At 69.6% G+C, this 114,369-nt stretch carries 100 protein-coding genes, 3 tRNA genes, 2 pseudogenes and 1 riboswitch (1 of these 106 cut by a window edge); of the genes and pseudogenes, 56 read left to right on the top strand and 49 right to left on the bottom strand.

What is annotated here, in order from left to right:
* The first annotated feature begins 70 nt into the window (after positions 1-70).
* A complete protein-coding gene (gene serS, locus ACIRFH_RS06825) occupies positions 71-1,348 on the top strand; it encodes a serine--tRNA ligase (RefSeq protein ID WP_403517592.1) in 1,278 nt (425 codons plus the stop codon).
* The gene (locus ACIRFH_RS06820; protein WP_403517590.1) at positions 1,345-2,187 is read left to right on the top strand and encodes an HAD family hydrolase; all 843 of its coding nucleotides are present in this window, start codon (positions 1,345-1,347) and stop codon (positions 2,185-2,187) included. The genes serS and ACIRFH_RS06820 overlap by 4 nt, the downstream gene beginning before the upstream one ends.
* 306 nt (positions 2,188-2,493) lie before the next feature.
* Here ACIRFH_RS06820 and ACIRFH_RS06815 read toward each other — a convergent pair.
* The 5 genes and pseudogenes from ACIRFH_RS06815 to ACIRFH_RS06795 all read right to left on the bottom strand — a co-directional run bounded on the left by ACIRFH_RS06815 (position 2,494) and on the right by ACIRFH_RS06795 (position 6,443).
* A pseudogene (locus ACIRFH_RS06815) lies at positions 2,494-2,770 on the bottom strand (hypothetical protein).
* A 111-nt stretch (positions 2,771-2,881) separates the two neighbouring features.
* Complete coding sequence (locus ACIRFH_RS06810) at positions 2,882-3,601, bottom strand: ABC transporter permease (protein WP_403517588.1); 720 nt, start codon at positions 3,599-3,601, stop codon at positions 2,882-2,884.
* Between the two features lie 11 nt (positions 3,602-3,612).
* Entirely contained in the window at positions 3,613-4,524 is a 912-nt protein-coding gene (locus tag ACIRFH_RS06805; RefSeq protein WP_403517587.1) for an ABC transporter ATP-binding protein, read from the bottom strand.
* A 49-nt stretch (positions 4,525-4,573) separates the two neighbouring features.
* A complete protein-coding gene (locus tag ACIRFH_RS06800) occupies positions 4,574-5,491 on the bottom strand; it encodes an ABC transporter permease (RefSeq protein WP_403517585.1) in 918 nt (305 codons plus the stop codon).
* Positions 5,481-6,443, bottom strand: a complete 963-nt coding sequence (locus tag ACIRFH_RS06795; RefSeq protein WP_403517583.1) for an ABC transporter ATP-binding protein — start codon at positions 6,441-6,443, stop codon at positions 5,481-5,483. The genes ACIRFH_RS06800 and ACIRFH_RS06795 overlap by 11 nt, the downstream gene beginning before the upstream one ends.
* Positions 6,444-6,538: 95 nt before the next feature.
* Here ACIRFH_RS06795 and ACIRFH_RS06790 point away from each other — a divergent pair.
* From ACIRFH_RS06790 to ACIRFH_RS06770, 5 genes and pseudogenes are all read left to right on the top strand, one after another.
* A pseudogene (locus ACIRFH_RS06790) lies at positions 6,539-7,282 on the top strand (alpha/beta fold hydrolase); the annotation flags it as partial.
* Positions 7,203-8,450, top strand: coding sequence for an SDR family oxidoreductase (locus ACIRFH_RS06785; RefSeq protein WP_403517782.1), 1,248 nt, complete (start codon positions 7,203-7,205; stop codon positions 8,448-8,450). The pseudogene ACIRFH_RS06790 and the gene ACIRFH_RS06785, both read left to right, overlap by 80 nt.
* 125 nt (positions 8,451-8,575) lie before the next feature.
* A complete protein-coding gene (locus ACIRFH_RS06780) occupies positions 8,576-9,124 on the top strand; it encodes an RNA 2'-phosphotransferase (protein ID WP_403517780.1) in 549 nt (182 codons plus the stop codon).
* 109 nt (positions 9,125-9,233) lie between these two features.
* The gene (locus ACIRFH_RS06775; RefSeq protein WP_403517581.1) at positions 9,234-10,136 is read left to right on the top strand and encodes an LLM class flavin-dependent oxidoreductase; all 903 of its coding nucleotides are present in this window, start codon (positions 9,234-9,236) and stop codon (positions 10,134-10,136) included.
* A 137-nt stretch (positions 10,137-10,273) separates the two neighbouring features.
* Complete coding sequence (locus ACIRFH_RS06770) at positions 10,274-11,161, top strand: Cof-type HAD-IIB family hydrolase (RefSeq protein ID WP_403517579.1); 888 nt, start codon at positions 10,274-10,276, stop codon at positions 11,159-11,161.
* Positions 11,162-11,556: 395 nt separating this feature from the next.
* Here ACIRFH_RS06770 and cydD read toward each other — a convergent pair whose 3' ends face one another.
* The 3 genes from cydD to ACIRFH_RS06755 are packed head-to-tail and all read right to left on the bottom strand — an operon-like array spanning position 11,557 to position 17,618.
* Positions 11,557-15,066 carry a thiol reductant ABC exporter subunit CydD gene (gene cydD / locus ACIRFH_RS06765; RefSeq protein WP_403517578.1) on the bottom strand — a complete coding sequence of 1,170 codons (3,510 nt, stop codon included), beginning with the start codon at positions 15,064-15,066 and terminating at the stop codon, positions 11,557-11,559.
* A 21-nt stretch (positions 15,067-15,087) separates the two neighbouring features.
* A complete protein-coding gene (cydB, locus tag ACIRFH_RS06760) occupies positions 15,088-16,092 on the bottom strand; it encodes a cytochrome d ubiquinol oxidase subunit II (RefSeq protein WP_403517576.1) in 1,005 nt (334 codons plus the stop codon).
* Positions 16,093-16,112: 20 nt separating this feature from the next.
* Entirely contained in the window at positions 16,113-17,618 is a 1,506-nt protein-coding gene (locus ACIRFH_RS06755; protein ID WP_403517574.1) for a cytochrome ubiquinol oxidase subunit I, read from the bottom strand.
* A gap of 200 nt (positions 17,619-17,818) precedes the next feature.
* Between ACIRFH_RS06755 and ACIRFH_RS06750 the strand changes: the two genes are divergently transcribed.
* Positions 17,819-18,223, top strand: coding sequence for a cyclophilin-like fold protein (locus tag ACIRFH_RS06750; RefSeq protein ID WP_403517572.1), 405 nt, complete (start codon positions 17,819-17,821; stop codon positions 18,221-18,223).
* 18 nt (positions 18,224-18,241) lie between these two features.
* On the opposite strand, the gene hisC is transcribed toward ACIRFH_RS06750, so the two are convergent.
* Positions 18,242-19,321, bottom strand: a complete 1,080-nt coding sequence (gene hisC, locus ACIRFH_RS06745; RefSeq protein ID WP_403517570.1) for a histidinol-phosphate transaminase — start codon at positions 19,319-19,321, stop codon at positions 18,242-18,244.
* Positions 19,322-19,722: 401 nt separating this feature from the next.
* On the opposite strand from hisC, the gene ACIRFH_RS06740 reads away from it, so the two are divergent.
* The 3 genes from ACIRFH_RS06740 (at position 19,723) to ACIRFH_RS06730 (ending at position 23,224) form a co-directional block, all read left to right on the top strand.
* On the top strand, positions 19,723-20,835 hold the full coding sequence (locus ACIRFH_RS06740) for a LacI family DNA-binding transcriptional regulator (protein WP_403517568.1): 1,113 nt from the start codon (positions 19,723-19,725) through the stop codon (positions 20,833-20,835).
* A 249-nt stretch (positions 20,836-21,084) separates the two neighbouring features.
* Positions 21,085-22,191, top strand: a complete 1,107-nt coding sequence (locus tag ACIRFH_RS06735) for a metallophosphoesterase (protein WP_403517566.1) — start codon at positions 21,085-21,087, stop codon at positions 22,189-22,191.
* A gap of 181 nt (positions 22,192-22,372) precedes the next feature.
* A complete protein-coding gene (locus ACIRFH_RS06730; protein WP_403517564.1) occupies positions 22,373-23,224 on the top strand; it encodes a hypothetical protein in 852 nt (283 codons plus the stop codon).
* 21 nt (positions 23,225-23,245) lie between these two features.
* Here ACIRFH_RS06730 and ACIRFH_RS06725 read toward each other — a convergent pair whose 3' ends face one another.
* A complete protein-coding gene (locus tag ACIRFH_RS06725; RefSeq protein ID WP_403517563.1) occupies positions 23,246-24,679 on the bottom strand; it encodes a VWA domain-containing protein in 1,434 nt (477 codons plus the stop codon).
* Between the two features lie 139 nt (positions 24,680-24,818).
* Entirely contained in the window at positions 24,819-26,630 is a 1,812-nt protein-coding gene (thiC, locus tag ACIRFH_RS06720; RefSeq protein WP_403517561.1) for a phosphomethylpyrimidine synthase ThiC, read from the bottom strand.
* A riboswitch (TPP riboswitch) is annotated at positions 26,623-26,812 on the bottom strand. (Overlaps the previous gene by 8 nt.)
* A gap of 71 nt (positions 26,813-26,883) precedes the next feature.
* Here thiC and ACIRFH_RS06715 point away from each other — a divergent pair.
* Positions 26,884-28,410, top strand: coding sequence for a YibE/F family protein (locus ACIRFH_RS06715; RefSeq protein WP_403517559.1), 1,527 nt, complete (start codon positions 26,884-26,886; stop codon positions 28,408-28,410).
* A 110-nt stretch (positions 28,411-28,520) separates the two neighbouring features.
* Here the strand turns inward: ACIRFH_RS06715 and ACIRFH_RS06710 are convergent, their stop codons facing one another.
* The 4 genes from ACIRFH_RS06710 to ACIRFH_RS06695 form a co-directional block, all read right to left on the bottom strand.
* Positions 28,521-28,958, bottom strand: coding sequence for an SsgA family sporulation/cell division regulator (locus tag ACIRFH_RS06710; RefSeq protein ID WP_189230211.1), 438 nt, complete (start codon positions 28,956-28,958; stop codon positions 28,521-28,523).
* 99 nt (positions 28,959-29,057) lie between these two features.
* Positions 29,058-29,783 carry an IclR family transcriptional regulator gene (locus ACIRFH_RS06705; RefSeq protein WP_403517777.1) on the bottom strand — a complete coding sequence of 242 codons (726 nt, stop codon included), beginning with the start codon at positions 29,781-29,783 and terminating at the stop codon, positions 29,058-29,060.
* Between the two features lie 327 nt (positions 29,784-30,110).
* Positions 30,111-30,323 carry a DUF5326 family protein gene (locus tag ACIRFH_RS06700; protein ID WP_403517557.1) on the bottom strand — a complete coding sequence of 71 codons (213 nt, stop codon included), beginning with the start codon at positions 30,321-30,323 and terminating at the stop codon, positions 30,111-30,113.
* Between the two features lie 174 nt (positions 30,324-30,497).
* Positions 30,498-30,815 (bottom strand): cupin domain-containing protein, encoded by a 318-nt coding sequence (locus tag ACIRFH_RS06695; protein WP_077798142.1) that lies wholly within the window; start codon positions 30,813-30,815, stop codon positions 30,498-30,500.
* Between the two features lie 59 nt (positions 30,816-30,874).
* Here ACIRFH_RS06695 and ACIRFH_RS06690 point away from each other — a divergent pair, with 59 nt between their 5' ends.
* The 6 genes from ACIRFH_RS06690 to ACIRFH_RS06665 all read left to right on the top strand — a co-directional run bounded on the left by ACIRFH_RS06690 (position 30,875) and on the right by ACIRFH_RS06665 (position 35,610).
* Positions 30,875-31,252 carry a phage holin family protein gene (locus ACIRFH_RS06690; RefSeq protein WP_403517555.1) on the top strand — a complete coding sequence of 126 codons (378 nt, stop codon included), beginning with the start codon at positions 30,875-30,877 and terminating at the stop codon, positions 31,250-31,252.
* A 4-nt stretch (positions 31,253-31,256) separates the two neighbouring features.
* Positions 31,257-31,751, top strand: a complete 495-nt coding sequence (locus tag ACIRFH_RS06685) for a low molecular weight protein-tyrosine-phosphatase (RefSeq protein WP_403517553.1) — start codon at positions 31,257-31,259, stop codon at positions 31,749-31,751.
* A complete protein-coding gene (locus ACIRFH_RS06680) occupies positions 31,748-32,920 on the top strand; it encodes a cystathionine gamma-lyase (protein WP_403517552.1) in 1,173 nt (390 codons plus the stop codon). The genes ACIRFH_RS06685 and ACIRFH_RS06680 overlap by 4 nt, the downstream gene beginning before the upstream one ends.
* A 239-nt stretch (positions 32,921-33,159) precedes the next feature.
* Entirely contained in the window at positions 33,160-34,065 is a 906-nt protein-coding gene (locus ACIRFH_RS06675; RefSeq protein ID WP_403517550.1) for a LysR family transcriptional regulator, read from the top strand.
* Between the two features lie 52 nt (positions 34,066-34,117).
* Positions 34,118-34,600, top strand: a complete 483-nt coding sequence (locus tag ACIRFH_RS06670) for an NUDIX domain-containing protein (RefSeq protein WP_403517548.1) — start codon at positions 34,118-34,120, stop codon at positions 34,598-34,600.
* 143 nt (positions 34,601-34,743) lie between these two features.
* A complete protein-coding gene (locus tag ACIRFH_RS06665) occupies positions 34,744-35,610 on the top strand; it encodes a GNAT family N-acetyltransferase (protein ID WP_403517546.1) in 867 nt (288 codons plus the stop codon).
* A gap of 28 nt (positions 35,611-35,638) precedes the next feature.
* Here ACIRFH_RS06665 and ACIRFH_RS06660 read toward each other — a convergent pair whose 3' ends face one another.
* Both ACIRFH_RS06660 and ACIRFH_RS06655 read right to left on the bottom strand, forming a co-directional pair.
* On the bottom strand, positions 35,639-36,067 hold the full coding sequence (locus ACIRFH_RS06660; protein ID WP_403517544.1) for a heme-binding protein: 429 nt from the start codon (positions 36,065-36,067) through the stop codon (positions 35,639-35,641).
* A 120-nt stretch (positions 36,068-36,187) separates the two neighbouring features.
* The gene (locus ACIRFH_RS06655) at positions 36,188-37,396 is read right to left on the bottom strand and encodes an MFS transporter (RefSeq protein ID WP_403517541.1); all 1,209 of its coding nucleotides are present in this window, start codon (positions 37,394-37,396) and stop codon (positions 36,188-36,190) included.
* A gap of 138 nt (positions 37,397-37,534) precedes the next feature.
* Between ACIRFH_RS06655 and ACIRFH_RS06650 the strand changes: the two genes are divergently transcribed.
* Both ACIRFH_RS06650 and ACIRFH_RS06645 read left to right on the top strand, forming a co-directional pair.
* Positions 37,535-37,999, top strand: coding sequence for a MarR family winged helix-turn-helix transcriptional regulator (locus ACIRFH_RS06650; protein WP_403517539.1), 465 nt, complete (start codon positions 37,535-37,537; stop codon positions 37,997-37,999).
* Between the two features lie 53 nt (positions 38,000-38,052).
* On the top strand, positions 38,053-38,505 hold the full coding sequence (locus tag ACIRFH_RS06645) for a GNAT family N-acetyltransferase (RefSeq protein WP_403517537.1): 453 nt from the start codon (positions 38,053-38,055) through the stop codon (positions 38,503-38,505).
* 65 nt (positions 38,506-38,570) lie between these two features.
* Here ACIRFH_RS06645 and ACIRFH_RS06640 read toward each other — a convergent pair whose 3' ends face one another.
* Positions 38,571-39,956: a serine hydrolase domain-containing protein gene (locus ACIRFH_RS06640; protein WP_403517535.1), complete on the bottom strand. Its 1,386-nt coding sequence runs from the start codon at positions 39,954-39,956 to the stop codon at positions 38,571-38,573.
* A gap of 73 nt (positions 39,957-40,029) precedes the next feature.
* A complete protein-coding gene (locus tag ACIRFH_RS06635) occupies positions 40,030-40,710 on the bottom strand; it encodes a TetR/AcrR family transcriptional regulator (RefSeq protein ID WP_403517775.1) in 681 nt (226 codons plus the stop codon).
* Between the two features lie 70 nt (positions 40,711-40,780).
* On the opposite strand from ACIRFH_RS06635, the gene ACIRFH_RS06630 reads away from it, so the two are divergent.
* Positions 40,781-41,890: an FAD-dependent oxidoreductase gene (locus ACIRFH_RS06630; RefSeq protein ID WP_403517533.1), complete on the top strand. Its 1,110-nt coding sequence runs from the start codon at positions 40,781-40,783 to the stop codon at positions 41,888-41,890.
* A gap of 39 nt (positions 41,891-41,929) precedes the next feature.
* Here the strand turns inward: ACIRFH_RS06630 and dnaB are convergent, their stop codons facing one another.
* Positions 41,930-43,411: a replicative DNA helicase gene (gene dnaB / locus ACIRFH_RS06625; RefSeq protein ID WP_403517531.1), complete on the bottom strand. Its 1,482-nt coding sequence runs from the start codon at positions 43,409-43,411 to the stop codon at positions 41,930-41,932.
* Between the two features lie 459 nt (positions 43,412-43,870).
* On the opposite strand from dnaB, the gene ACIRFH_RS06620 reads away from it, so the two are divergent.
* Positions 43,871-45,208: an MATE family efflux transporter gene (locus ACIRFH_RS06620; protein WP_403517529.1), complete on the top strand. Its 1,338-nt coding sequence runs from the start codon at positions 43,871-43,873 to the stop codon at positions 45,206-45,208.
* 158 nt (positions 45,209-45,366) lie between these two features.
* On the opposite strand, the gene rplI is transcribed toward ACIRFH_RS06620, so the two are convergent.
* The 4 genes from rplI to rpsF form a co-directional block, all read right to left on the bottom strand.
* On the bottom strand, positions 45,367-45,813 hold the full coding sequence (gene rplI, locus ACIRFH_RS06615) for a 50S ribosomal protein L9 (RefSeq protein WP_077798157.1): 447 nt from the start codon (positions 45,811-45,813) through the stop codon (positions 45,367-45,369).
* An 18-nt stretch (positions 45,814-45,831) separates the two neighbouring features.
* Entirely contained in the window at positions 45,832-46,068 is a 237-nt protein-coding gene (rpsR, locus tag ACIRFH_RS06610; RefSeq protein WP_003949403.1) for a 30S ribosomal protein S18, read from the bottom strand.
* A gap of 42 nt (positions 46,069-46,110) precedes the next feature.
* Positions 46,111-46,692 (bottom strand): single-stranded DNA-binding protein, encoded by a 582-nt coding sequence (locus ACIRFH_RS06605; protein WP_403517527.1) that lies wholly within the window; start codon positions 46,690-46,692, stop codon positions 46,111-46,113.
* A gap of 76 nt (positions 46,693-46,768) precedes the next feature.
* Entirely contained in the window at positions 46,769-47,059 is a 291-nt protein-coding gene (gene rpsF / locus ACIRFH_RS06600) for a 30S ribosomal protein S6 (protein ID WP_077798159.1), read from the bottom strand.
* 276 nt (positions 47,060-47,335) lie between these two features.
* On the opposite strand from rpsF, the gene ACIRFH_RS06595 reads away from it, so the two are divergent.
* From ACIRFH_RS06595 to ACIRFH_RS06585, 3 genes are all read left to right on the top strand, one after another.
* Positions 47,336-47,665 (top strand): hypothetical protein, encoded by a 330-nt coding sequence (locus ACIRFH_RS06595; RefSeq protein ID WP_403517525.1) that lies wholly within the window; start codon positions 47,336-47,338, stop codon positions 47,663-47,665.
* 137 nt (positions 47,666-47,802) lie between these two features.
* Positions 47,803-48,924, top strand: a complete 1,122-nt coding sequence (gene femX, locus ACIRFH_RS06590; RefSeq protein WP_403517523.1) for a peptidoglycan bridge formation glycyltransferase FemX — start codon at positions 47,803-47,805, stop codon at positions 48,922-48,924.
* Positions 48,925-49,028: 104 nt separating this feature from the next.
* A complete protein-coding gene (locus tag ACIRFH_RS06585) occupies positions 49,029-50,060 on the top strand; it encodes an alanine racemase (RefSeq protein WP_403517522.1) in 1,032 nt (343 codons plus the stop codon).
* Between the two features lie 126 nt (positions 50,061-50,186).
* Here the strand turns inward: ACIRFH_RS06585 and ACIRFH_RS06580 are convergent, their stop codons facing one another.
* Together ACIRFH_RS06580 and ACIRFH_RS06575 are read right to left on the bottom strand one after the other, a co-directional pair.
* Positions 50,187-51,695, bottom strand: coding sequence for a glycosyltransferase family 87 protein (locus ACIRFH_RS06580; protein WP_403517520.1), 1,509 nt, complete (start codon positions 51,693-51,695; stop codon positions 50,187-50,189).
* A gap of 121 nt (positions 51,696-51,816) precedes the next feature.
* A complete protein-coding gene (locus ACIRFH_RS06575) occupies positions 51,817-54,516 on the bottom strand; it encodes a transglycosylase domain-containing protein (RefSeq protein ID WP_403517519.1) in 2,700 nt (899 codons plus the stop codon).
* A 352-nt stretch (positions 54,517-54,868) separates the two neighbouring features.
* On the opposite strand from ACIRFH_RS06575, the gene ACIRFH_RS06570 reads away from it, so the two are divergent.
* From ACIRFH_RS06570 to ACIRFH_RS06560, 3 genes are all read left to right on the top strand, one after another.
* Positions 54,869-55,546 carry a PadR family transcriptional regulator gene (locus ACIRFH_RS06570; RefSeq protein ID WP_403517517.1) on the top strand — a complete coding sequence of 226 codons (678 nt, stop codon included), beginning with the start codon at positions 54,869-54,871 and terminating at the stop codon, positions 55,544-55,546.
* 44 nt (positions 55,547-55,590) lie between these two features.
* Complete coding sequence (locus ACIRFH_RS06565) at positions 55,591-56,673, top strand: inositol-3-phosphate synthase (protein WP_403517515.1); 1,083 nt, start codon at positions 55,591-55,593, stop codon at positions 56,671-56,673.
* Positions 56,674-56,750: 77 nt separating this feature from the next.
* Positions 56,751-58,013, top strand: a complete 1,263-nt coding sequence (locus tag ACIRFH_RS06560; protein ID WP_403517513.1) for an MFS transporter — start codon at positions 56,751-56,753, stop codon at positions 58,011-58,013.
* A 367-nt stretch (positions 58,014-58,380) separates the two neighbouring features.
* Here ACIRFH_RS06560 and ACIRFH_RS06555 read toward each other — a convergent pair whose 3' ends face one another.
* Positions 58,381-59,832 carry a CCA tRNA nucleotidyltransferase gene (locus ACIRFH_RS06555; RefSeq protein WP_403517511.1) on the bottom strand — a complete coding sequence of 484 codons (1,452 nt, stop codon included), beginning with the start codon at positions 59,830-59,832 and terminating at the stop codon, positions 58,381-58,383.
* A 224-nt stretch (positions 59,833-60,056) separates the two neighbouring features.
* On the opposite strand from ACIRFH_RS06555, the gene ACIRFH_RS06550 reads away from it, so the two are divergent.
* The 7 genes from ACIRFH_RS06550 to trxA all read left to right on the top strand — a co-directional run bounded on the left by ACIRFH_RS06550 (position 60,057) and on the right by trxA (position 69,843).
* A complete protein-coding gene (locus ACIRFH_RS06550; RefSeq protein WP_403517509.1) occupies positions 60,057-62,447 on the top strand; it encodes a DUF6049 family protein in 2,391 nt (796 codons plus the stop codon).
* Positions 62,448-62,491: 44 nt separating this feature from the next.
* Positions 62,492-64,858, top strand: a complete 2,367-nt coding sequence (gene murJ / locus ACIRFH_RS06545) for a murein biosynthesis integral membrane protein MurJ (RefSeq protein ID WP_403517507.1) — start codon at positions 62,492-62,494, stop codon at positions 64,856-64,858.
* Positions 64,859-64,998: 140 nt separating this feature from the next.
* The gene (locus ACIRFH_RS06540) at positions 64,999-66,714 is read left to right on the top strand and encodes a protein kinase family protein (RefSeq protein WP_403517505.1); all 1,716 of its coding nucleotides are present in this window, start codon (positions 64,999-65,001) and stop codon (positions 66,712-66,714) included.
* 25 nt (positions 66,715-66,739) lie between these two features.
* A complete protein-coding gene (gene sigM / locus ACIRFH_RS06535) occupies positions 66,740-67,465 on the top strand; it encodes an RNA polymerase sigma factor SigM (RefSeq protein ID WP_403517503.1) in 726 nt (241 codons plus the stop codon).
* Between the two features lie 17 nt (positions 67,466-67,482).
* Complete coding sequence (locus ACIRFH_RS06530) at positions 67,483-68,361, top strand: anti-sigma factor family protein (protein WP_403517773.1); 879 nt, start codon at positions 67,483-67,485, stop codon at positions 68,359-68,361.
* Between the two features lie 140 nt (positions 68,362-68,501).
* Entirely contained in the window at positions 68,502-69,470 is a 969-nt protein-coding gene (gene trxB, locus ACIRFH_RS06525) for a thioredoxin-disulfide reductase (RefSeq protein ID WP_403517501.1), read from the top strand.
* 25 nt (positions 69,471-69,495) lie between these two features.
* Positions 69,496-69,843 carry a thioredoxin gene (gene trxA, locus ACIRFH_RS06520; RefSeq protein WP_403517771.1) on the top strand — a complete coding sequence of 116 codons (348 nt, stop codon included), beginning with the start codon at positions 69,496-69,498 and terminating at the stop codon, positions 69,841-69,843.
* A gap of 78 nt (positions 69,844-69,921) precedes the next feature.
* Here trxA and ACIRFH_RS06515 read toward each other — a convergent pair whose 3' ends face one another.
* From ACIRFH_RS06515 to rpmH, 9 genes are all read right to left on the bottom strand, one after another.
* Positions 69,922-70,539: a GNAT family N-acetyltransferase gene (locus tag ACIRFH_RS06515; protein ID WP_403517499.1), complete on the bottom strand. Its 618-nt coding sequence runs from the start codon at positions 70,537-70,539 to the stop codon at positions 69,922-69,924.
* Between the two features lie 451 nt (positions 70,540-70,990).
* On the bottom strand, positions 70,991-72,088 hold the full coding sequence (locus ACIRFH_RS06510) for a ParB/RepB/Spo0J family partition protein (RefSeq protein WP_403517497.1): 1,098 nt from the start codon (positions 72,086-72,088) through the stop codon (positions 70,991-70,993).
* The gene (locus ACIRFH_RS06505; RefSeq protein ID WP_403517495.1) at positions 72,085-73,158 is read right to left on the bottom strand and encodes a ParA family protein; all 1,074 of its coding nucleotides are present in this window, start codon (positions 73,156-73,158) and stop codon (positions 72,085-72,087) included. The genes ACIRFH_RS06510 and ACIRFH_RS06505 overlap by 4 nt, the downstream gene beginning before the upstream one ends.
* 328 nt (positions 73,159-73,486) lie before the next feature.
* On the bottom strand, positions 73,487-74,206 hold the full coding sequence (gene rsmG / locus ACIRFH_RS06500; RefSeq protein WP_403517493.1) for a 16S rRNA (guanine(527)-N(7))-methyltransferase RsmG: 720 nt from the start codon (positions 74,204-74,206) through the stop codon (positions 73,487-73,489).
* A 126-nt stretch (positions 74,207-74,332) separates the two neighbouring features.
* Positions 74,333-74,845: a protein jag gene (locus ACIRFH_RS06495; RefSeq protein WP_403517492.1), complete on the bottom strand. Its 513-nt coding sequence runs from the start codon at positions 74,843-74,845 to the stop codon at positions 74,333-74,335.
* 15 nt (positions 74,846-74,860) lie between these two features.
* Positions 74,861-76,141, bottom strand: coding sequence for a membrane protein insertase YidC (gene yidC / locus ACIRFH_RS06490; RefSeq protein WP_403517490.1), 1,281 nt, complete (start codon positions 76,139-76,141; stop codon positions 74,861-74,863).
* A gap of 3 nt (positions 76,142-76,144) precedes the next feature.
* The gene (gene yidD, locus ACIRFH_RS06485) at positions 76,145-76,519 is read right to left on the bottom strand and encodes a membrane protein insertion efficiency factor YidD (protein WP_403517488.1); all 375 of its coding nucleotides are present in this window, start codon (positions 76,517-76,519) and stop codon (positions 76,145-76,147) included.
* Positions 76,516-76,887: a ribonuclease P protein component gene (gene rnpA / locus ACIRFH_RS06480; protein ID WP_189230174.1), complete on the bottom strand. Its 372-nt coding sequence runs from the start codon at positions 76,885-76,887 to the stop codon at positions 76,516-76,518. Before rnpA ends, yidD begins: the two co-directional genes overlap by 4 nt.
* 21 nt (positions 76,888-76,908) lie before the next feature.
* Complete coding sequence (gene rpmH, locus ACIRFH_RS06475) at positions 76,909-77,046, bottom strand: 50S ribosomal protein L34 (RefSeq protein ID WP_003956500.1); 138 nt, start codon at positions 77,044-77,046, stop codon at positions 76,909-76,911.
* Between the two features lie 273 nt (positions 77,047-77,319).
* Between rpmH and dnaA the strand changes: the two genes are divergently transcribed.
* From dnaA to ACIRFH_RS06430, 9 genes are all read left to right on the top strand, one after another.
* Entirely contained in the window at positions 77,320-79,395 is a 2,076-nt protein-coding gene (gene dnaA / locus ACIRFH_RS06470; RefSeq protein WP_403517486.1) for a chromosomal replication initiator protein DnaA, read from the top strand.
* Between the two features lie 1,022 nt (positions 79,396-80,417).
* On the top strand, positions 80,418-81,548 hold the full coding sequence (gene dnaN, locus ACIRFH_RS06465) for a DNA polymerase III subunit beta (protein WP_403517484.1): 1,131 nt from the start codon (positions 80,418-80,420) through the stop codon (positions 81,546-81,548).
* A gap of 188 nt (positions 81,549-81,736) precedes the next feature.
* Entirely contained in the window at positions 81,737-82,612 is an 876-nt protein-coding gene (gene gnd / locus ACIRFH_RS06460) for a phosphogluconate dehydrogenase (NAD(+)-dependent, decarboxylating) (protein ID WP_403517482.1), read from the top strand.
* Between the two features lie 36 nt (positions 82,613-82,648).
* On the top strand, positions 82,649-83,770 hold the full coding sequence (gene recF / locus ACIRFH_RS06455) for a DNA replication/repair protein RecF (protein WP_403517480.1): 1,122 nt from the start codon (positions 82,649-82,651) through the stop codon (positions 83,768-83,770).
* Entirely contained in the window at positions 83,767-84,339 is a 573-nt protein-coding gene (locus ACIRFH_RS06450; RefSeq protein ID WP_403517478.1) for a DUF721 domain-containing protein, read from the top strand. The genes recF and ACIRFH_RS06450 overlap by 4 nt, the downstream gene beginning before the upstream one ends.
* 425 nt (positions 84,340-84,764) lie before the next feature.
* Positions 84,765-86,825, top strand: a complete 2,061-nt coding sequence (gyrB, locus tag ACIRFH_RS06445) for a DNA topoisomerase (ATP-hydrolyzing) subunit B (protein WP_403517476.1) — start codon at positions 84,765-84,767, stop codon at positions 86,823-86,825.
* Between the two features lie 42 nt (positions 86,826-86,867).
* Positions 86,868-89,462, top strand: coding sequence for a DNA gyrase subunit A (gene gyrA, locus ACIRFH_RS06440; RefSeq protein WP_403517474.1), 2,595 nt, complete (start codon positions 86,868-86,870; stop codon positions 89,460-89,462).
* Positions 89,463-89,480: 18 nt separating this feature from the next.
* Positions 89,481-90,200 carry a DUF3566 domain-containing protein gene (locus ACIRFH_RS06435; RefSeq protein ID WP_403517473.1) on the top strand — a complete coding sequence of 240 codons (720 nt, stop codon included), beginning with the start codon at positions 89,481-89,483 and terminating at the stop codon, positions 90,198-90,200.
* 99 nt (positions 90,201-90,299) lie between these two features.
* Positions 90,300-90,376, top strand: a tRNA-Ile gene (locus tag ACIRFH_RS06430).
* Positions 90,377-90,657: 281 nt separating this feature from the next.
* Here ACIRFH_RS06430 and ACIRFH_RS06425 read toward each other — a convergent pair.
* On the bottom strand, positions 90,658-91,032 hold the full coding sequence (locus tag ACIRFH_RS06425) for a DUF6344 domain-containing protein (protein WP_403517471.1): 375 nt from the start codon (positions 91,030-91,032) through the stop codon (positions 90,658-90,660).
* Positions 91,033-91,370: 338 nt separating this feature from the next.
* Between ACIRFH_RS06425 and ACIRFH_RS06420 the strand changes: the two genes are divergently transcribed.
* On the top strand, positions 91,371-91,499 hold the full coding sequence (locus ACIRFH_RS06420) for a DLW-39 family protein (RefSeq protein WP_003999697.1): 129 nt from the start codon (positions 91,371-91,373) through the stop codon (positions 91,497-91,499).
* Positions 91,500-91,644: 145 nt separating this feature from the next.
* Positions 91,645-92,964: a hypothetical protein gene (locus ACIRFH_RS06415; RefSeq protein WP_403517469.1), complete on the top strand. Its 1,320-nt coding sequence runs from the start codon at positions 91,645-91,647 to the stop codon at positions 92,962-92,964.
* 21 nt (positions 92,965-92,985) lie between these two features.
* Here the strand turns inward: ACIRFH_RS06415 and ACIRFH_RS06410 are convergent, their stop codons facing one another.
* Complete coding sequence (locus ACIRFH_RS06410; RefSeq protein ID WP_403517467.1) at positions 92,986-94,422, bottom strand: serine/threonine-protein kinase; 1,437 nt, start codon at positions 94,420-94,422, stop codon at positions 92,986-92,988.
* 77 nt (positions 94,423-94,499) lie between these two features.
* On the bottom strand, positions 94,500-95,048 hold the full coding sequence (locus ACIRFH_RS06405; RefSeq protein WP_403517465.1) for a DNA-binding protein: 549 nt from the start codon (positions 95,046-95,048) through the stop codon (positions 94,500-94,502).
* 179 nt (positions 95,049-95,227) lie between these two features.
* Here ACIRFH_RS06405 and ACIRFH_RS06400 point away from each other — a divergent pair.
* Positions 95,228-95,300, top strand: a tRNA-Ala gene (locus tag ACIRFH_RS06400).
* Positions 95,301-95,720: 420 nt separating this feature from the next.
* Entirely contained in the window at positions 95,721-96,497 is a 777-nt protein-coding gene (locus ACIRFH_RS06395; protein ID WP_403517463.1) for an isoprenyl transferase, read from the top strand.
* A 138-nt stretch (positions 96,498-96,635) separates the two neighbouring features.
* Here ACIRFH_RS06395 and ACIRFH_RS06390 read toward each other — a convergent pair whose 3' ends face one another.
* Positions 96,636-97,340 (bottom strand): DUF5324 family protein, encoded by a 705-nt coding sequence (locus ACIRFH_RS06390; protein WP_403517461.1) that lies wholly within the window; start codon positions 97,338-97,340, stop codon positions 96,636-96,638.
* A 371-nt stretch (positions 97,341-97,711) separates the two neighbouring features.
* Here ACIRFH_RS06390 and ACIRFH_RS06385 point away from each other — a divergent pair, with 371 nt between their 5' ends.
* Both ACIRFH_RS06385 and ACIRFH_RS06380 read left to right on the top strand, forming a co-directional pair.
* The gene (locus ACIRFH_RS06385) at positions 97,712-98,245 is read left to right on the top strand and encodes a peptidylprolyl isomerase (RefSeq protein ID WP_403517459.1); all 534 of its coding nucleotides are present in this window, start codon (positions 97,712-97,714) and stop codon (positions 98,243-98,245) included.
* Positions 98,246-98,367: 122 nt separating this feature from the next.
* On the top strand, positions 98,368-99,279 hold the full coding sequence (locus ACIRFH_RS06380; protein WP_403517457.1) for a rhomboid family intramembrane serine protease: 912 nt from the start codon (positions 98,368-98,370) through the stop codon (positions 99,277-99,279).
* Between the two features lie 230 nt (positions 99,280-99,509).
* Here ACIRFH_RS06380 and crgA read toward each other — a convergent pair whose 3' ends face one another.
* Positions 99,510-99,764, bottom strand: a complete 255-nt coding sequence (crgA, locus tag ACIRFH_RS06375) for a cell division protein CrgA (protein ID WP_403517456.1) — start codon at positions 99,762-99,764, stop codon at positions 99,510-99,512.
* A gap of 140 nt (positions 99,765-99,904) precedes the next feature.
* On the opposite strand from crgA, the gene ACIRFH_RS06370 reads away from it, so the two are divergent.
* Genes ACIRFH_RS06370 through ACIRFH_RS06350 form a run of 5 tightly spaced genes read left to right on the top strand, consistent with a single transcriptional unit; the run spans position 99,905 to position 103,431 of the window.
* Positions 99,905-100,684 carry a DUF881 domain-containing protein gene (locus tag ACIRFH_RS06370; protein ID WP_403517454.1) on the top strand — a complete coding sequence of 260 codons (780 nt, stop codon included), beginning with the start codon at positions 99,905-99,907 and terminating at the stop codon, positions 100,682-100,684.
* Positions 100,685-100,729: 45 nt separating this feature from the next.
* Positions 100,730-100,927, top strand: coding sequence for a hypothetical protein (locus ACIRFH_RS06365; protein WP_356764829.1), 198 nt, complete (start codon positions 100,730-100,732; stop codon positions 100,925-100,927).
* Positions 100,924-101,562, top strand: a complete 639-nt coding sequence (locus ACIRFH_RS06360) for an aminodeoxychorismate/anthranilate synthase component II (protein ID WP_403517452.1) — start codon at positions 100,924-100,926, stop codon at positions 101,560-101,562. The genes ACIRFH_RS06365 and ACIRFH_RS06360 overlap by 4 nt, the downstream gene beginning before the upstream one ends.
* The gene (locus ACIRFH_RS06355) at positions 101,559-102,647 is read left to right on the top strand and encodes a class E sortase (RefSeq protein ID WP_403517451.1); all 1,089 of its coding nucleotides are present in this window, start codon (positions 101,559-101,561) and stop codon (positions 102,645-102,647) included. Before ACIRFH_RS06360 ends, ACIRFH_RS06355 begins: the two co-directional genes overlap by 4 nt.
* 13 nt (positions 102,648-102,660) lie before the next feature.
* Entirely contained in the window at positions 102,661-103,431 is a 771-nt protein-coding gene (locus ACIRFH_RS06350) for a class E sortase (RefSeq protein ID WP_403517449.1), read from the top strand.
* Positions 103,432-103,522: 91 nt separating this feature from the next.
* Here ACIRFH_RS06350 and ACIRFH_RS06345 read toward each other — a convergent pair whose 3' ends face one another.
* The 7 genes from ACIRFH_RS06345 to ACIRFH_RS06315 all read right to left on the bottom strand — a co-directional run bounded on the left by ACIRFH_RS06345 (position 103,523) and on the right by ACIRFH_RS06315 (position 112,886).
* Positions 103,523-104,545 (bottom strand): restriction endonuclease, encoded by a 1,023-nt coding sequence (locus ACIRFH_RS06345; RefSeq protein WP_403517448.1) that lies wholly within the window; start codon positions 104,543-104,545, stop codon positions 103,523-103,525.
* Positions 104,546-104,686: 141 nt separating this feature from the next.
* On the bottom strand, positions 104,687-106,693 hold the full coding sequence (gene pknB / locus ACIRFH_RS06340; protein WP_403517446.1) for a Stk1 family PASTA domain-containing Ser/Thr kinase: 2,007 nt from the start codon (positions 106,691-106,693) through the stop codon (positions 104,687-104,689).
* Between the two features lie 190 nt (positions 106,694-106,883).
* Positions 106,884-108,356, bottom strand: coding sequence for a peptidoglycan D,D-transpeptidase FtsI family protein (locus ACIRFH_RS06335; protein ID WP_403517444.1), 1,473 nt, complete (start codon positions 108,354-108,356; stop codon positions 106,884-106,886).
* Positions 108,353-109,789, bottom strand: a complete 1,437-nt coding sequence (locus ACIRFH_RS06330) for an FtsW/RodA/SpoVE family cell cycle protein (protein ID WP_403517442.1) — start codon at positions 109,787-109,789, stop codon at positions 108,353-108,355. The genes ACIRFH_RS06335 and ACIRFH_RS06330 overlap by 4 nt, the downstream gene beginning before the upstream one ends.
* Before the next feature lie 27 nt (positions 109,790-109,816).
* Positions 109,817-111,364 carry a Stp1/IreP family PP2C-type Ser/Thr phosphatase gene (locus ACIRFH_RS06325; RefSeq protein ID WP_403517441.1) on the bottom strand — a complete coding sequence of 516 codons (1,548 nt, stop codon included), beginning with the start codon at positions 111,362-111,364 and terminating at the stop codon, positions 109,817-109,819.
* Between the two features lie 138 nt (positions 111,365-111,502).
* A complete protein-coding gene (fhaB, locus tag ACIRFH_RS06320) occupies positions 111,503-112,018 on the bottom strand; it encodes an antibiotic biosynthesis regulator FhaB (protein ID WP_403517439.1) in 516 nt (171 codons plus the stop codon).
* Positions 112,019-112,028: 10 nt separating this feature from the next.
* Positions 112,029-112,886: an FhaA domain-containing protein gene (locus ACIRFH_RS06315; RefSeq protein ID WP_403517438.1), complete on the bottom strand. Its 858-nt coding sequence runs from the start codon at positions 112,884-112,886 to the stop codon at positions 112,029-112,031.
* 505 nt (positions 112,887-113,391) lie between these two features.
* Between ACIRFH_RS06315 and ACIRFH_RS06310 the strand changes: the two genes are divergently transcribed.
* Positions 113,392-113,475: transfer RNA gene (locus ACIRFH_RS06310), tRNA-Leu, on the top strand.
* 88 nt (positions 113,476-113,563) lie between these two features.
* Here ACIRFH_RS06310 and ACIRFH_RS06305 read toward each other — a convergent pair.
* Positions 113,564-114,369: the 3' portion of a carbohydrate-binding protein gene (locus tag ACIRFH_RS06305; RefSeq protein WP_403517436.1), read on the bottom strand. It continues 40 nt past the right edge of the window; only the last 806 of its 846 coding nucleotides appear in the window; its start codon lies beyond the right edge, outside the window — the gene reads right to left on this strand; it ends in the stop codon at positions 113,564-113,566.

Here is a 114,369-nt window from a genome sequence, read left to right as displayed (position 1 = left end):
CGGTGCGTGTGGAACGCGGCCGGTAATAGTGAGTCGTGAGCCGTCACCGCGCACCGGTAGCCTTGACCGTGTGATTGACCTTCGCCTGCTCCGTGAGGACCCCGACCGTGTGCGCGCGTCGCAGCGTGCCCGTGGAGAGGATGTCGCGCTCGTCGACTCCCTCCTGTCTGCCGACGAGCGACGCAGGTCGTCCGGCGTCCGCTTCGACGAGCTGCGCGCCGAGCAGAAGGGCCTCGGCAAGCTCATCGGCAAGGCCACCGGTGACGAGAAGGCCGAGCTGCTGAAGCGCGCGAGCCAGCTCGCCGCCGACGTCAAGGCCGCCGACGCCGAGCGCGACGCCGCCGACGCCGAGACCCAGGAGCTGCTCCAGCGGCTCGGCAACCTCGTCCACCCCGATGTGCCCGTCGGTGGCGAGGAGGACTTCGTCACGCTGGAGACGCACGGCACCCACCGCGACTTCGCCGCCGAGGGCTTCGAGCCCCGCGACCACCTGGAGCTGGGCCAGTTGCTCGGCGCCATCGACGTCGAGCGCGGCGCCAAGGTCTCCGGTTCGCGCTTCTACTTCCTGACCGGCGTCGGCGCGCTCCTGGAGCTCGCCCTCGTCAACGCGGCGATCGCCCAGGCGACGGCGGCCGGCTTCACGCCGATGCTGACCCCGGCGCTGGTGCGCCCGCAGTCGATGGCCGGTACCGGCTTCCTCGGGCAGGCCGCCCAGGACGTCTACCACCTCGACAAGGACGACCTGTACCTGGTCGGCACGTCCGAGGTGCCGCTCGCCGCGTACCACATGGACGAGATCATCGACGCCGACCGGCTGCCGCTGCGCTACGCCGGGTTCTCGCCCTGCTTCCGCCGCGAGGCGGGCTCGCACGGCAAGGACACCCGGGGCATCTTCCGCGTGCACCAGTTCGACAAGGTCGAGATGTTCTCCTACGTCCTGCCCGAGGACTCGCAGGCCGAGCACCAGCGCCTGCTGGAGTGGGAGAAGCAGTGGCTGACGTCGCTGGAGCTGCCGTTCCGGGTCATCGACGTCGCCTCCGCCGACCTGGGCGCCTCGGCGTCGCGCAAGTTCGACTGCGAGGCGTGGATCCCGACCCAGGGCAAGTACCGCGAGCTGACTTCGACCTCGGACTGCACCGAGTTCCAGTCCCGCCGCCTGTCGATCCGCGTCCGCGAGGACAAGAAGGTGCGCCCGCTGGCGACGCTCAACGGCACGCTGTGCGCGGTGCCGCGCACGATCGTGGCGATCCTGGAGAACCACCAGCAGGCCGACGGCTCGGTGCGCGTGCCCGAGGTGCTGCGCCCGTACCTGGGCGGCCGGGAGGTCCTGGAGCCGGTGGCCAAGTGAGTGACACCGGTTCGGCCGCGGGGACCGACGCCGGCTCCGCCGGTGGTTTCCCGTACCGGCTGATCGCCACCGACCTCGACGGCACGCTGCTGCGCGGTGACGACACGATCTCGTCGCGCACCCGTGAGGCGCTCGCCGCGGCCACCGCGGCGGGCGCGGCGCACATCGTGGTCACCGGGCGCTCGGTGCCGTGGACCCGGCACATACTGGACGACCTCGGTTACGACGGACTGGCCGTCTGCGGTCAGGGCGCGCAGGTCTACCACGCCGGTGAGCGCCGGCTGCTGACCTCGGTCACGCTGGACCGGCAGCTGGCCGGGGTGGCGCTGGCGAAGATCGAGGCGGAGACCGGTCCGCTGTATCTGGCGGCGAGCCGCGACGGTCTGGACGGCGACGTGCTGGTGGGCCCGGGTTACGCGGTCGGCGGTCATCTTCCGGCGGTGCCGTTCACCGATGCCGCGGATCTGTGGTCGGCGCCGTTGAACAAGATCTACATCCAGCACCCGACCCTGTCGGACGACGAGCTGGCCGAGGCGGCCCGGCAGGCCGCGGGTGGCTTCGTGACGGTCGTGATGGCGGGTGCGGGTGTCGTCGAACTTCTCCCGCTCGGCCTGTCGAAGGCGACGGGGCTGTCGCTGGCGGCCCGGCGCCTCGGCCTGAAGGCGGCGGACACGATCGCCTTCGGCGACATGCCCAACGACATCCCGATGTTCGGCTGGGCCGCCCGGGGAGTGGCGATGGCCAACGCCCACGAGGAGCTGAAGGCCGTGGCCGACGAGGTGACGTCCTCGAACGACGAGGACGGGATCGCCGTGGTGCTGGAGCGGTTGTCGCGCTGAGGGCCCGTGTGGTGACGGGCTGGGGCGGTGGCCGACTGGGGCGGTGACCGGTCGAGGGCGGTGACCGGTCGAGGATCTGACCGGTCGAGGATCTGACCGGCCGAGGACGATGGCCGGCCGAGGGCAGTGACCGGCTGCGCCGTGACGGTCCGGTCGGCCCCGGTGTCCCCTCGGGCCGGCCCACGCGAGACTTCCCGCGCGCTCGAAGCGGCCGCCCGTGCGCCGGCGCCGACCGGCCTCGTGCACCCACCACACTGCCGCTCGGGCAAGCCGGGTGCCACCGATTAACAGCGGCCGTACGTCGCGTCAGCGCCTGCGCCACCCGCGCCGTCGGATCTCGCTGAAGAACCGATCCGGCGGGCGGATCGTCGGAGCGCCAGGGCTGGGGGCCGGGCTCCTCGCGCCGCCGTCGGGCGGCGAGCATCCGGGCGCGGGCGGACGGCTCGGCCGCCCCCGCGTCGCGTATGAACTCCTCGTCGAGGACGAGGCCGTCCCAGGTTCCCTCGCCGTCCCGGGCGCCGTTCTCCGCGCCGTGGTCCTCCGGCTGTCCGCGGCCGTCGTGCCGAAGGTTCTGGCCCGCCACCCCGACCCATCCCGGTCCCGCATCCCCCATATGTTCCCCGCCCGCCCCTTGCGCGGGCCTCGGCCGGTGGGCCCGGGCCGAGGTGAAGGACTCGTCGGGACCGGGTCCCGGTCACTCCTCCCCGGCGAGCGTCAGCGACCGCAGCTTCTGGCCGGCGTACCAGGTGGCGAGGACGGTGACCACGACCAGCAGCACCGTCGCGGTCGGCAGGCCCACGTCGGAGGTCACCAGGTTCCCGTCGGCGACCTTCTGCGCCACGGCCAGCGACCACTGCTGGACGCTCAGGGTGCGGGCACCGGGCACGAGGGAGCCGAACAGGGCCTCCCAGACCAGGGCGTAGACGAGTCCGAGGACCACCGCGTGCCGGGACACCGTGCCCAGCAGCAGGAAGAGCGCGGCGTAGGCGATGGAGGCGACCAGTGCGGCGATCGTGTAGGCGACGGCGACCTGCTGGCCGTTGCCGTTGAGGATCAGTCCGGCGATCAGCGTGGGCACGGCGGAGAAGACCATGGTCACGGCGATGGCGACGATCAGCTTGGTGAAGATGATCGTCGGACGCTTGATCGGCTTGGACAGCAGGTACACGACAGAGCCGTCGTCGATCTCGGGGCCGATGGCGCCGGTGCCGGCGATGACGCCGATGATCGGCACCATGGTGGCGAGCGCGAACCCGCCGAGCACGTCGGACGCCGTCTGGTCGTCGGCTCCGGTGAGGGCCCGCACCGCCACGGCGATGACGAGCAGCAGCAGGGGCAGGGCGCCCAGGATGAGGGCCCGGCGGCGGCCGAGCAGGGCCCGGTAGGTGAGCCGGGCGACTGTGGGGTCGTACATTCTTCGGCCTCCTACGCCGCGACGAGATACGAGAAGACGGACTCGAGGGACTCGTCGGACGGCGAGACCGTGAGCAGCCGGATGCCGTGGTCGCGGGCGACCTTGGGCAGCAGGGCCGTGAACCGGCTGAAGTCGACGGTCTGGACGCGCAGCGCGCCCTCGGCGAGGTCGACCTCGATGCCGGACGTCGACGGGTCGGCGATCAGTGCCGCCGCGAGGGCCCGGTCGTCGCTGGAGCGCACCAGGTAGCGGTGCGGGCGGTCGGTCATCAGGCGGCGGATCTTGCGGAAGTCGCCGCTGGCCGCGTGGCGTCCGGCGACGATGACCTCGATGTGCCAGGCGAGCTGCTCGACCTCTTCGAGGATGTGCGAGGAGAACAGCACCGTGCGGCCCTCGTCGCCCATGCGGCGCAGCAGGTCCATCAGCTGCATGCGCTGGCGCGGGTCCATGCCGTTGAACGGCTCGTCCAGCAGGAGCAGGGAGGGCTGGTGGACGAGGGCGGAGGCCATCTTCACGCGCTGCCGCATGCCCTTGGAGTACGTGGCGATCCTGCGGTCCTGCGCGTGTTCCATCTCGACGGTGGCGAGCGCCTCCTGGGCCGCCTTGGCGCCCAGTCCGTGCAGTTCGGCGTTGGCGAGGACGAACTCGCGGCCGGTGAGGAAGTCGTACATCGCCTCCCGCTCGGGGACGACACCGATGTGCTTGTAGATGGCCTCGTTGCGCCAGACCTGCTGTCCGTCGAGGGTGACGGTGCCGGTGGAGGGGGCGAGGAAGCCGCCCATCATGTTGATGAGGGTGGACTTCCCGGCGCCGTTGGGGCCGAGGAGGCCGGTGACGCCGGGGCCGATCGTCATGGTGACGTCGTTGACGGCGACGACGTTGCCGAACCAGCGGGAGACGTGGTCGATGGAAAGAGTGCTCATGGGCGCAGCCCATTCCTTGGAAGGGTGGTGGCGGGCGACGGGAGGGCGGTCACAGTCCCACCTTCTTGTAACGGCGCATCAGGAGCCCGTAGGCGCCGGCGATCAGGCCCAGGGTGACGAGGACGTACACCGCGCCCTCCGCGGTGCTCGGGCCGCTTCCGCCGGGGAAGGAGGACGTGGCACCGAGGAAGGCGGACTGCACGCCGTCGATGAGGGTGATCGGCGAGAACAGGCCGATCCAGGCGATGGATCCGGAGCTGTCCTGGACGTCCGCGATGGCCTGGAGCGTGGAGACCGCGCCGTAGGTGATGGTCAGGACGGCGATGACGGCGGCGATGCCGAAGCCGCGGCGCGGGGTGACCGAGGCGATGACCAGGCCGAGGCCGGCGAAGAGCAGCGAGAGCAGTGCCACGGAGACGAGTCCCTGTGCGAATCCCTTGGTCTGGTCCGCGAAGTCGAGTTTGGCGAGCAGGGCGCCCGTGTAGAGCACCAGCAGCGGGGTGGCGGTCAGGATGAACAGTGCCGAGGCCAGTGCCGCGTACTTGGCGCGGACGTAGTCGGACGTCTCGATGGGCCGCGAGAAATAGAGCGGCACGGTCTTGAAGCGCAGGTCGCGCGAGACGGACTGGGGCGCCTGGGAGGCGACGTAGAGGCTGATGACCGCCTGCAGGACGATCGCGTAGCGCGTGTAGTCCAGGGGCAGTTCGTCGGCCTTGGTGGCGACCGCGACGGCGACCATGATGCCCGCGGGCAGGCACATCACCACGAACAGGAGCATCGGCAGCACCTTGGACTTGGCCGAGCGGCCGAGGCCGTAGGCACCGCGCAGGGACTGCGAGTAGAGGGAGCGGCGGGCGTAGGCACGGCCGAGGCGGGGGCCGTCGTAGTTGCGGTAGCCGATGTTGTGGATGCGGGTCTGGTCGCCCGGCATCGTGGCCGGTGCCGGCAGGGGCTGTTCAGTTGCCATGGCCGACCGCCTCCTTCCGTGCTGCGTCGCCGTCCTTGAAGACCTCCGAGATGTGGTGCCTGCGCTGCTCCATGCGCACCAGGCCGAGGCCGAGATCCGCGATGACGTCCCGCACGAGGTCGTACGTCTCGTCGCCCGACGCGCTGAGCAGCAGGATGTGGCCGGCGCCGGGCAGGCCGCTGCCGTCCTCGGTGGCCACCCCGCGCGCGTGGAGCGCGTCGCGGACCGCGCGGGTGCCGTCGGGGTGCTCGTCGGTGTCGGTGACCTCGATCGCGAGGGTCGTCGTGGTCTGGGTGAAGTCGGTGGTGGAACTGGAGCGCAGCAGCTTGCCGCCGTCGACGACGACCACGTGGTCGCAGGTGCGTTCCAGTTCGCCCAGCAGGTGCGAGGTGACGAGGACCGAGATGCCGAAGTCGGTGTGGACGCGGCGGATGAGGCCGAGCATCTCGTCGCGGCCGACCGGGTCGAGGCCGTTGGTCGGCTCGTCCAGGAAGACCAGCTGCGGGTCGTGGACGAGGGCCTGCGCGAGCTTCACGCGCTGCTTCATGCCGGTCGAGTAGCCGCCGATGGGACGGTAGCGCTCCTCGTACAGGCCGACGTGGCGCAGAGTGTCCGCGGTGCGCTCGCGGGCGGCGGTCGGCGGCAGGCCGGACATGCGCGCCATGTGGACGACGAACTCGGTGGCCGAGACGTCGGGCGGCAGGCAGTCGTGCTCCGGCATGTAGCCGACCCGCTCACGGATGTCGGCGCCCTTGGTGGCGACGTCGAGACCGAGCACTTCGGCCCGGCCCTCGGTGGCGGGAGACAGACCCAGCAGGATCTTGATCAGGGTGGACTTGCCGGCGCCGTTGGCACCCACGAGTCCGGTCACACCGGGTCCGATGTCCACGGAGAGCCGGTCGAGCGCGGTCACCCGGGGGAACCGCTTGCTCAGGCTTTCGGTCGCGATCACAGTCACATCCATGACGGTAGTGACCGCCGCCACTTCGGTCGTCAGACCGGAGAGCCGTCTTGGAGTCAGACTCGAGGAGTACACACCCGTAGGGGATGCGGTACCTGAGGGTCACGGGGCGGGCGTCGGGGACCGCGCCCACCGCCCTATTGACGTTGGTTCTAACAACTGGGAGATTCGCCGGTGTGACGCGACGAGCGGGCAGAGCGGTCGGAGCGGCGGCGCCGGGACGGGTGGAACGGGGTGGCATGACGGGTCTGGACGGTGCGCGGGAGCGCCGGGTGCGCTCGGGCGAGGTGGAGCTGTGCGTGGCCGAGCTGGGTGATCCGCGGCGGCCGACGGTCGTCCTGGTGCACGGCTACCCGGACAGCAAGGAGGTCTGGTCCGAGGTGGCCGCCCGCCTCGCCGGCCGGTTCCACGTGGTGGCCTACGACGTGCGGGGCCACGGCCGGTCCAGCGCGCCGAGCCCGCTGCGCGGCGGGTTCACGCTGGAGAAGCTGACGGACGACTTCCTGGCCGTCGTGGACGCGGTCAGCCCGGACCGGCCCGTGCACCTGGTGGGCCACGACTGGGGCTCGGTGCAGTCCTGGGAGTTCGTCACGGTCGGGCGCACCGAGGGCCGCGTCGCGTCCTTCACCTCGATGTCGGGGCCGTCCCTCGACCACTTCGGCCACTGGATCGGCCGGCGGATCGAGCGGCCCACCCCCCCGCCGGGTGGGCCAGCTCCTCGGCCAGGGCGCCAAGTCCTGGTACGTCTACCTGCTGCACACGCCGGTGCTGCCCGAACTGGCCTGGCGCGGCCCGCTCGGCAGGTGCTGGCCGGGAATCCTGCGGCGTGTGGAGAAGGTGCCCGGCGGCGACTACCCGACCGCGTCCCTGCCGGTGGACGCCGCGCACGGGGCCTGGCTGTACCGGGACAACGTCCGGCCCCGGCTGCGGCACCCGCGCGACGACGCCTACGCGCACGTGCCCGTCCAACTCGTCACGCCCCTCGGTGACGCGTTCCTGTCGGAACGGCTCTACGACGACCTGGAGCAGTGGGCGCCGCGGCTGACCCGCCGCGCGCTGCCCGCGGGGCACTGGGTGCCGCGCACCCGGCCCGACCGGCTGGCGGACTGGATCACCGAGTTCGTCACCGCCGTCGAGGACGGGCGGACCGAGGTGACGGCGAGCGGCAGGCACGCCGACCGCTTCGCCGGCCAGCTGGTCCTGGTCACCGGGGCGGGCAGCGGCATCGGACGGGCGACGGCGCTGGCGTTCGCCGAGGCCGGCGCGCGTGTGGTGGCCGTCGACCGGGACACCGCATCCGCGGCCCGCACCGCCGGGCTGTCCCGGTCGGCCGGGGCCCGGCAGGCCTGGGCGGAGACCGCCGACGTCTCCGACGAGCAGTCCATGGAGAAGCTCGCGGCCAGGGTCGCCGCGGAGTACGGCGTGGTGGACGTCCTCGTGAACAATGCCGGGATCGGTCTGTCGGGCTCCTTCTTCGACACCACGCCGCAGGACTGGAAGAAGGTCCTCGACGTCAATCTGTGGGGCGTGATCCACGGGTGCCGCCTCTTCGGCCGGCAGATGGCCGAGCGGGGGCAGGGCGGCCACATCGTGAACACCGCGTCGGCGTCCGCCTTCCTGCCCTCCCGGGTGCTGCCCGCCTACAGCACCTCCAAGGCGGCCGTGCTGATGCTCAGCGAGTGCCTGCGCGCCGAGCTGGCCGGGCAGGGCATCGGCGTCACGGCGGTCTGCCCCGGCATCGTCAACACCGGCATCACCTCGACGGCACGCTTCGCCGGGGCCGACACGCGCGGGGAGAAACGCCGGCAGCGGCGCACCGCCCGGCTGTACGGGATGCGCAACTACCCCCCGGAGAAGGTCGCCTCCGCGATTCTGGAGGCCGTGGTGCACGACCGGGCCGTCGTCCCGGTCACGCCCGAGGCGCGCGGCGCGCACCTCCTCTCCCGCTTCCTGCCGGGGGCGCTGCGCAGACTCGCCCGGGTGTCGCCGCCGCTGTAGTTTCCACAGGAACGCCTCTGAGACCTGTGGACAACCTCATGCGTCTGTGGATCAAACCTCGATGACAAAATCAATGGCGTGGTGCGTGTCACTCTCGGCACGCTGACCGTATGGACAGAGAACAGATGGACGACAGACGCGCCGTGAAGGTGTCGAAGTACCTGTCGAAGCATCTGCGGCACCAGCCGGGCCACATCGGGCTCACGCTCGACGAGGCCGGCTGGGTCGAGATCGACACACTGATCGCCGCGGCCGCCGCGCACGGCTTCCGCATCACCCGGCAAGAGCTGGACCACGTGGTCGCCACCAACGACAAACGGCGCTTCGCCGTCGAGGGCACCCGCATCCGGGCCAGTCAGGGCCACAGCGTCGACGTGGAACTCGGGCTGCCCTCGGCGGCCCCGCCTCCGTACCTCTACCACGGGACCGTGGCCCGCGCCCTCGACGCGATCCGCGCCGAGGGCCTGCGCCCCATGAACCGGCACGACGTGCACCTCTCACCGGACCGGGAGACCGCCTCCCGGGTCGGCGCCCGCCGCGGCCGGCCGGTCGTGCTGTCGGTGGACGCCGCCACCATGCACCGCGACGGCCATGTCTTCCAGGTCAGTGCGAACGGGGTCTGGCTGACCAAAGCCGTGCCTCCGCGGTATCTGCGCTTCCCCGGCACACACTGACCCCGTCCGGTCGGCGCCCCGAAGCATCTGCCCACCACCGGGCCCACCGTGATGGGAAACCTCCCGGACGTTTCACGTGAAACCCGGCCCGCCGCATAGGCTCGGCGGCATGAGTCTGCGCCTGAGCACCGTGATCCTCCCCCACCGCCGCTGGCACGACGGCGGCCGTTCGACCTGGACGCGTGCCGAGCAGCTCGGTTTCCACAGCGCGTACACCTACGACCACCTGTCCTGGCGGAGCTTCCGGGACGGCCCGTGGTTCGGTGCCGTGCCGACACTGACCGCCGCGGCGGCGGTCACCGAACGGCTGCGTCTGGGCACCCTGGTCACCTCGCCGAACTTCCGGCACCCGGTGACACTCGCCAAGGAGCTGATCTCCCTCGATGACATCTCCGGCGGCCGGGTCACCGTGGGGATAGGAGCGGGCGGAACCGGCTTCGACGCCACCGCGCTCGGACAGGAGCAGTGGACGCCGCGCGAGCGGGCCGACCGGTTCGCCGAGTTCCTCCAGCTGCTCGACCGGCTGCTCACGGAGGAGGCGGTGTCGTACCAGGGCGACTTCTACTCGGCGCACGAAGCGCGCAACATCCCCGGCTGTGTCCAGCAGCCCCGGCTGCCGTTCGCGGTGGCCGCCACCGGGCCGCGCGGAATGCGACTGGCGGCGCGGTACGGACAGGCGTGGGTGACCACCGGTGACCCGAAGCTGTACGAGAACGGCACTCCGGAGCAGTCGGTCAGTGCCCTGCGGGAGCAGACCGAGAAGCTGGCCGACGCCTGCGCCGCGATCGGCCGCGACGCGGGTGAGCTCGACAAGGTGCTGCTCACCGGCTTCACACCGGACCGCGGTCGGCCGCTGGAGTCCGTGGACGCGTTCGTGGACTTCGCGGGACGCCACCGGGAGCTGGGCTTCACCGAGATCGTCGTGCACTGGCCGATCCCCGGCTCGGACTTCGCGGCGGACGACAAGGTCTTCGAGGAGATCGCCATGGAGGCGCCGGCACAACTGGGGTGACCCCGCAGCAGGACGATCCGGCCGGACGGACGGGACGGATGCGCCTGCCGGGAAAGGTGCGCCTGCCGGGAGGAGGACGGCCCTGATGAGAGCCGTAGCTCACACATGTGCGGACTCTCGCACGGACGTGCGGGCATATGCGTGACAATGGCCGGGTGACCTCAGCGACCCGACAGCCCGAGACCCCGGCCGCCGCCGTGCGCCCGCGACTGATCGCCACCGACCTGGACGGCACGCTGCTGCGCGACGACAAGTCGGTCTCCCCGCGCACGGTCGCCGCCCTGGCGGCCGCCGAGAAGGCGGGGATCGAGGTCTTCTTCGTCACCGGCCGCCCCGCTCGCTGGATGGACGTCGTCAGTGGGCACGTCCACGGGCACGGCCTCGCCATCTGCGGCAACGGCGCGGCCGTGGTCGACCTGCACGGCGGGCCCGGTGCCCACCGCTTCGTGAAGGTCCGCGAACTGGCCCGCCGGAACGCCCTGGACACCGTACGGCTGCTGCGCGACGCGGCCCCCGGCACGGTGTACGCGGTGGAGCAGACGTACGGCTTCCACCAGGAGCCGGCGTACCCGCGGATGCACATCGAGGTGCCCGACACCCTCGCGCCCGCCGAGGAACTGCTGGCACCGGACGGATCCGCCGCGGCCGAGCCGGTCCTCAAGATCCTGGCCTTCCACCCCGATCTGGAGCCGGATGCCTTCCTCGCGCTGGCCCGCATCGCCATCGGTGACCGCGCCAACGTCACCCGGTCCAGTCCCAGCGCCCTGCTGGAGATCAGCGGTCCGGAGGTCTCCAAGGCCAGCACGCTGGCCCTGTGCTGCGCCGAACGCGGCATCTCGCACGAGGAGGTCGTCGCCTTCGGTGACATGCCGAACGACGTCGAGATGCTCACCTGGGCGGGGCGGTCCTACGCGATGGGCAACGCGCACCCGGACGTGATCGCCGCCGCGTCGGGACGGACGGTCGCCAACAACGACGACGGGGTGGCCGTCGTGATCGAGCGCATCCTGGCGGAGATCCCGTGACGAACGGATCCGGGGCCGGGTCACGTACCGGCCCGGCCTGAGGGGTCGCCTCGTCGATGCCGTGGTGGACGAAGTCGGCGATGCCGTCGCCGTTCCCCGGCGACGATGCCGACGGCCGCGTACCGCGCGTCCGCGAGGTCGGCCGCGGTCCCGCAGATCCGGTTCGGCGTGGAATGCGGCTCCAGCCCGGCGCCGACCGGCCGCATCGCCTTCAGCGGCTTCGGCACCCGCGCCGGGAGTTCGGCCGGGACTCCGCCGCGGGGCGGCCGGGAGGCGGCGCTGCGGGCATGGACCGAGCCCGATCAGGCGGTTTTCAGGGAAAGTCGCAATTGCTGTGAATCCTGCGCCCCCTGGCCACCTTTCGGTTCAGGCCGGTGCCCGTCCAGCGTCCGCGGTCACCGGGCTCCCGTCGGCAGCTCCGACGCCGCCTCCCGCTCGACCATCGTCCGCAGCGGTCCCTCCACCGCTGCCAGCTCCGCGTACGGGCCGCGTTGCACGACCCGCCCCTCGTCCAGGACGACCACCTCGTCCACCGCGTCCAGCCCCGCCAGCCGGTGCGTGATGAGCAGGGTCGTACGACCCTCGGTCGCGGCCAGCAGATCGGCGGTGAGCGCGTCGGCGGTCGGCAGGTCGAGGTGTTCGGCCGGCTCGTCGAGCACGAGAACGGGGAAGTCGGCGAGCAGCGCCCGGGCCAGGGCCAGCCGCTGCCGCTGCCCGCCGGACAACCGGGCTCCGTGTTCGCCGACCAGCGTGTCCAGGCCGTCGGGCAGGCTGTCGGCCCAGTCCAGCAGGCGGGCCCGCGCCAACGCGGCGCGCAGCTCGGACTCCGTGGCGTCCTTCCCGGCCAGGAGCAGGTTCTCGCGCACGGAGCTGTCGAAGAGATGCGCGTCCTGCGCGCACAGCCCGACCAGCCGCCGTACGTCGTCGCCTGCCAGGGCACCGGCGTCCGTTTCGGCCAGTGTGTAGGCGCCCGCGTCGGGGTCGAGGAACCGCAGCAGCACCTGGGCCAGCGTCGTCTTGCCGGAGCCGGACGGCCCGACCACGGCGACGCGGCGGCCCTCCGCCAACGTCAGATCGAGCCCCGCGAGGGCGTCCCGGCCCTGCCCGGGGTGGCGCGCGGCCAGACCCTCGAGGACGACCGGGAACGGTGACGCGGGCGCCTGCCGAGGCCGCTCCGGTTCACGTACGGGCTCGGGCGCGTCGAGCACCTCGTACACCCGCTCGGCACTCCTGCGCACGCGCTGGCGGTACTGCGCGGCCAGGGGCAGTCCGAGAACCGCCTCGAACGCGGCCAGCGGCGTGAGGACCACGACGGCCACGGCCACACCGGCGAGTCGGCCGTCGGCCACGGCCCGGACGCCGACGAGCGCGGCCCCCGCGACGGTCAGACCGGAGATCAGTGCGACGAGGCCGTCACCCAGCGCGGTGGCCGTGGCCGCGCGCGAGGCGATCCGGGTGAGCGTGCCGTCGGCCCGTCGCGCCTCGGCGGCCCGCCCGGGCAGGGCACCGGCGACGGTCAGTTCGGCGGTACCGGTGAGCAGATCGGTCACCCGGGTGGCCAGTGCGCCGCGAGCGGGGGCCAGCCGGTGCTCGGCCCGCCGTGCCACGGCACCGGTGATCAGCGGGACGCCGGCCCCGGCCGCGAGCAGTCCGGCGGCGAGCACGGCACCGGCCTCCGGAAGGAGCCAGGCCGTGAAGCCGACCGATGCGGCGGACACGGCCACCGCCGTGCCGACGGGCAGCAGCCAGCGCAGCCAGTAGTCCTGGAGCGCGTCGACGTCGGCGACGAGCCGGGACAGCAGGTCGCCCCGCCGGCTGTGGCGCAGCCCGGCGGGCGCCAGCCGCTCCAACCGCCGGTAGACGGCGACCCGGGTGTCGGCCAGCATCCGCAGTACGGCGTCGTGCGAGACGAGCCGCTCGGCGTAGCGGAACACGGCCCTCCCGATCCCGAAGGCGCGCGTCGCCGTCACGGCCACCATCAGATACAGCACCGGCGGCTGCTGCGAGGCCCGCGAGATGAGCCACCCCGAGGTGGCCATGAGTCCTACGGCACTGCCGAGGGCGAGGCTGCCGAGGAGCAGCGCGAGTCCGAGCCGGCCGCGCCGGGCGGCGGACATCGCGCGCACTCGGGCGAGGATCCCGGCCGGAGTCCCCGGCGCCGGTTCCGGCGTGCCCGGACCGTGGGCGGGAGTCCGGGCAGTGGTTCCCGGCGCCTCCTCGGCCAGACTGCCCACCACGGGCTTGCGGGAGTCGCCGTCCACAGGCGCCGAAACCGGTTCGTCGAGGCGCACCACGCGGTGGGCCACTTCCAGCAGGGCCGGACGGTGCACCACCAGCAGGACGGTCCGGCCGGCCGCGAGCCTGCGCACGGCGGCCACGACCTCGGCCTCGGTCGCCCCGTCCAGAGCGGCCGTCGGCTCGTCGAGCAGCAGCACCGGACGGTCCGCGAGGAACGCCCGGGCCAGGGCGAGCCGCTGTCGCTGCCCGGCGGACAGCCCGGTGCCGTCCTCGCCGAGCATGGTGCCCGTTCCTTCCGGCAACGCGTCCACGAAGTCCAGCGCTCCGGCGTCACGCAGCGCCCGCCGCACGGCCGCGTCGTCCGCCTCGGGACGGGCCAGCCGTACGTTCTCGGCGACGGTGCCCGCGAACAGGTGCGGACGCTGCGGCACCCAGGCGACGCGGGCGTGCCACTGCGCCGGGTCGAGGCCGGTCAGGTCGGCCCCGCCGATCCTGATCCGCCCCTGGGACGGACGGACGAAGCCGAGCAGCGCATGGAGAAGCGTCGACTTGCCCGCTCCGCTCGGCCCGACGAGCGCAACCGTCTCGCCGGGCTCGACGACGAGGTCCACATCCGACACCGCGTCCGCGGCACGCCCGGGGTAGCGCACGGTCACGCCCTCGAAGGAGAGCGCGCCGTCCGCCGGCACCGGACCGTTGCCCGAGGCGGGTGTGGGCGTCTCCAGCACCGAGAAGATCTCCTCGGCGGCGGCAAGCCCCTCGGCTGCCGCGTGGTACTGCGCTCCCACCTGCCGCAGCGGCAGATAGGCCTCGGGCGCGAGCACGAGCACGACCAGGCCGTCGTACAGGACCATGTCGCCGTGGACGAGCCGCATGCCGATGGTCACGGCGACGAGCGCCACCGAGAGCGTGGCGAGCAGTTCCAGGGCGAAGGACGACAGGAAGGCGATCCGCAGGGTCCGCATGGTCGCCTGCCGGTACTCGCCGGTGATGCGTCTGATCGACTCGGCCTGCGCCTTGGCCCGTCCGAACACCTTCAGCGTCGGCAGCCCGGCGATCACGTCCAGGAAGTGCCCGGAGAGCCGGGACAGCAACCGCCACTGCCGGTCCATCCGCGCCTGCGTGGCCCAGCCGATCAGCATCATGAAGACCGGGATGAGCGGCAGGGTGGCGACGATGATGGCCGCCGAGAGCCAGTCCTCGGTGACGATCCGTGCCAGCACCGCCACCGGCACGACCACCGCGAGCCCCAACTGGGGCAGGTAGCGCGAGAAATAGTCGTCGAGGGCGTCGACGCCCCGGGTGGCCAGGGCGACGAGCGATCCGGTGCGCTGCCCGCCCAGCCAGCCGGGGCCGAGTGCGGTCGCCCGCTCCAGCAACCGGCCCCGCAGCTCCGACTTCACGGCCGCACTCGCCCGGTGCGCGGCCAGTTCGGTGAGCCAGCCGACCAGGCCACGGCCGCAGGCGACGGCCACCAGCAGCAGCAGAGGGGTGCGGAGTTCGGCGGCCGTCATGCCGTGCTGGAAGGCACCCACCACCGTTTCGGCGATGAGCATCGCCTGCGCGACGACCAACCCGGCCCCGGCGGCGCCCAGGACGACGACCGCCGCCAGGAAGAGCCGGGTGGCGCGGGCGTACCGCAGCAGCCGTGGATCGATCGGTTTCACGTGAAACACACCCTGCCGGACTCAGTGCGCGGCTTCGGCGATGTGCTGGGTGCCGATCCGCTTGCGGAACACCCAGTACGTCCACCCCTGGTAGAGCAGGACGACCGGCGTGGCGATCGCGGCCAGCCAGGTCATGATCTTCAGGGTGTACGGGCTGGACGAGGCGTTGGTGACGGTCAGGCTCCAGTCCGCGTCGAGCGTGGACGGCATGACGTTCGGAAAGAGCGTCAGGAAGAGCATCGCCACGGCGGCCACGATGGTGACTCCGGACAGCGCGAAGGCCCAGCCCTCGCGCCCCGCCTGGTTGGCCGCCAGCGCGACGACCAGGGACGCGACGGCCACCACCAGCGCGACCAGGCTCTTGCCGTCGCCCCTGTCGGCCTGAGTCCACAGCAGGAAGGCGAGGGCCAGTACCGCGGTGACGAGACCCACCCGCAGCGCCAGTGCCCGCGCCCGTTCGCGGATCTCACCGACGGTCTTGAGCGCGGTGAACACCGTCCCGTGGAAGGTGAACAGGGTCAGGGTGACCAGGCCGCCGAGGAGGGCGTACGGGTTCAGCAGGTCCCCTACGGTGCCGACGTACTCCAGGTCCCGGTCGATCTTCACACCGTGGACGATGTTGCCGAAGGCGACGCCCCACAGGAACGCCGGGATCAACGAGGTCCAGAAGATCGCGGTCTCCCAGTTGCGCTGCCAGCGCTCCTCGGGCCGCTTCACCCGGTACTCGAAGGCGACGCCCCGGACGATCAGGCAGAGCAGGATGACCAGCAGGGGCAGGTAGAAACCGGAGAAGAGGGTGGCGTACCACTCGGGGAAGGCCGCGAAGGTCGCACCGCCGGCCGTCAGCAGCCACACCTCGTTGCCGTCCCAGACAGGGCCGATCGTGTTGATCAGCACCCGCTTCTCGGCCCGGTCGCGGGCGAGCAGCCGGGTGAGCACACCGACCCCGAAGTCGAAGCCCTCCAGGAAGAAGTAGCCGGTCCACAGGACGGCGATGAGGACGAACCAGACGTCGTGAAGTTCCATGACTGTGCAGCTCCCTCGGCCTAGTACGAGAAGGCCATCGGCTTGTCGGCGTCACGGGAGTCGCCGCCGATCTTCGTGGGCGGGTTGAGGTCGGCCTCGGTGAGCTCGGGCGGACCGGCCTTGACGTACTTCACCAGCAGCTTGACCTCGATGACGGCGAGGACGGCGTAGAGAAGGGTGAAGGCGATCATCGAGGTGAGGACCTCGGCCGTGGAGACACCGGGGGAGACCGCGTCGCGGGTCTGGAACAGGCCGTAGACGACCCAGGGCTGACGGCCCATCTCGGTGAAGATCCAGCCCCACGAGTTGGCGATCAGCGGGAAGGCCATCGTCCAGACCGCCAGCAGCCAGTACAGCCGGGAGAACTTCGATCCGAGGGGCTTCTTCAGCAGCACCAGGTGGGGCACCTCGTCGTCACCGGTCCGCCAGGCCGCCGGCAGCATGAACTTCTTGCGGGTCAGCCACAGTCCCAGCAGACCGAGCGAGAAGGACGCCATGCCGAAGCCGATCATCCACCGGAAGCCCCAGTAGGCGACGGGGACGATGGGCTTGTAGTCACCGGGCCCGAACTTCTGCTGTTCGGCCTTGTTGGTGTCGTTGATGCCGGGCACGTACGAGTCGAAGTCGCTGTGGGCCAGGAAGGACAGCAGGCCGGGTATCTCCAGGGCGACCTTGTTGTGCCCCTTGTCGACGTCGCCGTAGGCGAAGACGGAGAAGGGCGCCGGCTGCTCACCGTCCCACAGGGCCTCGGCGGCGGCCATCTTCATCGGCTGCTGCTCGTACATGACCTTGCCGAGGGTGTCGCCGCTGATGGCGGTGAACAGGCCGCCGACGGCCAGGGTGACCAGACCGAGCCGCAGCGAGGTCCGCATCACGGGGATGTGCTTCTTGCGCATCAGGTGGAAGGCGGCGATGCCCACCATGAAGGCGCCACCGGTCAGGAAGGCCGCCGAGAAGCTGTGGAAGACCTGGTTGAGCGCGGTGTTCTGAGTGAGGACCTGCCAGAAGTCGGTGAGTTCGGCGCGGCCCTTCTCCTCGTTGATCCGGTAGCCGACGGGGTGCTGCATCCAGGAGTTGGCGGCGAGGATGAAGTACGCCGACAGCAGTGTGCCGATCGAGACCATCCAGATGCAGGCCAGATGGACCTTCTTGGGCAGCTTGTCCCAGCCGAAGATCCAGAGGCCGATGAAGGTCGACTCGAAGAAGAAGGCGATCAACGCCTCGAACGCGAGCGGCGCGCCGAAGACGTCACCGACGAACCGCGAGTAGTCGGACCAGTTCATGCCGAACTGGAACTCCTGCACGATGCCGGTGACGACACCCATGGCGATGTTGATCAGGAAGAGCTTGCCCCAGAACTTCGTCGCCCTGAGGTACTTCTCCTTCTCCGTGCGAACCCAGGCGGTCTGCAGTCCGGCCGTGAGGGCGGCCAGCGAGATCGTCAGCGGCACGAAGAGGAAGTGGTAGACGGTCGTGATGCCGAACTGCCATCGCGCCAGTGTCTCCGGCGCCAAAGCCATGTCCACGTCGTCGGCCTCCTTGCATCGCCGTGGTTCAGGCAATTTGTGCGTGTATGTGCCATCCATCTTGGGAGCAACCCGACACGCTTGTGAACGCGTTCACATTCACAAGCAATTATGACCTACAGCTTTTCGACACCGGAAGGGGGGTCCCCTGTGACGTCAACCCCTTGGCAAGACCTTCAACATCTTGTTGAATCCGCGGCATGAACACGACGGACACGCAGGAGCAGCACGCACGGATACGCATCTCATGGCCCGCGGGTCACCTCACCGCGACCCTTGAGGACACCCCCACCACGCAGGCACTCCTCAAGGCCCTGCCGCTGACCGCCTCCGCCCGCACCTGGGGCGAGGAGGTGTACTTCGATACAGGTGTGTCGGTTTCACGTGAAACGGACGCCCGACAGGTCGTCGAGCCGGGCACCGTCGCCTTCTGGACCGATGGCGACGCACTGGCTCTCCCGTACGGCCCCACGCCGATCTCGCGAGGAGACGAATGCCGCCTCGCGAGCCCGTGCAACGTCCTCGGCCGCCTCGACGGCGACCCCCGCCACCTGGCGACGGTGCGCGCCGGAGACCCGGTACGGGTGGAGACGGTGGACGCCTGACGCCCACCGTCCGTCGGATCAGAACTCCCTGCGGAACGCTTCCGACACCTTCAGGAAGATGTCGTTCGCCTCGCTCTCCCCGACCGTCACCCGCACACCCTCGCCCGGGAACGGCCGTACGACCACACCGGCCCGCTCGCACGCCTCCGCGAAGGCGACCGTGCGCTCCCCCAGGCGCAGCCACACGAAGTTGGCCTGGGTCTCCGGAACCGTCCAGCCCTGTGCGCGCAGGCCGTCGACCACACGGATGCGCTCACAGACCAACGAGCCGACCCTGCCGATCAGCTCGTCCTCGGCCCGCAGCGAGGCGATCGCCGCCTCCTGGGCGATCTGGCTCACACCGAAGGGCACGGCCGTCTTGCGCAGCGCGGCGGCCACCGGCTCATGGGCGACAGCGAAGCCGACCCGGAGGCCGGCGAGGCCGTACGCCTTGGAGAAGGTCCGCAGCACACAGACGTTGGGCCGCTCCCGGTAGATCTCGACGCCGTCCGGCACCTCGGGGTCGCGGATGAACTCGCGGTAGGCCTCATCGAGCACCACGAGCACGCCACTCGGTACCCGGTCGAGGAAGCGCTCCAGCTCGGCCCGCCGCACCACCGTGCCCGTCGGGTTGTTGGGATTGCAGACGAAGATCAGCCGCGTCCGGTCGGTGATCGCGGCGGCCATGGCGTCCAGATCGTGCACGTCGCCCGGCGTCAGCGGCACCTTCACGGACGTCGCACCGCTGATCTGCGTGATGATCGGGTATGCCTCGAAGGAGCGCCAGGCGTAGATCACCTCGTCGCCGGGGCCGGAGGTCGCCTGGAGCAGCTGCTGCGCCACACCGACCGACCCGGTGCCGGTGGCCAGGTGGGAGACGGGGACGGCGAACCGTTCCGCCAGCTCGTTCATCAGGCCCGTGCAGGCCATGTCCGGGTACCGGTTGAAGGACGAGGCCGCGGCCGTGACCGTCTCCATCACACCCGGCAGCGGCGGGTACGGGTTCTCGTTGGAGGACAGTTTGTAGGCCACCGGCCCGTCCGCCGCGGCGGGCTTGCCCGGCTTGTAGGTGGGAATCCCCTCCAGCTCGGCGCGCAGCTTGGGGCTCGTCTCGCTCACCGCAGTCCTCCTCGTGACCACCACCGGCATCGAATACTTCTCACCCTATGAGGATTCGGCGTCACTGCGTATAGGTGCGGCCGGGCCTCCTTCGTCACTCGCGCAACAGGGGCATCAGCACACGAAGGCACATGATTCGGGGGGCGTGCTGGACATATATCTACGCGCCGGTGGCTCGCGCCGTGGCGCGCATCCCTCGTGCAGGTGAGTTGAAACCTCTTCGCAACCTCGACCAGTCGGCAGGCTCCTGCTCCCCGATACAACAGATATCGGGGCAGAGAACGTCAACTCCCTTCTTTCTTAAGGCACTTAGGGAGTGATGATCATGCAGAAACGTGCCTGTCAATGCGTGCATATGCGTCCGCCCTACCCCACCACATGCGCCCTACTATCGGCTCGCCATGACAGCAGCAGGGAAGCACCAGGTGAGCCGCGCGGAAACCTCACGTCGAGGCAGTCGGCCGGGTCGAGCGGGCATCAGAGACGTGGCCGCCGCCGCCGGAGTATCCATCACGACCGTCTCCGACGCCCTCAACGGCAAGGGCCGACTCCCGGATGCCACCCGGCGCCATGTCCGCGAGGTCGCCGACCGGCTGGGTTACCGGCCGTCGGCCGCCGCCCGTACGCTCCGCACCGGCAAGTCGGGGCTCATCGGCCTGACCGTGACGACGTACGGGAATGAACCTTTCACCTTCACCGAGTTCGCGTACTTCGCCGAGATGGCGCGCGCCGCCACCTCCGCCGCGCTCGCCCGCGGCTACGCCCTCGTCATCCTCCCGGCGACCTCCCGCCACGACGTGTGGTCCAACGTCGCACTGGACGGCACGGTCGTCATCGACCCCTCCGACCAGGACCCGGTCGTCAGCGAACTGGTCCGGCAGGGCTTACCGGTCGTCTCCGATGGCCGCCCGGCCGGCGCGCTCCCCGTGACCGCCTGGGTCGACAACGACCACGAGGCCGCCGTACTCGGCATCCTCGACCACCTGGCAGCCGCCGGCGCCCGCCGGATCGGCCTGCTCACCGGCACCACGACCGACACGTACACCCACCTGTCGACCACCGCCTACCTGCACTGGTGCGAGCGTGTCGGCCAGGACCCGGTCTACGAGGCATACCCGGCGCACGATCCGTGCGCGGGTGCGGTGGCCGCCGACCGACTGCTCGCCCGGCCCGACCGTCCCGACGCCGTGTACGGACTGTTCGACCCGAACGGCACCGACCTGCTCGCCGCCGCCCGCCGCTACGGCCTGCGCGTACCGGAGGACCTGCTGCTGGTCTGCTGCAGCGAGTCCACGGTGTACGCCAGCACCGAGCCGCCCATCACCACCCTGTCGCTGAAGCCACGCCGCATCGGCACAGCGGTGATCCAGCTCCTCATCGACGCCATCGAGGGACTCGACTCGGAGCAGACGGTCGAGCAGGTGATACCGACGGAACTGATCGTGCGGACGTCGTCGCAGCGCCGCCCGCCCCGGACGACGGTCAGCCCGCCGCGGTCACCCGACCACGAGTAGGGGCCGGACCGGTAGAACACGCCCGGCCGGAGGACAACCCGTCGGCCGGGCTCCGACCGGTGAAGATCACGCCGATGTCACGGACGAGCCAATACCGAACCAATCGGGGCGAAAGCCGCGGCGAACCGGAGTCCTGCCCTGATTCACCACCCCTGGGTCATCACACAGAGCGATCCGCATTCCTATGATGGGCCCACACACCGCGGGCCGCTGCGACCAGGCAGTCCGAAGCGGTGCAGATGCGGCGCAATGGTGGAGGGGTCGATGACTCAGGGGGCCGGTCAGGGACCCGAGGTGGAACGGACAGCGACGGTGCGCGACTTCCGGGTGCCCGCGTACGTCCACGAGGCCGCCCCGTACGCCATTCCCGGCACACACGCGGGCGAGGCCCCTCCCCCCTCCGAGGAGGGGTACGAGGAGGCCTTTCCGGAGGGATACACACCCACTCAGCGCGATCTGCCCATCATCCGTAGGGGTGACACGGTCCAGGTGACCGTCGCCCCCGAGCCGACCCCGGCGGCGCAGCCCGCCACGGGCCAGGGGCCGCTGTTCGTCGTCGGCGACGTGCACGGTTACCTGGACCAGCTGGTGGCCGCCCTCCAGGAGAAGGGCCTCATCGACGCCGCCGGCCAGTGGTGCGCGGGCACTTCCCGCCTGTGGTTCCTCGGCGACTTCACCGACCGCGGCCCGGACGGCATCGGCGTCATCGACCTGGTGATGCGGCTGTCCGCCGAGGCCGCCGCGGCCGGCGGCTACTGCAAGGCGCTGATGGGCAACCACGAGCTGCTGCTGCTCGGTGCCAAACGGTTCGGCGACACCCCCGTCAACTCCGGCGCCGGCACCGCCACCTTCCAGGCCGCCTGGCTGCTGAACGGCGGACAGAAGACCGACATGGACCGGCTCCAGGACCACCACCTCCAGTGGATGGCCCGCCTCGACGCGCTCGAAGAGGTCGACGGGCACCTCCTCGTCCACTCCGACACCACCACCTACCTCGACTACGGCAGTTCCATCGAGGAGGTCAACGACACCGTCCGCGAGACGCTCACGCGCAATGTCGCGGAAGAGGTGTGGGACCTGTTCCGCAAGTTCACCAAGCGCTTCTCCTTCCGCGACGAGGGCGGCGCCGACGCGGTGCGCTCGCTGCTGGACACGTACGGCGGCACCCGCATCGTCCACGGGCACAGCCCCATCCCCTACCTCCTGGGCGAGGTCGGCTCCGAGGACGGCGAGGACGACACCCGCACCGCGGTCGAGGGTCCCCACGTCTACGCGGACGGGCTGGCCATCGCGATGGACGGCGGCGTGACCATGGCCGGAAAGCTGCTGGTCCAGCAACTCCCGCTGGAGTCCTGACCGTTCACCGGGCCGCTCTTTCCCTGCGGCGGCCCTACAGGCCGGCACCCAATTTCTGGAAACCCCCTGTCACCGCGCGCCGTCACCGCTCTACCATCGGCTTATCCGTAGCAGGCTCCCCTCCGTTTCTGCCCGACGGCTCGTTGGCATGCGAGCCCCAAGCCCTACGGAGCATCGGGGGATGCACATGAACAGCGTTCCGCAGTACCTGTCGAACGAGGACCGCCAGGAGTACGAGCGGCTCCTCGACGAGGCGCTGCGCTCTGCCCCACACCGCCCGGAACTGGCCGCTGTCGGACAGCGGCTCAACGCCGAACAACTGCGCACCATGGCACTCAACGCCACCGCCCTGATCACGGCGGCAGCCACCACGGAGTACCAGCACTACGTGAAGGTCCGCGAGGAACTGCGTCGTCCGGCACCGTCCTCCTCGCCGACCACGCGTGATCCCGGCTCCGACGAGCAGGGCGCGGTGGGTCTCGCCGCCACCCTGGGGGAGGCCACCGGCGCGGGCGCGGGCGCGGTCGTCGCCGTCCTGGCACCCGTCCTGGCCGGCACCTCCGCCGCGATCTTCCTGCTCGTCGGTTACGTCCTGAGGATGATCGACCCGGGGCAGGCGTTCGCGCGGACCATGCTCACCACGGGGTGGGTGTTCGGCGGAGTGACCGCCGTCGCCATCCTCGTCGCGGGGGCGGGACTGCTGCTCACCGCGCTGCGCAACCGGCCCTCCGCCGAGTCCGGCCGCTACGGCGAACTCGACGGGGAGGTGGCCCGGGCCAGGGAGGCCTGGCACGACGCCCTGCTCGAGCGCGGCATCCTGCCGTTCCTGCGGGAGGCGCTCACCGATCCGAACGCGGCGGTCGCGCTGCACCGCACGGAACCGGCGGCGCCGGCGAGCCGGATGCCTCACCTCGGCTACGACCGTCCGGGGTTCACGAGCCCCGACGACGGCCGGGAGGGCCCGCGCCCGAGCTACTCGAGCCCGGACTACAGCAGTCCGGACTTCGGCGGCCCGGAACACCGACCGGAGTAACCGTCGGCCGGGGCGGGCACCTCAGAGAATGCCCGCCCGGCCGGCGGCGGTGACCCAGGACGGGAACTCGGACAGCAGGCGGTCGTACAGCTCCTGGTCGGGAACGGTGCCGATGTCGTCGACGGCGAAGAAGCCGACGTTGTCCACGCGGCGGCCGGGCAGGGTGTCGAACCGCTCGAGCACTCCGTAATCGGACCGGCCGAGACCCACGAACTGCCAGAAGACCGGCTCCTCCACCGCCTCCCGCAGTTCCCGCTCGATCTCGTTGTTGCGGTAGACGCCACCGTCCGAGAAGAACAGCACCAGGGTCGGTGCCTGCGCCGGGTTGTCCCGGACGAAGGCCCGGACCTCGGCGATCACCTTCTGCTCCTCGTTCTGGATGCCGACCGCCCGCATGCCGACCTGTTCGTCGTGCAGTCCCTTCTTCCTTCCCCGGCGGAAGAGCCCCACCTCCCCCACCCGCACGTGCAGCCGCAGCCACTCGGGGAGTTCGCCCAGCCGCAGGTCGGGCAGCCGGGCCGGGTTCGAGGCGAAGGTCCAGGCCTGCATCGCGCCGTCGTCGTCGAGCTGTGCGGCGACGGCGGCCATGCGCTCCACCACGTCGGCCACCACGCCCTTGGAGTAGAGGAAGGACATGGACCCGGAGGCGTCGAGGACCAGGACGACGCGCGCGGTGACACCGGTGGCGCCGTGCTTGCTCAGGCTGACCGCGACCTGTTCCTTGCGCAGGGACAACCGCTTGCGCATGTCGAGGGGGAGGCGCTCCTCGCCCTTGGTGAACCGGGTGCCGGGTGCCGTCGGCGGCGGGGCCGTCGGTGCGGGTGGCGCGGAGGGGCTTGTCGGCGCCGGAGCGACGGGCCGGGCGGGCGGCGCGGGAGGCACCGGGGTGGAGGGGGCCACGGCGGCCGGAGCGTCGTCGACCGTGATGCCGAAGTCGGTTGCCAGGCCGACGAGTCCGGTGGCGTAGCCCTGCCCTACCGCCCGGAACTTCCACTTCCCCTGACGCAGGTACAGTTCGCCGCCGACCAGCGCGGTCTCGGTGCCGGCCACCATGTCGAAGCGGGCCAGCTCGGCCCGGGTGACCGCGTCCAGCAGCCGCAGCGTCAGGCCCGGCACCCGGCCGAACGTCCCGCCGTCGGACGAGGCGCACAGGACGATGCGCTCGACGCCGGCTTCCAGCGCGAGCAGGTCCACCTCGACGGTGTCGGTCGTGACACCGGAAGCGGTCCCGGAACCGTTCTCCTTCCCCAGGTGCCGCACCGCGCCGGACGCGTGCCGGGGCTGGTTGTAGAAGACGAAGTCGCCGTCGTCCCGTACGCGTCCGGCCGAGGTGAGCAGCAGCGCCGAGGCATCGACCTCGGGCACACCCGGCCCGGCGGACCAACTGAGCGCAACACGCACCGCGGGTGAGTCGACGGCGAGATTGGCACCCTTGCTCAGGGATGTGGCTGCCATGGGCCCAGTCTGCCGAGGCGGGGCCCTCCGGGGGAGAGGGGCCCCGTCTCCGTCAGGCCGTGGCGAGGCAGCCCCGGCACCCCGCGACGCCGGACGATCCCCTCGGGGGAATCGCCCGGCGTGAGGCCGAGGGCGGGATTCAGTCGGCCAGCGGGAGGTACACCCGGTTCCCGCCGGCGGCGAACTCCTTCGACTTCTGCAGCATGCCCTCGGCGATCTCCTCGGGTGACGCTCCCTCGGCGGCCGTACCGCCGAACCGCTCGTTGATGCTCTGGCTGATCTTCATCGAGCAGAACTTCGGCCCGCACATCGAGCAGAAGTGGGCCGTCTTGGCGGGCTCGGCCGGCAGCGTCTCGTCGTGGAACTCCCGCGCCGTGTCCGGGTCGAGTGCCAGGTTGAACTGGTCCTCCCACCGGAACTCGAAACGTGCGTCCGACAGCGCGTCGTCCCACTCCTGCGCACCCGGGTGACCCTTGGCGAGGTCGGCGGCATGGGCGGCGATCTTGTAGGTGATGACGCCGGTCTTGACGTCGTCGCGGTTGGGCAGGCCCAGGTGCTCCTTGGGCGTGACGTAGCAGAGCATGGCCGTGCCCCACCAGGCAATCATCGCGGCACCGATGCCGGAGGTGATGTGGTCGTACGCCGGTGCGACGTCCGTCGTCAGCGGGCCGAGCGTATAGAACGGGGCTTCATCGCAGATCTCCTGCTGAAGGTCGATGTTCTCCTTGATCTTGTGCATCGGGACATGTCCCGGGCCTTCGATCATGGTCTGTACGTGGAAACGCTTCGCGATCCGGTTGAGTTCCCCGAGCGTGCGCAGTTCGGCGAACTGGGCCTCGTCGTTGGCGTCCGCGATCGAGCCGGGCCTGAGGCCGTCGCCGAGGGAGTACGTGACGTCGTAGGCGGCGAGGATCTCGCAGAGCTCCTCGAAGTTCTCGTACAGGAACGACTCCTTGTGGTGCGCCAGGCACCAGGCCGCCATGATCGAGCCGCCGCGCGAGACGATGCCGGTCTTGCGGTTCGCGGTGAGCGGTACGTAGGCCAGCCGCACGCCCGCGTGGACCGTCATGTAGTCGACGCCCTGCTCGGCCTGCTCGATCACCGTGTCCTTGTAGATCTCCCAGGTCAGTTCCTCGGCCCTGCCGTCGACCTTCTCCAGGGCCTGGTAGAGCGGCACGGTGCCGATGGGAACGGGGGAGTTGCGCAGCACCCACTCGCGGGTGGTGTGGATGTTGCGGCCCGTGGACAGGTCCATGACCGTGTCGGCGCCCCAGCGGGTCGCCCAGGTCATCTTCTCGACCTCCTCCTCGATGGAGGACGTCACCGCCGAGTTGCCGATGTTGGCGTTCACCTTCACCAGGAACCGCTTGCCGATGATCATCGGCTCGATCTCCGGGTGATTGACGTTGGCCGGCAGTACGGCACGGCCGGCGGCGATCTCCTCGCGGACCACCTCCGGCGAGACGTTCTCCCGGATGGCCACGTACTCCATCTCGGGCGTGATCTCGCCCCGGCGCGCATACGCGAGCTGCGTCACCGCCGCCCCGTCCCGTCCCCGGCGCGGCTGGCGCGGACGCCCGGGGAAGACGGCGTCCAGATTGCGCAGGCCTCCGCGCGGTGAGGTGTGCTTGATCCCGTCGTCCTCGGGGCGGACGGGGCGGCCCGCGTACTCCTCCGTGTCGCCGCGGCCGATGATCCAGTTCTCCCGCAGCGGCGGCAGCCCCCTGCGGACGTCGGTGGCGACGAGCGGATCGGTGTACGGGCCCGATGTGTCGTAGAGCGTGACCGACTGTCCGTTGGTGAGGTGCACCTGTCGAACCGGCACCCGCAGGTCGGGGCGCGAGCCCTCGACGTACGCCTTGTGCCAGCCGATGGACTTCCCGGCCTCCGCGGCCTCCGCCTCAGCGGAGGTGTGGGTGGAGGCAGGCGTGCGTGCGTCCTTGATGGTCATGAGACCTACTCCCTACGCCGGCATTACCCGGTAACAGGTTCAGCGGTCGACGCAGCGGCTTCCGTCGGACGACGTCTCGTGGGCAACATCACTCGGCTTCGGTCATGTTTCCCGTGAAACATCGCTGGGACGGAGGTCAGCGCCCTCTCAGCCCGGTGCTCCGAGCTCCCGCGTGTACAAAGGTGCCCCCACGCTAGCGTCAATTCGGGCGCGGTGAACAGAGGGCCCCTTTCGTTCTTGCGATGATCGGTCGGTGACCACGACCCAGCACCCTCCCTATCCGCCGCACGAACCTCGCCGCGGCCCGGGCGCCCCAGCCGACGACGGGCCTGCGGAAGGCCACGTCCTCGACGGCTCGTACGGTGCGGGCAGCAGAGATGAAGCGGGTCACGGGTACGGCGCCGACGGTGAGCACACCGGCAGCGGCGGGCGCGGTGGCAGTGGTGGAGACGGTCACTCGCACGGTCACGGGCACGGTCACGGTCACGGGCCGGCGGCGCCTGTCTCGCGGCATCTGCGCAAGGTCATCGCAGCGGTCCTCATCCCGTTCGCCGCAGCGGTGGTGGTCGGGCTCGCCGTGCTCTGGCCGGGTGGTGCGCCGCCGCACGAGCGCACCGGTGTCGGCTTCGACCGGCAGACGCAGCAGGCCACGGTCACCGAGGTGGAGAGGCTGAGCTGCAAGTCCGTCAACGCCTCGGGCGTCCCCCCGACCGGCGACACCTCCACCGCGGAGGGCTCCTCCGCGGTGCAGCAGGCGAACGGCGACTGCAAGCGGGCGACGATCCGCGTCGACACCGGCAAGGACAAGGGCCGTACCTTCAACGAGATCGTGCAGCCGGACCAGACACGTCAGTTGCACGAGGGCCAGAAGGTGGTGGTCGCCTACGAACCCTCCGCGCCGAAGGACCTGCAGTACTCGGTGACCGACATCGACCGCGGTTTCCCGATGGCCCTGCTCGCCGGCATCTTCGCGCTGGCCGTCGTGGTCGTCGGCCGGCTGCGTGGTCTCATGGCCCTGGTCTCGCTGGCCATCAGCTTCCTGCTGCTGAACTTCTTCATCCTGCCCGCCATCCTTCAGGGCTCGAACCCCCTGCTCGTGGCGGTGATCGGTTCCAGCGCCATCATGCTGATCGCGCTGTACCTGTGCCACGGACTGTCGGCGCGGACCTCTGTGGCGGTGCTCGGAACCCTGGTCTCGCTGCTGCTGATCGGTGTCCTGGGATCGCTGTTCATCGGCTGGGCCGCCCTCACCGGCAACACCGACGACAACACCGGCCTGATCCACGGGCTGTATCCGTCGATCGACATGAGCGGCCTGCTGCTCGCCGGCGTCATCATCGGTTCGCTCGGTGTCCTCGACGACGTGACGGTCACCCAGACCTCCGCGGTATGGGAGTTGCACGAGGCCAATCCGACGATGGGCTGGCGCGGCCTGTACCGAGCCGGCATCCGCATCGGCCGCGACCACATCGCCTCCGTCGTCAACACGCTCGTCCTCGCGTACGCGGGCGCCGCGCTGCCGCTGCTGCTGCTGTTCTCGATCGCACAGAGCAGCGTGGGAACGGTCGCCAACAGCGAGTTGGTCGCGGAGGAGATCGTGCGCACGCTGGTGGGCTCGATCGGCCTGGTGGCGTCCGTCCCGGTCACCACCGCCCTCGCGGCCCTGGTCGTCTCGGCCGACCGTCCGACGGGGCGGACGACCACGCAGAGTGCCGGGGCGGCGTCGGGTACCGGACCGGCTCCGGTACGCGGGGGACGGGGCCGTCGCCGCAAGCGCTGAATCGCCCGGGCGGGAACGCTCCTGGCGCCGTGCGCCTCTGAAGAAGCGTTCCTGCAAAGTGGGCGCCCTGGCGACGGTGTCATGTCACCGCCCACGACCGTCGTCTCGGTTCAGCCCGCGCTCTGCTCCTCCGCCAGGATGCGGTCCAGCGCCTCGTCGAGGTGCGCGTCGAAGTCCGCGAGGGCGCCTTCCTGCCCCAGCGGCACCAGCTTGTCGGTCCGGTCGAGGAACGCCACGAGCGGCGCCGCCGAGGATCGGAACAGCGCCTGGTCGCTGCCGACCTGAAGGCGGATCAGCACCTCGGCCAGTGGCCCGGGATCGACGGGCGCGATGCGCACGTCGCCGTCGCCGCACGGCGTGCCCACCCCGTCGACCAGCAACTCCCGGCCGAAGGCCCAGGTCACCGGGGCATCGCCAGGCAGATGGAAGGTCAGCCGCACCGCATAGGGATCACACGTCTGGTAACGCAGCTCCACCGGAATGCGGAAAGAGAGCTCCTCGGACACGAGAAAGCTCATCATGACCTCTGCCTGTACGGACTCACCCATCGCCTACCCCGTCATTCGCCGTCGACTGGCCGGGAATCAAACCTCTTACACTGATGGCATCTTGCTGAACGTACACACCAGATCACAAGGAGTGAGTTTTCAGATACTGATAGAGATCGTGAGTGACCCCAGAAGCCGTCCCATTTCGTGCTGCAGTCGCTGCGCGGCGGGCAGCAGCCGGTCGGCCTGATGGGCGGGCAGGGAGAGGGCCATCGTCGCGGCCGCGGTGCCGGCGGTGATCGGGATCGCCGCGCAGACCGTTCCCAGGGCGTACTCCTGGCGCTCGGTCACCGGCGCCATCCGATGCATACGCTCCAGTCGCTTCATCAGACTGTTCTCGTCGCGCACCGTGTACCGCGTCACGGGACTCACCGGGTAGCGGTCGAGGTGATCGCGGCGGGCACCCTCGTCCAACTGCGACAGCAGGCACTGCCCGATGGCGTGCGCGTGCCCGGTCTCACGGAAGTCCGCCCACTCCTCCACCGCGGGGTTGCCCGGGGTGTCGGAGACACACATGACCTCGATCTCGCCGTCGCGGTACACGGCGTAGTAGACGGGGGCCCCGATCGCGTCGCGCCAGCGCGCCAGCGCGTCGACGACCGTGCTGCGACGTTTCTGCTCGGCCCCGCTGCTGCTCAGCCGCTCGGCCGCCTCCCCGAGGAAGAACAGGCCCTTGTCACGACGCAGGTATCCCTCGTGCACGAGAGTGCGCAGCAGGTGGTACGCCGTGGGCAGCGCCAGCCTCGCCTCCCGGGCCAACTGTTTGGCGGGAGCTCCGTACGGATGCTCCGCGACGCACTCCAGAAGGCGCATCGCGCGCTGCACCGAGCCGATGAGGGTCACCGCGGGCGGGTCCGCGGCCGGCGGCGCGGCAGGGATGGGGGGCCGCCGGGGGGTCGCCTGCGGCTGCACGGGCAGTGCGTGCGGCGGTACGAAGGCGGTGTCAGCCGTGGCCAAGGGTCACTCCCGGGAATGCGAGGGGCAGCCCGTGCGGGGAAACACGGGTGGGGTGTACGCCGCTCGCGGGGTCGCCCCCGCGTGGAGTTCCGGACTCTAACCGTCGGTCACCGCATGCCGACGGTCCGTTCGGGAAACTTCCCTCGCGCGAGGGAACCGGTGATTCCTGTTACCGCCACCGGTATCCCAGTGCTCTCACCAGTCGCTGCGTGACGAGGAGCTCGACATGAACTTGCGGATGACGTAGATCAACCCGCCGACGAGGGCCACGAAGACCAGCAGCTTGAACAGCAATCCGATCACGAAGCCGACCACACTGGCGATCAGCCCGCCGAACACGACCAGGGCGATGACCGGCACCGCGACCCACTTCACCCACCACGGCAGTCCCGTGAAGATCTCTCGCATCGCCCTCGTTCCGCCTTTCCGCCCGCCCGAGTGCCGAGTCCTTGGATGGCCCGGGATCCCGCTCGGAATCTCTGATGTCCTGCACTCGATGCTAGGGCTGCGAGGACCCCGGCAGGGCCCTCGCAGCCCTTGTCTCCCCCTGACCGATCCCCTAGGGAACCCGGGGGTCGAGACTCAGCTCTCGGGGGGAGAGAACACCACGAGCACCCTCAGATCCTCACTGATGTGGTGGAACTTGTGGGCTACTCCGGCCGGCACGTAGACCACGCTGCCGCGGGCGACCTGGGTGGTCTCCAGGCCCACGGTGATCGAGGCGCGGCCGCTGACCACGAAGTACACCTCGTCCTGCTCGTGCGGCTTCTGCGGATCGGCCGTGCCCGCGTCGAGCGCGTACAGACCGACCGACATGTTCCGCTCGCGCAGGAACTGCAGGTAGGCGCCGTCGTTGGCGGCGCGCTCCGCCTCCAGTTCGTCCAGCCGGAATGCCTTCATCGTCTCGTCCGCCCCTGCCTCACCGTTCGTTTCCGATCGCGTCTGCCACGATCAGACACATGAAGAATTTCCTAGTCAAGACGATCGCCAACGCGGGCGCCCTGGCGGTCGCCGTGTGGCTGCTCGACAAGATCACCCTGACCGGGGGCAGCACCGGCGAGAAGGCCGTCACCCTGATCGTGGTCGCCCTGGTGTTCGGGCTGGTGAACATGCTGGTGAAGCCGGTCGTGCAGGTGCTGACCTTCCCGCTGTTCATCCTCACGCTCGGCCTGTTCACGCTGGTGGTCAACGCGCTCATGCTGTTGCTCACGTCATGGCTGGCCGACAAGCTCGACCTGAGCTTCCACGTCGAAGGCTTCTGGACCGCCGTCCTGGGTGGCCTGATCGTCTCGGTCGTGTCCTGGGCCCTCAACGCCTTCCTGCCCGACAAGGACTGAACCCATGACCTACCGCGTCTGTTTCGTGTGCACGGGAAACATCTGCCGCTCCCCGATGGCCGAGGCCGTCTTCCACGCGCGCGTGGCGGAGGCCGGCCTCGAGGGTCTCGTCGAGGCCGACAGCGCCGGCACCGACGGGTGGCACGAGGGCGAGGGAGCCGACCCGCGCACCGTGGCCGTCCTGAAGGAGAACGGCTACGGCACCGACCACACGGCCCGCCGGTTCCAGCCGTCCTGGTTCGCCCACCTCGACCTCGTCGTCGCCCTCGACGCGGGCCACCTCAGGACACTGCGGCGGCTCGCGCCCACGGAGCAGGACGCGGCCAAAGTACGGCTGCTGCGGTCGTACGACCCCGCCGCCGACAGCGGGGACCTCGACGTACCGGACCCCTACTACGGGGGCGTGGACGGCTTCGAGGAATGTCTTGAGATGGTGGAGGCGGCGAGCGACGGGCTGCTCGCCGCGGTACGTGAGCACATGGAAGGACGGGCGGCATGAACGATTCCGCTGACAACGGGGGAGCACCGAGCGCGGACACCTCCGCCGACGCCGGTGACGGCACGCGCGCGGTGCGCGCCGGGCTGCCCGAACCGGTCAAGCACGAGCCGACCCTGCCCGGCCCCGTGTTCGCCGCGCACTTCCACCTGCCGGGCGACCCCACCGGCCCGTACACCTACGGGCGCGACGAGAACCCCACCTGGACCCACCTCGAACGCGCCATCGGCGAGCTGGAGGCCCCCGGGCGGGACGACGTCGAGACGCTCGTGTTCGCCTCCGGCATGGCCGCGATCTCCTCGGTGCTCCTCTCCCAGTTGCGCACCGGGGACGTGGCCGTGCTGCCTGATGACGGTTACCAAGCACTACCACTGGTCCGCGCCCAGCTGGAGACGTACGGCATCGAGGTGCGCACCGCGCCGACCGGCGGGGACGCCCAGCTCGACCTCCTGGACGGGGCGAAGCTGCTGTGGATCGAGACGCCGTCGAATCCGGGCCTCGATGTGTGCGACGTCCGGCGGCTCGTCGAGGCGGCACACGCGCGCGGCGCCCTGGTCGCCGTCGACAACACGCTCGCCACGCCGCTCGGACAGCGTCCGCTGGAACTCGGCGCCGACTTCTCCGTGGCCAGCGGGACCAAGCAGCTGACCGGCCACGGTGACATCCTGCTGGGATACGTCACCGGCCGCGACGCCGAGGCCATGGCCGCCGTACGGCGCTGGCGCAAGATCGTCGGCGCCATTCCCGGGCCCATGGAGGCCTGGCTCGCGCACCGTTCGATCGCCACGCTCCAGCTGCGCGTCGACCGGCAGAACGCCACCGCGCTGAAGGTGGCCGAAGCCCTGCGGGAGCGGCCCGAGGTGACGGGTCTGCGGTATCCGGGCCTGCCCGACGATCCCTCGCACGAGGTCGCCTCGCGGCAGATGCGGCGTTATGGGTGTGTCGTCTCGTTCACGCTGCCCTCACGCGCGCGTGCCGATCGCTTTCTCGAGGCCCTGCGGCTCGTGGACGACGCGACGAGCTTCGGCGGGGTGCGGTCCACGGCCGAGCGGCGCGGACGCTGGGGCGGCGACGCGGTACCGGAGGGCTTCATCCGCCTCTCTGTCGGTGCGGAGGATCCCGAGGACCTGGTGGCGGACCTGCTGCGTGCGCTGGAGCGGTCGGCGGACTGAGCCCTCCGTACAGCCGCCGACCGGTACCCGGCCCAAAAGACGGACGGTCCGAGCCTCCCCCCTCGTGGCTCGGACCGTCCTGTCGGTTCTGCGCGCGAAGAACCGCGCGACCAAGGCTAGTTGACTCTGTGTCAGTGTCCAATCACAGTAGCGACAGCGACCTATCGACATATTTATAGTTGAACGCGGCCGGGGATCGGGAACGGCGTCGAGAACGGCAGAGAAGGGGGAGGTCTTTCGTGGATCTGGCCTTGCTGCGCACGTTCGTGACCGTGCACCGGGCCGGTTCCTTCACCCGCGCCGCCGCCCTGCTCGGCCTCTCCCAGCCTGCCGTCACCTCACAGATCCGCACCCTGGAGAGGCAGCTCGGCCGGCCCTTGTTCCTGCGGCAGGCCCGTGGGGTGACCCCGACGACCATCGGTGACGAACTCGCTCACAAGGCCGCCCCGCATCTCGACGCCCTGGTGGAGATCGCCGAGACCGGGGTCGACGACGACTCCTCGGTACGGACCCTGCATCTCGCCGGGCCGCCCGAGTTCACCGCCGAGCGGGCGCTGCCCGCGCTCACGGAGCTCACCGGCAAGGCCGGGCAGGGCTTCGCGCTGCGTGCCACCTTCGGGAACGCCGAGGAGGCACTGGAGGGACTGGCCGCCGGACATCATGATCTGGCCATCGGCACCGCCCGGCCGCGTGGCGCCCTGCTCACGGCGACTCCGCTCTGCGACGAGGAGCACATCCTGGTCGCCGCGCCCCGCTGGGCCGCCCAGACCGGCGCCGGGGAGCCCCGCCGCACCTCGGCACGGGACCTGGCCCACGTGCCCGTGGTCGAGGTGCACGAGTCGCTGCCCTTCGTCACCCGGTACTGGGCCTCCGTCTTCGACACCTGCCCCGCCGCCCCGGGGACCGTCGTCGTCCCCGACCTGCGTGCCGTGCTCACGTGCGTGATCGCGGGCGCCGGGCTCGCCGTGCTGCCCCGCTATCTGTGCGCCGGCGCCCTGTCACACGGGGACGTCGTCGCCCTGCACGATCCGGTGGTGCCACCGCTGCGGACGTACTTTCTGGTGGTGCGCACCGGCACACTGTCGATGCCTCACATCGCCCGGGCCCACGAGTGGCTGCTGCGTGCGGCGGGGGACTGGGACTGAGGCGGTCACGCCGCGATGTTTCACGTGGAACCAGCCGGGCCACATTTCTCCCATGACCGTCCGACCCGTGGTCAAGCGCACCGCCCGCGCCGTTCTCCTGGACGGTGACGACCTGATTCTGATCAAGCGCACCAAGCCCGGTGTCGATCCCTACTGGGTCACTCCCGGAGGCGGGGTCGAACCGGAGGACACGACTGTCGTCGACGCCCTGCACCGCGAGGTGCACGAGGAGCTGGGTGCCAAGATCACCGATGTGGTTCCCTGCTTCGTGGACACGGTGGAGCACATCGGCGAGGACGGCGGCGCGACCGGCGTGAAGGTGCAGCACTTCTTCGTCTGTCGCCTGGAATCCATGGATCCGGCACTGCGGCACGGCCCCGAGATGGACGAGCCCGCCGGCGAGTACGAGATCGTCCGGGTGCCGTTCACCCGGGTCGGAATCGCCTCCGTCCACCTCGTACCGCTGTCGTTGCGGCACTATCTGGACGGCAACATCGAAGGTGTGCGCGCGATGCACGCCCCCGACCTCGGCTGACGCCCACGGCACCGGCCCGCCGAACGCGAGACGTCCGCCAGGTGCCGGGGCACTGTACGCACCGCCATGACATGGCCAAAAGATCACGCGTCCCGTCGCAAAGAGGTGGACGCGGACGGTTCCTGTCGGTCAGCCTGACCTGCGTGGTGACTCCTTCCCTCTCCTCTTTGCCGATCCGCCGTCTGACGCTCCGCGATCTCACCGCCTGCGCCGACTTGTCCGAGGACCGGGGGTGGCCTCGTGAGGAACACAAGTGGGGCTTCCTCCTCACCGCCGGGAAGGGCTACGGCATCGACGACCCCGGGGGCGGTCTCGTCAGCGCCTGCACCGTCACCGCGTACGGCCCCGTCGAGCGGCCGTCCCTCGCGGCCGTCGGCATGGTGCTGGTCGCCGGGCGACATGCCCGCCAGGGCGTCGGACGCAGGCTCATGCGCCACATCGTCTCGGCGCAGGGCGCCACCCCCCTGACACTGCACGCGACCCCGAACGGACGGCCGCTCTACGAGGAGCTCGGCTTCAAGTGCACGGGCCGGGCGGTGATGGTGCGCGGACGCTTCACCCCGGGCGGGCCCGAGCCGCGGGTCACCACCCGGGCGGCCACCGCGGAGGACCTGCCCGCCATCCTCCGGCTCGACGAGGAGGTCTTCGGCGCCGACCGCACCCACATCATCACGCGCCTGCCCGCCTTCACCGACCAGCTGCGTGTGGCCGAGGAGGCGGGCCGGCTCATCGGATACGCCGCCGCCTGGCCCAACATGGACACCCACGTCGTGGGCCCGCTGATCGCCCGCGACACCGAGACGGCCAAGGCGCTCGTCACCTCTCTCGCCGCCCGCACCGACCGGCCGCTGCGCACCGACATCGACGTACGGCACGAAGAGCTGCTGGCATGGGCGCAGGAGCGTGGCCTCGCCCCGCTCTCCACGAACACGGTCATGACGTACGGGGTCACGGAGCTGCCCGGGGACCCGACGCGGCGGTTCGCTCCCCTGACCGTGGCGGCGGGCTGACGTCTGCGCCGTACGACGGCGTGTGCCGTCAGACGAGAGCGTCCACCGCGGCCGTGGCGAAGGCGTGGTCCTGCTCCGGCGCACCGCCGCCGACCCCGATCGCGCCGATCAGCCGGCCGTCCCGGTGCACCGGAACACCTCCCGCGATGAACAGCAGCGGCCGGTCGAGCGCGGTGGGCAGGGTGTGGAAGAGACCTCCGGGCTGCACGGCGTCGACGAGGTCGGCGGTGGGGGCGTCCAGCTGGAGCGCCGTGTAGGCCTTGCGGGTGCTGGTCTCCCCGGAGATCAGCACGGCGCGGTCGTCCCGCCGGAAGGCGAGCAGATGGCCGCCGGCGTCGAGAACGGTGACGCTGACGGTGACCCCTGCCGCCTCGGCGGCACGGTGGGCCGTCGCGACGAGGCTTTCGGCGTCCTGGGTGGACAGCGGGGCGACGGCGGTGCCGGTGGTGGTGCTCATGGAAGTTCTCCTGGTTGTTGCTGGTAGTGCCGAACCCCGGTCGGGCCGGGGTGGGATGGATTCGCTGACCGCGGAGACGGCCCTGTCCCCGCGCCGCGGCGGCCCGGTTGCCCGGGCGGCTCAGTGGGTCACGGCGGTGCGCTGTTCGGTGGGTACGGAGCCCGCGACGACCGTCCCGGACGTGCCGTCGCGCCGTTCGAGGGCGGCTGAGACGAGGGCGAGGGCCAGGGCCGCGGCGGCGAGGCCGGCGCCGACCCAGTTGGGCGCGGTGTAGCCGAGGCCCGCGGCGATGACGACACCGCCGAGCCAGGCGGACAGCGCGTTGCCGAGGTTGAAGGCGCCGATGTTCACGGCCGAGGCCAGCGTCGGGGCGCCGTGTGCGTGGTCGAGGACACGCTTTTGCAGCGGCGGCACGGTGGCGAAGCCCAGGGCACCGATCAGGACGATCGTTCCGGCTGCCGTGACCTTGTTGTGCGCGGTCAGCGTGAAGAGGGCGAGCACGACGGCCAGGGCGCCCAGGGAGACGTACAGCATGGGCATCAGGGCGCGGTCGGCGAACCGTCCGCCGACGAGGTTGCCACCGACCATGCCGAGCCCGAAGAGAACCAGCAGCCAGGTGACCGAGCCGTCGGCGAAGCCCGCGACGTGCGTCATCATCGGCGCGATGTAGGTGATGGCCGCGAAGACGCCACCGAAACCGAGGACGGTCATCGCCATCGCGAGCAGGACCTGGGCGTTCTTGAAGGCGGCGAGCTCGTGCCGCAGTCGCACGCCCTCCGGCTTGGGCATGTCGGGAACCAGCTTGGCGACGCCGGCCAGGCCGAGGACACCGAGCGCGGCGACGAGGGCGAAGGTGACGCGCCAGCCGACCGACTGCCCGACCAGGGTGCCCAGCGGGACGCCCACGACATTGGCGACGGTCAGACCCGTGAACATCATCGCGATCGCTCCGGCCCTCTTGTCCGGGGCGACCAGGTCGGCCGCGACGACCGAGCCGATGCCGAAGAAGGCACCGTGGGCGAGTGAGGCGACCACGCGTCCGATCAGCATGACGGAGAACGCGGGGGCCAGGGCGGAGAGCAGGTTGCCGACGATGAACAGGCCCATCAGCAGCATCAGCATCCGCTTGCGCGGAATCTTGGTGCCGAGCACGGTCATCAGCGGCGCGCCGAACATCACGCCGAGCGCGTAGCCGGTCACCAGGAAGCCGGCGGTGGGGATGGAGACCCCGTAGTCGCTCGCGACCTCGGGCAACAAGCCCATGATCACGAACTCGGTGGTTCCGATTCCGAAGGCCCCGATCGCGAGGGCCAGAAGCGCGAGAGGCATGGGGGTGCACCTTCCCAGAAGATTGCAGGAGCGCTTTGCGTGCGCCCACAATAGTTGCATGCGCGGGTTAATTGCAATCGCCGGAAATTGCGACCCTGGTCTACCCTTGTCTCAGCCGCTCCGGGACGGAGGAACCAGATGACAGCGACGGACCCCGCGCTCACCGCCCTCTCCCAGGGCTGGTGCGCCCTCTCCCTGCTGCACGGGAGGATCGAGGCTCATATCGAGCGCGCCCTGCAGACCGGGCACGACCTGAGCGTGCGTGAGTACTCCCTGCTCGACGTGCTCAGCCGGCAGCACGACGGCGACGGAGGCCACCTGCAGATGAAGCAGGTCGCCGACGCCGTCGTCCTCAGCCAGAGCGCCACCACTCGCCTGGTCACCCGGCTCGAGGACCGCGGGTTGCTCGAGCGCTACCTCTGTCCCACCGACCGCCGGGGCATCTACACCAACGTCACCGCCGAGGGCCTGAAGCTGCTGAACGAGGCGCGGCCCACCAACGACGCCGCCCTGCGCGAGGCACTCGACGAGGCCGCCAAGAACCCCGACCTCGCCCCCCTGGTCCGGGCGGTGGAGACCCTCAAGGCACCGGTACCCGCATGAACGAAGCGGCGCGGACCGTGTCCACGCCGCTTCTTCCTGCATAGGGTGCGGTCATGGATGATCTTGAGATACGGCGCCTCGCCGAGGACGACATCCCCGCGGTCGTCGCCATGCTCGCCGACGATCCACTGGGCGCCCAGCGTGAGTCACCGGACGACCTGAGTCCCTATCTCGCCGCCTTCGAACGGCTCAGCACCGACCCCCATCAGCACCTGGTCGTCGCCGTCCGCGAGGACCGTGTCGTCGGCACGCTCCAGCTGACCGTCGTCCCCGGCCTCTCCCGGCGCGGTGCGACGCGGTCGATCATCGAGGGCGTACGCGTCCACGCCGACGAGCGGGGCAGCGGTCTGGGCACCCGGCTCATCGAGTGGGCCGTCGCCGAATCGCGCCGACAGGGGTGCCACCTGGTCCAGCTCACCTCCGACAAGACCCGCACGGACGCCCACCGCTTCTACGAACGCCTCGGTTTCTCGGCCTCGCACACGGGCTTCAAGCTCCAGCTCTGACGTGGTGCGGCCGAGGGATGCGCTGTTTCACGTGAAACAGCGCATCCCTCGGCCGTCGGCGTCGCCTAACCGATGCCTCGCCAGCCCTCCGGGTCCACTCCTCCCGGCACGGAATCCCCTTCGTCATAGGGCCGGCGTGTGAAAACGAACGACCCGAGGTCCAGATGACTCACGGTCCCGTCCGGGCGCCGCACGACCCGCAGCAGTTCACCGGCGTAGTAACCCTCCAACCCCGTCCAGGTGCCGTCACCGTTCGCCCGGAAGCGCGAGCGGCGGCCCTGACCCGACAGCGGCTCCAGCGAGACTCCCCCGGCGGGTGTCAGCCGCAGCGCGAAGGCATGGGTTCCCCAGTACCACTGTCCGGTCAGCTCCAGCACGGAGGCGTCGACGTCCGGCAGCGGCCGCCATGGCTCCGGGATCCGTGGTTCGGCCTCGGCGACGATCCGTACGAGGTCGGCACCCACCCCGGCCGTCAGCGGCCCGGAGGTGCAGTTGGTCAGCACGACCGCCGCCACGTCGTCCTCGACGCCGATGGTGAGGTTGGCCAGAAACCCCGGCAGGGAGCCGGAGTGGCCCACGAGCAGCCGTCCGTCCCGGTGCTGGATCTGCAGGCCCAGTCCGTACGTCACCCCGTCTGCGACGTCCACGGCCTCGGCCGGCGCCGCGGGCGTCCGCATCTCCCGCACCGACTCGGCGCTCAGCACCTTGTCGTCGCCCTTCGCCAGGAAGGCTGCGAACCGTGCCAGGTCCCCGGTGGTGGACCAGAGCTGACCGGCCGGGGCCATCCGCCCGAGGTCCTCGGCGGGCTCCGCCAGCATCACGTCGGCCCACGGATGCACCGCCCAGCCCCCGGCGTGAGGCGCCTGCGGACGCGTGGTCGTACGCCCCAGGCCCAGTGGCTCCAACACCTCCCGACGCAGCACGTCCTCCCACGGAGCCCCCCGCAGTCGCTCGACCAGCGCGCCGAGCAGGGTGTAGCCGGGGTTGGAGTAGTGGTGCCGGCGGCCCACCGGATGCAGGAGGGGCCGTTCGCCCAGCACATCGGCCAGTTCGGGGCGCAGAGAGCCGGGGGTTCGTTCCCACCACGGCGCGGGGGACTCGGCGGCCAGGCCCCCGGTGTGCGCGAGGAGCCCGGCGATCGTGGCCTCCCCCGCTCCCGTGCCCGGCAGATGCTTCTCCAGCCGGTCTTCGAGGTCGAGCATGCCCTCGTCGCGCAGCCGCAGGACGAGTACGGCGGTGAAGGTCTTGGTGATCGAACCGATCCGGTACTGCACGTTCTCGTCCGGACCGTGCCCGTCCACCGACGTCCGCGCCCCGTGCCACACGGTCCGTCCGTCCCGCACCACCGCGGCGACGAGCGACGGCGTACGCCCTTCGGCCTGGGCGACGGCGATCCGGTGCAGCAGCGCCCGGCGGGTGGCGGGAAGCAGCTCTTCCTGAGGTGTCGTCATGCCCCTCAGTCCACCTGGCCGCGCACCCCGCGTCGACCTCTTTTCCCCGCTGGTCCGGTCATTCGACCGCGCATCACTTCGAGATGCGCGCTTCGATGCCATCGAGCAGGAAGTCGAGGCCGATCCGGAAAGTGTGGTCGGCGTCCGCGTGGTCGGCATCGCGTACCACCGTGGCCAGCGCGGGGAACCGGCCGGTGGCGAACGTCCGCTCCAGATAGGGCCCGAGTGAGGCCTGCCAGCGCTTCTCGTCCATCCCGGTGGTCCGCTCGGCACGCCGCTCGGCGATCTCCCGACGCACCGCGCCGATCACGTACGCGTTGACTGCGGCCACCACCGGCATGACGGCGTCCACGTCGACGCCGCCCAGTGCGGCCACCACGGTCTCCCCGGTGGCCAGCGCGTGCGGTCCGAGCTGGGGACGGCCGCCCAGGAGATCGGCGAGCCATTCGTGCTCGTGAGCGGCGTTCCGAGTGGCTTCGGCAAGAGACCCGAGCACCTCTCGCCAGTCGTCTCCGACCGGTCGGATCTCGGCGTGGACCGCGTCGACCATCAGGTCGAGCAACTCCTCCTTGCCGGCGATGTAGCTGTACAGCCGCATCGGCCCGACGCCCAGCACGGCGGCGACCTTGCGCAGCGACACCGCCTCCAGGCCGTCCGCGTCGGCCAACTGGATCGCCGCTCGCACGATCCGCTCGCGATTCAGCGGAGCCGGCACGGGTCGATTCGGTGGCTCCGGCCGCTCCCACACCAACATGCCGCTCACCATACATCGCATGGGTCGATACGCTGTATCAGCCTGTACGGCGTATCAAAGGGGGACAACCATGACCATCGCCATCGTCGGAGCGGGCCTCGGCGGCCTGGCCCTGGCCCGTGTGCTGCATGTGAACGGCATGGATTCCGTTGTGTACGAACGAGAGCCGTCGCGTGGTGCGCGCGATCAGGGCGGCATGCTCGACATCCACTCCGGCCAACGGGCGCTGCGCGAGGCCGGACTGATCGACCAGTTCTCCACGATCGCCCGTGGCGCAGGTCAGGACATGCGCCTCCTCGAGCCGGACGGCACTCTGCTGCTCCAGGAGGTCACGCCCGACGACGCTCCGCTCGAGCGTCCCGAGGTCGACCGCGCCGATCTGCGCGACCTGCTGCTGGATTCCCTCCCCGAAGACGCGGTGCGCTGGGGACACGCGTTCACGTCCGCCGACAACGGACTGCTGCGCTTCGCCGACGGCAGCAGCGCGACGTACGACCTGCTGGTCGGCGCGGATGGCGCGCACTCCCGGGTCCGTGCGCTGGTCACCGATGCCCGCCCCGCACATATAGGCCAGAACGTCGTCGAGATCGGCATTCCCGACATCGACCGTACGCACCCCGACCTCGCGGCGATGGTCGGGCGCGGCAATTACTGGGTGCTCGGCAACGGTCTGTCCCTCGCGGCTCAGCGCAACGGCGACGGTCGCGTTCGCATCGGCATCAGCTTCTACGGCACCGCTGAGGACTGGTTCGCTACCAGTGGCATCCCGTTCGGGGATCCGGCCGCCGCCCGGGCACGGCTGATCGACCTGCTCCCCGGCTGGGACTCACGGTTCACCGCGCTGATCGCAGCCTGCGACGATACGGTCGTACCACGGCCGATCAGCGCTCTCCCGGTCGGTCTGACCTGGCCGTCGACGCCAGGCGTCACTCTGCTCGGCGATGCCGCGCACCTGATGCCGCCGGTGGGAGAGGGGGCCAACATGGCGCTGCTCGACGGTGCCGCGCTCGGTCTCGCGCTGGCCGCGCGTCCGGACGACTTTCCCGCCGCCGTCAAAGAATACGAACGTGAGATGTTCGAACGCACCGGAGCTGCCGCCCGGATGTCCGCGGACATGCAGGAGGTGCTGACGTCACCGGACGCCGCCCGGAAATTGCTCACCTTCTTCCAGCCCGGCTGAAACCAGCGGCTGGCCCACCCTGCTTCCCCGAGCCGTAGGTCAGATCTGCGCCATGTCCACGAACCGAGAGTAGTGGCCCTGGAAGGCGACCGTGATGGTCGCCGTCGGGCCGTTTCGGTGCTTGGCCACGATCAGGTCGGCCTCGCCCGCGCGCGGCGACTCCTTCTCGTAGGCGTCCTCACGGTGCAGCAGGATCACCATGTCCGCGTCCTGCTCGATGGAGCCGGACTCACGCAGGTCGGACACCATCGGCTTCTTGTCGGTGCGCTGCTCGGGACCACGGTTCAGCTGGGAGAGCGCGATGACGGGAATCTCCAGCTCCTTGGCCAGGAGCTTGAGGTTACGGGACATGTCCGAGACCTCCTGCTGGCGGCTCTCGGCACGCTTGGATCCGCCGGACTGCATCAGCTGGAGATAATCGATGACCACCAGCTTGAGATCGTTGCGCTGCTTGAGCCGGCGGCACTTGGCTCGGATCTCCATCATCGACAGGTTCGGGGAGTCGTCGATGTAGAGCGGTGCGGCCGAGACGTCCGGCATCCGGCGGGCCAGACGCGTCCAGTCGTCGTCCGTCATCGTGCCCGACCGCATGTGATGCAGCGCGACCCGGGCCTCGGCGGACAGCAGACGCATCGCGATCTCGTTGCGTCCCATTTCGAGCGAGAAGATGACGCTCGGCAGGTTGTTCTTGATCGAGGCCGCCCGCGCGAAGTCCAGCGCGAGCGTCGACTTGCCCATGGCGGGACGCGCGGCGATGACGATCATCTGGCCCGGGTGCAGGCCGTTGGTGAGCGAGTCGAAGTCGGTGAACCCGGTGGGCACACCGGTCATCTCGCCGCTGCGCGATCCGATCGCCTCGATCTCGTCGAGCGCGCCCTCCATGATGTCGCCGAGCGGCAGGTAGTCCTCGCTGGTGCGCTGCTCGGTGACTGCGTAGATCTCGGCCTGGGCACGGTTGACGATCTCGTCCACGTCGTCGTCGGCCGCGTATCCCATCTGCGTGATCCGGGTGCCGGCCTCCACCAGGCGGCGCAGGACGGCACGCTCGTGCACGATCTCCGCGTAGTACGCGGCGTTCGCGGCCGTGGGCACGGTCTGGACGAGCGTGTGCAGGTACGAGGCACCGCCGACCTTGTTGATCTCACCGCGTTTGGTGAGCTCGGCGGCGATAGTGATGGGGTCGGCCGGCTCCCCCTTGGCGTAGATGTCGAGGATCGCCTGGTAGATCGTCTCGTGGGCCGGCTTGTAGAAGTCGTGTCCCTTGAGGATCTCGACGACGTCCGCGATGGCGTCCTTGGACAGCAGCATGCCGCCGAGAACGGACTGCTCGGCCTCCAGGTCCTGCGGTGGCACCCGCTCGAACGCGGACGGTCCCGCGCCGTCCCACGCGCCGTTGTCCCGGCCGCGCTCGTGCTGGTCGTCACGGCTCCTGACGCTGTCACCGCGACGGCGGGAAACAGGCAGACGATCACTGGGACCGCTGTCGGCCCACGGGTCGTCCAAGGGCTCGGAAATGCTCACCGAGCCACCTCCTCCCGTCCGCCGCGCGGACCTCGCCGTGCTCCACATTTCTACGGCACGGCACTGACAAATAAGACGCCCAGCTCCAGTTCTGACGCGTCGGTTTTGTGAGGGTTCACAAGCCGTCGGGCGGAGCAGGCGCCGGACCACCGTAGGCCCGCCGACACCACCAGCCAATCCAGTTATCCACAGGCCATGTGGATGACCGGCCAGATACTGTGGACAACTCCCCGAAAGCTGTGCACGACCCGGTGGACAGCCCTGTGAACAAGCCCTCCCCACAACTGCTGACGCCTACTTGACCTGCGGTTTCGCCATCCACTGGCTGTGCAGAAGAAAAACTTTCCCCGTCAGATCAAGATCACTTCGAACCGTACACAAGAGCGCACCGGACGCAAGGGAAAGTAAGGGTTTCTAAAGCTTTGCATCCCTTACCTGTGGACGATTAGATTGGTGCTCATGACACAGGCCCCCGCGCGCTCCCGAACCTTCCGGCGACGGCACGACCGAGAGATCGTCGCGTTGGCCGTTCCGGCCTTCGGTGCGCTCGTCGCCGAGCCCCTCTTCGTCATGGCCGACAGCGCCATCGTCGGCCACCTGGGTACGGCACAACTCGCCGGGCTCGGCATCGCCTCGGCCCTGCTGACCACAGCCGTCAGCGTCTTCGTCTTCCTCGCCTACGCCACCACGGCGGCCGTCGCCCGGCGCGTCGGGGCAGGCGATCTGCAGTCCGCCATCCGGCAGGGCATGGACGGCATCTGGCTGGCCTTGCTGCTCGGCGCCGCTGTCATAGCCGTCGTCCTGCCCGCGGCACCGTCGCTGGTGGACCTCTTCGGAGCCTCCGACACCGCCGCCCCGTATGCCGTCACCTATCTGCGGATTTCCTCGCTCGGCATCCCCGCCATGCTCGTCGTGCTCGCCTCGACCGGTGTCCTGCGGGGGCTGCAGGACACCCGGACCCCGCTCTACGTGGCCGTAGCGGGATTCGTCGCCAACGCCGTCCTCAACGTCGGGCTGGTCTACGGCGCCGGCCTCGGCATCGCGGGTTCCGCCTGGGGAACCGTCGTCGCCCAGCTCGGCATGGCCGCGGTGTACCTCGGGGTGGTCATCCGCGGGGCACGCAGGCACGGCGCGTCCCTGCGCCCGGACACCTCCGGCATCAGGGCGTCCGCACAGGCCGGGGTGCCGTTGCTCGTACGTACTCTCTCCCTGCGGGCGATCCTCATGATCGCCACGGCCGTGGCAGCTCGTCTCGGGGACTCCGACATAGCGGCCCACCAGATCATCCTGTCCTTGTGGAGCCTGCTTGCCTTCGCCCTCGACGCGATCGCCATCGCCGGGCAGGCCATCATCGGGCGCTACCTGGGGGCCGGTGACACCCAGGGTGCCCGGGACGCCTGCCGCAGGATGGTCGAGTGGGGCATCGCGATCGGCGTTCTCCTGGGTCTGCTCGTGGTGCTGACCCGGCCGGCGTTCCTGCCCCTGTTCACCGGTGACTCCTCCGTCAAGGACGCCGCACTGCCCGCTCTGGTGATCGTGGCTCTCTCCCAGCCGATCTGCGGTGTGGTCTTCGTCCTTGACGGCGTTCTGATGGGCGCGGGAGACGGCCCTTACCTCGCCTGGGCGATGCTGCTCACCCTGGCGGTCTTCACTCCCGCTGCGCTCCTCGTCCCGGCCCTCGGTGGCGGGCTCACCGCACTGTGGGGGGCCATGACGTTGATGATGGCGATGCGCATGCTGACGCTGTGGTGGCGTACTCGCTCGGGTCGTTGGATCGTCACCGGCGCGACACGCTGACCGTTCCCCGTGAAACACACTGCTTCACGGGGAACACCGGGCCTGCCGGGGAACACCGGCCTCGACCCACCCGTCACTTCGTCCGCCATGACAACGGGGCCGCACCCCCTCGATCGGGGAGGTGCGGCCCCATCTCATCGCTTCAGCGAGAGCCGGGCTCAGGCGGAAACAACCTCGATGTTGACCGTGGCGGCAACCTCGGGGTGCAGACGAACGGACGTCTCGTGGGCGCCCAGGGTCTTGATCGGCGAACCCAGCTCGATGCGGCGCTTGTCGACCTCGGGGCCACCGGCGGCCTTGATCGCCGAAGCGACGTCGGCCGGGGTGACGGAGCCGAAGAGACGACCGGCGTCGCCGGAGCGGACGGCCAGACGGACCTTCACGCCTTCGAGCTGGGCCTTCACCTGGTTGGCCTGCTCGATGGTCTGGATCTCGTGGATCTTGCGAGCACGACGGATCTGCTCGACGTCCTTCTCGCCGCCCTTGGTCCAGCGGATGGCGAACTTCCGCGGGATCAGGTAGTTGCGAGCGTAGCCGTCCTTGACGTCGACGACGTCGCCCGCGGCACCGAGGCCGGAGACCTCGTGGGTGAGGATGATCTTCATGAGTCGGTCACCCTTCCCTTATCGCGCGGTGGACGTGTAGGGCAGCAGCGCCATCTCACGGCTGTTCTTGACGGCCGTGGCGACGTCACGCTGGTGCTGCGTGCAGTTGCCGGTCACGCGGCGGGCACGGATCTTGCCGCGGTCGGAAATGAACTTCCGCAGCATGTTCGTGTCCTTGTAGTCCACGTACGTGACCTTGTCCTTGCAGAATGCGCAGACCTTCTTCTTCGGCTTGCGCACAGGCGGCTTAGCCATGATGTCTCTCCTGTGTGATCAAGAAGTGTGGGTGGAGCCCGCCTAGAAGGGGGGCTCGTCCGAGTAGCCGCCGCCGCTGCCGGAGCCACCGCCCCAGCCACCGCCGCCGCTCTGGTTGCCACCGGCGGGAGCGCTCGTGGCCCAGGGGTCGTCGGCGGGAGCACCGCCGCCCTGCTGGCCGCCGCCGGGGCCGCCGCCCCAGCCGCCGCCACCCTGGCCCTGGCCGCCACCGCCGCCGTAACCACCCTGGCCACCGCGGCCCGAGGTCTTGGTGACCTTGGCCGTGGCGCTGCGCAGGCTGGCACCGACTTCGTCGACGTCCAGCTCGTAGACCGTGCGCTTGACGCCCTCACGGTCCTCGTAGGACCGCTGCTTCAGCCGGCCCTGCACGATGACGCGCATGCCTCGCTGGAGCGACTCGGCGACGTTCTCCGCCGCCTGGCGCCAGACCGAGCAGGTCAGGAAGAGGCTCTCGCCGTCCTTCCACTCGTTCGTCTGGCGGTCGAAGGTGCGGGGGGTCGACGCGACACGGAACTTCGCGACGGCCGCACCGGACGGGGTGAAGCGCAGCTCGGGGTCGTCGACAAGATTGCCGATGACCGTGATGACGGTCTCGCCTGCCATGGGGGAACCTCTCGGCGGGTTTGCTGCTGGCTGCTTGTGCTGCTACTCGGATCCCGGGAAAGCTGAGCGGAAGGGCTCAGTGCATCTCGGGACGGAGGACCTTGGTCCGGAGGACCGACTCGTTCAGGTTCATCTGGCGGTCGAGCTCCTTGACGACCGCAGGCTCGGCCTGCAGGTCGATGACCGAGTAGATGCCCTCGGGCTTCTTCTTGATCTCGTACGAGAGACGACGACGGCCCCAGGTGTCGACCTTCTCGACCTTTCCGCCGCCGTCACGGACGACAGAGAGGAAGTTCTCGATCAGCGGGGAGACAGCGCGCTCCTCGAGATCGGGGTCGAGGATGACCATCACCTCGTAGTGACGCATGTGGAACCCACCTCCTTTGGACTCAGCGGCCACGGTCGTTCCGTGGCAGGAGGGTTGCGATGCGTTGTGCACCGGCATCAACGAGTAAACCAGGGCCCACTGACAATCGGGCCTCCTCCGAGGAGGTGGACCGGTCGGACCACAGCAGACACCAGTGCAGAAGGTACAGAGTACCCGGCCGTCGGCCTGCGGTTGAAATCCGGCCGCGAGGGGACGCAATCTGTACACAACGGATGTGCAGGGCTGAGACAGACTGCCTTCGGCTGGAGGTTCCCCATGGCACAGATCATGCGACCCGCCAAACCCAGGACCGGACTGCTGGCCACCGACGGCAAACCGCACCCGCTCCAGGACACGCTGATGGCCGTGACCCTGGTACTCGGAGTGCTCTCCCTCGCGACCACAGGGTTTCCAGGGCTTCACCTCCTGACGTCCTGGGCCGGACTGGCCGGTGTCCTGGTCGGCGGTTACGGCCAGTTCATCTCCGAGACGACCCGAGAGCGTTTCGGCCTGGTACTGGGTATCGGTGCCTCCGCGATCGGCCTCTTCTTCGGTATGGCCCACGGCGGGCTGTTCGGCACCTTCGGTGGATTCGTCGGCGGCTGACCCACGGACCGCGCCGGCCCTCGGGGCGGCGTGGTCCCCCGTACGCCGGACGGGGCGCTCACAGGGCGCAGTAGGCTTCGCGCGAGAGCCGGAGCCCCTGAACCCATGGGGACACACCAGCCCGAGGAGCGCCCCGAATGAGCCTGACCCTGAGGACCATCAGCCGCGAGCAGCATCTGGCATTCATCCAGAGTCTGCCGGCGGCGAGTCACATGCAGGTGCCGGCCTGGGCGGACGTCAAGGCGGAATGGCGCTCGGAGAACCTCGGGTGGTTCGACGACCGGACCGGTCATCTGGTCGGTGTGGGCCTCGTGCTGTACCGGCAGCTGCCCAAGATCAAGCGTTATCTCGCCTACCTCCCCGAGGGTCCGGTCATCAACTGGTTCGCGCCGAATCTCCAGGACTGGATCGAGCCCATGCTGGCGCACCTGAAGCAGCAGGGCGCCTTCTCGGTGAAGATGGGCCCGCCGGTGATCATCCGGCGCTGGGACGCCGCGTCGATCAAGAAGGGCATCCAGGACCCCGACGTCAAGCGGTTGCGTGACATAGAGGCCGACCACATCGAGCCGCGTGCCTTCGAGGTGGCCGACAAGCTGCGCCGCATGGGTTGGCAGCAGGGTGAGGACGGCGGCGCCGGCTTCGGTGACGTGCAGCCCCGCTACGTCTTCCAGGTGCCGCTGGCCAACCGGTCCCTGGAAGAGGTCCACAAGAACTTCAACCAGCTGTGGCGCCGCAACATCAAGAAGGCCGAGAAGGCCGGCGTCGAGGTCGTCCAGGGCGGCTACCACGACCTCGAGGAGTGGCAGCGCCTGTACGAGATCACGGCCGTGCGCGACCGCTTCCGGCCGCGGCCGCTGTCGTACTTCCAGCGCATGTGGGCGGCCCTCAACAACGAGGACCCCAACCGCATGCGCCTGTACTTCGCCCGGCACAACGGGGTGAACCTGTCTGCGGCGACGATGCTGGTCGTCGGCGGGCACGTCTGGTACTCCTACGGTGCCTCCGACAACATCGGCCGCGAGGTCCGGCCCTCGAACGCGATGCAGTGGGCGATGCTCCGCGACGCCTACGCCCTCGGGGCCACCGTCTACGACCTGCGCGGCATCTCCGACTCCCTGGACGAGAGCGACCACCTCTTCGGCCTGATCCAGTTCAAGGTCGGCACGGGCGGACAGGCGGCCGAGTACCTCGGGGAGTGGGACTTCCCGCTGAACAAGCTGCTGCACAAGGCGCTCGACATCTACATGTCGCGTCGCTGACCCACGCTCCCCGCTCCAGTAGCGTCGGGAGGGGCTTCCACAGCTCCGCCGATTTCTCTCACCTCTGACACACCGCAGCCACGAGAAAGGTTCCAGGTCCGGCCATGGCGCTCACGCTCTACGTCGACACCGCGCGCTGGCGGGCGCACCACAAGCACGTGCAGGAGCAGTTCCCCGGGCTGGTCCCGGTCTGCAAGGGCAACGGCTACGGCTTCGGACACGAGCGGCTGGCTGAGGAGGCCACGCGCCTGGGTTCCGACGTCCTCGCCGTGGGCACGACGTACGAGGCCGCCCGGATCAAGGACTTCTTCAGCGGCGATCTGCTGGTGCTGACGCCGTACCGGCGCGGCGAGGAGCCGGTGCCGCTGCCCGACCGGGTCGTGCGCTCCGTGTCGTCCATCGACGGCGTGTACGGCCTGGTGGGCGCCCGGGTGGTCATCGAGGTGATGTCCTCGATGAAGCGGCACGGCATCAGCGAGCAGGACCTTCCGCAGCTGCACGCCGCCATAGAGAACGTCCGGCTGGAGGGCTTCGCCATCCATCTGCCGCTGGACCGCACCGACGGCTCGGACGCCGTCGAGGAGGTCATCGGGTGGATGGACCGGCTGCGTGCGGCCCGTCTGCCGCTGCACACGATGTTCGTCAGCCACCTCAAGGCCGACGAACTCGCCCGACTCCAGCAGCAGTTCCCGCAGACCCGGTTCCGTGCGCGCATCGGAACACGGCTGTGGCTGGGGGACCACGAGGCCACCGAGTACCGCGGCGCCGTGCTGGACGTCACACGCGTGACCAAGGGGGAGCGCTTCGGCTACCGGCAGCAGAAGGCGGCCTCCGACGGTTTCCTGGTGGTCGTGGCGGGCGGTACGTCCCACGGCGTGGGCCTGGAGGCGCCGAAGGCGCTGCACGGTGTCATGCCGCGCGCCAAGGGCGTCGCCCGGGCGGGCCTGGCCACGGTGAACCGGAACCTGTCGCCGTTCGTCTGGGGCGGCAAGCAGCGCTGGTTCGCGGAACCGCCGCACATGCAGGTGTCGATCCTGTTCGTGCCCTCCGACGCACCGGAGCCGTCGGTCGGTGACGAGCTGGTGGCACATCTGCGGCACACCACCACGCAGTTCGACCGCATCGTCGACCGCTGAGGTTCGCGCACGAGGCGAGAGCCCTGAGACCTGCGAAAGGGCCGTACACGGTTGCCCGTGTACGGCCCTTTCGCAGGTCCGGCGCCCGGAGGACCGTCGGCGGTGTGCTCGCCGATGCCGGTTCGCTCAGAGCGAACCGCCGGGCTGCCGTCCGGCGCCCCACTCCACCCGGGGGCCTTCGAGGTGCGCCGCGTGCTGCGCGGGACGAGCCGCGGGACCGAGGACGAAGACGTCCTCGGCGCCGTCGAGCACACCGCCCGAGGGGTCGTCGTCGCCGGTCCGCCGGACCGGGTCCCGGTCCGGCATGAGGATGTCGCGGACGACCATGACGCACAGGTACAGCGTGCCCAGCAGGTGGACGCCGATGGCCCAGTGATAGCCGTCCGTCGGCAGGCCCTTGTGGGCGTCTCCGCTGGTGGTGTAGGCGAGATACATCCAGATGCCCAGGAAGTAGGCCACCTCGCACACCTGCCAGATCAGGAAGTCCCGCCACTTCGGCCGGGCCAGCGCGGCCAGCGGCACCAGCCACAGGACGTACTGCGGCGAGTAGACCTTGTTGGTGAGGATGAACGCCGCGACGATGAGGAAGGCGAGCTGGACGAACCGCGGACGTCGCGGAGCGGTCAGCGCGAGCGCCGCGATGGCGCCGCAGCACAGCAGCATCAGGAGCGTCGCGAACGTATTGACGGTCTCGGTGCTGGGTGGGGCGTCGGAGTTCTGGACGATGATCAGCCAGAAGGACCCGAAGTCGACGCCGCGTTCCTGGCTGAACGTGTAGAACTTCGACCAGCCGTCGAAGGCGAAGAGCATCACCGGCAGGTTCACCACGAGCCAGGCGCCGGCCGCACCCCCCAGGGCCCTGCCGAAATCCCGCCACTTGCCCGCACGCCAGCACAGTACGAGCAGCGGGCCGAGGACGAGGAAGGGGTAGAGCTTGGCGGCCGTGGCCAGTCCCAGCAGCACACCGAACGCGAGTGCGCGCCCCCGCGACCACATCAGGATCGCCGCGGTCATCAGGGCGACCGCCAGCAGGTCCCAGTTGACGGTCGCGGTCAGTGCGAAGGCCGGCGCCAACGCGACCAGCAGACCGTCCCAGGGACGCCGGGCGTGCAGGCGGGTGACGCAGGCGGTGATGACGACCGCGCACACCATGAGCATCCCGGCATTGACCATCCAGTACCACTGTTCCTGGTCCTGGACGGTGCCGCTCCCCGGGGTGAGCCAGGACGCCACTTCCATGAACAGGCCGGTCAGCACCGGGTACTCGAGGTACTCCATGTCGCCGGGAAGCTTGTCGAAGTAGGGCACGAGTCCGTCGACGAACCCACGGCCCTGATAGAGGTGCGGGATGTCCGAGTAGCAGGCATGCGTGTACTGGGAGCTGGCGCCGAAGAACCATGCCCCGTTGTAACAGGGCGCCTTCTGGACCAGGCCGAGAACGAACATGCCGATCGCCACGAGCGCGACCACTCGCACCGGGGTCCACCAGGACCTCCCGAGCAGGGCGCGGCGGCCGAGGGGGCCGCCGATCAGCTCGCTCCCTGCCGCTGCGACCGCGTCCTCCCTGGTCGGCGACACCCGATCCGGTCCGTGCACGCTCGCTGGCGTCGATTCTGCGCTGGGCATGGGGCACATCCTGCCGTACGTGTTCGGGTATACGGCGGGGCCGCCGCACCCTGTTGGGTGCGGCGGCCCCTGTTTCACGTGAAACAAGCGGGTGTTTCACGTGAAACACGCATGCCGGGCAGCTGGGTGGCTATCCGCTCGAACCCCAGATGGTGCCGCCTCCTGGGCCGTTGCCGTTTCCGTTTCCGTTGCCCTCGCTGTCGCCCTCGGTCGCACTGGCCGAGGGCGAGGGCGACGATCCGCCGTCCCCGCCGGCGGTGTCGTTGCCGCCGTTCTGGTTGCCGTTGTTGTCCCCGTTCTCGCATTCCCAGTCGAAGACGTCGCACGTGGGGGTCGGTGTGGGCGACGGACTGGTCGGGGTCCGGCTGGGCGACGGGCTCGGCGACGGGCTCGACTCCTCCGTCCGGGAGGGCGTAGGCGTCGGGCTCGGCGGCGGCGGAGTGTCGTTGATGACCTCACCGATGGGTTCCGGGGTCGGGAACTTCTTCGCCGGCTGACCCTTCAGGGCCTGCTCCATGTAGTCGTGCCAGATCTCCGACGGGAACGACGCGCCGTGGATCTTGTCCTGACCACCCGTGCCGTACATCTCCAGGAACGTACGGTTCTTGATCGACTCGTCGTCCGGGTAGCGGAACATGCTGATCGCGGTCGACAGCTGCGGGGTGTATCCGACGAACCAGGCGGACTTGTTGCCGTCCGTGGTACCGGTCTTGCCCGCCACCTCGCGGCCCGGCAACTGCGCGTTGGAGCCCGTACCGTCCTCGACGACGGTCTTCAGGACGTCCGTGACGTTGTCCGCGACCTTCGCGGTGAAGGCGGCCTTCGTCTCCAGCTGGTGTGCGTGGATCGTCTCGCCCCCGCGCACCACCTTCGTGACGGAGAAGGGAGCACGCTGCTTGCCGCTGGCCGCGAAGGTGGCGTACGAGCTCGCCATACGGATCGCGCTGGGGTCCGAGACACCGATGGAGAACGACGGATAGCTGGTGCCCGTCAAGCTGTCCTCCAGGAGGCCCGCGTCGACTGCGGCCTCCTTCACCTTGTCCAGACCGACGTCCATGCCCAGTTGCACGTAGGCGGAGTTCACCGATTCCCGCATGGCCTCACGCAGGTCGATCTTGTAGTCCGGCGGATCACCGAGCGACTTCTTGCCGTCGTTCTCCTGCCGCCACTGCTCCCCCTTCTCGTTCGTCCAGACCGACCCGTCGTAGTTCTTGATCTTGAGGTTGTTCTGGCCGCTGTAGAGACTCTTCGGGGAGACCAGGGTGCGCGCGTCCTGCGGTTGGTCCTCGGAACCGTCGGGATCGCGCACGCCCCACTTCATCGCCGCCGCGAGCACGAACGGCTTGAACGTCGAACCGACCTGGGCGCCGGTCACGTCGGCGTTGTTGGTGAAGTGCTTCGTCGCGTCGGCGCCACCGTAGATGGCCTCGATGGCCCCGGTCTCGGGGTTCACCGACGCACCGCCGAACTGCACGTGGGTGTCCTTGTCGGGGCGCTTGTCAGGCTTGATGTTCGCCTTGTAGACCTTCGTGACCGCGGCTTCGAGCTCCTGGACCTTCCTCTTGTCGAAGGTCGTGTGGATCTCGTAGCCCCCCTGGTCCAGCTGGTCCCGTGTCGCGATGCCGTCCTTGATGATGGACGCCCGGGCGAGGTCGACGAGGTAGCCGGTCTGGCCGCCCAGCCGGGTGTTCGACCGCGGGTTCTGCACCGTGGGAAGCTCGGTGTACTTGGCCCGCTCCGCCTGGTCCAGATGACCGTACTCGACCATCTTGTCGAGGGTGTCCTGCATCTGCCCGAGCGCACGTTTCTTGTTGGCCGCCGGGGTGGCGGCCGGGTCGATCGACGTCGCACCCGCGGGGTCGTAGTAGGTGGCGCCCTTGAGAACGGCCGCGAGGAGAGCGCATTCGCCCGGGTTCAGCTTCTCGGCGTCCTTGTTGAAGTACGCCCGCGCCGCGGCCTGGATGCCGTAAGCGCCGCGGCCGTAGTAGGCGGAGTTCAGGTAACCCTCGAGGATGTCGTCCTTGTCGACCTTTGCACCCACCTTGACCGAGACGAGGATCTCCTTGACCTTGCGGGAGACCGTCTGCGACTGGTCCGCCAGCATCGCGTTCTTGACGTACTGCTGGGTGATGGTCGAGCCCCCCTGCGTCTCACCGCCCCGGGCCATGTTGAACACGGCGCGGGCGATGCCCTTGGGGTCGATACCGCTGTCGGAGTAGAACGACTTGTTCTCCTGGGAGATGACGGCGTACCGCATCGCCTTGGGGATCTGGGAGAGCTTGATCTCCTGACGATTGCGCTCACCGCCCGTGGCGACCATCACCTCGCCGTTGGACCAGTAGTACACGTTGTTCTGCGCGGTGGCCATCTTGTCGAGGTCGGGGATGCCGACCATGGCGTACGCGATGCCGGCGGCGGTCACCAGACCGCCGAAGAACGCGACGCAGAGACCCGAGACGAGCTTCCAGGAGGGCACCCAGCGCCGCCATCCGCTGCGGCCGCCGCGCGGGTAGTCGATCAGTCGCTTCTTGCCGGAAGCGGCCACGCGTCCACGCCCGGGACCACTCGCACCGCCACCGGCCCGCCGGCCCCCTCGACCGGGCTCGGCCGCCCTGCGACGGCCGCCTCCGCTCCGTTGTGCCGCGCGCCGGGCCTCGGCGCGGCTCCCGTAGGGGCGCTCCTCGTCCTCCGGGCCGTACGAGCCGGACGGGGTCCCTGTGGCGCCTCGCGGTGCCGCACGGCGGCCGGAGGACGAGCCGGACTGGCCGCGTCGGGCCGCGGCACGTCCGCCTCCCTGCGGCTGCGGCGGTTTGCGACGGTGCTCGCTCATCGAACGACTACTCCTCGGGCAGGCGCACCTTTGCGCGCCTGGAAAAGGCGGCTGGTTTCCGGTCCCCCCGATGTACGGATGCGGCCCCTACCGCATTCACCCGTACTGCACCGGGGCCGAGGACGCCCCCACGCGTCACTCGGTTCCCGGCAGTCTGCATGGCGCACAGACTACGCATGGCCGAAACCCCCGAGTCCCGAAGTTCACCTCAAATCAGGCAACTTGCTCACGACGAATCGCTGATGTGATCCCGTTCACCAGTGCGCCTCTTGTCGCATGCGGAAGGTCGTTCTATCGTCGTGATGTATCGAGCCGATACATCAGCGCGGCATAAGGGCGAGAGGAGGCGACGATGAGCCGACGTTCCGGCATCCTCGAGTTCGCCGTACTCGGCCTGCTCCGCGAGTCCCCGATGCACGGCTACGAGCTGCGCAAGCGGCTCAACACGTCACTCGGTGTGTTCCGGGCGTTCAGCTACGGGACGCTGTACCCCTGCCTCAAGACACTGGTCGCCAATGGCTGGTTGATCGAGGAGCCGGGGAACGTCGGCGAGGCGGCCGCCTCCCTCACCGGGCGCCGCGCCAAGATCGTCTACCGGCTGACGGCCGACGGTAAGGAGCACTTCGAGCAGCTCCTCTCGCAGACCGGACCCGACGCGTACGAGGACGAGACCTTCGCCGCTCGCTTCGCGTTCTTCGGACAGACGTCGCGTGACGTGCGCATGCGCGTGCTCGAGGGCCGACGCAGTCGGCTGGAGGAGCGCCTGGAGAAGATGCGGGCCTCCCTGGCCCGCACCCGGGACCGCCTCGACGACTACACGCTTGAGCTCCAGCGCCACGGAATGGAATCCGTGGAGCGCGAAGTGCGCTGGCTGAACGAGCTCATCGAGAGCGAGCGGGCGGGACGGGACCTGCGAGGTTCCGCCGCCGAGGGGACCGCTCGACAGGACACGACATCTGGAGCGACGGGCGGCCTGCCCCGGCCCGGGGACGAGCCCCGGCCGGATACGCCCGGCGACACCGCCACGTGAGCGCCCAGTCAGGGCCTCACTCGTACACACAGGGAGCAACCGGAATGGGTTCGGTTCGCGTAGCCATCGTCGGTGTGGGCAACTGCGCCGCATCGCTGGTGCAGGGCGTCGAGTACTACAAGGACGCCGACCCGGCGGCCAAGGTCCCGGGCCTGATGCACGTCCAGTTCGGGGACTACCACGTCCGCGACATCGAGTTCGTCGCCGCGTTCGACGTGGACGCCAAGAAGGTCGGCCTGGACCTCGCGGACGCCATCGGCGCCTCCGAGAACAACACCATCAAGATCTGCGACGTGCCGAACACCGGCGTCAAGGTCCAGCGTGGCCACACGCTCGACGGTCTCGGCAAGTACTACCGGGAGACCATCGAGGAGTCCCCCGAGGCCCCGGTCGACATCGTCCAGGTCCTCAAGGACAAGCAGGTCGACGTCCTCGTCTGCTACCTGCCCGTCGGCTCCGAGGACGCGGCGAAGTACTACGCCCAGTGCGCCATCGACGCCAAGGTCGCCTTCGTCAACGCCCTCCCGGTCTTCATCGCCGGCACCAAGGAGTGGGCGGACAAGTTCACCGAGGCCGGCGTGCCGATCGTCGGTGACGACATCAAGTCGCAGGTCGGCGCCACCATCACGCACCGTGTCATGGCGAAGCTGTTCGAGGACCGGGGCGTCATCCTGGACCGCACGATGCAGCTGAACGTCGGCGGCAACATGGACTTCAAGAACATGCTCGAGCGCGACCGCCTCGAGTCCAAGAAGATCTCCAAGACGCAGGCCGTCACCTCCCAGATCCCCGACCGGGACCTCGGTGAGAAGAACGTCCACATCGGCCCGTCCGACTACGTTGCCTGGCTGGACGACCGCAAGTGGGCCTACGTCCGCCTCGAGGGCCGCGCGTTCGGCGACGTCCCGCTGAACCTGGAGTACAAGCTCGAGGTCTGGGACTCCCCGAACTCGGCCGGTGTCATCATCGACGCCCTGCGCGCCGCGAAGATCGCCAAGGACCGCGGCATCGGCGGCCCGATCCTGTCGGCGTCGAGCTACTTCATGAAGTCCCCGCCGGTCCAGTACTTCGACGACGAGGCCCGCGAGAACGTCGAGAAGTTCATCAAGGGCGAGGTCGAGCGCTGATCGCGCCCGACTGAAGACCACCGAAGGTCCCCGGGTCGCACGACCCGGGGATCTTCGCGTATGTGAGGCTGTGCCCCATGGCCGTCGTCCGTGACCTGCGCGTCCTGCTGCGCCTGAAGGGATTCCGGCGTCTGCTCGCCGTACGTCTGCTCTCCCAGGGAGCCGACGGTGTCTACCAGGTCGCGCTCGCCACCTACGTCGTCTTCTCGCCGGAGAAACAGACCTCGGCCGCCGCGGTCGCCTCCGCGATGGCGATCCTGCTGCTCCCGTACTCGCTGGTGGGGCCCTTCGCCGGCGTCCTCCTGGACCGCTGGCGCCGCCGCCAGGTCCTTCTGTACGGCAATCTGCTGCGTGCCCTGCTCGCCTCGGCGACCGGGGTGCTGATGGTCGCCTCCGTTCCGGACTGGCTCTTCTACGTCTCCGCCCTGTGCGTCACCGCAGTCAACCGCTTCGTCCTCGCGGGTCTGTCCGCGGCGCTGCCGCGGGTGGTCGACGCGGAACGTCTGGTGATCGCGAACTCCGTCTCGCCGACGGCGGGCACCCTGGCGGCGACGGCCGGTGGCGGTCTGGCCTTCGTCGTGCGCCTCGTGGTCGCGGACTCCGACGCCGCCGTGGTACTGCTCGGAGCGGTCCTGTACCTGTGCGGGGCACTGGCGTCGCTGCGCATGGCGGTGGGGTTGCTGGGCCCCGACCGGGCGCTGGTAAAGCCGCGTCTCGCGTCGGCGCTCGCCGGTACGGCCCGGGACCTGGTGTCCGGAGTACGCCATCTCCTCGCGCCGGCACGCCGGGGCGCGGCCTGGTCGCTCGCCGCCATGACGCTGATGCGGTTCTGCTACGGCGCCCTGCTCGTCCTCCTGCTGATGCTGTGCCGATACACCCTGACGTCGGACACGGACGAGGGGCTCGCGCTGCTGGGGCTGGCCCTGGGGGTCTCCGGCGCCGGTTTCTTCGCCGCTGCGGTGATCACGCCCTGGGCGGCCGGACGCCTCGGCCCCGGCCGATGGATGGCCGTGTGCGCGGGTGCCGCCGCGGTGCTGGTCCCGGCTCTCGGGCTGACGTTCGCCACCGTGCCCCTGCTCACCGCGGCGTTCGTCCTGGGACTGACGACCCAGAGCTCGAAGATCGCGACCGACACGATCGTGCAGTCCTCGGTCGACGACGCCTTCCGCGGCCGGATCTTCTCCGTTTACGACGTGCTCTTCAACGTGGCCTTCGTCGCCGCCGCCGCGGTGGCCGCGCTGATGCTGCCGCCGGACGGCCGGTCGGTGCCTCTGGTCGTCACCGTCGCCGCTGTCTATGGAGCAGTCGCAGGCGCCATGGTCCGTTTCGGCGGCCGGTAAGGGGCACATCGATGTCGCCGAGCCCGGCTGGGCTACGGAAATGCCGGTGGGGCCGATCCCTTACGTGCGCCTCGCCCCGCACCCTGTCTGCGACACGCGCCCATGAGACCGCGTGCTGGAGAGCCGGGGGCACCACGGGGTTCTATGCCGAGGTCGGCGACGACGAAGGGGGCCTTCCCCGCCTCGGTGATGCCTGAGGCAGTCATGCCTCTTCCTGGCTCCTGTCAAAGGAACACGTTTCACGTGAAACGTCCCGAACAAGCCGACGGCACGGCCACCGGCAGTCCGGTGAACGTGCAGGCGTCGAGCGCGGGCCACGCCGTCATGGCGAGGTGGTGTGTTTCACGTGAAACACACCACCCCTCGCTCATGCGGTCCCCGACTCTTTCCGCCACCACTCCTTGAGCGCCGCCACCGCCGCGTCGTGGCCCATCGGCCCGTTCTCCAGGCGGAGCTCCAGCAGGTACTTGTACGCCTGGCCGACGACCGGTCCCGGTTTCACGCCCAGGATCTCCATGACCTGGTTGCCGTCCAGGTCCGGGCGGATGGCATCCAGCTCCTCCTGCTCCTGGAGCTTCGCGATGCGCTCCTCCAGGCCGTCATACGCCCGCGAGAGCGCGGCGGCCTTGCGCTTGTTGCGGGTCGTGCAGTCCGAGCGCGTCAGCTTGTGGAGACGGTCGAGCAGCGGGCCGGCGTCCCGGACGTAGCGGCGGACCGCCGAGTCCGTCCACTCGCCCGTGCCGTATCCGTGGAAGCGCAGGTGCAGCTCGACCAGGCGTGAGACGTCCTTCACCAGGTCGTTGGAGTACTTGAGCGCGGTCATGCGCTTCTTCGTCATCTTGGCTCCGACCACTTCGTGGTGGTGGAACGACACCCGGCCGTCCTTCTCGAACCGGCGCGTGCGCGGCTTGCCGATGTCGTGCAGCAGGGCGGCCAGGCGGAGAACCAGGTCGGGCCCCTCGGTCTCCAGAGCCATCGCCTGCTCCAGGACGATCAGCGTGTGGTCGTAGACGTCCTTGTGCCGATGATGCTCGTCCCTCTCCAGACGCAGGGCGGGCAGCTCGGGCAGGACACGATCAGCGAGGCCGGTGTCCACGAGCAGGGTCAGTCCCTTGCGCGGGTGAGCGGAGAGGATGAGCTTGTTCAGCTCGTCCCGGACCCGCTCGGCGGAGACGATCTCGATCCGCCCGGCCATGTCCTTCATGGCCGTGACGACTTCGGGGGCCACCGTGAAGTCGAGCTGGGCGGCAAAGCGTGCGGCCCGCATCATCCGGAGCGGGTCGTCCGAGAACGACTCCTCGGGAGTGCCCGGGGTGCGCAGCACACGGGCCGCGAGGTCGTCGAGCCCATCGTGCGGGTCGATGAACTTCTTCTCCGGGAGCGCGACGGCCATGGCATTCACGGTGAAGTCCCGGCGGACGAGATCCTCCTCGATGGAGTCGCCGTACGACACCTCCGGCTTGCGCGACGTGCGGTCGTACGCCTCCGAGCGGTAGGTGGTCACCTCGATCTGGTAGCCGTCCTTCTGCGCCCCGACCGTGCCGAACGCGATGCCGACCTCCCAGACGGCGTCCGCCCACGGCCGCACGATCTTCAGTACGTCCTGCGGGCGGGCATCGGTCGTGAAGTCCAGGTCGTTGCCGAGCCGGCCGAGCAACGCGTCCCGGACCGAGCCGCCGACCAGGGCGAGAGAGAACCCCGCCTCCTGGAAGCGGCGGGCGAGGTCATCGGCGACAGGCGCTACTCGCAGCAGTTCGCTCACCGCGCGAGGCTGCGCCTGACTCATGGCACTGGGGTTGACTTCGTTGGCGTTCGGCACAACAGAACAGGGTACGTGGCGCGGGCGGACACGGCCGCCTCCCTTGTCGGCGCACCGGGTCGCCTCCCTTGCCGGGTCTCCTCTATATAGAGGCGCATACGGGGCGGCCCGCTTCGGGACGGATCTTGGGGCACACTCCGCGGCACTTCCCCTCGGCGCGCATCGTTACCATGCGGGGACGCACATTCCGACGACCACTGACACGACGAGGGACGGGCGAGCGCGTGGCCGAGGCGGCAGACTTCCAGGGGACCAGTCCCTCACCTGCCCGCCGGTGGCTCCGGCGCACCGCGGCGCTGCTCGCCGGTGCGCCCCTGTTGGCCGGCCTGCTCCAGCTGCCCGCCGGTTCCGCGTACGCCGACGGACAGGCAATCGCCGAGACCGACCCGGACTCCGGCACGGTGGCCGTCGCCGTCGACTCGCTCACCCCGTCCGCCCCGACCAAGGGGGACACGGTGACCGTGTCCGGCACCGTGATCAACAACGGTAAACAGACGGTCACCAAGGCCCACGTCGGACTGCGCGTGGGCCCCGAGGTCAACACCCGCTCGTCCGTCGACGCACTCGCCGAGGACGGTACCGATCTGTCGGGATCCGTCCCCCCGGAGATCGACGGCAAGTACACGGCGAAGTTCTCCTCGCTCGCCCCCGGCGTCGCCGAGCACTTCAACATCTCCGTTCCGGTCGGCGACCTGGATCTCGGCAAGGGTGGCGTCTACGAGTTCGCCGTCTCGCTCTCCGGGCAGACCTCCGCACAGCCGTGGGAACGGATCCTCGGCATCCAGCGCACCTTCCTGCCCTGGAAACCCGACGCGGCCGGCCCGAAGACGAAGACGACGTATCTCTGGCCCCTCGTCTCGACCACCCACATGGCCGCCGAGACGGGCCCCGACGAGGAGCAGACACCGGTATTCCTCAACGACGACCTGGCCAAGGAGATCTCTCCCGGAGGCCGTCTGAACCAGATGGTCACCTTGGGCAAGGACCTCGACGTCACCTGGGTGGTCGACCCCGATCTGCTCGCCTCCGTCGACGCGATGACGGGCAGCTACCGGGTCCGCAGCGGGGACGACACCGTTCGCGGCACCCACCAGGACGTCGCCAAACAGTGGCTCGCCGACCTGCAGGACGCGGTGGCCGACAAGGAAGTCGTCGCACTGCCCTTCGCCGACCCCGACCTGGCCTCCCTGGCCCACAACGGCACGGACATCGCCGGATCGCTGAGCCAGCTGAAGGAAGCCACGAACGTCGTCGACAACACGGTCCCGCCGATCCTCCACGTGAAACCGAACACGGACTTCGCCTGGCCCGTGGAGGGCGCGGTCGACCGGTCGATCGTCAAGGTCGCCACCTCGGCGGGCGCCGACAAGGTGATCGCCCGCAGCGACAGCCTCCAGGAGACCAACGGCCTGTCGTACACCCCCTCGGCCGCCCGTCCCATCGGCGGCGGGATCACCGCCGTCGTCGCGGACGCCCGGCTCTCCACGGCGTTCGAGGGGGACCTGGCGAAGGCTTCCGCGTCCACGCTCGCGGTGCAGCGGTTCCTCGCCCAGAGCCTGGCGCTCGGTCTCCAGACCGGCAAGCAGCGCAGCATCGTCGTCGCTCCCCAGCGCACGCCCTCCGGCAGCCAGGCCCGTGCGATGGCCGAGGCGCTGAGAGCACTCCAGGGCGGCACCTGGTCCGAGTCCCAGAAGCTGTCGGAGGCCGCCGCGGCCAAGCCCGACCCCGACGCCACCACCAAGGTGCCAAATTCCTCCTCGTACCCCTCGGCGCTGCGCAAGAAGGAGCTGCCCCGGTCGGCGTTCACGCAGATCGCGCAGACCCAGGACGAGCTCGACAACTTCACGGGCGTCCTGTCCGACCCGTCCCGGGTGGTGACGCCCTTCGGACGTGCCCTGAACCGGGAGATGTCCGCGTCCTGGCGGGGCCGGGCCGCCGAGGCGAAGTCGTTCCGTGCCGGCGTGAGGTCGTACCTCGACGGACTGACCGGTCGGGTCAGACTGATCGACAAGTCGGAGACGAAACTGTCCGGCCGCAGCGCCACGATCCCCGTGACGGTGCAGAACAACCTGGTGCAGGACGTCGGCCCCCTGGTGCTGCGACTCACCTCGATGAACCCGACGCGCCTCGAGATCGGCGGCACGGGCTACCAGGAGCAGCCGGTATCCGTCTCCGGGGGCCACAGCCAGTCGGTGAAGTTCACCACGTCCGCCAACGCCAACGGCCGGGCCACGGTGATCGCCCAGCTGTACACGATGGACGGACGGCCGTACGGCGAGGCCGTCACGTTCGACGTGAAGGTCACCGAGATCACGGCCACGGTGATGCTGGTCATCGGCGGTGGTGTCCTGCTCCTCGTCCTCGCCGGCTTCCGGATGTACACGCAGCGCAAGCGGGCCGCTGCCCGTGCGGGCGGTGAGAGCGATTCCGGCGAGGAGCAGGAAGCCGAGAGCGACGAGGAGAGCCCCGAGAACCCCGATGACCCCGAGGCGCGTCCCAAGGAGACCGGGGCCCGCTCCCGGGCAGGTGGCCCGGAGCAGCCGAGTGACCCGGCACCGGACACCGCAGCGGAAAACGGTGGCCCGTCCGGCACGGGTGAGAGAGTGGACCGTTGAGGATGTCGTGGCCGGTCGGCCCGGGACGATGAGGTGGGGTAACCATGAACGCGCCGTACGACGGTGACCGCGGTCAGGCCGTGGACGGCTCGGGCCACCCCGAGGGTCCGGTGCCCGACCGCGGCCAGACGCCGCCGCAGCCGCCCGCGGACATGTACCTCCAGGACGCTTACGACCAGGATCCCTACCGGGCGCAGGACCTCTCCGCCCAGGACCCGGTCTCCGAGGCACTCTACGACCGCGCCGCACACCCCCCGCCGCCCCCGGGCACCTACCCGCCGCAGCAGCCGCTGTACGGCCGGCCGGCCCAGTCGCCCTACGCGCCCGACCCACGCGTCTGGGCCCAGCCCCCGGCCCCCGAGCCGGAGGGCCCCACCCAGTACCTGCCGTACGGTGACGACCCGCGCACGACCCAGTTCGTCGGTGTGGACGACCTGGTCACCCAGGCCGGCGAGCAGCGCCACGAGCCCGACGCCTTCGCCCATCTGTTCCGGGACCAGCAGCAGGGCGGCGGCCACCCCTCCTACGACGACCAGGCACCGATTCCCTCCCCCGCGCCCGGCCAGTACGGCGTGGCACCGGACCAGTACGGCGGCGCCCAGGGGCCCGGCCCGTACGCGAACACCCCGGCCCCCGGCCAGTACGGCGGTACCGCTCCGGCACCGGGGCCGTACGCCGCGCCGGGCCAGTACGCGGCGGCTCCCACCCCGGAAGCGGCCGCGGCGCCCGTCCAGGAGGCCGAGCCCGCCGCCGTGCCGACCGTCACCGCCCCCAAGAAGGGCGGCCGCGCCGGAGGACTGCTGAAGTCCAGCGCCGTGATGGCGGCGGGCACGATGGTCTCCCGGCTGACCGGTTTCATCCGCTCGGCGCTGATCGTCTCGGCGCTCGGCGTGGGCCTGCTCGGCGACACGTTCCAGGTCGCCTACCAGCTGCCGACCATGATCTACATCCTGACCGTCGGCGGCGGCCTCAACTCGGTCTTCGTACCGCAGCTGGTGCGGGCCATGAAGGACGACGACGACGGCGGCGAGGCCTTCGCCAACCGCCTGTTGACCTTGGTCATGGTGGCGCTCGGCGCACTCACCGTGATCACCGTCTTCGCCGCCCCCCTCCTGATCCGGTTCCTGTCCAACCCCGTCGCGAGCAACCCGGCCGCGAACGAGGTCGGCATCACCTTCGTCCGCTACTTCCTGCCCTCGATCTTCTTCATGGGCCTGCACGTGGTGATGGGGCAGGTTCTCAACGCCCGCGGCAGGTTCGGCGCGATGATGTGGACCCCGGTCCTGAACAACATCGTCATCATCGTCACCCTGGGCATGTTCATCTGGGTCTACGGGACCGCGGAGACCTCCGGCATGAAGGTCACCAGCATCCCGCCGGAGGGCCAGCGTCTGCTCGGCGTCGGCGTGCTGCTGGGTCTCGTCGTGCAGTCCCTGGCGATGATCCCGTACCTGCGCGAGACGGGCTTCCGGCTGCGGCTGCGCTTCGACTGGCGGGGCCACGGACTCGGCAAGGCCGTCACCCTGGCCAAATGGACGGTCCTGTTCGTCCTCGCCAACCAGGTGGGCGCCATGGTCGTCATCCAGCTCTCCACGGCCGCGGGCACGGCGTCCCCCGTCGACGGCACCGGCTACGCCGCCTACGCCAACGCCCAGCTGATCTGGGGCCTGCCCCAGGCCATCATCACGGTCTCCCTCATGGCCGCCCTGCTGCCGCGCATCTCGCGCTCGGCGGCCGAGGACGACAGCGGCGCGGTCCGCGACGACATCTCCCAGGGCCTGCGCACCACGGCCGTCGCCATCGTGCCCGTGGCCTTCGGATTCGTCTCGCTCGGCATCCCGATGTGCACGCTCATGTTCGGCTCCTCGGGCACCAGCGAAGCCACCAACATGGGTTACATGCTGATGGCCTTCGGCCTCGGCCTCATCCCCTACTCCGTGCAGTACGTCGTCCTGCGCGCCTTCTACGCCTACGAGGACACCCGGACACCCTTCTACAACACGGTCATCGTGGCCGCGGTCAACGCCGCGGCGTCCGCCCTGTGTTACTTCCTGCTGCCCGCCCGCTGGGCCGTGGTCGGCATGGCCGCCGCCTACGGTCTGGCCTACGCCATCGGTGTAGGCGTCGCCTGGCGCAGGCTGCGCAAGCGGCTCGGCGGGGACCTGGACGGTTCCCGGGTGCTGCGGACGTACGCCCGGCTGTGCATCTCGTCCGTTCCGGCCGCCCTGCTCAGCGGCGCCGCCTGCTACGGGATCGGCCACACCCTCGGCCAGGGAGTCGTGGGATCGCTCGCCGCCCTGCTGGCCGGCGCGGTGGTCCTGTTCGGTGTCTTCTTCGTCGCCGCCCGCCGGTTGCGCATCGAGGAAGTCAACTCACTGGTCGGTATGGTGCGCGGACGCCTGGGACGCTGAGACCGGGGGTAGGCGCACAACCATCGTCCGCCGCCGTGTGTCGTGCATAGCGGCGGACTGTGGGCACAATTGGGTTCGGCGTCGGGCTGCGCGCATCGGGAGTCGGCCGGCGTGCATCGAATGGGGAGGCAGGAACGACGGTGGCGGAACGGAGCACAGCTGCCGTCGACGTGGCAGACAACGGCGGCGAGAAGCCGCTGACCGCACAGGCGGACCAGTCCACGGCCGACGGGGTGGCCAACAACCGGGAGCGGGACACGGACAGCGACGAGGCACAGGGGAACCCCACGAGCGAGGATCCCGGCAAGGCCTCGCCTCCCGAACTGCACAGCGGGCACAAGCTCGCCAGACGCTACCGCCTCGAGGAATGCGTCACCCGTCTGGACGGCTTCAGCAGCTGGCGGGCCGTCGACGAGAAGCTCCGCCGCGCCGTCGGGGTCCACGTCCTGCCCGCGAGCCACACGCGGGCCCGCTCCGTACTGGCCGCCGCACGCTCCGCCGCGCTCCTCGGTGATCCGCGTTTCGTCCAGGTCCTCGACGCCGTCGAGGACGACGACCTCGTCTATGTCGTCCACGAATGGCTCCCTGACGCGACCGAACTGACCGCCCTCCTCGCCGCCGGTCCGCTCGACGCCTACGACGCCTACCAGATGGTCAGTCAGGTCGCCTCCGCGATGGCCGCCGCCCACCGCGAGGGCCTCGCCCATCTGCGCCTGAACCCCAACGCCGTGCTGCGTACCTCGACGGGTCAGTGGAGAATCCGCGGACTGGCCGTCAGCGCCGCCCTGCGCGGCATCAGTTCCGACACCCCGCAACGCACCGACACCGAGGCCATCGGCGCCCTGCTGTACGCCACGCTCACCCAGCGCTGGCCGTACGAGAGCGACGCCTACGGCATGGCGGGCCTGCCCAAGGACATCGGCCTGATCCCACCGGACCAGGTACGCGCCGGTGTCCACCGAGGTCTGTCCGAGCTCACCATGCGAGCGCTCGTCAACGACGGCGCCACCGCCTCGCGCCACGAGTCCCCGTGCACCACGCCGGAGGAACTGGTCAAGGCGATCGGTGAGATGCCTCGCATCCGGCCGCCGGAGCCCACGTTCACCGCACCGCCCGCGTATCAGCACACGCCCTACCAGAAGGGCACGCACGGCCGCCCGGCGCCGCACCCCGGGATCACCCAGCCGGTTCCCACCCCGCCGCCCCCGCTGCAGAGCCGCACCGGAAAGGCGCTGAAGTGGACCGTCTCCGCCCTGCTGATCGCCGCGCTCGGCCTCGGCAGCTGGCAGCTGGCGGACGCGCTCATCGATCGGGGCGGCAAGACCGACGACCAGAACCAGATCCAGACGACGGACGGCGACGACAAGAACGATGTCGTGCCGAAGCCCGCCAAGCCGATCGCGGTGCAGGCCGCCCGGGAATTCGTCACCAAGGGCAGCACCCAGCATCCCGCCGACGTCGGCAAGACATACGACGGCGACAAAAGCACACTCTGGCGGACAGCCAGTTTCCTGGACGGCCCGGTCATCGGTCCGTACAAGCCGGGTGTCGGCATCGTCTACGACCTCGGGTCCGCCCAGGAGGTCTCGACGGCGGACGTGGGTCTGTACTACGGCGGCAATCACACGACGGCGGAACTGTACGCCGCCGACTCGTTGCAACCGTCGTCACTGGACGCGATGAAGAAGCTCGGCACGGTCACCACCTCCGGGACGACCGCGACGGTCAAGGTCGCCAAGCCGGTGAAGACGCGGTACGTGCTCGTCTGGCTCACCGCGCTTCCCTATGCCTCGGGTGACGACTACAGCGACCCGGGCTACAAGCAGGCCATCACCGACGTGACGTTCAAGGGCTGAGTCCACCGACGGGGGAAGGGGTCCGATGGCAGATGGCACCGCCTACGACGGCATCGGTGATCAGGACCTCCTCGCCCGCCACGTCGAGGGTGATCCCGACGCCTTCGGTGAACTCGTCCGCCGTCACCGTGACCGTCTCTGGGCAGTGGCCCTGCGCACTCTGGGGGACCGCGAGGAGGCCGCTGACGCCGTCCAGGACGCGCTCGTCTCCGCCTACCGGGCCGCCCACACCTTCCGAGGGCAGGCGGCCGTCACGACGTGGCTGCACAGGATCACCGTGAACGCCTGCCTGGACCGCGCCCGCAAGACCGCATCCCGCAAGACCGCTCCGGTCGACGACGCCGAACGCCTGGAGCAGCTGCTGGAGCCGCACGAGTCGGCATCGGCCCCCGCCGAGCGCAACGACCTGCACCGCCAGCTCATCGAGGCGCTGGGGACGCTGCCGGCCGACCAGCGGGCGGCTCTCGTCCTCGTCGACATGCAGGGCTATCCCGTCGCCGAGGCGGCCCGGATCCTCGACGTACCGATCGGCACGATCAAGAGCCGGTGTGCCCGTGGCAGAGCCAGACTCCTGCCGCTGCTCACCCATCTGCGTCCGGACGGCAACGGTGACGACGAGAGGTCCGGACCCGAGCGGAACCGGGCGCAGGGCGCATCCGTCCCACCCGCAGCGGGACCACATCGGACGAGCCCGCCGGATACGGGCCAGAGCGATCCAGCCGCAGTGAAGGGCGGAGGTGGACGAGCGTGACGTCGTCGACGACAGACATGGCCGGGCATCCGGATGTCTCGGAGATCTCCGACCTCGCCGAGAATCTGCTCCCGCCCTCACGGACCACCGACATACGACGGCACCTGGAGTCCTGCGAACTCTGCGCGGACGTCTACGCGTCGCTGGAGGAGATCCAGGGACTGCTCGGCACGCTGCCCGGACCACAACGGATGCCCGAGGACGTGGCCGGTCGCATCGACGCGGCCCTCGCCGCCGAAGCCCTGCCGAGTGCGGCAGCGCCAGCAGCCCCGGCAACCGGCGAGGGCGAGGACGGGAGTCGCGACGGCACGCATGTTTCACGTGAAACACCGGCGGGCCGCCCCTCCGGACGCGCCCGCATCTCCACCACGGGACCGGGCCGCAAGGACCACAGGCGAAACGGACGGCGCAGGATCGCCGTCCTGGGTGCCGTGGCGGCGGCCGCCGCCCTGGGAATCGGCTCCATGATCGTGTCGTCCGTCACGGGAGGCGGTACGTCCGACGACACGGCTCACGGGCAGCAGACCACCCCCGTGGACACCTTCTCCGAGAACAAGCTGCAGAAGCAGGTCGCCGAACTCGTCGACGACGGACAGGGCACACGAAGCGGCTCGCGGACCCCCCGCAGTTTCGGCACGGAGTCCGAGACCGAGAACCACGTTCTCACCCAGCCGACGGTCGTTCCCGAGTGCGTCCAGAAGGCCATCGGCCGCGATGACGCCGCGCTCGCCACGGAAGAGGGCGTCTACAAGGGCAAGGAAGCACTGCTCGTGGTGCTGCCCGACACCCTCAACGACAGCCGGGTCACCGCCTACATCGTCGACTCCGCCTGTGTGAACCAGCCCGCCGTCGGCAAGGCCACGGTGCTGCTGAAGCATTCCTACGCGCGTCCCTGAGCGAGCACGTCCTCCTCACCCGCCGTGTGCCCGGACACAGCGGGAATGCGCGCCCCTTAGGATCCGTTGGGTGGGGTGAGAGCTGCGACAGAAGCTCCACCCGGCCCTGAAGACGCAGTCCAGAGACGAGGAATGAAGCCGTGAGCGACGTCCGAAACGTGATCATCATCGGCTCCGGGCCCGCCGGCTACACGGCGGCGCTCTACACCGCGCGCGCGTCGCTGAAGCCGCTGGTGTTCGAGGGCGCCGTCACCGCGGGCGGTGCGCTGATGAACACCACCGAGGTGGAGAACTTCCCGGGCTTCCAGGACGGCATCATGGGCCCCGAGCTCATGGACAACATGCGCGCCCAGGCCGAGCGCTTCGGTGCCGAGCTCGTTCCGGACGATGTCGTCGCCGTCGACCTCACCGGCGAGATCAAGACCGTCACCGACACGGCGGGCACGGTCCACCGGGCGAAGGCCGTCATCGTCACCACAGGTTCCCAGCACCGCAAGCTCGGCCTGCCGAACGAGGACGCCCTGTCCGGCCGTGGCGTCTCCTGGTGCGCGACCTGCGACGGCTTCTTCTTCAAGGACCAGGACATCGCCGTGATCGGCGGCGGTGACACCGCGATGGAGGAGGCCACGTTCCTCTCCCGGTTCGCCAAGTCCGTGACGATCGTCCACCGCCGCGACACCCTGCGCGCCTCCAAGGCGATGCAGGAGCGCGCCTTCGCCGACCCGAAGATCTCGTTCGTCTGGGACAGCGAGGTCGCCGAGATCCAGGGCGACCAGAAGCTGTCGGGGCTCAAGCTGCGCAACATCAAGACCGGCGAGCTCTCGGACCTGGCGGTGACCGGCCTGTTCATCGCCATCGGACACGACCCGCGCACCGAACTCTTCAAGGGCCAGCTCGACCTGGACCCGGAGGGCTACCTGAAGGTCGACGCCCCCTCGACCCGCACCAACCTGACCGGTGTCTTCGGCGCCGGTGACGTGGTCGACCACACCTACCGGCAGGCGATCACCGCCGCCGGCACCGGCTGCTCCGCCGCCCTCGACGCCGAGCGCTTCCTCGCCGCGCTCACCGACGAGGACAAGGCCGAGCCCGAGAAGACCACCGTCTGAACCCTCACCCACCCCCGCACCAACCATTAAGGAGCCCGCCGTGGCCGGCACCCTGAAGCAAGTGACCGACGACTCCTTCGAGCAGGACGTCCTCAAGAGCGACAAGCCCGTCCTGGTGGACTTCTGGGCCGCCTGGTGCGGACCGTGCCGCCAGATCGCGCCGTCCCTCGAGGCGATCGCCGCCGAGTACGGTGACAAGATCGAGGTCGTCAAGCTGAACATCGACGAGAACCCGGGTACGGCCGCCAAGTACGGCGTCATGTCCATCCCGACGCTGAACGTCTACCAGGGTGGCGAGGTCGCCAAGACCATCGTCGGTGCCAAGCCCAAGGCCGCGATCGTCCGCGACCTCGAGGACTTCATCACCGACTGACGTTTCACGTGAAACACGAAGGGGCCGGCCCGGAAGAGCCGGCCCCTTCGTGCTGCATCCCTCGCAGGACTCGACGTCTCACAGCGGACGCAGCGCCGGTTCCTTCTGCACGGCCCCGAGCAGCCGGTCCAAGGCCATCTCCACGTCTTCCTTCCACGACAGCGTGGAACGAAGCTCCAGCCTCAGCCGCGGGTGGTAGGGATGCGGCCGGACCGTCTTGAAGCCCACTGCCAACAGATGATCCGCCGGCAGCACGCAGGCGGGCTCCTTCCAGCGGGCGTCCCCGAAGGCCTCGATCGCCTTGAAGCCCCGCCGCAGCAGGTCCTTGGCGACCGTCTGCACCATCACCCGCCCCAGTCCCTGCCCCTGGTAGGCCGGCATCACGAAGGCCGTCATCAACTGCACCGCATCGGGAGAGACAGGACTGGTGGGAAACGCCATCGAGCGCGGCACATAGGCGGGAGGGGCGTACAGCACGAAGCCCACCGGTACGTCGTCGACATAGGCCACCCGACCGCAGGACCCCCAGTCCAGCAAAACGGAGGAGATCCAGGCTTCCTTCTCCGTGGCGGACGTCCCCGCTGTCACCGCGGCTTCGCCGCTGACGGGATCCAGCTCCCAGAAGACGCACGAGCGACAGGGCTGGGGAAGATCTTGAAGATTGTCCAGCGTGAGCGGTACGAGCCGACGCCCCATGAAGGCTGTTCCTCGCTTCCTTCGCCCGTCGCATCGCGGGCGGCTGTGAGAGCACTCCGTTCCCTGAGCAGGCTGCCGATGAACCCACCGACGGCGCCCAGCCCCAATCCCGCGCTCACCAGTCCGGTGCGGCTCATCGTTCGCATGGCCCCTGCCTGCCTCTCAGAGGTACTGCCGGGTGATGTGCGACATCTCCCTCGCATCGTATCCACGATGCGAGGGAGTGGGCACCGGCGAAAGGCAAAGGGCGGGCCGCGTCCGGGTACTCACCGACCACAGCCCGCCCATCGGCAACCGGAGCACTACCTAGTGCCGCAACAGATGACGTTCGCCCCGCCACAACGCCCGGCACGCTCCCCCGGAGGGGGTGCCCCCACTCGCCGCACCGGACGCCGCTCCTCACCAGGCGAACGTCGCCTGCCGCGGCACTAGTGATCCACCTGCCTGGAGATCAGGAGCCGGTTTCTTCACCCTCCCCGGCCACGAGGCCCTTCTGCAGCACGGGGCCCTCACCGGGTGCGAGGGTCCCAAGAATCCGTTCGAGATCTTCCATGGAGGCGAACTCCACGGTGATCTTCCCCTTCTTCTGCCCCAGGTCGACCTTCACCCGCGTCTCGAAGCGGTCCGAGAGCCGGGTCGCCAGCTCGGACAGTGCCGGAGAGACAAGAGCACCGGCTCGCGGCCCCTTGGCCCGCTGCGGCTTCTGCGGCCTGGAGCCCATCAGGGTCACGATCTCCTCGACCGCACGTACCGAGAGTCCCTCGGCCACGATCCGGTGAGCCAGCCGCTCCTGTTCCTCCGAGTCCTCCACGGAGAGCAACGCCCGAGCGTGCCCGGCGGAGAGAACCCCGGCGGCCACGCGGTTCTGGACCTTCGGGGAAAGCTTCAGCAGGCGCAGCGTGTTGGACACCTGCGGACGGGACCGGCCGATGCGGTCCGCCAGCTGGTCGTGCGTGCAGTTGAAGTCTTTCAGCAGCTGGTCGTAGGCGAAGGCCTCCTCCAGCGGATTCAGCTGGGCGCGGTGCAGGTTCTCCAGCAGCGCGTCCAGGAGGAGCTGCTCGTCCTCTGTGGCCCGCACGATCGCCGGGATGGCCTCCAGTCCCGCCTCTCTGCTGGCCCGGAGCCGACGCTCACCCATGATGAGCTCGTAGCGACCGGGGCCCGTCTGCCGGACGACGACCGGCTGGAGGAGACCGACCTCCTTGATGGAGGTCACCAGCTCGGCGAGGGCGTCCTCGTCGAACACCTTGCGAGGCTGCCGCGGGTTCGGAGTGATCGAGTCCAGAGGCACTTCCGCGAAGTGAGCCCCCAGGGGAGGCGCGGGCATGCCCACAGCGGCCGACTGCGCCGTCCCCTCTGTTTCACGTGAAACAGAGGACAGCGTCGCCACCTTCACTGCCACACCCCGTTCGCCGGGCAGCACGGGTACCGCCGAGGAGGAAGCCGATGTCGCACTCCCCAGGGCGGCCGAGGCCACCGACTTCTCGGTCGGGGCTGCGGGAATCAGTGCGCCAAGACCACGGCCCAACCCCCTTCGTCGCTCACTCACTGGATCCCCTCCACCATGTTCGGGTCATTCTGTGCGCCGATGTGCGCCTGAGCCGGGTCGTAATTGACCCCCACACCCCTCAGCGCGATCTCGCGCGCCGCCTCCAGGTAGGAGAGGGCGCCGCTCGATCCTGGATCGTAGGTCAGCACCGTCTGCCCGTAACTCGGGGCCTCCGAGATACGGACCGAGCGCGGGATGCTCGTACGCAGGACCTCTTCACCGAAGTGGCTGCGTACCTCGTCCGCGACCTGCGACGCCAGTCGCGTCCGGCCGTCGTACATGGTGAGCAGGATCGTCGACACATGCAGGGTGGGGTTGAGATGCCCCCGCACCAGTTCGACGTTCCGCAGCAGCTGGCCCAGCCCCTCCAGCGCGTAGTACTCGCACTGGATCGGAATCAGCACCTCCTGGCCCGCGACGAGGGCGTTGACCGTCAGCAGACCGAGGGAGGGCGGGCAGTCGATGAGGATGTAGTCCAGCGGCTGCTCGTACGCCTGGATCGCCCGCTCCAGCCGGCTCTCCCGTGCCACCAGGGAGACCAGCTCGATCTCCGCTCCGGCGAGGTCGATGGTGGCGGGTGCGCAGAAGAGACCCTCGACGTCGGGAACCGGCTGGACGACCTCGGAGAGCGGCCGGCTCTCGACCAGTACGTCGTAGATGGACGGAACCTCGGCGTGGTGGTCGATCCCCAGCGCGGTGGAAGCGTTGCCCTGCGGGTCCAGGTCGACCACCAGCACACGGGCCCCGTGCAGCGCCAGCGACGCGGCCAGATTGACGGTCGTCGTCGTCTTGCCGACGCCACCCTTCTGGTTGGCGACCACGATCACGCGGGTCTGCTCGGGTCGCGGCATGCCCTCGCCTGCTCGGCCCAGAGCCTCCACCGCCAGCTGGGCAGCTCGACCGATCGGAGTGTCGTCCATCGGAGGCGGTGTTTCACGTGAAACATCCGCCCCCGTCGACTCGGTGCGGGGACCGGGGACCGGATCGGTCATCGGTCCCGCGATGTTGGCGTCGGACCGCAAGGATTCACTCTCCTCGACTTCAGGCTCGCAATGAACAGAGCCTCCCATGCCTTCGGGGTCGCGAACCAGTGAGGTCTGGCGTTCTGTGGAGAAATCCACCTCTGTAGACAACTCCGTCCCCGCCAAGAGCGCCGAATCCTCGGGAGAGTCCGGTTCCTCGGCGAGAGAACCGAGAGGCCTCCGGTCGCGGGGTTCGGTCGCGGTGCGACCGCGACTGATGATGCCGTGCAGCAGTGAGCGACGTTTCACGTGAAACACGATGCACAGCACCCGGGGGCGAACTGCCGCGACACTCCGGCATGCGCAGAGGGGAGGCTTGTGTGGAGTACGTCAGGTCGTCAGCACGGCATCGTCGGAACGGATCAGCACCGCACGCTCATCCGCGCCGACGGCGTGCCCGGCCCGTCCGGGCCGCCTTGGCCCGTTTGGCGGCAAATCGCACACCCCCGGGGCTCTCCCCGACCTCGACGCGGACCACAGTGGACTGGGGATCCACGATGCCTTCACCCACATGCAGGATCGACGTCTCCACCGCACCCAGCTTGCTCAGTGCCGCCGCCGCGGCCTTGAGCTCCTCCTCAGCCGCATCACCCTTGAGCGCGAGCATCTCGCCGTACGGACGCAGCAGCGGAATACCCCAGGTGGCCAGACGGTCCAACGGCGCAACCGCGCGGGCCGTCACCACATGCACCGGCGGGATCTTGCCCATGACCTCCTCGGCCCGGCCACGCACGACGGTCACATGGTCCAGGCCCAGCAGCTCCACCACCTCCGTCAGGAAGTTGGTGCGCCGCAGCAGGGGCTCCAGAAGCGTGATCTTCAGGTCCTCCCGGACCAGCGCCAGCGGAATCCCGGGCAGGCCGGCACCCGAGCCGACATCGCACACCGTCACCCCCTCGGGCACGACCTCCGAGAGCACCGCACAGTTCAGCAGGTGCCGCTCCCACAGGCGCGGGACCTCACGTGGACCGATCAGGCCCCGCTGCACTCCCGCCTCGGCGAGCAGCTCGGCATAGCGGACCGCATCCGCATAGCGATCACCGAACACCTCGCGTGCCTGCTCGGGCACAGGGGGAAGCTCCGCTGCCTCCGTCACGGGGGGACCGTCCTTCCGTACCGCACCGGCGCACTAGGCGCCGATGCCAGAACCACCAGAACTATCAGGCTGACAAAATTCGGCCCCGCCTGCGCAACAGACGGGGCCGGGGAACGTGGGAACCGATCAGGCGGGAAGCACGACGACGAAGCGCTGCGGCTCCTCGCCCTCGGACTCGCTGCGCAGCCCCGCGGCCTTGACCGCGTCGTGTACGACCTTGCGCTCGAACGGCGTCATCGGCTTCAGCCGCACGGCCTCGCCGCTGCTCTTGGCCTCTGCCGCGGCCTTCGCCCCCAGCTCGGAGAGCTCGGTGCGCTTCCTGGCCCGGTAACCGGCGATGTCGAGCATCAGCCGGCTGCGATCCCCGGTCTCCCGGTGCACGGCCAGGCGCGTGAGCTCCTGCAGAGCCTCCAGCACCTCACCGTCCCGGCCGACCAGCTTCTGCAGATCACGGCTGTTCGTGTCGCTGATGATCGAGACAGAGGCACGGTCGGCCTCGACGTCCATGTCGATGTCGCCGTCCAGGTCGGCGATGTCGAGCAGACCCTCCAGGTAGTCCGCGGCGATCTCACCCTCCTGCTCGAGGCGGGTCAGGGTGTCTGCACCCTCGGCAGCGGCGGAGGTGGTGCCTTCCGTCACGGGATGGACTCCTTCTTACTTCTTCGACGGGGACTTGGGCCGCTGCGGGCCCTTGCGCTGTCCGGACTGGGCCTTGCTGCGGCCACCGCCGCCGGGCTTCTGAGCGGACTTCTTGGCGGCAGCGGGCTGGGTGCCCGGCTTGGTGCCCTCCGGCTCGTCGGACTTGGTGAGCGAGGTCTTCGGCTCGGCCTCGCCGACCGCCTTCGTGGTCTGCCGCTGGGACTTGCTCTGCCGCTTGGGCTGCTGACGCTTCGGCGTGCCCGTCGCGACGGGAGCGCCGTCCTCGGTCTGCGCGGCGACAGCGGCATCGCTCTTCACCACGGTGCCGTCGGCCTGGGCCGCCAGGCCCGCCTTGTTCAGACCGTTGATGAACTTGCGCTCGAACTCGTTGCGGTCCCGGCCCTTGGCGACGATCGCCTTCACGATGGCCTTCTGACCGCGACCACGGGTCTTGCCGTGCTCGGTGACGTGCTTGTGCAGGCGCTCCAGGTAGGCGGCCTGGGCCTTGGAGCCCGGGGTCGGGTTGTTGCGGATGACGTACATCTGCTGACCCATGGTCCACACGTTGGTGGTCAGCCAGTAGACGAGGACACCGACCGGGAAGTTGATACCGAAGACGGCGAACATGACCGGGAAGACGTACATCAGCATCTTCTGCTGCTGCATGAACGGCGTCTTCACCGTCGTGTCGACGTTCTTGGTCATCAGCTGGCGCTGGGTGAAGAACTGCGACGCCGACATCAGGATGATCATGACGGCGGTGATGACGCGGACGTCGGTGATGGTGGACCCGAGGGCCTCCACCTTCGACGAGCTGTCGGTGAACTTCGCCGCGAGCGGAGCACCGAAGATGTGGGCCTTCTGCGCGCTCTCCAGCAGGCGCTCGTTGATCACACCGATGGTGTCGCCCGTCGCGATGCCATTGAGCACGTGGTACAGGGCGAAGAAGAACGGGGACTGCGCCAGGATGGGAAGGCACGAGGAGAGCGGGTTGGTACCCGTCTCCTTGTACAGCTTCATCATCTCTTCGGACTGACGCTGCTTGTCGTTCTTGTAGCGCTCCTGGATCTTCTTCATCTCCGGCTGGAGCGTCTGCATCGCGCGCGTCGACTTGATCTGCTTCACGAAGAGCGGGATCAGGCAGATGCGGATCAGAATCACCAGGGACACGATGGACAGGCCCCAGGCCCACCCCGTGTCAGGGCCGAAAATGGCGCCGTACACGCTGTGGAACTGGACGATGACCCAGGAGACAGGTGTCGTGATGAAGCTGAAGAGGCTGGCAATCGTGTCCACTAATCATGCTCCTTGGGCATGGGACTGGGTCTCTGCGGCCGGGCTCGAAGGACCGGACGGACTCGTGGGAGAAGTCTGTCCCTCGATGGCCGGTTCGGCGGCGGAGGGCCCGCCCCTGCGTGCACGCCAGGCGTCACGCAGCATTTCGTGCCACCGCGGGCGCTTGCGCGGCGGGACATGGTCCACTCCGCCCAGCGACCACGGATTGCACCGCAGGATGCGCCAGGCGGTGAGTGCCGTTCCCTTGATGGCACCGTGCCGATCGATGGCCGTGTAGCCGTAGTGGGAACACGATGGGTAGTACTTGCAGACCGGCCCCAGCAACGGACTGATCGTCCACTGGTACAGCTTGATCAGAGCCAGCAGCGGGTACTTCATCGCGCGCCCCCTCCCAGTAGCCGCTTCAGGGCGGCGTCCAGGTCTTGGGCCAGCTGTGCATGGTCGGCGTCACCCGCACCGGGCAGCGCTCGTACGACTACCAGGCTACCGGGGGGAAACAGGTCGACCCGGTCCCGCATCAGATGGCGAAGCCTGCGCTTCACCTTGTTGCGGACCACCGCACCACCCACGGCTTTGCTCACGACGAAACCCGCACGTGTCGGGGGAGCGCTCTCCCCAGGCGCGTGCGGGTCCGTGGCACCGCTTCGAAGGTGGACGACGAGAGCCGGGCGGCCGGCCCGGCGGCCTCGTCGTACCGCGGTCGCGAAGTCCTCGCGCCGCCTCAGCCGGTTCTCGGTGGGCAGCACGATGTCATGACCTGACCGGGATCAGGCGGACAGACGGGCGCGACCCTTGCTGCGGCGGGACGCGAGGATCGCGCGGCCGGCACGGGTGCGCATACGCAGCCGGAAGCCGTGGGTCTTCGCGCGACGACGGTTGTTCGGCTGGAAGGTGCGCTTGCTCACTCGGGGGCTCCAGAAAGATTCGGGGTTGGCGGGGTGCCGTCCTGGCTGTCACCGTGCGCCCACGAGTAGCTCTCGTCACGCCCGAGTGCACCGCTTTTCGATCACCTTGGACGTGACCTGTGCCCATCGGAGGCAGGCGGCAGCAGCCATCGACAACTCGACCTGGTTACGGTACGTGAGACTGCGCCATTCGGTCAAACCAGAGGTGACCGAGGCACACTTGTCCACAGGCTGGGGACAACGACTTGAACCCTACCGGTCGCGCTGACTACCGTGGCTGAACTCCGATTCGTTCCCTTATCCCTGCCCACCCGAGTTTCATCCCGACCCGTCCCCGAAGCACACCTTCGAGGGACTCGTGAGAGAGCGTGCCCTGTGGCTGACGTACCTGCCGATCTTGCCGCAGTGTGGCCACGCGTACTGGAGCAGCTCCTCGGAGAAGGCCGCGGGCAAGGGGTCGAATCGAAGGACGAACGCTGGATCCGCCGCTGCCAGCCCCTGGCACTGGTCGCCGACACCGCACTCCTCGCCGTCCCCAACGAATTCGCGAAGGGCGTCCTCGAAGGCCGTCTCGCCCCCGTCGTCAGCGAAACGCTGAGCCGGGAGTGCGGCCGCCCCATCCGCATCGCGATCACCGTCGACGACACCGCGGGCGAACCCCCCGCCCCGCCGGCACCGCCCGCCCGCCCCCAGCCGCGCTACGAGGAGCCCGAGCTCCCGGCCCCCGGCCAGGGAGGCAGCGGAGCGGGCCAGAGCGGCCAGGGAGCCCACAACCGCGACGACTACGAGGCATACGGCCGCCACCGGCCCGACCAGCTCCCCACCGCCCGCCCCGCCTACCCGCAGGAGTACCAGCGCCCCGAGCCCGGCTCCTGGCCCCGCCCGTCCCAGCAGGACGACTACGGCTGGCAGCAGCAGCGCCTCGGCTTCCCGGAACGCGACCCGTACGCCTCACCACAGCAGGACTCGTACGGCCCGCCCGCCCAGGACACCTACTCCTCCTCCCAGCAGGACGGCTATCCGCAGGACTCCTACGGCCAGGACTCCTACGGCCAGGAGCCGTACCCCCAGGACTCCTACCCCCAGGACCGCCGCCGCCCGCAGCCGCCGGAACGCCCCCCGTACGACGCCCAGCGCGCCGACTACGAGCAGCCCCGCGGCGACTACGACCAGCGCGGTACCCGGCGCGAACTCCCCGAGCCGCCGCCCGGCTCCGGCCACGTCCACCGCGGCGGCCCCGTCGGCCCCGGGCCGGCCACCGGCGCCCCCGGCCCGCTGGCCGCACAGCCCGCACCGGCGACCGGCCCCGGCGAACCCACCGCGCGCCTGAACCCGAAGTACCTCTTCGACACCTTCGTCATCGGCGCCTCCAACCGCTTCGCCCACGCGGCGGCCGTAGCCGTCGCCGAAGCGCCCGCCAAGGCCTACAACCCCCTCTTCATCTATGGGGAGTCCGGACTCGGCAAGACCCACCTGCTCCACGCGATCGGGCACTACGCGCGCAGCCTCTACCCCGGCACGCGCGTGCGGTACGTGAGCTCCGAGGAGTTCACCAACGAGTTCATCAACTCCATCCGCGACGGCAAGGGCGACAGCTTCCGCAAGCGCTACCGCGAGATGGACATCCTGCTCGTCGACGACATCCAGTTCCTGGCGGACAAGGAGTCGACGCAGGAGGAGTTCTTCCACACCTTCAACACGCTCCACAACGCCAACAAGCAGATCGTCCTGTCCTCCGACCGGCCGCCCAGGCAGCTGGTGACACTCGAGGACCGGCTGCGGAACCGTTTCGAATGGGGCCTGACCACCGACGTCCAGCCGCCCGAACTGGAGACGCGCATCGCGATCCTGCGCAAGAAGGCGGTACAGGAGCAGCTCAACGCCCCGCCGGAGGTCCTGGAGTTCATCGCCTCCCGCATCTCGCGCAACATCCGTGAGCTGGAGGGCGCGCTGATCCGGGTGACCGCGTTCGCCTCGCTCAACCGGCAGCCGGTCGACCTGGGCCTGACCGAGGTCGTCCTGAAGGACCTGATCCCCGGCGGCGAGGACTCGGCCCCCGAGATCACGTCCACGGCCATCATGAGTGCCACCGCCGACTACTTCGGCCTCACCGTCGAGGACCTGTGCGGCACCTCCCGCGGCCGCGCCCTCGTCACGGCACGCCAGATCGCCATGTACCTCTGCCGCGAGCTGACGGACCTCTCACTGCCGAAGATCGGCGCGCTGTTCGGCGGCCGGGACCACACCACGGTGATGCACGCCGACCGCAAGATCCGCAATCTGATGGCCGAGCGGCGCTCCATCTACAACCAGGTGACGGAACTGACCAACCGCATCAAGAACGGCTGACGGCCGAGAACGGCTGACGGCCGCCGGCACGCGCCGGCACGCGCCCGCAGGCGCCCCTGGAGCTCTCCAGGGGCGCCTTTCCCATGCCCGGACGCGGCACGGAGAGCTCCGAGCGCGGCCGCGGGGGGCTCGAGCGCGACTGCAGGGGCTTCGAGTGCGGCTGCGGGCAGCCCCGGACGCGGCACGGGGAGCGCGGATCGCGCCGCGGGGCCCTCGGCGCCGACCGTGCCCCACCCCCCACTGTTCGAATACCTGCCGGGTTACGGCCTCTCTCCACAGATTCGGTGACTTTTTCCCCTCCACAGCTTGGGGACCGTGAAGTTGTCCCGATCTTGTCCACAGGCTGGGGCCGTGAGGAATGATCAGGGCAGGTCACCACCCTGTGGATCCGTGGACAAAAGTTATCCACAAGCTGTGGACAACGAAAAGACCGCCAGCCTGCACGTCAAGTTGTCCACCGGCAACCCACAGGCTGAGCCTGGTTGTCCCCAGCGATCACCACCTTCTCCACATCCCCGTCCACTGTTCGGCAACCCGACGCGACACCTCACTCCACCGAGTGAAAGGCGTCACATCAACGTGCTGGAGTGGGCTGTGGGAAAGCTGGGTAAACCTGGGGACGGCGCTGGGGAGAAGTCGCCCCTCCCTGTGCACGGTGTGTGCAGAACTTTCTGTTCTCCACAGAGACGCCTGGTTTTCCACCGGCTCCGCCCACAGGCCCCGTGGACAAAATTCCTACTGTGACCTGCGTAAACGCGGTTATCCACGGTATCCACAGGCCCTACTACTACTCCCGACTAGAGAGAGAGCGGAATCCGTTTCGAAGCGGGCCCTGTGCACAACTCGCTCTCCCGAGCCCGACCGTCCCTCGGCACGACTTGACCCCGGAGGGCACCTACTGTCAGTGCGGTGCGTCAGACTGGACCCCGGTGTTCTGCCCCTGACCGGGGCCGACGACACCGGGTCAGACGACGAAGGCGAAGCAGGGCGAGCAGCGCCGGCAACAGCAGGAGGCGGCAACAGTGAAGATCCGGGTGGAACGCGACGTACTCGCGGAGGCAGTGGCCTGGGCGGCTCGCAGCCTCCCGGCCCGTCCGCCGGCGCCGGTCCTCGCGGGCCTGCTGCTGAAGGCCGAGGAAGGGCAGCTGAGCCTGTCCAGCTTCGACTACGAGGTCTCCGCGCGGGTGTCGGTGGAGGCGGAGGTCGAGGAGGGCGGCACAGTCCTCGTCTCCGGCCGGCTGCTCGCCGACATCTCCCGCGCCCTGCCCAACCGGCCGGTGGAGATTTCCACAGACGGTGTACGGGCGACGGTGGTCTGCGGCTCCTCGCGCTTCACCCTCCACACCCTGCCGGTGGAGGAGTACCCGGCCCTGCCGCAGATGCCGAACGCCACGGGCACCGTCCCCGGCGAGGTCTTCTCCGCGGCCGTGCAGCAGGTCGCCATCGCCGCCGGCCGTGACGACACGCTGCCCGTCCTCACCGGTGTGCGCATCGAGATCGAGGGCGACACGGTGACGCTGGCATCCACCGACCGCTACCGCTTCGCGGTCCGCGAGTTCCTGTGGAAGCCGGAGAACCCGGAGACCTCCGCGGTCGCCCTGGTGCCCGCCAAGACGCTTCTGGACACCGCGAAGGCGCTGACCAGCGGCGACCAGGTGATTCTGGCGCTGTCGGGGTCGGGTGCGGGCGAGGGCCTGATCGGTTTCGAGGGCGCGGGCCGCCGGACGACAACCCGTCTGCTGGAGGGCGACCTCCCGAAGTACAAGACGCTCTTCCCGACGGAGTTCAACAGCGTCGCCGTGATCGAGACCGCCCCCTTCGTGGAGGCCGTCAAGCGTGTGGCCCTGGTCGCCGAGCGCAACACCCCGGTGCGGCTCAGCTTCGAGCAGGGCGTGCTCATCCTGGAGGCCGGCTCCAGCGACGACGCACAGGCTGTGGAAAGGGTGGACGCCCAGCTGGAGGGCGACGACATCTCGATCGCCTTCAACCCGACCTTCCTGCTGGACGGTCTGAGCGCGATCGATTCGCCGGTGGCCCAGCTGTCCTTCACGACGTCCACGAAGCCGGCGCTGCTCAGTGGCAGGCCCGCGCTGGACGCCGAGGCGGACGAGGCCTACAAGTACCTGATCATGCCGGTGCGGCTGAGCGGCTGAGGCCGTCCGGTTGTCCACAGGGTGAGGACGAAGCCCAGGGTGTGGGCGTGCGCATGAGCGCGTATGCCCACAGCTGTGCATGAGGGTCCGGGTTTAGGGTCGTACGCGGGTACGAAAGTGCCGCGGCACGCATCCGCCGGGTGCGGACGTGCCGCCACGCCACCTCGCAGACCTAAGGAACGCAACTGATGGAGCTCGGTCTCGTCGGCCTCGGCAAGATGGGCGGCAACATGCGCGAGCGGATCCGCCGCGCGGGCCACACCGTCGTCGGATACGACCGCAATCCGGACCTCGCGGACGTCCACAGCCTGGAAGAGCTGGTGGGCGGGCTCAGCGCCCCCCGCGTGGTCTGGGTGATGGTCCCGGCCGGTGAGCCCACCCAGGCCACCGTCGACAAGCTGGGAGAGCTGCTGGAGCCCGGCGACGTCGTCGTGGACGGCGGGAACTCCCGCTGGACGGACGACGAGAAGCACGCCGAGGAGCTGGCGGCCAAGGGCATCGGGTTCGTGGACTGCGGTGTCTCCGGTGGTGTCTGGGGCCTGGAGAACGGCTACGCGCTGATGTACGGCGGCGACGCGGAGAACGTCGCCAAGGTGCAGCCGATCTTCGACGCCCTCAAGCCGGAGGGCGACTTCGGCGCCGTGCACGCCGGCAAGGTGGGTGCGGGCCACTTCGCGAAGATGGTCCACAACGGCATCGAGTACGCGATGATGCAGGCCTACGCCGAGGGCTGGGAGCTGCTGGAGAAGGTCGACTCCGTGGAGAACGTCCGCGAGGTCTTCCGGTCCTGGCAGGAGGGCACGGTCATCCGTTCCTGGCTGCTGGACCTGGCCGTCAACGCGCTGGACGAGGACGAGCACCTGGACGGGCTGCGCGGTTACGCACAGGACTCCGGTGAGGGACGCTGGACCGTGGAGGCCGCGATCGACAACGCGGTGCCGCTGCCGGCGATCACCGCGTCGCTGTTCGCGCGGTTCGCTTCCCGGCAGGACGACTCGCCGCAGATGAAGATGATCGCCGCGCTGCGCAACCAGTTCGGTGGCCACGCGGTGGAGAAGAAGTAGGCAGTACCCGAAAGTTGGAGAGGTCGGCGAACGACCATGCACGTCACGCATCTGTCGCTGGCCGACTTCCGCTCGTACGCCCGGGTCGAGGTCCCGCTGGACCCGGGCGTCACCGCCTTCGTCGGCCCGAACGGGCAGGGGAAGACGAATCTCGTCGAGGCGGTCGGCTATCTGGCCACCCTCGGCAGCCACCGGGTCGCCTCGGACGCGCCCCTGGTGCGCATGGGGGCCGACCGGGCGGTGATCCGGGCGCAGGTGCGGCAGGGTGAACGGCAGCAGCTGATCGAGCTGGAGCTGAACCCCGGCAAGGCCAACCGCGCCCGGATCAACAGGTCGTCGCAGGTCAAGCCACGTGACGTACTGGGCATCGTGCGGACCGTGCTGTTCGCGCCCGAAGATCTCGCGCTGGTCAAGGGGGATCCCGGCGAACGGCGCCGCTTCCTCGACGAGCTGATCACCGCCCGTTCCCCGCGCATGGCCGGGGTGCGCTCGGACTACGACCGGGTTCTCAAGCAGCGCAACACCCTGCTGAAGTCGGCCGCGCTCGCCCGCCGGCACGGCGGCCGCACGATGGACCTGTCCACGCTGGACGTCTGGGACCAGCATCTGGCGCGGGTGGGCGCCGAACTGCTGGCGCAGCGTCTGGACCTGATCGCCGCGGTGCGGCCGCTGGCCGACAAGGCGTACGAGCAGCTGGCTCCGGGCGGTGGTCCGGTCGCGCTGGAGTACAAGCCGTCGGCGCCCGGTGAGGCGCACACGCGTGAGGATCTCTACGAGCAGCTGATGGCCGCGCTGGGCGAGGCCCGTAAGCAGGAGATCGAGCGGGGTGTCACGCTGGTCGGCCCCCACCGGGACGAACTGCTGCTGAAGCTCGGTCAGCTGCCCGCCAAGGGGTACGCCTCCCACGGCGAGTCGTGGTCGTACGCGCTGGCGTTGCGGCTGGCGTCGTTCGAGCTGTTGCGGGCGGAGGGCAACGAGCCGGTGCTGGTGCTCGACGACGTCTTCGCCGAGCTGGACGCGCGGCGCCGGGAGCGGCTGGCCGAGCTGGTGGCGCCCGGTGAGCAGGTGCTGGTGACCGCCGCGGTGGACGACGACGTGCCGCACGTGCTGGCGGGGGCGCGGTTCGCCGTGGCGGAGGGGACGGTGGAGCGCGTATGAGCGTGGACGGGCCGGTTCCCGGGAACTCCGGGGGCGATCAGGACAAGGGCGGCGGGGGCCCCGAGCCGTCCGGGGTGGATCTGGCGCGGGTGGCGCTGAGGGCCGCGCGGGAGGCGGCGCGCGCGCGGGGGGACGCGGCGCAGCAGAAGCGGCAGGCGCGGCGGGGCGGGCTGCGTTCGGGTGCGCGCGCCGACGGCCGTGATCCGATGGCGCTGGGGTCGGCGATCAACCGGCTGATCACGGAGCGCGGATGGGAGACGCCGGCGGCGGTGGGCGGTGTGATGGGCCGCTGGCCGCAGATCGTGGGCGGGGACGTGGCCAAGCACTGTGTGCCGGAGCGGTACGACGAGGACGAGCGGGTGCTGGTCGTCCGGTGCGACTCGACGGCCTGGGCGACGAATCTGCGGCTGCTGGCTCCGACGCTGGTGGCCCGGCTCAACGAGGATCTCGGGCACGGCTCGGTGCGGGTGATCAAGGTGCTCGGTCCGGGTGGTCCGGGGAGCGGCGCACGGCGTTACGGCCCGTTGCGCGCGCCGGGCAGCAAGGGGCCGGGGGACACCTACGGGTGATCTGCCCGTCCGCGTTGCGGGTTGGTGAGGTACATCACATCTTCGGGCTTCGGTGGTCGCTACGGGTCGCCGGGGCCCGTTTCGGCGTACCACCGCACACGGTTGCGAATTCCGCTCTGACTCCCAAGTAGCCAAGGGTTGACGCCCCGAAGCGCTGAGTGCCGTCGTGAGCCTCCTGAGGCCCCCTTCCGCATATCGGGAGTAGGGCGAGGCTCGTTCAGGGCGGCACATGCGAACTCAGGCACCGGCAAACCCCCATCAGTGTCAGTGCTACCGGTAGAATGGAAGACAATCCCGCCCCGATTGTGGGGACCGTCCGGGACAAGCTGAGCAACGCTGATCAAGGCTTACCAACGCAACATGCCGCAGCCGCTCCGGCAACCTGCCGACGAGCCCGGCTCGTGCTGTGCCAGAAAGGGCGCTTCGTGGCCGATTCCGGCAACCCCAACGAGAACAACCCGTCCACCGACACCGGCGTGAACGATCCGGTGAGCACCGCCGACGGCGAAGCTCCCGCCTCGTACGACGCCAGTGCCATCACCGTCCTCGAGGGTCTGGACGCGGTCCGCAAGCGACCCGGTATGTACATCGGCTCGACCGGTGAGCGCGGTCTGCACCACCTGGTGCAGGAGGTCGTGGACAACTCCGTCGACGAGGCGCTGGCGGGCTACGCGGACACGATCGACGTCACGATCCTCCCCGACGGCGGGGTCCGGGTCGTCGACAACGGCCGTGGCATCCCGGTGGGCATCGTCCCCTCCGAGGGCAAGCCCGCCGTCGAGGTCGTGCTGACCGTGCTGCACGCGGGCGGCAAGTTCGGCGGCGGCGGCTACGCGGTCTCCGGCGGTCTGCACGGTGTGGGCGTCTCCGTCGTCAACGCCCTTTCCACGAGGGTCGCCGTCGAGGTCAGGACCGACGGCTACCGCTGGACGCAGGAGTACAAGCTGGGCGTCCCCACGGCGCCGCTCGCCCGGCACGAGGCCACCGAGGAGACCGGTACGTCGGTCACCTTCTGGGCCGACGGCGACATCTTCGAGACCACCGACTACTCCTTCGAGACGCTCTCCCGGCGTTTCCAGGAGATGGCCTTCCTCAACAAGGGCCTGAAGATCAACCTCACCGACGAGCGCGAGTCGGCGAAGGCCACCGCCGGCGCGGACGAGGCGGGCGAGGACGAGAAGCACGAGGTCAAGAGCGTCTCGTACCACTACGAGGGCGGCATCGTCGACTTCGTGAAGTACCTCAACTCCCGCAAGGGAGAACTGGTGCACCCCACGGTGATCGACCTCGAGGCCGAGGACAAGGACAAGAGCCTGTCCCTCGAGGTCGCGATGCAGTGGAACAGCGGTTACACCGAGGGCGTGTACTCCTTCGCCAACATCATCCACACGCACGAGGGCGGTACGCACGAGGAGGGCTTCCGCGCGGCGCTCACCTCGCTGATCAACAAGTACGCGCGCGACAAGAAGCTGCTGCGGGAGAAGGACGACAACCTCACGGGCGACGACATCCGCGAGGGTCTGACCGCGATCATCTCGGTGAAGCTGAGCGAGCCCCAGTTCGAGGGCCAGACCAAGACGAAGCTGGGCAACACCGAGGTGAAGACCTTCGTCCAGAAGGTCGTCTACGAGCACCTGACCGACTGGCTGGACCGCAATCCGAACGAGGCCGCGGACATCGTCCGCAAGGGCATCGCGGCGGCCACCGCGCGCGTGGCGGCCCGCAAGGCGCGTGACCTGACCCGTCGCAAGGGCCTGCTGGAGTCGGCGTCCCTGCCGGGCAAGCTGTCGGACTGCCAGTCGAACGACCCGACCAAGTGCGAGATCTTCATCGTCGAGGGTGACTCCGCCGGCGGTTCGGCCAAGTCCGGCCGCAACCCGCAGTACCAGGCGATCCTCCCGATCCGCGGCAAGATCCTCAACGTGGAGAAGGCGCGCATCGACCGGATCCTGCAGAACCAGGAGATCCAGGCGATGATCTCCGCGTTCGGCACGGGCGTGCACGAGGACTTCGACATCGAGAAGCTCCGCTATCACAAGATCATCCTGATGGCGGACGCCGACGTCGACGGCCAGCACATCAACACCCTGCTGCTGACCTTCCTGTTCCGCTTCATGCGGCCGCTGGTCGAGGCCGGGCACGTGTACCTGTCCCGTCCGCCGCTCTACAAGATCAAGTGGGGCCGGGACGACTTCGAGTACGCGTACTCGGACCGCGAGCGCGACGCGCTGATCGAGATGGGCCGCAACGCGGGCAAGCGCATCCGCGAGGACTCCGTGCAGCGCTTCAAGGGTCTCGGCGAGATGAACGCCGAGGAGCTGCGCATCACGACCATGGACCAGGAGCACCGCGTGCTCGGCCAGGTCACGCTCGACGACGCCGCGCAGGCCGACGACCTGTTCTCGGTGCTGATGGGCGAGGACGTCGAGGCCCGGCGCGCGTTCATCCAGCGCAACGCCAAGGACGTCCGCTTCCTCGACATCTGAGTCGGTCTCAGCTGACCGCACCAGGAAGGACCTTCACCAGCAATGACCGACGAGAACACCCCCGTGACGACGCCCGAGGGCGACGCCCTGGCGATGCGCGTCGAGCCCGTCGGGCTCGAGACGGAGATGCAGCGCTCGTACCTCGACTACGCGATGTCCGTCATCGTCTCGCGTGCGCTGCCCGACGTCCGTGACGGCCTCAAGCCCGTCCACCGCCGGGTGCTGTACGCCATGTACGACGGCGGCTACCGGCCCGAGCGCGGCTTCTACAAGTGCGCCCGCGTCGTCGGCGACGTCATGGGCAACTACCACCCCCACGGCGACAGCTCCATCTACGACGCGCTGGTCCGCCTCGCCCAGCCCTGGTCGATGCGGATGCCGCTCGTCGACTCCAACGGCAACTTCGGCTCGCCGGGCAACGACCCGGCGGCGGCCATGCGGTACACCGAGTGCAAGATGGCGCCGCTGTCGATGGAGATGGTCCGCGACATCGACGAGGAGACCGTCGACTTCACGGACAACTACGACGGCCGCTCCCAGGAGCCGACCGTCCTGCCCGCGCGCTTCCCGAACCTGCTGATCAACGGCTCGGCCGGTATCGCGGTCGGCATGGCCACCAACATCCCGCCGCACAACCTGCGCGAGGTCGCGGCCGGTGCCCAGTGGTACCTGGAGAACTACGAGGCCTCGCACGAGGAGCTGCTGGACGCGCTGATCGAGCGCATCAAGGGCCCCGACTTCCCGACCGGCGCCCTGGTGGTGGGCCGCAAGGGCATCGAGGAGGCCTACCGCACCGGGCGCGGCTCGATCACCATGCGCGCGGTCGTCGAGGTCGAGGAGATCCAGAACCGCCAGTGCCTGGTGGTCACGGAGCTGCCGTACCAGACCAACCCGGACAACCTCGCGCAGAAGATCGCCGACCTGGTGAAGGACGGCAAGATCGGCGGCATCGCGGACGTCCGCGACGAGACGAGCTCGCGCACCGGCCAGCGCCTGGTCATCGTGCTCAAGCGGGACGCGGTCGCCAAGGTCGTCCTGAACAACCTGTACAAGCACACCGACCTGCAGACCAACTTCGGCGCCAACATGCTGGCGCTGGTCGACGGCGTGCCGCGCACCCTCTCCCTGGACGCGTTCATCCGGCACTGGGTGAACCACCAGATCGAGGTCATCGTCCGGCGCACCAAGTTCCGGCTGCGCAAGGCCGAGGAGCGCGCCCACATCCTGCGCGGCCTGCTCAAGGCCCTGGACGCCATCGACGAGGTCATCGCCCTGATCCGGCGCAGCGACACCGTCGAGATCGCGCGCGGCGGCCTGATGGGCCTCCTGGAGATCGACGAGATCCAGGCCAACGCCATCCTCGAGATGCAGCTGCGGCGACTGGCGGCCCTGGAGCGGCAGAAGATCGTCCAGGAGCACGACGAACTCCAGGCGAAGATCAACGAGTACAACGAGATCCTGGCCTCGCCGGTCCGCCAGCGGGGGATCGTCAGCACGGAGCTGGCCGCGCTCGTCGAGAAGTACGGCGAGGACCGCAAGACCAAGCTGATCCCGTACGAGGGCGACATGTCCATCGAGGACCTGATCGCCGAAGAGGACATCGTCGTCACGGTCACGCGCGGTGGCTACATCAAGCGCACCAAGACCGACGACTACCGGGCGCAGAAGCGCGGCGGCAAGGGCGTACGCGGCGCGAAGCTCAAGGAAGACGACATCGTCAACCACTTCTTCGTGTCCACCACGCACCACTGGCTGCTGTTCTTCACCAACAAGGGCCGCGTCTACCGCGCGAAGGCGTACGAGCTGCCCGACGCCGGCCGGGACGCGCGCGGCCAGCACGTGGCGAACCTGCTGGCCTTCCAGCCGGACGAGTCCATCGCCGAGATCCTCGCGATCCGCGACTACGAGGCGGCGCCCTACCTGGTCCTGGCCACCAAGGCGGGCCTGGTGAAGAAGACGCCGCTGAAGGACTACGACTCCCCGCGCTCGGGCGGTGTGATCGCCATCAACCTGCGCGAGCAGGAGGACGGCAGCGACGACGAACTGATCGGTGCCGAACTCGTCTCGGCCGACGACGATCTGCTGCTGATCAGCAAGAAGGCGCAGTCGATCAGGTTCACCGCTTCGGACGACACGCTGCGGCCCATGGGCCGTGCCACCTCGGGCGTCAAGGGCATGAGTTTCCGCGAGGGGGACGAGCTGCTCTCGATGAATGTTGTTCGAGCCGGTACGTTCGTGTTCACTGCCACCGACGGCGGTTACGCGAAGCGGACCTCCGTCGACGAGTACCGCGTCCAGGGCCGTGGCGGCCTCGGCATCAAGGCTGCCAAGATCGTCGAGGACCGCGGAACGCTCGTGGGCGCGCTGGTGGTCGAGGAGAACGACGAGATCCTCGCCATCACACTCTCGGGCGGTGTGATTCGTACGCGAGTCAGCGGAGTCAGGGAGACGGGCCGTGACACCATGGGCGTCCAACTGATCAATCTGGGCAAGCGCGATGCCGTCGTGGGCATCGCGCGCAACGCCGAGGCGGGACGCGAGGCGGAGGAGGTCGACGGCGATGTCGCCGTCGACGAGACCGCCGAGGGTGCCGCGACCACCGGCACGGACGAGGGTGAGGCGCCCTCGGCCGAGTAGCACGAGGAGAGAGTCATCGTGAGCGGAGCCACGGGCGCCGGATCGGCCGGTACCCCCACGGGTACGGAGACGGACGGCGGCCGTGGCTCCGCCGCGCGTGCGACGGATTCGCACACGACTCAGCTGCGCAAGATCGACGACGGCGCGACCGGCTCGCACGCGTCTGACTCTCATGGATCCCAGGGGGGAACTGTGACGGACACCCGAGGCCCGCAGGCCCGGCAGGCGGCCTCGCCGCTGCCCGGGGAGCGGCAGCCCCAGCAGACCGGCGGGCCGTACCACCCGCCGCAGGCCTACCAGACCCAGGGCGGCAGCCCTTCCGCGGCCGCCGCGCGCCTTCCGCGCACCGGCGCGCGCACCACGCCCCGCGTCCGCAAGGCACGGCTGCGCGTGGCCAAGGCCGACCCGTGGTCGGTGATGAAGGTCAGCTTCCTGCTCTCCATCGCGCTCGGCATCTGCACGATCGTGGCCTCCGCCGTGCTGTGGATGGTCATGGACGCCATGGGCGTCTTCTCGACGGTCGGTGGCACGATCTCCGAGGCCACCGGATCGAACGAGTCCAACGGTTTCGACCTGCAGTCGTTCCTGTCGCTGCCCAACGTCCTGATGTTCACGACGATCATCGCGGTGATCGACGTCGTCCTCGCGACGGCTCTCGCCACGCTCGGCGCGTTCATCTACAACCTGTCCGCCGGCTTCGTCGGCGGTGTCGAGCTGACGCTCGCCGAGGACGAGTGACCGGCGCGGGCGGTCCCGGGCCAACCGATTTTGGGACTGCCCGCCTCGTGCGCTAATCTTCAGGAGTCAGCGCGCGGAACATACACCGCAGAGCGCGGCGGGGCTATAGCTCAGTTGGTTAGAGCGCATCCCTGATAAGGATGAGGCCACAGGTTCAAATCCTGTTAGCCCCACCAGCGAGAAGACCTCCGGTCCACCAGGACCGGGGGTCTTCTGCGTGTGAGGGCGGCCATCGGCCGGAGCGGGTCTCCGGGCGCTGTGCCCGGCGGGCAGGTGGGCACAGCAGGGCGGTGAACGCCTGCCCGCCGGGGGCTCGGCCGGCGGCTCGGGGGAGACGGCGCGCACGGCGACGGCCCGGCTGCTCTGTCGAGCGGCCGGGCCGTTTCTCGCGTGCGGTGCGTACGCAATACGCCGTGACGTCAGGGTCGGATGGCGGGGGCGCGGCGCGCCGGGCCGCTCAGCGCTGGAGCGGAACGGTACGCTGCTGCGCCGTGGAGTCGGCGGTGTCGCACGGGGCGCCGGTGGCCGGCAGGGTCGTGGGGGCCGACGCGGCGTCCGCGAGCGGACGGTGCCGGCAACTGGGGGCCTTGCCGTGGGCCTCGGCGTGGATGCGCTGTTTCATCGTGGGGGGCAGGGCCCCGGCCCGGGACCACGACCAGGGGGCCGCCGCCACCGGTTCCGCCCGCTCGGGCGCGGTCTCGGTGTTGCTGTGCGACTCGGTGTGCGGTACGGCCGCCGAGGCGGTCGTCGTGACGAAACCGAGCGCCGTGAACAGCGCGAGGAAGGCGGTGACGATGGTGGTCCACAGCTTCATGACCTTGTTCCGGGCCATGGCCCCTCACTTTCGGGTCGGGCGATTTGCGTACTTTCCTCATGATGTGTATGTGGGCCGCGAAGTGGTGGACCGACGCCCGCGACGCGGCGTTGTTCAGATGAACACCACCCATATGGCCGCAAGAGGGGCGAAAAAGTGTGGAGGCGGGAGAAGTCCGGGCGAAAGTCACCGCGCGTGGAGGAGTGGTCACTCTCCGATCGGAACGGTTCGGTCCGTATCTACTCGGTTCCGCCGACGGGCAGTTGAGGGCCGACTCAGGTCACCGATCGGTATCGGCCGGTGTGTATAGTCGGGCGCCAGAGGTCCCCTACGTCAAGGAAAGACGAGGTCGCGCGGTGAAGAAGCTTCTCCTGGTCGCACTGGCCGCCATCGGCGGGCTCCTCGTGTACCGCCAGATCCAGGCGGATCGCGCCGAGCAGGATCTGTGGACGGAGGCGACTGACTCCGTGCCCACGGGTTCGTGAGTACGACCGACATCCGGTCCTGAGCAGACCCCGGCCGTCATCGCGGTCGGGGTTTTGTGTTGCCCGGACGGGGCGCGCGGACCATCGGGCACGCGGCAGGATGGGTCACGGTCCGTGCGACGGTGAGCGCGAGGGGTGGCGGCTGATGGTGCGGTGGTGTACGGCTCGGTGGCGAACCGGGACAGGACGTGGCCGCCCACCGGTGCCGGTGCGCCTGGCCGCCGTGACCGCGGCGCTGGCCACCACCGCCGCCCTGCCGGGCGGGACGGCCCTGGCGGCCGGTGCGCCGGGCGGCTACGCCTTCGCCGAGGACGCCTGGCGGGTCGACGGCGCGAGCGGCACCGCGGACGCCCCGGCCCTCGAACCCGGTACGACGTACCGCAGCTCCCTGCCGAGGACCGGCACGCTCCACTACCGCCTCGAACTCGACACGGCCTCGGACACGTACGTCTCCGCCACCGCCGTCCCCGGCGAGGGCGACGAGCTCACCGCCGTCGACGGCATCCGGCTGTCCGTCCAGGACGCCGACGGCGGCACCTGCTCGTCGGACAGCGCGAGTTTCGGCGCCGCCCGCAGCCCCCGCCCGGTCACGGCCTGGGCCGTACGCGCCGTCTCCCCCCGCGGGACGCGATGCCAGGGCACCGGCACCTACTACGTCACCGTCGAGCGGGCCCGGCCACAGGACTCCCCACCGGATCCCTGGGACCTGGAACTCACCACCGTCGCCGAACCGCACCCGGCACACACCGGCGCGACGCGGGCACCCGGGACATGGGACTCCGCCTCACCCGCCCCCCTCACGGGCGAGCCCGAACGCCGCCGGGGCGGCAGCGGCTTCGCCCGGGCCACCCGCATCGGCCAGGGAGCCTGGCGCGACGACATCCGGCCCGGGCAGACCCTCTTCTACAAGGTGCCCGTCGACTGGGGCCGGCAACTGCACGCGACCGCCGAACTCGGCAGCACCGGCAGTGGTTCCGGATACGCCACCGGCGCGCTGCGCCTGGCCCTGCACAACCCCGTGCGCGGCGAGGTCGTCGACGCCGTCAAGGGGTACACCGGCCGTCAGGCCACGGCCGCTCTGCCTCCCGCGCCACCCGTGGCGTACGCCAACCGGTACGCCACCGACGACCGGGTCACCGGTATGCGGTTCGCCGGTGACCACTACCTCGTGGTGCACCTCGCGGCCCAGGTGGCCGACGATTTCGGCGAGGGCCCGTTCCCGCTCGTCCTGCGCCTGCGACTCGAGGGGACGGCACAGGCCGGGCCGGGATACGCGGGGAAGTCCGTGCCCGACGGTGTCTTCGAGACCGCGGCCCATGACCGGCAGGCGGCGCCGGCGGACGGAGCGGCCCGGGACGACGGCGCCGCCATGACGGTGCTCGCGGTGGGCGGCATCGGCGCCGGCAGCGTCCTGCTGGCGGGGCTCGGCGTGTGGACGGCGGTGGCGCGGCGCCGAGCCGTCTGACGGGCCCCGGCGACACGCGCCTCAGATACGGGCCAGCGCCCAGAACCCCACGGCGTAACAGGCCAGCGCGAGCAGCAGCAGCGGAACCGCCACCCGGGCCGGGGGGCCGGGACGGCGAAGCCGCGCCGCCCGATGCCGGGCGTAGGCCGGAGCGGGCGGGGGAGTCCGCACGGCCTGGGCGGTGTACGCGGCGGTGGACACGCCGGCGCGCTGCCACGACTGCCGTGCCGGGCTCTGAGAGGGGGGCGGGGGCGGGTACGGGGGCTGGTGCGGCGGGCCCGGGAAATCCGGGGACTGCGGTTGTGCCGAGGAGTGGGCCGGTGCGTGCGCGTGCGGCTCCGGAGTGCCCGGTGCCGGGGAGGGAGCGGAGGCCGGCGGCGCGGTGGCCCGCGGGGGCGGCAGAGGGAAGCTCCCGGTGTCCTGCACGACGGACGGACGGCCGGACTCGGGGACCGGTTCGGGTTCGCGGGGCGGTGGTGGCGGGGCGGGGGGCGGCGTCGGCGTACTGGCCGGGGCCCGCACCGGGGCAAAGGGCCGCCGTGGATCCGTCGGTACGCCGTCCACGCCCGTGGCCGGACCGATCGGCCCGCCGGGGCCGAACCCCGGTGGCAGCGGGCCGATCTGGTCGAAGACCTCGATCAGCTCGTCGTCGGGACCCGGTTCCGGCAGCAGCTCCGCGGCCGCGGCCAGCGCCTTGCGCGCCCCCGTGGCCGTACGGAACCTCGCCTCCGGGTCAGGCTGCACCAACGTGGCCACGACCTGCCACAACGGCTCGGGGATGCCCTGTGGAGCGGGCGGGGTGCCGTGCTCCGCGAAGTGCCGCACGAGGGCCTTGGCGTCCGGCCTGGCGCCCTCCAGCAGATACAGGGCGACCAGCCCCACGGCGAACAGATCCGCGGTGAAGTCCGGTTCCGCGCCCATCATCTGCTCCGGCGCGAGGTAACCGGGCGTCCCCACCACCAGGTTGGTCTCCGTCAGCCGGGGATCGCCCAGCCGCATCGCGATGCCGAAGTCGGACAGCCGGAGCCGGGGCCGCCCCGTGCCGGTGGCTTCGAGCAGCACGTTGGCGGGCTTGACGTCGCGGTGCACGACGTCCTCCGCGTGCACCGCCGCCAGGCCCGACAGGAGCTGGTCCAGGAGGGTGCAGACGAAACCCGGTGGCAGCGGGCCGTAGTCCCCGACCAGGTGGGCGAGCGAACCGCCCGCGACCAGATCCATGGTGAACAGGACCTGGTCGTCGTCGGCGGCCCAGCTGGCCGGGGCGAGCACATGGGGATGGTCGATCCGCAGCGCCTGCTCACGCACGAAACGCAGCAGCGAGTGGGCGTCCCTCTGCTGCAGCACCTTGGCGGCCACATAGCGCCGACGGCGGTGGTCCCAGGCGCGCCAGACGGCACCCGCCCCTCCACGGCCGATCGGATCGACCAGTTCGTACCGGCCGGCGAAGACCTCACCCATGGCTGTGTGCCGCTCCTCCCCCTCGCGCCGCTCCCCGCAAGACCGGCCGCCGAGCCCTTCGTCGGCCGGCCCGGGGATCAGTTCTGGTGCGACTGGTAGTGCGCGACCGCGTCGGAGGTGCGGCCCGCGCCGTACACCCGCAGGAACTCCGCCAGCTCCGGGTGGGACGGGGAGAGGGCGTCCGCGGCGTCGATTATGTCGCCGGCGGCCGCCACCGAACGCAGCAGCGACTGGATCTCACGAACCACCCGCTTGACCGTGGGCGCCCCCGAACTGTTCGTCGTCTGCGTGGTGTTGCTGAGCACCGAGCCCCCCTGTGACTTCTTGATCTCATCCATGCGCTCGGTGGCCTCGGCCGCGCTCACACTGCCGTCCGCGACCTGCCCCGCCAGGTCCTGCAGCAGTTGCACCCGCTGCACCACCGCGGGATTCCCGATCTTCGCCCGCTGCCCGCTCATCAGCTGCGACAGCATCGGAGCGGACAGCCCCAGCACCCCCGCCAGACGAGCCTGGTTGAGACCGAGGTCGTCGATAAGTCTGCGGAAGAGCACCCCCAGCGGCTCCCCGTACCAGTTCCGCTGCAGTTCCCGCGCTCTCGCGGTGGCTTCCTGCTGTGCGGCGTCCATTGCGTCTCCCCATCGCTTCCCCAAGAACCGCAGTTCGCTCCAGCGAACCACGCCGAGCATCTTACGGAGCGTGGTTGTTCCCCGGGAGCCCCAATCATTTGTGAGATACGGGGGGCGACCCGGTACTCTTGTCTGCGGCGCCCGCCGGTACGCGGATCCTCCGGCCGGACGTCTCCTCCGGGGCCTTAGCTCAGTTGGTAGAGCGCTGTCTTTGCATGGCAGATGTCAGGGGTTCGACTCCCCTAGGCTCCACAACCCGAGAGCCCGTCCGACCTGCGTGAACACCAGGCCGAACGGGCTCTTCGCATCGACGCCGTCACCCACCGTGCACAGTGGACCGCCGACCGGCGCACAGCACGGCCCGAGGCCCCCCTCCCCGTGCTCGCGACCGCCCCGTCGGCGCCCCCACCCACCCCCTGACCGCTGCCCACAAGTGATCACCAACGTCCGTCGGAGAGCAGGGAGTTGACGGGACGACAGGGACCACCGCCCCTTGTGATCCAGTGGGAACGAGTGTGTGCGGGGCCACCGCTCAGCCCCGGAAGAGCGCTGTCTGCTCTTGATATCGTCACCCCAGAGGGCACCAGCGCCACACCCCTGCGGGGCGGTGCCAAGCGGCGCACCGCCGCCGGAGCCGTCCGGTCGCTGCCGACGAGGTGAAAGGGGTAGAGCATGCGGGCCAAGGTACGAGCCGCTCTCGACGCGCTGTACATGAAGCGGCTGCTCAGGGAGCTGGAGGGACGCCCACGCCCCCAGCACATCGGCATCATGCTGGACGGCAACCGCCGATGGGCCAAGGAATCAGGCATCGAGGACCCCCGAGAGGGCTACCGGGCCGGCGGCGCGAAGGTGCTGGACTTCCTGCGCTGGTGCGACTCCGCCCAGATCGAGCACGTCACCCTCTTCATGCTGTCCGACGACAACCTGCACCGACCCGAGGACCAGCTCAACCCGCTGATCGACATCATCGCCGAGGTCGTGGAGCGCCTGGCCGCCCCCGGCAACCCCTGGCCCGTCGAGGTCGTCGGCGCCCTCGACCTGCTCCCCGCCGAGTCCGCGAACCGCCTGAAGACCGCCACCGCCGCCACCCAGGGCCGCCAAGGCGGAACAAAGGTCGACGTCGCCGTCGGCTACGGAGGCCGCCGGGAGATCGTCGACGCCGTGCGGTCCGCCCTCACGGAGCACGCCTCCCAGGGCGGCGACATCGACGAGTTCATCGAGACCTTCACCATGGAGCACATCTCCAAGCACCTCTACTCCAAGACGCGCTCCGAATCCGACCTCATCATCCGCACCTCCGGAGAGCAGCGGCTGTCCGGATTCCTGCTCTGGCAGTCCGCCTACGCCGAGGTGTACTTCTGCGAGTGCTTCTGGCCCGACTTCCGCGAGATCGACTTCCTGCGCGCCCTGCGCTCCTACTCCCTGCGCGAACGCCGCTACGGCCGCTGAGGAGAACGGCAGGGCACCAGGGAGACCGACGAGTCGCCCGATGTTCCACGTGAAACAACGCCGCGGGGCGGAAGACCCGGAAGTCTCCCGCCCCGCGGCGCTGCACAGAGGTGGCCTACCCGCTCGCCCCGGAAACGGTCAGCGCGACTCGTCACCGCCGTCGGCGGCCTCGTCCTCGGCCTGCTTGGCCTGCACCTCGGGGTCCAGGGACGCCCCGCCGGTACCGTCCACCGACGTCAGCCGCCCACTCTCCGGAACCTCCGTCGCCTCGGGCGGCTCCACCAGCCAATCCGGGTTGGCCTGCTTGTCCCACCACTTCCAGGCCGCGAAGGCACCACCCGCGACGGCACCCGCCACCAGCAGGACCTTGGCGACACGACCGGCCCTCGCTCGACGCTCATGCCTGCGAGCCAGCTTCCGAATGTCCTTGGCCGAGACCTGACCCCGCAGCGCGGCCAGCGCGGCGGCACCACGCGCGGCAGCCTCGTCCCTGACGGGCCCGGCCGCGGCCACCGCCTGCTCGATCACCGGCCGGGAGTACTCGGCCGCCTGCCGAGCGGCCATACGCGTACGGACCGCGGCCTCGTGAGCGGCCTGGTCCATCTTCGGCGGCACATGCGTACGGGCCTGCTCCAGACGAGGTGCGACATGCGCACCGTACTGGAGCCGCGCCTGGCACGCGGCCTGCGACACCTTGGGCGCCAGCCGTACGCGCGCCTCCTGTGCGTAGTGAGCGGCCCTGTCCTTGGCCGTGTCGGCGTAGGGCGCCACCACTTCCGCGGCGTGCAGCACGCTGTCCTTCGCCGAACCGGTCGCGGCGCGCACGCTGTCGATGCGGGTCACGGGTTCCTCCTCCTCGGTGGCGTACGGTAATTCGACTTTCCACCCTTTTACGGATCATGCCTGCCGACGCACAGCCAGGCATGTGAGGGCGGGCATCCGGGTCACGGGCGATGACACCGGGCCCCCTGGGACGCGTGGTACCGAAGATGCGATCAAAAGGCGATCAACGGCAAGAGCGGATGAATACAGGGCAACAAGAGCCTGTCGTCGACAATGCCACGAATCGGTGCCCCGCGCTCGCAACCCAGGAGTACCCACCCGGATTCCCCCGAGCGCCCCCACCCGCCCGCGGCCCGAACCGACAGCCGGACGACGCACACCACGGACCGTGCGAGGATCGGGGAGCACCACAAGACGACGGAAGGCACATCGTGGCCGAGCAGCTCTACGCCACCCTGAAGACCAGCCACGGCGACATCGAAGTCCGGCTCCTGCCCAACCACGCCCCCAAGACGGTCAGGAACTTCGTCGAGCTCGCCCGGGGCGAGCGTGAGTGGACCAACCCCGAGACCGGGGAGAAGACCACGGACAAGCTCTACGACGGCACCGTCTTCCACCGGGTGATCAGCGGCTTCATGATCCAGGGCGGAGACCCGCTGGGCAACGGCACCGGCGGCCCCGGCTACAAGTTCGAGGACGAGTTCCACCCCGACCTCGCCTTCGACAAGCCCTACCTCCTGGCCATGGCCAACGCCGGCCCGGGCACCAACGGCTCACAGTTCTTCATCACCGTCTCCCCGACCACGTGGCTGAACCGCAAGCACACGATCTTCGGCGAGGTCACCGACCCGGCCGGCCAGAAGGTCGTCGACGCCATCGCCGCCACGGAGACCAACCCCCGCACCGACCGCCCCCTCAACGACGTCGTCATCGAGTCGGTCGTCGTCGAGACCCGCGAAGGCTGACCACCGCGGTCCCGCGACCGCCCTCACCGGCGCGCGTCCGGAGGGAACCAAACGCCCCGCTCGTCCGTAGGAAGGGCGGGGCCGCGCGCCTCTCGGACACGGACGGACAAGGGAGGGGTCCCATGGACCAGTCATCGAACGGCCCGCAGGGCCCGAACGGCCAGGCACCCCCGCCCGCCCACAACCTGCCCGGCTGCTACCGACACCCCGACCGCGAGACCGGCATCCGCTGCACCCGCTGCGAACGCCCCATCTGCCCCGACTGCATGGTCAACGCCTCCGTCGGCTTCCACTGCCCCGACTGCGCCCGCGGCGGCACCGGCACCGGACCCGCCCCCGCCGCCTCCCGGCCCCGCACACTCGCCGGCGGCACCATCGCCGCGGACCCCCGACTCGTCACCAAGCTGCTGATCGGCATCAACCTGGCCCTCTTCCTGGTCCAGCTCTCCGTCGGCGACCGCTTCACCAACCGGTTCGAGATGCTCGGTCAGGCCTACATCTCGTTCCCCGGCCCCGTCGAGGGCGTCGCCGAGGGCCAGTGGTACCGGCTGCTGACCGCGATGTTCCTGCACGGCAGCTACATGCACATCCTGTTCAACATGCTCAGCCTCTGGTGGCTCGGCGGACCGTTGGAAGGGGTGCTGGGCCGCGCCCGCTACCTGGCCCTCTACTTCTGCTCCGGACTGGCCGGCAGCGCCCTCTCCTATCTGATCGCCGAGCCGAACCAGCCCTCGCTCGGAGCCTCCGGCGCGATCTTCGGCCTCTTCGGCGCCACCGCCGCCCTGGTCCGACGCCTCAACGCCGACATGCGCCCGGTCATCGCCCTGCTGGTGATCAACCTGATCTTCACCTTCGCCTGGGCCGACATCGCCTGGCAGGCCCACATCGGCGGCCTCGTCGCAGGCGGCGTCATCGGCTACGCCATGCTCCACGCCCCGCGCGAGCGGCGGACGCTCGTGCAGTACGGCACCTGTGCACTGGTCCTCGTGGCCGTCGTCGGCGTGACCCTGTTGAGAACGGCCCAGCTCACCTGAGCGTTGTCCACAGCTGGTGGCAGCCCCTGTGCACAGCGTGCGGGAACAGGTGTGCCCCCTGTCACTGAACCGTGTTTCTGCAGGTCAGGCAGGGGGCAAACAAGTATTCGCTCGCCGGTACTTCTGTCATACCGACGTCAATCCCGGCGAGTTATCCACAGATGGTCGTTTCTTTGTCCCCACAGTGTGGACAAGCCCTGTGGATAACTCGGTGGATAGTCCTGGGGAAACTACTTCCACTGCGTGGAGACACCGAATCCGGCGGCAATGAAACCGAAGCCCACCACGATGTTCCAGTTGCCCAGAGAGTCGAGGGGCAGAGAACCGTCGGTGACGTAGAAGACGACGATCCAGGCGAGACCGATGACGAACATGGCCAGCATGACGGGTGCGACCCAGCTGCGGTTGGTCAGCTTGATGGCGGCCGCCTGCTTCGCGGGCGGCGGCGTGTAGTCGGCCTTCTTGCGGATACGTGACTTCGGCACGAGGGTCTCTCCTGTCGATGCGCTGCGTGGCCGCGCAGGGAACGGTTCGGGCTCGGGGCGGCGTGCAAGGGGGCTCTGAGCGCTCCCCCGGGCGTCCGTTAGCGTAGTGCTTCCGTGGCGCTGAAGGAGATAAGGGTACGTTGAGCAATCCCGCCGACTCCCCCGGGACCGGATCCAGTCCTGCCCGCGGGCGCCGATTCCGGCCCGTGCGTGTGCTCACGGCAGCGGTCTTCGCTCTCGCGGGGCTCATTTTCTTCACCAGCTTCAATACCGCCAAGGGCACCAATATCCGCACGGATGCCTCTTTGCTGAAGTTGTCCGATCTCATCCAGGAACGCAGCCGCAAGAACGGCGAGCTGGACGAGTCCAACGCGGCCCTGCGGGACGACATCGAAGCCCTCGCCGAGCGCGACGACGGAAGGACGAAGGCGGAGGACGACGAGCTCGCGGCGCTGGAGAAGAGGTCGGGCACGCAGGAGCTGAAGGGCGAGGCGGTATCGGTCACGCTCGACGACGCGCCGCCGGACGCCACCGCCAGGCTTCCCGGGTATCCCGAGCCGCAGCCCGACTACCTGGTGATCCACCAGCAGGACCTGCAGGCGGTGGTGAACGCGCTGTGGCAGGGCGGCGCCGCGGGCGTCAAGGTGATGGACCAGCGGCTGATCTCCACCAGCGCGGTGCGGTGCGTGGGCAACACGCTGATCCTCCAGGGGCGCGTCTACTCGCCGCCGTACAAGATCCAGGCGGTCGGGGATCCGGAGCGGCTGAAGAAGGCGCTGGCCGAGTCGCCGGCGATCCAGAACTACATGGTGTACGTCAACGTGTACGGGCTCGGCTGGAAGGTCGAGGACCAGGGGACGGTGACGATGCCGGGTTACTCGGGCACCGTGGACCTGCACTACGCCCGGCCTGTGGAGTGACGCCGTTGCCAGGGGTCCCGCGCCGCTAGTCTGGTGACGTACGGCGTGAGTCTGGTGCCGTGGTGCGACGGAAGGGACGGCATGTACGGCTGGATCTGGCGGCATCTGCCGGGGAACGCGTGGGTGAGGGCGCTGATCTCGCTCGTGCTCGTGGTGGCCGTGGTCTACGTCCTGTTCCAGTACGTCTTCCCGTGGGCCGAGCCGCTGCTTCCCTTCAACGATGTGACGGTGGACAACCAGTGAGTGCGCGCATCCTCGTCGTCGACAACTACGACAGCTTCGTCTTCAACCTGGTCCAGTACCTGTACCAACTGGGTGCCGAGTGCGAGGTGGTGCGCAACGACGAGGTGTCCACGGCGCACGCCCAGGACGGTTTCGACGGGGTGCTGCTGTCGCCGGGGCCGGGTGCGCCGGAGCAGGCGGGTGTGTGCGTCGAGATGGTGCGGCACTGCGCGGCGACCGGGGTGCCGGTCTTCGGCGTCTGTCTCGGCATGCAGTCGATGCAGGTGGCGTACGGCGGCGTGGTGGGCCGGGCGCCCGAGCTGCTGCACGGGAAGACGTCGGCGGTGGAGCACGGGGGCAAGGGCGTGTTCGCGGGTCTGCCGTCGCCGTTCACGGCGACGCGGTACCACTCGCTGGCCGCCGAGCCGGGGACCGTGCCGGCCGAGCTGGAGGTGACGGCTCGTACGCGCGACGGGATCGTGATGGGGCTGCGGCATCGGGAACTGCCCGTCGAGGGCGTGCAGTTCCATCCGGAGTCGGTGCTGACCGAGCACGGGCACCGGATGCTGGCCAACTGGCTGGTGGAGTGCGGTGACCAGGGCGCGGTGGCGAGGTCGGCGGGGCTCGCCCCGGTGGTGGGCAGGGCCACGGCGTGACCGCGCTGCGCCCCGAACGCGAGTCCGGCGCGGCCGGTGACCAGGGCGCCTCGTACGGGCAGTCGTACGGGAGTTCAGGTGCGTTCGGGGACGGTGCGTTCGGGGACGGTCGGTACGAGGGTCGCTCCTCGGGCGAGGGGGCGTACGAGGAGCCGTATGCGCCCGTCCTCGACGACGAGACCGTGGCGTTGCGGGTTCCGGATCCGCTTCCGGGGCGTACGGGGGGCGTTTTCCCCGTCGTGACGGACGGGCCGCCGCCGGGTGGTGGCCGTGCGGCCCGCAGGAAGGCCGCCAAGCGGCGCCACGGGCGGCGTGGGGGCGCTCGGCGGCCGTCGGGGGCCCAGGAGTCCGCCGAGGCGTCGAAGGCGCCGCTGTCGCGTGTGGAGGCCCGTCGCCGGGCCCGGGCGCGCAAGCCGGGCGCCGCGGTGATCGCGAGCCGGGTGATGGGCGAACTCTTCATCACGACCGGTGTGCTGATGCTGCTGTTCGTCACCTACCAGTTGTGGTGGACGAACGTGCGGGCGCACGCGCAGGCCGACAGGGCGGCGAGCAGCCTCCAGGACGACTGGGCGAGCGGCAAGCGGAATCCGGGGGCCTTCGAGCCGGGGCAGGGCTTCGCGATCCTGCACATCCCGAAGCTGGACGTGGTGGTGCCGATCGCCGAGGGCGTCAGCAGCAAGAAGGTGCTGGACCGGGGCATGGTGGGGCACTATGCCGAGGACCCGCTCAAGACGGCGATGCCGGAGGCGAAGAGCGGCAACTTCGGGTTGGCGGGTCACCGCAACACGCACGGCGAGCCGTTCCGATACATCAACAAGCTGGAGCCGGGCGATCCGATCGTCGTGGAGACGCAGGACCGGTACTTCGTCTACAAGATGTCGTCGATCCTGCCGGTGACGTCGCCGAGCAACACCAGTGTCCTCGATCCGGTGCCCAGGCAGTCGGGGTTCACGGGGCCCGGGCGCTACATCACGCTGACCACGTGCACCCCGGAGTTCACGAGCAAGTACCGGATGATCGTCTGGGGCAAGATGGTCGAGGAACGGCCGCGCAGCAAGGGCAAGCCGGATGCGCTCGTCAATTAAGGGCGGATGACCAGTGGCAGCGACCACCGACACGGATCACGAAGAGCACACCGGCGCGTCCGGCCGTCCGCCGTCCGCGGCACGCCGCCGTCGCGGCCCGGGGCGGGTCGTCGCCCTGGCCGTCAGCGTCTTCGGCGAACTCCTCATCACGGCGGGCCTGGTGCTGGGCCTGTTCGTCGTCTACTCGCTGTGGTGGACGAACGTCCTCGCCGACCGCGAGGCCGGCAAGCAGGCCGACGAGGTCCGTGACAACTGGGCCCAGCAGAGGGTCGGTCCGGACGGGCCGGGGGCGCTGGACACCAAGGCGGGCATCGGCTTCCTGCACGTGCCCGCGATGGGCAAGGGCGACATCCTGGTGGAGAAGGGCACGTCGATGAAGATCCTCAACGACGGCGTGGCCGGCTATTACACCGATCCGGTGAAATCGGAGCTCCCGACGTCGGGCAAGGAGGGCAACTTCGCGCTGGCGGCCCACCGGGACGGGCACGGGGCGAAGTTCCACAACATCCACAAGATCGAGAAGGGTGACCCGATCGTCTTCGAGACGAAGGACACCTGGTACGTGTACAAGGTCTACGGCATCCTCCCGGAGACCTCGAAGTACAACGTGAAGGTGCTCGGGGCGGTCCCCGAGGAGTCCGGGAAGACCAAGGCGGGGCACTACATCACGCTGACGACCTGCACGCCGGTGTACACGAGCCGGTACCGGTACGTGGTGTGGGGCGAGCTGGTCCGTACGGAGAAGGTGGACGGGGAGCGGACGCCGCCGGCGGAGCTGCGGTGACCGGCCTCCTCGGGGGAGGTCGGTCCCCTAACATGGTGGAGGCCCGAAGCCGCAACTTCGTCTTGCGGCTTCGGGCCACTTGCCTCGGCGCCTAACGCAGCGCCTTGAGGCGCACCCCGGCGCTCCAGGCCTCCAGCTCGTCGCGGTTCACGGTGACGACTCCGCTGAGCTTGGCGATCGCCTCGGACTCGTGGCTGAAGCCGCAGGTGGCGACGGAGAGTGCGATGTCCACGGGGTCGATGGCGCGCACCGCGCCGGCGAACTTCTGCAGGTCGGCGCTGGGTACGGTCCAGCGGCCGGCCCGGTTCTTGCACTGGACGGCCACGGTGCGTCCGTCCGGGGTGCGGCCGGTGATGTCGATGCCCCGGTCGGCGTGGGCCTTTCGGACGACGACGTCGACGCAGCCGTCGCGTCGGAGCAGCTCCGCGACGTGGTGTTCGAGCGCCTGCCAGGTCATGGCCTTGAGCGTCGCCCTGACGTCGTCGGTGGGGGTCTCTCCTTCCACGGCGGTGAGGCGCTTGTGGTGCCAGCACAGTTTGCGTTCGACGTTCTCGATGTCCTCGCGGAGCTCGATGAGCTCGCGGCGGTGCTCCCCGGAGGTGGCGATCAGGGCGTTGAACATCGGTACGACCGTCTTGCCGAGGATCTGGGTGATGCGGCGGTCGATGCGGGCGTCGAGAGTGGAGAGGTCTGTTGGGACCGGGTTTTCCACAGGCTGTGTGCGAGCCCGGTACTCCGTGTCCAGGAGGTAGACACGCACCTGACGTGCGACGTCGCTGTCGCGGAGGAGCATGGCGACGTTGAGGACGGTGCGGCGGGAAAAAAACGCCATCGAGCGTGCACGCGACTGCATCCCACTGAGGTCCTTGAAGGACCTCAGTGACTCGCCGGTCAGTAGGCGGTACCCATTGCTCTCCAGTTCCGTGCGGTGGTCCTTGACGAGGGACTTGATGGCCTCAATGCCGACCCCGAAGTACGTCGCCACCATCGCCGTCGTCACGTGCATGCCGTCCGGCAGCAGTGAGAGAGCTTTGACGCGGTCGAGTACGTCCGTGCGGCCGAGGACGCTGTTGCGCAGGGTGGGTGATTCGAGCAGGGCGGTTTCGCTGATCATGTGTCGTTTCCCTCGATCGGGTTGTGTGTCACCCCAGGTCAACGATTCATGACATATGAAGACACGACCGGTCTGTGGTGGGCGGAAACGGCAGAGCCCCGGCCCTCTGTGGAGGGCCGGGGCTCTGTCTGCTCGGTGGCGTCAGTCGTCGTGGTGGCCGAGGCCGCCGAACAAGCCGCCGCCGTTGTCACCGTTGTTGCCGTTGCCGCCGCCGGGGGCGAAGAGGGTGACCTTGTCGCCCTTCTTGACCTCCTGGCCTTCGACCGGGTTGCTCCCGATCACCACGGCGTTGTCGTCGCCGCCGCCTTCGACCTTCTCGAGCTGCAGGCCGTTCTGGGCGAGGACCTGCTTGGCCTGGCCGACGGTCATCTGGGTCACCTTCGGCATGGCGATCTTCTCTTCCGCCGGCGCCTTGGCGATCTTCACCGCGACCGTGCTGCCGCGGTCCACGTCGGTGCCCGGGCTGAAGCTCTGCTCGAAGATGGTTCCCTCGGGCTGCGCGGTGGACTCCTCCTGCGTCTGGGTGCCGAGGACGAGGCCCTTCTCCTCCAAGCGCTGCTTGGCGTCCGCCGGGCTCAGGCCCAGCAGGCTCGGCACGGTCACCTGGGAGGTCTCCCGGGCGACGGTGAGTGTGACGGTCGAGCCCTTCTCGCGGGACTCGCCGCCCGCCGGGTTCTGGGAGAGCACCGTGTCCGGTGTCTCGGTGGACTCCTTGGTCTCCTTCTCGACCTGGAAGCCCTTGTCCTTCAGGGCCTGCTCGGCGTCGGCGAAGGTCTGGCCCTCGACGTCCGGGATCTCGACCTTGGGGGCGCCGGTCGAGACGACGAGGTTGATGGTGGAGTTCTTCTTGACCTCGGTGTCCGGCTTCTGGTCCTGCGAGCAGATGTGGTTCTTGGCCTGGTCCTCGCAGGGCTTCTGCGTGAACGCCACTTCCAGGTCGGCGTTGGTCGCCCGGTTGGCGGCGTCCTGCTTGGTGAGGCCGACGAAGTTCGGTACGGGGACGTTGTCGTTGCCCACGCCCCCGCCGCCGATGGCGTACTTGCCGATGAGGATGGCGCCGACGAGGACGAGGATGCCGGCCAGGACCAGGAGGACCGTGGAGGCGCGGGACTTCTTCTGCTGGCGGCGTCGGCCGGGGCGGTCGTCGTAGCCGTAGCCGCCGTCGTCCGCGTTCATGGGCGGCAGCATGGTCGTGGCGCCCGCGCCCGCGCCGGAGTCCGAGCGCAGGGCGGTGGTCTGCTGGTCGTCGGGGTAGGCGCCGTAGCCTCCGGCGGCCATGGCGCCCAGCGCGGCGGTGGCGGCGACCGGCTGGCCGTCGAGGCAGGCCTCGATGTCGGCGCGCATCTCGTCGGCCGACTGGTAGCGGTAGTCGGGGTCCTTGACCAGGGCCTTCAGGACGATCGCGTCCATCTCGGGCGTGATCTCGGGGTCGAAGACGCTGGGTGCCTGCGGTTCCTCGCGGACGTGCTGGTAGGCGACCGCGACCGGGGAGTCGCCGACGAAGGGCGGCCGGACGGTGAGGAGCTCGTAGAGCAGGCAGCCGGTGGAGTAGAGGTCGGAGCGTGCGTCGACCTGTTCGCCCTTGGCCTGCTCCGGGGAGAGGTACTGGGCGGTGCCGATGACGGCGGAGGTCTGGGTCATCGTCATGCCGGAGTCGCCCATGGCGCGGGCGATGCCGAAGTCCATGACCTTGACCTGGCCGTTGCGGGTGAGCATGACGTTGGCCGGCTTGATGTCGCGGTGGACGATGCCGGCGCGGTGGGAGTACTCCAGGGCCTGGAGGATGCCGATGGTCATCTCCATGGCCCGCTCGGGCAGCAGTTTGCGGCCGGAGTGGAGGAGTTCACGGAGCGTGGAGCCGTCGACGTACTCCATGACGATGTACGGGATGGAGACCCCGTCGATGTAGTCCTCGCCCGTGTCGTAGACCGCGACGATCGCGGGATGGTTGAGCGAGGCGGCCGACTGGGCCTCCCGGCGGAACCGGGCCTGGAAGGACGGGTCGCGCGCGAGGTCCGCGCGGAGCGTCTTCACCGCCACGGTGCGGCCGAGCCGGGTGTCGTGCGCGAGGTAGACCTCGGCCATGCCACCACGGCCGAGCACCTGGCCCAGCTCGTACCGGCCGCCGAGGCGACGCGGCTCTTCCATGGTTACCTACCAGCCCTCTCCGTCGGTCCCGACCGGCATGCTTGTACGGTCGGAGGCTGCCGTCCGGCCTACCGTACCCGGCTCGCTCCGTGTGACCTGGCCAAGCCCGGTAGCCGATACAGGACCGGTATCGCAACGTGCGTCGATGCGAAGGGGACGTGAGCGGAGTCACGTCCCTTTTCGCGCCTGGTCACTTCTTGCTCTTGATGACGGCCTCCATCACGCTCTTCGCGATGGGTGCCGCGAGGCCGCCGCCGGAGATGTCGTCACGGTTGGCGTTCTCGTCCTCGATCACCACGGCGACGGCGACCGGCGAGCTGCCGTCGCCGGTCTTGGCGTACGAGATGAACCAGGCGTAGGGGTTCTCGCTGTTGTCGACACCGTGCTGGGCGGTACCGGTCTTGCCGCCCACGACGGCTCCGTCGATCTGTGCCTTGGTTCCCGTGCCGTCCTTGACGACGGTCTCCATCATCGACTGCAGGATCTGGGCGTTCTCCGGGGAGAGCGGCTTGCTCATCTCCTGCGGGTCCGTCTTCTCGATGGTGTCGAGGTTGGGGGCCTGGAGTTCGTCGACCATGTACGGCTTCATCAGGGTGCCGTTGTTGGCGATGGCGGAGGTGACCATGGCCATCTGCAGCGGGGTGGCGGCGGTGTTGAACTGGCCGATGGAGGAGAGCGCGACCTGCGACTTGTTCATGTCGTCGGAGAAGACGGAGGCGCTGGAGCGGACGGGGACGAACTGTTCCTCGGTGAAGCCGAACTTCTTGGCCGTCTCCAGCATCTTGTCGTTGCCGAGGTCGGAGCCGATCTTGCCGAAGACGGTGTTGCAGGAGACGCGCAGGGCCTCGCGGAGGGTGGCGTTCTCGCAGGGGAGGTCGCCCTCGTTGTTCAGCGGGGTGGTGGTGCCGGGCATGATCCACGGCAGGGGCGAGTCGGTCTTCTCGTCCGCCGACGTGTACTTGCCGTGCTCCAGGGCCGCCGCGGCGGTGACCACCTTGAAGGTGGAGCCGGGCGGGTAGACCTCGCGCAGGGCGCGGTTGAGCATCGGCTTGTCGGGGTTGTTCTTCTCGATGATCTTGTTCCAGGTCTCGCCGTCCGCCTTGCCGCCGCCGGCGATCGTGGAGGGGTCGTACGAGGGGAACGAGGCGAGCGCGAGGATCTTGCCGGTGGAGGGTTCGATGGCGGCGACGGCGCCCTTGCCGCCCTGCTTCTTCAGGCCCTGGTAGGCCGCCTTCTGCGCGGCGGCGTTGAGGGTGGTGACGACGTTGCCGCCCTCGCGCTTCTTGCCGGTGAGCATGTCGAGGGTGTTGCGGAAGAAGAGCCGGTCGTCGTTGCCGGTGAGGATGCCGTCGTCGATGTACTCGAGCTGGGAGGCGCCGTAGGCCTGGGAGACGTAACCGGTGACGGGCGCCCACATGGCGCCGTCCTTGTAGGTGCGCTTGTACTTGAAGTCGCCCTCGGTGGTGGTGTGTCCGGTGATGGCCTTGCCGTCGACGATGATGTCGCCGCGGGGGCTGGCGTAGCGCTCGATGGCGACGCGGCGGTTGTCCTCGTCGGTCTTCAGTTCGTCGGCCTTGACGTACTGGAGCCAGTTGTCGCGGATGAGGAGCGTGAGGACCAGGAGTCCGCAGAAGATCGCGATGCGGCGCAGTGGTTTGTTCACGGTCGGACCACCTGGGTCATCTCGGCGTCGGGGTTGGCGGCGGGCGCGGGGGCCGGTCGGCGTGCGGTGTCGCTGATGCGCAGCAGGATGCCGATCAGGGCCCAGTTCGCGATGACGGAGGAGCCTCCGTAGGCGAGGAAGGGCATGGTCATGCCGGTGAGGGGGATGAGGCCCATCACGCCGCCGGCGACGACGAACACCTGGAGGGCGAAGGCGCCGGACAGGCCGATGGCGAGGAGCTTGCCGAAGGGGTCGCGGGCGGCGAGGGCGGTGCGGACGCCGCGTTCGACGATGAGTGCGTAGAGCAGGAGCAGGGCCATGAGGCCGGCCAGGCCGAGTTCCTCGCCGAAGGTGGCGAGGATGAAGTCGGAGTTGGCGGCGAAGCGGATCAGCTCGGAGTGGCCCTGGCCCCAGCCGGTGCCGAGGGTGCCGCCGGAGCCGAAGGCCCACAGGGCCTGCATGGCCTGTTCGGAGTGGCCGACGACGCCCTGGCGGGACAGCATGAACTCGTGCATGGGGTCGAGCCAGGCGTCGACGCGCTGCTGGATGTGGGGTTCGAAGCTGGCCACGCCGACGGCGCCGACGGCGGACATCAGCAGGCCGAAGACGATCCAGCTGGTCCGCTCGGTGGCGACGTACAGCATGATCACGAACATGCCGAAGAACAGCAGCGAGGTGCCGAGGTCGGTCTCGAAGACGAGGATCAGGATCGAGATGACCCAGACGACGAGGATGGGGCCGAGGTCGCGGCCGCGGGGCAGGTAGAGGCCCATGAAGCGGCGGCTGGCCAGGGCGAGGGCGTCGCGCTTCACCATCAGGTAGCCGGCGAAGAAGACCGCCAGGGCGATCTTGGCGAACTCTCCGGGCTGGATGGAGAAGGAGCCGACCTGGATCCAGATCTTGGCGCCGTAGATGTTCTTGCCGAGGCCCGGTACCAGGGGGAGGAGCAGGAGGAACAGGGCGCTGACCATGGAGATGTAGGTGTAGCGCTGCAGGACGCGGTGGTCCTTGAGGAAGATCATCACGGCGACGAACAGGGCGATGCCCATCGCGGTGTACATCAGCTGGCGGGGTGCGGCGGTGCCGGCCTGTTTGATGGACTGGAGCAGTTCGGACTGGTCCAGGCGCCAGATGGCGACGAGGCCGAGGCCGTTGAGCAGGGTGGCCAGTGGCAGCAGCAGGGGGTCCGCGTAGGGCGCGAACTTGCGGACCACGAGATGGCCGACGCCGGCCAGCAGGCCGAGGCCGAGGCCGTAGCTCAGCAGTCCGGCGGGCACCTCGTCGTTGATGGCCAGGCCCACGTTGGCGTAGGCGAAGACCGGGATGACGACGGCGAACACCAGCAGGGCCAGCTCGGTGTTGCGGCGGCTGGGCGCACCGATGGAGCCGATCGTGGACGTGTGGTGCGTCGGCGTGTTGGGAGTACTGCTCATCGTGTGACGGGGCCTCTCACGGCTTGCCTACTGCTTACCGCACAGCGAGACGACCTTCTGCTCCTCCTCCGAGAGGCTGGGGCCGGGGCTGGTAGGGGGTGCGGTCGTGGACGGGGACGGGGACGATTCGGGCGTCTTCGGTGACCCCGACGCGGTCGGTGTCGGTGTGGCCTTGGACGTGAAGGAGGCGGGGGTGGTTCCCGTGGTGCCTCCGGCCTCGCCCTCGCCCGTCTTCGCGTTCTCGCTGTCCGCGGCACGCCGTTCTGCCTGCTTCTTGCAGGCGGAGGCCTGTACCGACAGCTCTTCGATCTTCGCGCGGGCGTCGTTCAGGTCGCCTTCGGCGATGGTCGACTCGACGAGTTTCTGCTGGTAGGGCGGCAGGTACTTGAGTTCGATCTCGGGGTGGTCCTTCTGGACCTTGGACAGCGAGACCCAGGCCAGGTCCTGGCTGATGCCCCGGTACAGGGCGACGTGGTCGTCGTTGGTGCCGACGTAGTACTGGGTCTGGGTCCAGCGCCAGCCGCCGTAGAGGCCGCCGCCGATGACGGCGAGGGCGAGGACGGTGTAGAGGGACCGCTTGAGCCACGGGCGGTTCCTGCGGGGCTTGGTGAAGTCGTCGTCGCCGTAGTCGCCGAAGCCGTCGGCGGGGATGTAGCCGGTGGTGTCGCCGCTGCCGGGCGGGCCGAACTCGCCGCCCCCGCCGTGTCGGCCGCCGCCCTGGCGGCCGAGGCCGGCGGCGCGGCCGGCCGGGGTCTGCATGATGCCGTTGTCGCCGAACTGGGCCTGGTTCTCGGCGACGGCGCCGACGACGACGGGCGTGTCGGAGAGCTGTCCGGCGAGGGTGTCGCCGGTGTCGAGGTCGAGGACGTCGGCGACGATGACGGTGATGTTGTCGGGGCCGCCGCCGCGCAGGGCGAGCTGGATCAGCTCCTGCACGGTCTCCTGGGGGCCCTGGTAGCTGGCGAGGGTGTCCTCGAGGGTCTGGTGGGAGACGACGCCGGAGAGTCCGTCGGAGCAGATGAGGTAGCGGTCGCCGGCCCGTACCTCGCGGATGGACAGGTCGGGTTCGACGTGGTCGCCGCTGCCGAGGGCGCGCATCAGCAGGGAGCGCTGCGGGTGGGTGCCGGCCTCCTCCTCGGTGATGCGTCCCTCGTCGACGAGGCGCTGCACCCAGGTGTGGTCCTGGGTGATCTGGGTGAGGACGCCGTCGCGCAGGAGGTAGGCGCGGGAGTCGCCGACGTGGACGAGGCCGAGGCGCTGGCCGGTCCACAGCAGGGCGGTGAGGGTGGTGCCCATGCCTTCGAGGGCGGGGTCCTCCTCGACCATGTGCCGCAGCTGGTCGTTGGCGCGCTGCACGGCGGTGCCGAGGGAGGTGAGGATGTCGGAGCCGGGCACGTCGTCGTCGAGGGCGACGATGGTGGAGATCACCTCGGAGGAGGCGACCTCTCCGGCGGCCTGGCCGCCCATGCCGTCGGCGATGGCGAGCAGGCGGGGACCGGCGTAACCGGAGTCCTCGTTGCCCTCCCGGATCATGCCCTTGTGCGATCCGGCGGCGAAACGCAGTGACAGACTCATGCGCACCTCGCCCGTCGGCTCCGACTGCAGCCGGTCGTGTCGAGCCACACTGCCCACCCTCCGGTCGGGAGCGCGCCGGGGCCCGGGGTGCCGGCCGCTGCGTGCTCGCTCCGCTCGCGCTCATTCATTGGTGTAGCACTACTTCCGCAGCTCGATGACGGTCTTGCCGATGCGGATCGGCGTCCCCGGGCCGATGGGGGTGGGGGACGTCAGCCGGGACCGGTCCAGGTAGGTGCCGTTGGTGGAGCCCAGGTCCTCGACGATCCACTGGCCGTTCTGGTCCGGGTAGATCCTGGCATGGCGGCTGGAGGCGTAGTCGTCGTCCAGCACGATCGTCGAGTCGTGCGCCCGGCCGAGCGTGATGGTCTGGCCCTGGAGGGCGACGGTGGTGCCGGTGAGGGTGCCCTCCGTCACGACGAGTTTGGTGGGAGCGTTGCGGCGGCCCCGGCCGCCGCTCGGCTGCTGGCGCTGCGGCGGGGGCGCCTGGCCCTGGCGCGCGGCCTGCTGCGGTCGTGCGGCGTCGCGGCGCGCTCCGCGCTGGGTGACCCGCGTACCGAAGAGGTCGCTGCGGATGACCTGCACGGCCACGATCACGAACAGCCACAGTACGGCGAGAAAACCCAGCCGCATGACCGTGAGGGTCAGCTCTGACATTGCCCCCGGATCACCCTTCGGCTTGCCTGTAGATAACGGTGGTGCTGCCCACGACGATCCGCGAGCCGTCGCGGAGCGTAGCGCGGGTGGTGTGCTGCCCGTCCACCACGATGCCGTTGGTGGACCCGAGATCCTGGATCGTCGAGGGCGTTCCGGTCCGGATCTCACAGTGCCGGCGGGAGACGCCGGGGTCGTCGATCCGCACGTCGGCCTCGGTGCTGCGGCCGAGGACGAGGGTCGCGCGGGAGATCTGATGGCGGGTGCCGTTGATCTCGATCCAGTGGCGGGTGCGGGTGCCGGGCGCGGGTGCGGCCGGGGGGTGCTGGGCGCCCGCGGGCTGCGGGTAGCCGTAACCGCCGGGGCGGGTGCCGGGCGGCGGGGTGGGAGGCATGGGCGGGGCGCCGGCGGGCGGGTAGCCGTAGCCGCCCGGTGCGCCGGGCCGTCCGGAGGCGGCGGGGGGCGCGGCGGGGCCCGGTCCGCCCTGCTGGTTGCTGGAGGAGGCGAGGGTGCGGCTGCGGACCCGGTACAGGCCGGTGTCGAGGTCGTCCGCCTTCTCCAGGTGGACCTTGATCGGCCCCATGAAGGTGTAGCGCTGCTGCTTGGCGTAGTCGCGCACCATTCCGGCGAGCTCGTCGCCGAGCTGGCCGGAGTAGGGGCTGAGGCGCTCGAAGTCGGGCGTGCTCAGCTCCACGATGAAGTCATTGGGTACGACGGTGCGGTCACGGTTCCAGATGGTCGCGTTGTTGTCGCATTCGCGCTGGAGCGCTCCCGCGATCTCCACGGGCTGCACCTCGGACTTGAACACCTTCGCGAAGGTGCCGTTGACCAGACCTTCGAGACGCTGCTCGAACTTCTTCAGGACTCCCATGGGGCACCTCCTCCGACGCTGCCGTCCTGTCCACTGCCTTGCGTACTGCTCGTCGTGCGGCGTGTTCGCGCACTGTCCACCTGGTACTGCTTACTGATCGTATCCACGCACCGGTCGATCGGCTGGTTCCCCCTGTCGGCCCCGTCGACGGGTGTCGACGCCTCTCGGAGTTCCCGCTGGAGCTCCGCTTCGAACTCCCCGGGCCGTTCGGAACGCGCTCCCGCCCGCCCGTACCCGCCCGTATTCATGCCCAGGATCGTAGAGGCGACCGCGGTCCAGTGTCCCGCACCTGGCTGTGGACCCCTACCGGCTCCTGGGGAGACGGGCGGGACCGGTACGAGGTTGATACGTGAACGGACACGGGACGGTACGAGTGCCCGGCCGGCCCGGCGGGGGCCGTCCGCCCGTGGACAAGGGATGTGAATCGTCCCCGGACACCGTGCTAATGTTCTGGGTGTCGGAAGGCGCCGGGCCGAAAGGAACGGGGCCCGAGGACACACCCAATGCGCGGGTGGCGGAATAGGCAGACGCGCTGGATTCAGGTTCCAGTGCCCGCAAGGGCGTGGGGGTTCAACTCCCCCCTCGCGCACAAACGGAAGCCCCCCAGGTCTCGGACCTGGGGGGCTTCCGCGTCGTCGAGGGAGGCTCCCTGTGAGGAAGGTCTCACCGGGGCGGTGTCACTCGCGTCGCCACAGGGCTGGGACGTCGGGCGGCTCCCAGCCGGTCATCGAGGTGTGGGCCTGCAGGCAGCGGTAGGCGGCGGAGCCGTACGTGACCCGGTCGCCGACCCTGTAGGCGCGGCCCGCGGCCCAGGTGCCGCCCGGGGGATCGGTCGGCGGGTCGGTGGGCGGGTCCGTCGGGCCCGGGGTGCCGTCCACGTTCAGCACGAAGTCGAACGTCGCCTCCTTGCCGCCGCCGGCGGCGCGGACGTTCATCAGCAGTGCCGGGTCGAAGAGGGTGTCCGTGCTGTTGCGCGGTTCGCCGGGGAAGTAGAGCTGGGTCGTCAGCACCGGCCTGCCGGGGGCCTGGGCCTTGACGTGGATGTGCCGGGTGCGGCCCGGGTAGAGGCCGGGGACGATCGTGCGCAGGACGAACGCGCCGGTCGAGTCGGTGAACTGGTGGCCGCGGAACGTGTACCCGGCCATGTCGTAGGCGCCCGCGTCGTCGGCCTGCCAGAAGTCGAGCAGGACGCCGGGCAGGGGGAGGCAGTCGCGGCCGAAGACGTAGCCGCCGACCGTCAGCCGGGTGCCGGCGGTGCCCGGTGCGGCCAGGTCGGTGCGCAGCGGGGAGTTCGGCCTGAAGTAGGGCCCCTCGATCTGGTCGGGGGTGGGGTCGTCGCCGTCGTCGCAGAAGGGCGTCGGTGCCAGGGTCGTGCCCGGCGTGCGGGCGGAGTCGCGGGCGAGGGCGACGGCGCCGGTGGCGAGCAGCGGGACGGCGGCGCCGGCGGCGACGGCGGCCCGGAGCAGGGTCTTGCGGCTGATGC

Source organism: Streptomyces sp. NPDC093586 (assembly GCF_044764905.1).
Classification (GTDB): Bacteria; Actinomycetota; Actinomycetes; order Streptomycetales; family Streptomycetaceae; genus Streptomyces.
This window is presented reverse-complemented; position numbering and strand designations above follow the sequence as displayed.

What these genes read in the sequence shown, in the direction of transcription:
- ACIRFH_RS06810 (WP_403517588.1), bottom strand. Translation starts at nt 3,601, where the DNA reads ATGTACGACCCCACAGTCGCCCGGCTCACCTACCGGGCCCTGCTCGGC.
- ACIRFH_RS06805 (WP_403517587.1), bottom strand. Translation starts at nt 4,524, where the DNA reads ATGAGCACTCTTTCCATCGACCACGTCTCCCGCTGGTTCGGCAACGTC.
- ACIRFH_RS06800 (WP_403517585.1), bottom strand. Translation starts at nt 5,491, where the DNA reads ATGGCAACTGAACAGCCCCTGCCGGCACCGGCCACGATGCCGGGCGAC.
- ACIRFH_RS06780 (WP_403517780.1), top strand. Translation starts at nt 8,576, where the DNA reads ATGGACGACAGACGCGCCGTGAAGGTGTCGAAGTACCTGTCGAAGCAT.
- ACIRFH_RS06775 (WP_403517581.1), top strand. Translation starts at nt 9,234, where the DNA reads ATGAGTCTGCGCCTGAGCACCGTGATCCTCCCCCACCGCCGCTGGCAC.
- ACIRFH_RS06770 (WP_403517579.1), top strand. Translation starts at nt 10,274, where the DNA reads ATGCGTGACAATGGCCGGGTGACCTCAGCGACCCGACAGCCCGAGACC.
- cydB (WP_403517576.1), bottom strand. Translation starts at nt 16,092, where the DNA reads ATGGAACTTCACGACGTCTGGTTCGTCCTCATCGCCGTCCTGTGGACC.
- ACIRFH_RS06750 (WP_403517572.1), top strand. Translation starts at nt 17,819, where the DNA reads ATGAACACGACGGACACGCAGGAGCAGCACGCACGGATACGCATCTCA.
- ACIRFH_RS06740 (WP_403517568.1), top strand. Translation starts at nt 19,723, where the DNA reads ATGACAGCAGCAGGGAAGCACCAGGTGAGCCGCGCGGAAACCTCACGT.
- ACIRFH_RS06735 (WP_403517566.1), top strand. Translation starts at nt 21,085, where the DNA reads ATGGTGGAGGGGTCGATGACTCAGGGGGCCGGTCAGGGACCCGAGGTG.
- ACIRFH_RS06730 (WP_403517564.1), top strand. Translation starts at nt 22,373, where the DNA reads ATGCACATGAACAGCGTTCCGCAGTACCTGTCGAACGAGGACCGCCAG.
- ACIRFH_RS06725 (WP_403517563.1), bottom strand. Translation starts at nt 24,679, where the DNA reads ATGGCAGCCACATCCCTGAGCAAGGGTGCCAATCTCGCCGTCGACTCA.
- thiC (WP_403517561.1), bottom strand. Translation starts at nt 26,630, where the DNA reads ATGACCATCAAGGACGCACGCACGCCTGCCTCCACCCACACCTCCGCT.
- ACIRFH_RS06710 (WP_189230211.1), bottom strand. Translation starts at nt 28,958, where the DNA reads ATGGGTGAGTCCGTACAGGCAGAGGTCATGATGAGCTTTCTCGTGTCC.
- ACIRFH_RS06700 (WP_403517557.1), bottom strand. Translation starts at nt 30,323, where the DNA reads ATGCGAGAGATCTTCACGGGACTGCCGTGGTGGGTGAAGTGGGTCGCG.
- ACIRFH_RS06695 (WP_077798142.1), bottom strand. Translation starts at nt 30,815, where the DNA reads ATGAAGGCATTCCGGCTGGACGAACTGGAGGCGGAGCGCGCCGCCAAC.
- ACIRFH_RS06690 (WP_403517555.1), top strand. Translation starts at nt 30,875, where the DNA reads ATGAAGAATTTCCTAGTCAAGACGATCGCCAACGCGGGCGCCCTGGCG.
- ACIRFH_RS06685 (WP_403517553.1), top strand. Translation starts at nt 31,257, where the DNA reads ATGACCTACCGCGTCTGTTTCGTGTGCACGGGAAACATCTGCCGCTCC.
- ACIRFH_RS06680 (WP_403517552.1), top strand. Translation starts at nt 31,748, where the DNA reads ATGAACGATTCCGCTGACAACGGGGGAGCACCGAGCGCGGACACCTCC.
- ACIRFH_RS06670 (WP_403517548.1), top strand. Translation starts at nt 34,118, where the DNA reads ATGACCGTCCGACCCGTGGTCAAGCGCACCGCCCGCGCCGTTCTCCTG.
- ACIRFH_RS06660 (WP_403517544.1), bottom strand. Translation starts at nt 36,067, where the DNA reads ATGAGCACCACCACCGGCACCGCCGTCGCCCCGCTGTCCACCCAGGAC.
- ACIRFH_RS06655 (WP_403517541.1), bottom strand. Translation starts at nt 37,396, where the DNA reads ATGCCTCTCGCGCTTCTGGCCCTCGCGATCGGGGCCTTCGGAATCGGA.
- ACIRFH_RS06650 (WP_403517539.1), top strand. Translation starts at nt 37,535, where the DNA reads ATGACAGCGACGGACCCCGCGCTCACCGCCCTCTCCCAGGGCTGGTGC.
- ACIRFH_RS06645 (WP_403517537.1), top strand. Translation starts at nt 38,053, where the DNA reads ATGGATGATCTTGAGATACGGCGCCTCGCCGAGGACGACATCCCCGCG.
- ACIRFH_RS06640 (WP_403517535.1), bottom strand. Translation starts at nt 39,956, where the DNA reads ATGACGACACCTCAGGAAGAGCTGCTTCCCGCCACCCGCCGGGCGCTG.
- ACIRFH_RS06635 (WP_403517775.1), bottom strand. Translation starts at nt 40,710, where the DNA reads ATGTTGGTGTGGGAGCGGCCGGAGCCACCGAATCGACCCGTGCCGGCT.
- ACIRFH_RS06630 (WP_403517533.1), top strand. Translation starts at nt 40,781, where the DNA reads ATGACCATCGCCATCGTCGGAGCGGGCCTCGGCGGCCTGGCCCTGGCC.
- ACIRFH_RS06620 (WP_403517529.1), top strand. Translation starts at nt 43,871, where the DNA reads ATGACACAGGCCCCCGCGCGCTCCCGAACCTTCCGGCGACGGCACGAC.
- rplI (WP_077798157.1), bottom strand. Translation starts at nt 45,813, where the DNA reads ATGAAGATCATCCTCACCCACGAGGTCTCCGGCCTCGGTGCCGCGGGC.
- rpsR (WP_003949403.1), bottom strand. Translation starts at nt 46,068, where the DNA reads ATGGCTAAGCCGCCTGTGCGCAAGCCGAAGAAGAAGGTCTGCGCATTC.
- ACIRFH_RS06605 (WP_403517527.1), bottom strand. Translation starts at nt 46,692, where the DNA reads ATGGCAGGCGAGACCGTCATCACGGTCATCGGCAATCTTGTCGACGAC.
- rpsF (WP_077798159.1), bottom strand. Translation starts at nt 47,059, where the DNA reads ATGCGTCACTACGAGGTGATGGTCATCCTCGACCCCGATCTCGAGGAG.
- ACIRFH_RS06595 (WP_403517525.1), top strand. Translation starts at nt 47,336, where the DNA reads ATGGCACAGATCATGCGACCCGCCAAACCCAGGACCGGACTGCTGGCC.
- femX (WP_403517523.1), top strand. Translation starts at nt 47,803, where the DNA reads ATGAGCCTGACCCTGAGGACCATCAGCCGCGAGCAGCATCTGGCATTC.
- ACIRFH_RS06585 (WP_403517522.1), top strand. Translation starts at nt 49,029, where the DNA reads ATGGCGCTCACGCTCTACGTCGACACCGCGCGCTGGCGGGCGCACCAC.
- ACIRFH_RS06580 (WP_403517520.1), bottom strand. Translation starts at nt 51,695, where the DNA reads ATGTGCCCCATGCCCAGCGCAGAATCGACGCCAGCGAGCGTGCACGGA.
- ACIRFH_RS06575 (WP_403517519.1), bottom strand. Translation starts at nt 54,516, where the DNA reads ATGAGCGAGCACCGTCGCAAACCGCCGCAGCCGCAGGGAGGCGGACGT.
- ACIRFH_RS06570 (WP_403517517.1), top strand. Translation starts at nt 54,869, where the DNA reads ATGAGCCGACGTTCCGGCATCCTCGAGTTCGCCGTACTCGGCCTGCTC.
- ACIRFH_RS06565 (WP_403517515.1), top strand. Translation starts at nt 55,591, where the DNA reads ATGGGTTCGGTTCGCGTAGCCATCGTCGGTGTGGGCAACTGCGCCGCA.
- ACIRFH_RS06560 (WP_403517513.1), top strand. Translation starts at nt 56,751, where the DNA reads ATGGCCGTCGTCCGTGACCTGCGCGTCCTGCTGCGCCTGAAGGGATTC.
- murJ (WP_403517507.1), top strand. Translation starts at nt 62,492, where the DNA reads ATGAACGCGCCGTACGACGGTGACCGCGGTCAGGCCGTGGACGGCTCG.
- sigM (WP_403517503.1), top strand. Translation starts at nt 66,740, where the DNA reads ATGGCAGATGGCACCGCCTACGACGGCATCGGTGATCAGGACCTCCTC.
- ACIRFH_RS06530 (WP_403517773.1), top strand. Translation starts at nt 67,483, where the DNA reads ATGGCCGGGCATCCGGATGTCTCGGAGATCTCCGACCTCGCCGAGAAT.
- ACIRFH_RS06515 (WP_403517499.1), bottom strand. Translation starts at nt 70,539, where the DNA reads ATGGGGCGTCGGCTCGTACCGCTCACGCTGGACAATCTTCAAGATCTT.
- ACIRFH_RS06505 (WP_403517495.1), bottom strand. Translation starts at nt 73,158, where the DNA reads ATGGGAGGCTCTGTTCATTGCGAGCCTGAAGTCGAGGAGAGTGAATCC.
- yidD (WP_403517488.1), bottom strand. Translation starts at nt 76,519, where the DNA reads ATGAAGTACCCGCTGCTGGCTCTGATCAAGCTGTACCAGTGGACGATC.
- gnd (WP_403517482.1), top strand. Translation starts at nt 81,737, where the DNA reads ATGGAGCTCGGTCTCGTCGGCCTCGGCAAGATGGGCGGCAACATGCGC.
- recF (WP_403517480.1), top strand. Translation starts at nt 82,649, where the DNA reads ATGCACGTCACGCATCTGTCGCTGGCCGACTTCCGCTCGTACGCCCGG.
- ACIRFH_RS06450 (WP_403517478.1), top strand. Translation starts at nt 83,767, where the DNA reads ATGAGCGTGGACGGGCCGGTTCCCGGGAACTCCGGGGGCGATCAGGAC.
- gyrA (WP_403517474.1), top strand. Translation starts at nt 86,868, where the DNA reads ATGACCGACGAGAACACCCCCGTGACGACGCCCGAGGGCGACGCCCTG.
- ACIRFH_RS06425 (WP_403517471.1), bottom strand. Translation starts at nt 91,032, where the DNA reads ATGGCCCGGAACAAGGTCATGAAGCTGTGGACCACCATCGTCACCGCC.
- ACIRFH_RS06415 (WP_403517469.1), top strand. Translation starts at nt 91,645, where the DNA reads ATGGTGCGGTGGTGTACGGCTCGGTGGCGAACCGGGACAGGACGTGGC.
- ACIRFH_RS06410 (WP_403517467.1), bottom strand. Translation starts at nt 94,422, where the DNA reads ATGGGTGAGGTCTTCGCCGGCCGGTACGAACTGGTCGATCCGATCGGC.
- ACIRFH_RS06405 (WP_403517465.1), bottom strand. Translation starts at nt 95,048, where the DNA reads ATGGACGCCGCACAGCAGGAAGCCACCGCGAGAGCGCGGGAACTGCAG.
- ACIRFH_RS06395 (WP_403517463.1), top strand. Translation starts at nt 95,721, where the DNA reads ATGCGGGCCAAGGTACGAGCCGCTCTCGACGCGCTGTACATGAAGCGG.
- ACIRFH_RS06380 (WP_403517457.1), top strand. Translation starts at nt 98,368, where the DNA reads ATGGACCAGTCATCGAACGGCCCGCAGGGCCCGAACGGCCAGGCACCC.
- ACIRFH_RS06345 (WP_403517448.1), bottom strand. Translation starts at nt 104,545, where the DNA reads ATGATCAGCGAAACCGCCCTGCTCGAATCACCCACCCTGCGCAACAGC.
- pknB (WP_403517446.1), bottom strand. Translation starts at nt 106,693, where the DNA reads ATGGAAGAGCCGCGTCGCCTCGGCGGCCGGTACGAGCTGGGCCAGGTG.
- ACIRFH_RS06330 (WP_403517442.1), bottom strand. Translation starts at nt 109,789, where the DNA reads ATGAGCAGTACTCCCAACACGCCGACGCACCACACGTCCACGATCGGC.
- ACIRFH_RS06325 (WP_403517441.1), bottom strand. Translation starts at nt 111,364, where the DNA reads ATGAGTCTGTCACTGCGTTTCGCCGCCGGATCGCACAAGGGCATGATC.
- fhaB (WP_403517439.1), bottom strand. Translation starts at nt 112,018, where the DNA reads ATGTCAGAGCTGACCCTCACGGTCATGCGGCTGGGTTTTCTCGCCGTA.
- ACIRFH_RS06315 (WP_403517438.1), bottom strand. Translation starts at nt 112,886, where the DNA reads ATGGGAGTCCTGAAGAAGTTCGAGCAGCGTCTCGAAGGTCTGGTCAAC.